We start from the raw sequence: 109,071 nt of genomic DNA, 5'->3' as shown, positions 1-109,071 counted from the left end.
TCAAGCCGGGCCTTCTGGGGGCTACGCTGACTGGGGTTTACGGGTCCAAGGGGGCTAACAATGGGGACTTCACGTACTTCCGCGGCGCCCGCTTGGCCTTGAGCCCCGCTGAAGGTTTCACCTTGGGTGGCTCCTTTGTCCAGGAGGGCCTGGACGCCAACCAGGGGACCATTACCCCCACCTTCCCCACCCCCACCACCGTGTACGGGGTGGATGCCAGCGTGAAGCTTGGTCCTGTGGGCCTCGCTGGGGAGTACTTCAATTCCGATGCCGCTCCCAACGCGAACGGGTACTACGTGAAGGCCGACGTGGCCTTGGGGTCTATCTCCGTGGCGGGGAACTACCGGAACATCGGCGCCGGGGTTACCGGGGCGAACATGCTCTCCGGGGACGCCACCAGCACCCTGGACCAGGGCGGCTGGGGCGGCGTTGATTCCAGCGGTAACGTCATCAACGGGGCGCCCTTCCGCTCTAACCGCCAGGGCTTTGGGGTGAGCGCTTCCGCGGGGCTTGGACCCATCACGGTCAAGGGCTACTATGACAGCTCCACGATCCTTGCCAACGAGACCATTAGCAACTCCTACGGCGCCTTCAGCTACAGCGCGAACGACCAGCTCGTGGCCTACGGCGGTCAGGCGGATCTCGCCTTCAGCGGCTTCGCGCTGAGCGGTTTCTACCGCATCGCCCAGCTCAACGGCGCCACCACCCGTTACATCCTCACCGAGAAGCCCGTGGACGCGGTGTACGCCAGCGAGTACGGGGCCAAGCTGGCCCACGATGGGGCCTCTAAGGACGCTCTGGTGCCCAAGCTCAACCTCACGGCCGCCTACACCCAGAAGTACGACAACGCCACCAGCGGCTTCACCACCCAGGACATCGCCGTCTACGGTTCCTACGAGCTGGCCCTCGGGCCTCTAACCCTCAAGCCCATGGGCCGGTACCACACCCAGGACGCCGCGGCAGCGAGCACTTCTTCCGACTACACCACGGTGAAGTACGGGGTGGCGGCTTCTATTGCCCTGGACCTTCCCTTCAAGCCCAGCCTTTCCGGGGAGTACTACGCCCGCTCCACCCAGGTAACCTCGGCCAACAGCGGTTCTTCCGCCACGGGCACCATCTCCGAAAGCAAGTACGCTGTGGGGCTGAAGCTGGGCGAGTTCCTCTTCAAGAACTCCTCGGTGGAAGCCAAGTACGCCTCCTACACGGGCAGCGGCCTCAACGCCCCCATTCTCCTGGGTGTCGCTGACGCCGCCAGCTCCACCACCTCCGACTACCTCTACAACAATGCGGTGAGCTCGGTGGGGAGCAACCAGGGCAGCGTGACCGGGTGGTACTTCACCTGGACGTACTGGGACCTCACCTTCGCCTACGTGGAAGCCGACGTGAACAACAACGGCAACCAGACCCACGGTCAGGCCTTCAAGATCAGCTACACCGTGAAGTTCTAACCCTGGCGGTCCCGCCCCCGCCCCCTTTGGGGGGGCGGGGGTTTTTGTTCTCCCCCTTCCTTTGGGGAGGAGAGGGGCCCCTATACTTGGGTAAGGATGAGCTTCCGCTACCGGGGGCCTGCGCCCAAGGGGGACCAGCCCCAGGCCATCGCCGGGCTCGTGGAGGCTCTAAGGGATGGGGAGCGCTTCGTCACCCTCCTCGGGGCCACGGGCACGGGGAAGACGGTGACCATGGCCAAGGTCATTGAGGCCCTGGGAAGGCCCGCTTTGGTCCTCGCCCCCAACAAGATCCTGGCGGCCCAGCTTGCGGCGGAGTTCCGGGAGCTTTTCCCGGAAAACGCCGTGGAGTACTTCATCAGCTACTACGACTACTACCAGCCCGAGGCCTACGTCCCGGGGAAGGACCTCTACATAGAGAAGGACGCCTCCATCAACCCCGAGATTGAGCGCTTAAGGCACTCCACCACCCGAAGCCTCCTCACGCGGCGGGACGTGATCGTGGTGGCCTCGGTCTCGGCCATCTACGGCCTCGGGGACCCGAGGGAGTATAGGGCCAGGAACCTGGTGGTGGAAAGGGGCATGGCCTACCCCCGGGAGGCCCTTCTGGAACGGCTCCTTGAGCTTGGCTACGAGCGGAACGACATTGACCTCGCCCCCGGGCGCTTCCGGGCCAAGGGGGAGGTTCTGGAGATCTTCCCCGCCTACGAGACCGAGCCCATCCGGGTGGAGCTATGGGGGGACGAGGTGGAGCGCATCCTCCAGGTCCACCCCATCACCGGGGAACGCCTGCGGGAGCTTCCCGGCTTCGTCCTCTTCCCCGCCACCCACTACCTCTCCCCGGAGGGGCTAGAGGAGATCCTGAAGGAGATTGAGAAGGAGCTCTGGGAGAGGGTCCGCCACTTTGAGGAAAGGGGAGAAGTCCTTTACGCCCAGCGCCTCAAGGAGCGCACCCTCTACGACCTGGAGATGCTTCGGGTCATGGGCACCTGCCCGGGGGTGGAGAACTACGCCCGCTACTTCACGGGGAAGGCCCCGGGAGAGCCCCCCTACACCCTCCTGGACTACTTCCCCGAGGACTTCCTCGTCTTCCTGGACGAGTCCCACGTGACCGTGCCCCAGCTCATGGGGATGTACCGGGGGGACTACGTGAGGAAGAAGACCCTGGTGGACTACGGCTTCCGCCTGCCTTCGGCCCTGGACAACCGCCCCTTGCGCTTTGAGGAGTTCTTGGAGCGGGTTTCCCAGGTGGTCTTCGTCTCCGCCACCCCGGGGCCCTTTGAGCTTGAGCATTCGGGGCGCGTGGTGGAGCAGATCATCCGGCCCACGGGGCTCCTTGACCCCCTGGTGCGGGTCAAGCCCACGGAGAACCAGATCCTGGACCTCATGGAGGGGATACGGGAGAGGGCGGCGAGGGGAGAGCGCACCCTGGTCACGGTGCTCACGGTGCGCATGGCCGAGGAGCTCACGAGCTTCCTGGTGGAGCACGGGATAAGGGCGCGCTACCTCCACCACGAGCTGGACGCCTTTGAGCGCCAGGCCCTGATCCGGGACCTCCGCCTTGGCCACTACGACTGCCTCGTGGGGATCAACCTCCTCAGGGAGGGCCTGGACCTCCCCGAGGTCTCCCTGGTGGCCATCCTGGACGCGGACAAGGAGGGCTTCCTTAGGAGCGAACGGAGCCTCATCCAGACCATCGGCCGGGCGGCGCGGAACGCCAAGGGCGAGGTCTGGCTCTACGCCGACCGGGTCTCCGAGGCCATGCGGAGGGCCATAGAGGAGACGAACCGGAGAAGGGCCCTCCAGGAGGCCTACAACCGGGAGCACGGCATCACCCCGGAGACGGTGCGGAAGGAGGTTAGGGCCGTCATCCGCCCCGAGGGCTACGAGGAGGTCTCCCTCGAGGCCGACCTCTCCGGGGAAGACCTGAAGGAGCGGATCGCCGAGCTTGAGCTTCTCATGTGGCAGGCGGCGGAGGCCTTGGACTTTGAGCGGGCGGCGAGGCTTAGGGACGAGCTAAGGGCCCTCGAGGCCCGCCTCCAGGGCGTAAGGGCCCCCGAGCCCGTCCCCGGGGGGCGGCGGAAGCGGAAGAAGCGGTGAAGCGTCCCTAGGCCAGGAGGAGGAGGGGGTTTTCCAGGTAGAGGGCCACCCGCTCCAGGAGCTTCCTCGCCAGAGGGGCTTCCAGCCCCGAGGCGGCGAGGAGGCCTTCTTGGGAGAGGAAGAGGCTTGGCCTACCGGTGTGCACCTCCTCCTCCCCGTGGAAGCAGAGGAGGCCTTCCCCTTCCTCCCCGCCCCCTTCCCGGAAGAGGGCGAGGAAGGAGGGGGAAGGCTTAAGCCCCCGCACCTCCTCGCCCTCCACCCGGCCCACGAGGGCCCGCATGGGGATTTCCAGCTCGGCAAGGGCCCGCTCCGCGGCCCGGAGGAGGAAGGGGAGAGGGGTCTTGGGCACCCCGTGGACCCGCTGGAAGAGGTCCATGGCCTCCTCCAGGGCCTTTAGGCCCACCCGCCTGCGGTGGACCCGGAGGGGCGTGAGGGGGGCGGGGGCCGGGGCGGGCACCGGGGCCACCCCTAAGGCAGAAGGCGGAGGCGCCGGGGCCGGGGGTTCGGCCTGGAGGAGGTCCTCGGAGAAGTCCTCCTCGGGAGGGGCTTCCTCCCAGGCCTCCTGGGGGGGTGGGGTGGAGGTTAGGAGGAGGTCTTCCTCCCACGCCTCCTGGGGGGGCGGAGCCTCTTCGGGCTCTTCCGCGAGGAGGAGGTCGTCCTCGAGGTCCAGGTCCACCTCGGGGAAGTCCAAGGGAAGCTCCTCCTCCGGGACCTCCTCCACCTGGAGGGTGGGGGCCTTGGGGAGGAGGTCGGCCAGGTCCACCCCTTCCTTCTCCAAGGCTTCCTGGGCCCGCTTCAGCTCCTCCTCGGGGGGGAGGGGCGGGGGCGCCTCGGGCAGGGGGGGCAGGTCCACCTCCCCGGCCATGACCTTGGCCAGGTAGGCCAGAATGTCCCGCTCCACGATGGTCCCGTCGGGGCCCGTACCCTGAAGCTTCCGCCAGTCTATGCCGTTTTCCTCCGCCAGGCGCCGGGCCAGGGGCGTGATGTTGGGTTCGGTCATCTTGCCCCTATGATAGCAGGGTGGAAGCGCGCTTCGCCGAGCTTTTGGCCGAGTACTGCCTCGAGGCGGGCCCCGGGGAGACCGTCCTGGTGGAGGCGGAAACCCCGGCCCTCCCCCTCCTTCCCCACCTGAAGCGGGCCCTCCTCCGAAGGGGCGCCTACCCCTTCTTCCGCCTGGGCTACCCCGGGGAGGCGGGGGACTTCCTGCGCCATGCCGGGCGCTGGCTGGAGGAGATCCCCGAGGTGGAAGCGGCCCTCTACCAGAAGGCGGACAAGTTCCTGCGGGTGCTCTCCGCGGAGAACCCCCTGGAGGGGGCCGCCTTGGAGCCCGCCTTGGCCCTCAGGCACCAGCGGGCCTGGCGGCCCTTGCAGGAGCTGAGGCTTAGGAAGCGCTGGGCCCTCACCCTCTACCCCACGGTGGGCTACGCCGTGGGCGCGGGGATGGGGACGGACGAGTTCCGGGCCTACCTGGAAAGGGCGCTCTTCCTGGACCGGGAAGACCCCGTGGCCGCCTGGCGGGAGCTTTCCCGCTTCCAGGAGGCGCTCATCGGGAGGCTTTCCGCCGGGCAGGAGCTCCGCATCCTGGCCCCGGGGACCGACCTCCGGCTTTCCGTGGCGGGACGCATCTGGATCAACTCCGACGGCCGGCGCAACATGCCCTCGGGAGAGGTCTTCACGGGACCGGTGGAGGACTCCGCCGAGGGGGAGGTGCGCTTCAACCTCCCCGCCTTCGTGGGGGGAAGGCGGGTGGAGGGGGTGTACCTGCGCTTTTCCCGGGGGGAGGTGGTGGAGGCCCGGGCGGAGGTGGGGGAGGCCTACCTCCAGGCGGCCCTGGCCACCGACCCCGGGGCCAGGCGGCTCGGCGAGGTGGGAATCGGCACCAACTTCGCCCTGGACCGGCCCACGGGCCTCGTCCTCCTGGACGAGAAGATGGGGGGCACGGTCCACCTGGCCCTGGGTCGAAGCTACCCCGAAACCGGGGGGAAGAACGAGAGCGCCCTGCACTGGGACCTGGTCCTTTCCCTTAAGGAGGGGGAGCTCCTTCTGGACGGGAGGCCCCTCCTGAAGGAGGGCCGCTTCCTCTAGAGGTCCTTCCGTTCAAAGACCAAAACCGCCAGGAGGGCGAAGCCCAGGGTGTAGATGAGGAGGAGGGCGAGGCCGAGCCCCGCCGCCTGGGGCCTCAGGTGGAGGTCCAGGTAGGTGGTGAGGAGGAAGGGGGTGAGGGCGGGGAAGGCCACCAGGAGGCGCATGAGGAGGAGGGTAGCCACGGCGGCCAGGGCGCTTGCCGTGGTGGAGAGGAAGACGCTTCCGTAGAGGAGGGCTAAGGAGGCGAGGGGAAGGAGCACGGCCCCGGCGAGGAGGTGGGCCTTAAGGAGCTCGGCGAGGGCCATCTCTGGGCTCAAAAGCCCGACCCCGGCGAACCCCCCTTCCCCAAGCCCCGTGCCCCCGTAGAAGGCCCCGAGGCCGTGGGGGAGGCCCGCCAAAAGCCCCCCCAGGAAGCTCACCCCCAGGAGGACGAAGGGGTAGAGGAGGACGGCGAGGAGCTTGGCGAGGAGGAGGTGGGTTCGGGAGAGGGGCCTTAGGAGGAGGCTTTTCAGCGTCCCCTGGGCCACCTCGCTCCCCAGGGACTCGCTCGCCGCCATCACCACCAGAAAGGGGAAGAGGAACTCCATCCCGGCGAGGAGGCTCAAGGACACCACCTGCCATCCCGAGGCCAGGACCAGGCCGTAGACCTCCTTAAGCCCCGGGGCCAAAGCCCAGAGGAAGGGGAGGAGGAAGGCGAAAAGGAGGCCGAGGCCCACCGAGCGGAGGCGGAAGAGCTTGTAGAGCTCAAAGACGAAGAGCCTAAGCATGCTTCACCCTCTCCTGGTAGTAGCTCAGGAGGTCAAAGCGGTGGGGCCCCAGGGCCTCCACCCGGAAGCCCTCCCGGAGGAGGGCCCTGAGGGCCGCGTCCTTATCCCCCTCAAAGACGATGGCCCCGCCCTGGAGCCTGGCCGAGGCCACCTGGGGCAGGGCCTTGAGGAGGGCCAGGGCCCCTTCCAGGGGGTGGGCCTCGAGGCGGTATGCCTCCTTTCCCGAAAGGGCCACCTCCTCCAGGAGCCTGCCCCCGCCCAGGATGCCCACCTTGTGGGCGTAGGCGCTCACCTCCTGCAGGTGGTGGGTGGAGAGGAGCACCGCCACCCCCTCCCAGGCGAGCTCCCGGAGGAGGCCGTGCACCAGCTCCACCCCCTCGGGGTCCAGGCCCGAGGTGGGCTCGTCCAGGACCAGCACCTTGGGCCGGGGGAGGATGGCCGCCGCCAGGCCCAGGCGCTGCCTCTGCCCCAGGGAGTAGCTCCCCACCTTCTGGTCGGCCACGGCCAGGAGCCTGAGCCGGGCCAGGACCTCGGGGATGCGGGCCTCCTCCTTGACCCCGGCCAGGTAGGCGTGGAGGCGGAGGTTCTCCCGCCCCGTGAGGTAGGGGTAGAAGGCGGCCGGGGCCTCCACCACCGCCCCCAGGTGGCGCCGGGCGGTGGGGCTTTTGTGCACGTCCTCCCCCAGGAGGAGGGCCCGGCCCTGGGTGGGAAAGGCCAGGCCCGTGACCAGGCGGATCAGGGTGGTCTTGCCGCTTCCGTTGGGCCCGGCCAGGGCGTACACCTCCCCGGGGCGCACCGCAAGGTTTACCCCTTCCAGGACAGGCTTCCGGCCGTAGCGCTTGCTCACGCCCTCTAGCCTCAGGGCTTCCATGGGTGCTATACTACCCAAGCCCCCGGTCCAGCGCGGCGGTCCGGGCGTGAACCGGGTCAGGTCCGGAAGGAAGCAGCCCTAAGCGCCACGGGTCGGGCGCCGCTGGGAAGCCGGGGGCCTTTTATCCACAGGGTTATCCACAAGGGCCTCCGGGCCCCCTCTGTTTGAAAAAGCCCCTTCCACACAGCGTTCACCGCTTGGCCCCTTTGGCCTCGGCCACCTGGGCCACCCCCTTTTCCACAAGGCCCCGCACCTCCTCCGGGGCGTAGCCCGCCTGCAAGAGGGCCTCCTCCGTGTGCTCGCCCAAAAGGGGTGGGGGAAGGCCTGGCTCCGCGGGGGTGCGGGAGAGGAAGCGCAAGGGGTTGGCCAGGGTGGGGAGGGCGCCCAAGAGGGGGTGGGAAAGGGTCCAGACGGCCCCTCGAGCCCTCGCCTGGGGGTCTTGGAAGGCTTCTTTTAGGTCGTTCACGGGGGCGGCGGGGACGCCCGCCTCCTTGAACCTTTCCAGCCAGTGGGCCCGCGGGCGGGTCTTGAGGACCCCGGAGAGGGCCTCCACCACCTCCTCTCGGTGCTCCACCCGGAGGGCATTGGTGGGAAAGCGCCGGGCGAGGTCGGGAAGCCCCACCACCTGGCAAAGCCTCGCGAACTGCTCGTCGTTGCCCACGGCCAGAATGAGCCAGCCGTCCTCCGCGGGGAAGGCCCCGTAGGGGACGATCTGGGCGTGGGCGTTGCCGAGCCTTTTTGGGGGATTTCCCGTGAGGAGGAAGCTTTCCCCCAGGTTCGCCAGGGCGAAAAGCCCCACGTCAAAGAGGGAGAGGTCAATGTGCTGGCCCTCCCCGCTTCGCTCCCGCTCCAGGAGGGCGGCGAGCACGGCCAAGGCCGCCATCATCCCCGTCATCACGTCAATCCAGGCCACGCCCACCTTCATGGGGGGGCCTTCGGGCTCGCCCGTGACGGACATGATCCCGGTGTAGCCCTGGAGGGCGGCGTCGTAGCCGGGCTCCTTGGCCCTGGGCCCGGTGTGGCCGAAGCCGGTGATGGAGAGGTAGACGAGACGGGGGTTCAGAGGCTTCAGGCTCTCGTAGTCTAGGCCGAAGCGCCTGAGGTCCCCCGTCTTGAAGTTCTCCACCAGGACGTCCGCCTTCTGGGCGAGGCGGCGCACCGCCTCCTGGCCCTCTGGGCGCTTGAGGTCCAAGGCCACGCTCCGCTTCCCCCGGTTCACCGCGAGGAAGTAGGCGCTCTCTCCTTCCACGAAGGGCGGGCCCCAGCCCCGGGTCTCGTCCCCCCAGGGGGGCTCCACCTTGACCACCTCCGCCCCGAGGTCCGCCAGGATCATGGTGCAAAGGGGGCCGGCGAGAACGCGGGAGAGGTCCAGAACCTTTATGCCGGAGAGGGGCTTCATGGGGGCATCTTACGCCGGTATAGTGGGGGGGTGGGCCGCTTCCTCCGGCACGCCTTCGCCCTTTCGGTGCTTCTTTTCGTCCTTCTTCCCTTCCTCTGGATGGCCTACGCCGCCTTCATGCCCAAGGAGGCGGTGTACTCGGGGGAGCTCTTCTCCCGGGTGGGCTTCAGCCTGGAGAACGTGCGGGCCCTGGCCAAGGAGGGGTTTTGGGGACGGCTTTTCTTCTCCATGGGGCTCTCCTTCGGGGTGGCCTTCCTTCAGCTCCTCACCGCCCTCCTCGCCGCCTACGCCCTCCGGGCGGGGTTTGGGCTTTTGCCCTTCTACCTGGTGCTCATGGCCGTGCCCGCGGAGCTCCTTTTGGTCCCCCTTTACGGGATTTTGAAAGGCCTCGCCCTTTTGGAGACGCCTTGGGCCCTGGTCCTGCCCTTCGCCGCAAGCCCCTTCGTGATCTACCTGGTCTACCAGGCCATGCGGGCCGTGCCTGAGGAGCTTCTGGAGGCGGCCCGGCTGGACGGGGCCGGGCACCGGGTGCTCCTCTTCCGCATCCTCTTCCCCCTGGTCCGGCCCACCCTGGTGGCGGCCGGGGTGCTGGCCTTCGCCGCCCACTGGAACCTGGTCCTCTACCCCCGGGTGGTGGTCTCCGACCCCCGCTTCTGGACGGTGCAGACCTGGCTCACGGACCTGCAGCGCAAGTACCCCACGGACTGGGGCCTCCTCTCGGCGGCGGCCCTCCTCAGCGTCCTCCCCATCGCCCTCCTCTATCTCCTCTTTGAGAGGCGGGTGGTGGCCACCTTTGAGGAGGGGCTGAAGGGGTAGCTATACTGAAGGTGTAGGAAAAGGGGGTGAAGACCGTGCGCGCCCTGGTGCTGGCGCTTGCCCTGGTCCTTTCCGGCTGCCTCCCCGTGGCCATGCTGCGCCCTCCGGAGCCCGCCCGGGGGGCGGAGTTTTCCCTGGGGGCGACCTTGATGCCGAACCCCTTTGGCGGCCAGTCGCCCGTCCTCCTCCTGCCCTACCTGGCCTACGCCGAGGGGAACGGGACCTTTGAGTACAACCTCTCCCTCCAGTGGGGCCTCCGGGGCGGGGTGAAGGTGGGCCTGGCCCCCGGGGTGGCCCTGGACGCGGGCCTCACCCTCCCGCCCGTCTCGGGCGAGGGGGCGGACTGGAGCCAGGGGGTGCCCGTGGTCCTGGACGGGGGGGTCATCCTGGGCGGGGGAGGGTACTACCTCTCGCCCAGGCTCCACCTCCTCGGGGTGCCGGGAGAGGAGTGGGGGTTGGCCTACCAGCTTTCCGCGGGGGTCTACGGCGGGGACTGGGTCGCGGAGGTGGGGGCCTTGGGCGGGCCGGGGTTGACGGGGGTCCTCTTCAGCCTCTCCGCCGCCTGGCGCTTTGGAACTTCTCCCTCAGCGCCTTAAGCCTTTCCCGCACCCGCTCCTCCCAGCCCTCCCCCAGGGCCTCAAAGAGGGTGAGGCCTTCCAGGCCCTCGGGGAGGTACGGCTGGGCGAAGCTTCCCTCCTTGTCCTCGTGGTAGTAGGCGTACCCCTCCCCGTGCCCCAGGGCGCGGGCGAGGCCGGTGGGGGCGTTTCTCAGGTTTAGGGGGACCTCGGCCTCGGGGTGGGCCTCCGCCGCCTCCTGGGCCTTTTGCCAGGCGGCGTAGAGGCTGTGGCCCTTGGGGGCCAGGGCCAGGTAGACGGCGGCCTCCACCAAGGCGAGCTCCCCTTCCGGGCTTCCCAGGGCCTCGTAGGCCTCCTTGGCGGCCACGGCGAGGCGGAGGGCCAGGGGGTCGGCGAGGCCCACGTCCTCCACCGCCACCCGGATGAGCCTGCGGGCGAGGTAGCGGGGGTCGGCCCCGCCCCGGAGGAGCCTCGCCAGGTAGTAGAGGGCGGCGTCCACGTGGCTTCCCCGCAAGGACTTGTGGAGGGCGGAGACCAGGTCGTAAAACCGGTCCCCCTCCCGGTCCATGGCGAAGCGCTCCGCCCCCAGGGCCTCCCGCACGCTTTTTAGGTCCACCCGGCCGAAGCTTGCGGCGAGCTCCAGGGTGTTCAGGGCGAAGCGGGCGTCGCCCCCGGCCGCCTGGGCGAGAACCCGTAGGGCTTCCTCCTCGTAGGGGGTGCCGGGAAGGCCCCTTGGGTCTTCCAGGGCCCGCTTGAGGAGGGCGAGGAGGTCGGCCTCCCCCAGGGGCCTTAAGGGGAAGAGGCGGAGGCGGGAGCGGAGGGCGGGGACGAGGGCGAAGGCGGGGTTTTCCGCCGTGGCCCCGATGAGGGTGAGGAGGCCCGACTCCAGGTGGGGCAGAAGGGCGTCCTGCTGGGCCTTGTTGAAGCGGTGGATCTCGTCCAGGAAGAGGACGAGCCCCCCCTTTGCCCTGGCCTCCTCCACCGCCTGGCGCACCTCCTTAAGCCCCGCCTCCACCGCGGAAAGCCTTAGGAAGGGCCTTCCCACCCCCTCGGCGAGGAGCCTCGCCAGGGTGGTCTTGCCCGTGCCCGGGGGGCCGAAGAGGACCATGGAGGAAAGCCGCCTTGCCTCCAGCATCCGCCTTAGAAGCCCCTTGGGGCCGGTGAGGTGGGGCTGGCCCAGGACCTCGTCCAGGGCTTTGGGCCTGAGGCGCTCGGCTAGGGGCTCCACCCTTCCATGCTAAGCCGGGGGTAAGGGGGCCTGTGGTAGGCTTGGGGGGAATGCGGGCCCTCTTCCTCTTGCCGTGGGGGCTCTTCCTTCTGGGGCTCCTTCCCCTCCTCCTGGCAAGCCCCGGGGAGGCGGGGGGGAGGGGCTTAGGCCTTCTCGTGGCCAGCCTGCTCCTTTCCGCCGTGGCGAGCCTTTACTCCCGCTTTCCCGTGGCCTTCCCCGTGCAGCTCGCCCTGGTGCTGGGGCTTGGCCTTCTGGCCTTTGAGCTTGCCCTAGAAAGCGCCCTGCGCCTGGTGGGGCTTGACCCTCCCGGCTACACCGCCCTTGGGGGGGTGCTCGGGGCCTTGGCCCTGGGGGTGGCCTTTTTCTTGGGCACGGGGCGGGAGGCCCCCCTCCTGCCCCCCCTGCCGGGGGTGGGGACGCGGGAGGACCTCCTGCGCCTGGCGGGGGCCTTGGAGGGCCTCGCCCTGAGGCGGCCTTTGGTCTTGGTTTACCTGGCCACGGACGCCCCGCCCGAGAGGCTAGAGGCGGAGCTTAGGCGGGGGGACCTGGCCTTTCGCCTTTCGGGGGGGTACCTCCTCGTCCTCCAAGGAGGCCGCCCCGAGGACGCCCTGGGCCTCCTTAAGCGGCTTCGGAGCCGGTTTCCCCTCTCGGCCTACGCGGTGGAGCGCTGGAAGGGGGGGAGTCTGGAGAAGGTGCTCGCCCGCCTCGAGGCCGAGGCCCTGTTGCAGTCCTGAGGAGGGGCCCCCGCTCTGGCGCAAGCCAGAGCGGGGTACTTAGGAGCGGTGTAGGCCCTCCGAGGCTACACCGCCTCCGGGTGTACGGGAAGCCGCCTTACCTTGGCCGCCTTTTCCCCTTCGGGCCCTACCCTTAGCCTTAGGAGGTCCAGCATGGAGCAGGCCAAGGAGATCAGCCAGGCGTGGCAGGAAGCCCTGGAGACCTACGGGGAGCGGGAAGAGGAGTAGCTAAAGGGGGCCCGGGGGCGGGAGGCCGCCCCCGGTTTTCCTTTACCTTCCCACCAGGCGCTTCCTCTGGGAGGGGTCCAGGACCTTCTTGCGCAGGCGCAGGCTCTTAGGGGTCACCTCCAGGAGCTCGTCCTCGGCGAGGAACTCCAGGGCCTCCTCGAGGGAGAGCCGCCTTGGGGGGATGAGGCGGATGTTCTCGTCGGAGCCCGCGGCGCGGACGTTGGTGAGCTTCTTGGCGAGGGTCACGTTCACGTCCAGGTCGTTTTCCCGCACGTGCTCCCCCACGATCATGCCCACGTAGACCTCGGTCCCCGGCTCAATGAAGAAGGCCACCCGCTCCTGCAAGCGGTTCAGGCTGTAGGCGGTGGCCACCCCGGCCTCCATGGCCACGGCGCTCCCCGTGGTGCGGGTGGGGATGGGTCCAGCCTCGGGGCCGTAGCCGTGGAAGGTGTGGCTCAGGAGGCCTTCCCCTCCGGTGAGGGAGAGGAAGAGGCTCCGGAAGCCGAAGAGGGCCCGGGCGGGGATCACGAACTCCGCCCGCACCCTTTCCCCCACCTCCATGTGGGCCATCTCCGCCCGCCGGGATCCCAGGGCCTCCATCACCGCCCCGAAGCGGTCCTGGGGCACCTCCACCGCCAAAAGCTCGTAGGGCTCGAGGCCGTCTTTGGTGAGCACCCGGGGCTGGCCCACGCTGAACTCGTACCCCTCCCGGCGCATGGTCTCCAGGAGGACGGCCAGGTGAAGCTCCCCCCGGCCCCTCAGCTCAAAGACCTCCGGCCCCACCTCCTCCACCTGCAGGGCCACGTTGGTGCGGAGTTCCTTGAGGAGCCGCTCCTTAAGCTTCTGCCCCGTGACGTACCGCCCCTCCCGGCCGGAGAAGGGGGAGGTGTTGGGGGTGAGGGTGAGGGCCACGGTGGGCTCGTCCACCCGAAGCCGGGGAAGGGCCTCCGGGGCCTCCTTCGCGGCCAGGGTGTCCCCGATCTCCGCCCCCTCCACCCCCGCCAGGGCGAGGATGTCCCCGGGTAGGCTTTCCTCCACCTCCACCCGCTCCAGGCCCTGGTGGGTGTAGACCTTGACCACCCGGGCGGTCAGGACCTCGCCCTCCTTCACAACCGCCACGGTCTCCCCGGGCCGCACCCGGCCCCGGACCGCCTTGCCGATGGCCACCCGGCCCAGGTAGGGGGAGTGGTCCAGGTTGGCCACCAGGAGCTGGAAGGGGCCTTCCGTCCACCGGGGTGGGGGGACGTGTTCCAGGATGGTTTGGAAAAGCTCCGAGAGGTCCTCCCGGGGCGCCTCCCGCCAGGCCCATCCCTCGCGCCCCACGGCGTAGAGGTAGGGAAAGTCCAGCTGCTCCTCCGTGGCCCCAAGCTCCACCATGAGGTCAAAGACCTGGTCCAGGACCGCGTCGGGACGGGCCTCCTTCTTGTCCACCTTGTTCAGGACCACGATGGGCTTGAGCCCCGCCTCCAGGGCCTTGCGCAGGACGAAGCGGGTCTGGGGCATGGGGCCCTCGGCGGCGTCCACCAGGAGGAGGACCCCGTCCACCAGGGAGAGGGCCCGCTCCACCTCGCCCCCGAAGTCCGCGTGGCCGGGGGTGTCCACGATGTTCACCTTCACCCCGCCCCAGACCACCGCGGTGTTCTTGGCCAGGATGGTGATGCCCCGCTCCTTCTCTAGGTCAAAGGAGTCCAGGATGCGCTCCCCCTCTTCCTTGGCGAGGGCCTTGGCCTGGCGGAGCATGGCGTCCACCAGGGTGGTCTTGCCGTGGTCCACGTGGGCAATGATGGCGATGTTCCGAATCTCCATGAACGCACCAATCCCCCCACTCTACCACGGGAAGGCGCGTAGGATAAGGGCATGGTGGTGGCCACCTTTTCCCTGGTGGCCCAGGACCCAAAGACCGGGGACCTGGGCGTGGCCGTGGCCAGCAAGTTCCTGGCCGTGGGGGCGGTGGTCCCCTTCGCCGAGGCGGGGGTGGGGGCCCTCGCCACCCAGTCCTACGCCAACCCCCGGTTTGGTCCCCAGGGCCTCGCCCTCCTCAGGCAAGGGGCGAGCCCGGAAGGGGTCCTCGAGGCCTTCCGCCGCACCGACCCCGACTTGGAAAAGCGCCAGTTCGGCCTGGTGGCGGCCACGGGGGAAAGCCTCACCTTCACCGGGGCCGGGTGCCACCCCTGGGCCGGGGGGGTGGCGGGAAAGGGGTACGCGGCCCAGGGGAACCTCCTTTCGGGGGGCGAGGTGGTGGAAGCCATGGTGGAGGCCTTCCTCACCGCCAAGGCCCCCTTCCCCGAGAGGCTCCTCCTCGCCCTGAAGGCGGGAGAGGAGGCCGGGGGGGATAAGCGGGGGAAGCAGTCCGCCGCCCTCCTGGTGGTGGGGGAGGGGAAGGGGTACGGGGGGCTTTGGGACCGGTACGTGGACCTCCGCGTGGACGACCACCCCGAGCCCATAGACGAGCTCTTCCGGCTCCTCTCCCTCCACCGCCTCCTCTTTGAACGGCCCAAGGAGCGCCGCCCCCTCACCGAGGAGGAGGTGCGCTGGCTCCAAGGGGTGCTCGGGCGCCTCGGGCTTTACGCCGGGGAGGCCCACGGGGCCTTTGACGAGGCCACGGAGCGCGCCTTTTTGGCCCTAATCGGCATGGAGAACCTGGAGGAGCGCTACCAGGGGGGGCCCGAGGTGGACGAGGCCACCTTGAGCTACCTCAAGGGGAGGTTTGGGTGGAGCTAGGGGCCGGGGGCGTGGTCTTCAACGCCAAACGGGAGGTCCTCCTCCTTCGCGACCGCATGGGCTTCTGGGTCTTCCCCAAGGGCCACCCGGAGGAGGGGGAGAGCCTTGCACAGGCGGCGGTGCGGGAGGTCTGGGAGGAGACGGGGGTCCGGGCCGAGGTCCTCCTTCCCCTCTACCCCACCCGCTACGTCAACCCCAAGGGGGTGGAGCGGGAGGTGCACTGGTTCCTCATGCGGGGAGAAGGGGCGCCCCGCCTGGAGCGGGGCATGACCGGGGCGGGGTGGTTCTCCCCCGAGGAGGCCCGGGCCCTCCTCGCTTTCCCCGAGGACCTGGGGCTTTTGGAGGTGGCCCTTGAGCGTCTACCGCTTTGAGGACAAGGTGCCCCAGGTGCATCCCACGGCCTTCATCGCCCCCGGGGCCTACGTGGTGGGGGCGGTGGAGGTGGGGGAGGGGGCTTCCATCTGGTTCGGGGCCGTGGTCCGGGGGGACCTGGAAAGGGTGGTGGTGGGCCCCGGGGCCAACGTCCAAGACGGGGCCGTGCTCCACGCCGACCCCGGCTTTCCCTGCCTCCTTGGGCCTGGGGTCACCGTGGGCCACCGGGCGGTGGTCCACGGGGCGGTGGTGGAAGAAGGGGCCCTGATCGGCATGGGGGCCGTGGTCTTAAACGGGGCCCGGATCGGCAAAAACGCCGTGGTGGGGGCGGGGGCGGTGGTGACGCCGGGCATGGAGGTGCCCGAGGGGAGGCTCGCCCTCGGCGTCCCCGCCCGGGTGGTCCGCCCCGTGGACCCTCCCGGGAACGCCCCCCGCTACCGGGCCCTCGCCGAGCGCTACCGGAAGGCCCTCTTCCCCGTGGAGGCCCCGCGGCGCTACCGCCTCACCCTGAGGGGCCAGGACGCCCTGAACCCCTTCAGCGAGGTGCACCTCCGGCTCAAGCGCACGAGGAAGGAGGCCCTCGAGGCCCTCAGGCGGGCGGCCCAGGGCTTCCCCCTGGACCCAGAGGAGGCCTCGCCCCTTTTGGCGGAGGGGCTCCTCGCCCCGGAGTGAGCCCGGGGCCACACAGAAAAGGGCGAGAAGGGGGCACCATGGAGCGCAAGATGGTGGAGATAGAGGAAACCGGTTTGACCTTTGCCACCGAGGTGGACCTGGACCGCCTTCAGTCCCTCGCCGCCGAGTGGCTCCAGGCCATCGGGGAGGACCCGAACCGGGAGGGGCTCCTGAAGACCCCCGAGCGGGTGGCCAAGGCCTGGGCCTTCCTCACCCGGGGCTACCGCCAGGACCTGAAGGAGCTCGTCAACGGGGCTGTGTTCCAGGCGGAGGGGAGCGAGATGGTGGTGGTGAAGGGGATTGAGTTCTACTCCATGTGCGAGCACCACATGCTCCCCTTCTTCGGCCAGGTGCACATCGGCTACATCCCCGACGGGAAGATCCTCGGCCTTTCCAAGTTCGCCCGCATCGTGGACATGTTCGCCCGCAGGCTCCAGGTGCAAGAGCGCCTGGCGGTGCAGATCGCCGAGGCCATCCAGGAGGTCCTGGAGCCCCAGGGGGTGGGGGTGGTGGTGGAGGGGGTCCACCTCTGCATGATGATGCGGGGGGTGGAGAAGCAGCACTCCCGCACCGTGACGAGCGCCATGCTCGGGGTTTTCCGGGAGAGCCAGAAGACCCGGGAGGAGTTCCTAAGCCACCTCAAGTAATCCCCCACGCTGCTTTAGGCCAGCGTGGGGTAAACCCCCATGTTTGCCGCTACCTGGGGGCTTGAGGTGGGGTGGGCGCCTCGCACCCGGGGACGGCCATCTGAGGGGCCACGGCCTGCACGTTCACGGGGATCTCCGCATCCCCCACCCCCGCCACGTGGAGGCGGAGGAGGCCGCTTTGCGCTCCTTCGGGCACGCGGAACATGAGGGTGGCGGGGTTTTCCCGTTGGGTGATCTCCGGGGACTCCGCGGGCAGGCCGGGGTCAGGGGGGAAGAGGGCGTAGTTGGTGCCGCTATCCCACTCCTCCTGGGTGCCGAAGGCGTTGCCCGTGAGGAGCATCCAGTCCCCCGCCCGCACCTGGCACCCCGCCACCACGTCCGGCTGGACCGACTGGATGCGGAGGCTCCCCGTGGTGCGGAGGCCCTGGGGAGCGGAACAGGCGGCGAGGGCCAGGAAAAGGAACCAAAGGTGTTTTTTCATGCCTTGCCTCCCAAAGCGGCTACTCGCTGCAGTGGCCAGGGCCTGTGAGGCCGTTGTTGTAGGCGTCCAGGGTGCCGGCGTAGCCCTTGGCCTGGTTGGCCACGGCCTTGCTCAAGGTGTCGCTAGGCCTGTAGGTCTGGAAGAACTGGTCCGCCCAGGCCAAGGCCGCGTCCACGGTGGGGGTGGTGGAGGCCCCGTTCAGGACGTTCAGCCTGGCGGCGATGAACTGGTGGGCCAGGATGTAGTAGGCCTTACCCCCGGAAGGGGAGGTCCAGAGGACCTGGTGGTAGCTCTGGCCGGAGAGGTAGAAGGGGGTGTCCTCGCCCACCTTGGCCCAGGTGGCGTCGTAAGGGGCGGGGCCGTAGCGGGAGTGGGTCTTCCAGTAGCCCTGCGTGAGGGTGCAGCCCCCCTGGCAGGGCACGCTTGCCTTCAACGTGGCCGAGGCGCTTCCTTGGGTCTGGGTGGTGCTCGTGGTGAAGGTGGCGGTGTTTTGCACCTCGTACTCCCCGCAGGCATCAAAGCGCACCCAGCGCTCAAAGAAGTAGGTCTGGGAGATGACGCCCTCGGGAGTGATGCCGCTGATGGCGCTCGCCAAGGTGGCCGAGGGGTCTTCCACGGTGACGCTTCCGTCCACCACCTCGGTGGGGTTGGTAAAGGCGAAGCTGGCCTGGCTCGAGGCGGTGCCGCTTTGGCTTCCGTCCGTCCAGCTCACGGAGGCGGTGTTGGTGCGGCTTCGGCCATCGGGCAGGGCCTGGCTGTAGGCGCAGACGAGGCTTTGCCCCGCGGGCAGGGTGTAGGGGAAGGTCACGCCGCAGGCCAGGGGCACGCTGGTCCCGTCCGGGGTGAGGGTGTCCGTGGGCGCTTGCAGGACCACGTCCACGCTGCCCGTGTTCTTGAGGGTCACCGTGCCCTCCACCCGGAAGTCCGAGTCCTTAGGGGTGCCCACCAGGTCCACCGCGTACTTCACCGGGTAGCTTTGCCCAGGGGCCAGGGTGAGCGTGCCGCTGGAAGGGTCCGTGACCCGCTTGGCCATGGTCCAGGTGTAGGTGCGCTTGAACTTGGGAACCGCGGTCTTGGTCACCTCCACCGAGGGACCCACCGCCACCTGAGGGGTTACCCCCCCTTGGGGGCTCTGGGAACAGGCCGCCAGGAGCCCCACCGCCAAAAGAACGCCGTACCAATGCCGCATACGAATTCCTTCCTTTCTCACTGACTCGCGCTTTCCGAGGGGATGCTGAGGCGGATTGGCCCCAGGGCTTCCCCGTCGGCCAGCACCGAAAAGAGGTGCTCGCCGGGGCCCAAGGCCACCTCCCCGGTCCAGCTGTAGCCGTCTTCGCTTTGGAGGGGGAAGGACCGACCCTCCCCTCCCAAGGCCACCTCCCTGGCCTGGAACCGCAAGGTGAGGCGGACCTTGGGGCCTTCCAGGGCCTGGGGGCTGTAAAGGGGGCCCGCCACCACCTGGAGCACGAGGGGGGTTTCCACCTCTTCCTGGCCGCTCGCCCGCACCTTGAGGGTGTGGAGGCCCGGGGGGAGGGGGAGGCGGAGGCGGGCGCTGTAGGAGTTGCCCTCCTGGGGGAGGAGGGGTACGGGCCCGGTGGGGAGCTCCACCCAGACCTTCCGGGCTTCTCCCTGGACCAGGGCCTTCACCTCCACCTCGGACCCGGCCAGGGGAACGGAGGGGTCGGCGGTGGCCACCAGGCTCAGGCGTTCAGCGGTGTAGGTCACCTCCACCTCCCGCTTGGGTGGGGCCACCCGGACCTGGACGGGGGGTGGCGGGCCCTCGCCCACCCGCACCTCCTTGGCCTCCACCTCCCGGTAGCCCTCGGGCAGGTAGCGGGCGTCGGGGTAGACCCGGTAGAGGCCAGCGAAAAGGCCGCCGAGCACCGCCTGGCCGTTCACGTCGGCCCGGGTGCACCGGGTGACGGGCCCTCTAGCGCAGACCCCCGCGTAGGCCAGCCCCGTTCCGCCTTCCTCATCCAAAACCTCCACCCGAAGCTGGGTGGCGGGGGCGAAGGGAAGAGGCTTGTCCAAACGGCTGTTCAAGCGCACCTCGAGGGCCTCCTCCCCCACCAGGGCCAGGTTGGCGGGGAGGTTGGGGAAGAGGAGGCGGCCTTGGCCTATGGGGGCCAGAAGGCGGTAGCGGCCCTCGGCGTCCGTGGTCTCGCAGGCGTTCCCCAGGCACACCTTGAGGCCTGCCAAGGGGGCTTCCCCGGGGTCCAGGCGCCCGTTGAGGTTCTCGTCGCGGAAGGCGGTGCCCGCCACCTCTCCTCCCTTGCGCCCGCCGAAGAGGTCCACCACCTCCTTGGGGGTGGCCAGGGTGAGGGCCTGGGCGTAGGCCAGGGTGGCCCCCACGCTGTGGCGGACCTCCCCGCCCTGGAGGATGAGGGTGTACGTGGCCCCTAGGGCCAGGCCCGGCTCCAAAAAGTTCCGCCCGTAAAGGGCCAGGCCAAAGCGCTGGCTGGCCTCGGCTTCCTGCCGGTACTCGTAGAAGAGGCGGCTTTGCCAGACCCCAGGCCAGAGCTGGTTCCAGGCGGCGCCGTAGAGGGTGAGGTCCTTGTCGGTGCCCCGCTTGACCAGATACTGGCCCTCCAGGCTCCCCCCCGGCAGGGCCAAGCGGAGGAGGAGGGTGCCCTCGAGGAGGGGAAGGGCCTGGTCCAGATAGCGCAAAAAGGCGGAAAGGCTCAGGTCGGGTGTGCCCAGGCTGAGGCTTCCCTGGTAGCTTTGGCCCTCCGGGGCATCCCCAGAGAGGGCCCGGTTGAGGCCATAGCCCAGGCCCAGGCTACCCGCGTACACCCCGGGCTCGCCGAAGCTCACGCTGAGGCTTGGGGCCAAGCCATAGCCGCGGCTTTCCCCTTGCTGGCGGTAGCTTCCCGTGAGGCTCAGGAAGGCCCCCGTAAGAGGCTGGTAGTAGAGGGTGAGCTGGCTTTGCCAAAGCCCCGAAGCCCCTCCCACCTGCCAGCTGGTGCTTCCCCTCAGGCCCAGGGGGTAAAGGCTTCGCGTGCCCCCGGCGAGGCCCAGGGCGTGGAGGCCGGAGAGGGGCACGCCGCTATAGCTTTGCACCAGCTCCAGGTCTTGGGTCTGCCAGGTGAGGGTCTGGCTCAGGCCGAAGCTCAGGCGGTACGCCTCCCCGGCCTGGCCAGAGAGGTCGGTGCCCAGGCCGAGGCTAAGGCCGCTTTCCAGGGGGAGGCGGTAGCGGAGGCTTAGGGCGTCCTGCCTGCCAGTGGGGGTGGTCTGGGTGCTGAGGCTCCCTTGGAGGTCCAGGGTCTTGTCCAGGCTCACCCCACTCGTGCGCAGGGCCAGGGCCTGGGGCCGGTAGTTCCCCTCCAGGCTAAGGCGCGCGCTGGGTAGCCGGAGGCTACCGGCCAGGCCGAAGCCTCCCCCGCCCGCCTGGGCCCGGGCCTCAAACCCCTCTCCCTTCAGGCTTAAGGTGAAGCTTTGGGGAAGGCGCAGGGGGTCTTGAAGGTCCCCGCTCAAGGGGCTTGGGGCGAGGCTTGCGCTCACGTAGTCGGAGAGGGCCCCCGTGAGGCTAGCGCTCACCTGGTAGCCCACCTGGCCCTGGACCTGCCCCCGCTCCCAGAGGGCCCCGAGGCTTAGGGCCAGGCCTAGGCCCAGGGTGAGCTCTGGGTCTTTGCCCTGGCCCCGCCCTCCCAGGGGGTCCTTGAAGAGGACGATCACCCCCGCCTCCCTGCGGGCCTCCGCCACCCCCTTGGGGGTGGCGCGGAGCTTCAGGTAAAAGCGGTAGCCTGCGGAGATTTGGCCTTCCGGGCTGGCCTGGACCCGGACTACCCCGGTCTCCCCGGGGGCCAGGTTGAGCCCTTTGGGGTTGAGGAAGACCTGGGCCATGGCGGCCTCCGCCTCTAGGAAGATCTCCTCCTTCCGGTTGGAGCGGTTGGTCACGTAGACGGGGAACTCAAAGGGGCCTCCCAGCTCGGCCTCGAGGGTGGCGGGGGCGGAGAGGGCGATCTCGGTGCGGGGAAGCACCAGGAGCTCCACCTCGCTATGGGCCACCTCCTTTTCCTCCTGGTAGGCCACCACCTTGGCGAGGCCCCGGGTCCCCGCGGGCAGGGGGGGCACCCGGAGGGTGAAGCTCAGGGTTTTCACCCCTCCTTCCAGGACCGCCGTCCGCTCCAGGGAGAGGGCCTGCCAGCCCTCGGGGGGCTTTAAGCGGAAGCGCGCGGTCCCCCTGCCCTCCACCTGGAGGCTTAAGGTGAGGTACTCCCCCGGGGCGCCTGTAAGCCCAGGGGAGGGCAGGAAGCGCACCTGGGCCCAGGCCGCGCCCAGGAGGAGGAGGAGGGGGAGAAGCCTTCGCATCCTAAGGCTGCCTCAGGGCCGTGACCAGGGCCTGCACCACGTAGCTTCCCGGCCGCTCCTGCCCGAGGAGCTCCAGGGCGAACTCCAGGCGGATCTCCAGCCAGCCCTCCGTGGGGCCGGTCTGGGTGTAGACGATCTGGGGGGTGCCGTCGGCCCTGAGCCAAAGCCCCCCGTTCACCCGGTAGAGCACCTGCCGCGCGGGCAGGAGGACGGCTCCCTGGGGGTCCTTGAGGTCGGGGACTTGCAGGAGGAGGCTCCACACCCCGGGGGCGTTGGAGAAGACCTGCACGGGGAGCACCCCGCCCTCGAGGTTGCTGGCGGGGTAGGTGGCGGGAAAGGTCTTGGGGGGGTAGTCCTTAAGCTCAAAGGCGATCTGGGTCGTGGGGGTACGCAGGGCCACCGTCTCCGGGATGAGGGTCTGCACGATCCAGGTGGCCTGGGCCAAAGCGGGGGCCAGCCAGAGGAGAAGGCCCAAAAGCAGGGTTCTCACGGCGAACCTCCTTTCTCCCCTTCCTGGGAAGGGGCTGGGGCCGGGGGGGCGGCCAAGGGCGTGCGCAGGGTGAAGGGCAGGTCTGCGGCCACGTCCTTGTTGGGGTCCCCGTAGTTGAGGATGGCCAAGGCGGTGTAGCTCCCCGCGGGCAAGGGGCCCACCAGGGCCACGGGGAGAACCCGGACCTGCCCCGGCAGGACCACCACCTCCTCCACCTCCACCTGGGCCACCTTGCGCCCCGAGGCGTCCCGCACCTCAAAGCGCCCGGAGAGCTTTTGGGCGGTGTTGCCCGTGTTCTGGTACTGCAGAGCGAAACGGTAGGGGTCCTTGGCCTCCTTGGGGGCGCTGGGCACGATGCCGGTGATGCGGCCCTCGGTCTTTAAGGGGGGTACGTTCACGTAGAAGACGTGGGCCATGCGCACCCGGAAGGTGGCCAGGGGCACTCCCGGGGGCGGGTTGGGGTCTTCCGACTCCAGGAAGAGCACCCCCCAGTGGGTGCCTGGGGCGGCGTTTTGGGGCACGGTGAGGGTGTAGGTGAGGGGGCGGGAGGCCTTGGCCTCCAGGAGGAACTCCGCCGGGGAAAAGGTGGCCCAGGGGCTTGCGCTTTCCTTAAGGGTTCCCACCGGCAGAAACTGGATCTTCCCCATGGGGTCGTAGGTCCAGTCCCCCAGGCTCACCCGGACCCGCACCTGCCGGGTGCCCACGTTGTAGACCATCAGGGTCTGGGTGAGGCTTTCCCCCGGCCTGGCCTCCTTGAGGAGGACCGGGGGCTCCACGCCCAGGGTGCTCTGGGCTAGGGCGCTGAGGGCCAGAAAGAGAAGGGGAAGGGCTCGCTTCATGGTTCTCCTGGAAAGAAGCCTGGCCCCTTAGGGGCCAGGCTTCTTGTCCGCTACCAGGCGGTGGTGGCGAGGGTGTAGGTCAGGTTCGCGGTGCTCTTGCCCCAGAGGTCGCTGTTGACCTTGACGGCCACCACCACAAGGTCATCCAGCCAGCTCTTGTAGCCGCACTGCTGGGGGTTGTTGCCGGAGCGGGTGCCCGTGGGCCCGGCCTGGAGGTTCCTGGGCACGAGCTCCAGGGTGGCCCCGTTGGGAAGCTCGTAGAGGCCCGTGGCCGCGCCGAAGGTGTCGCAGGGGTTGTCCTGGATGTAGAGGTGCTGGATGCCCTGGGCCCCTTCGGGGTCGTTGCGGTTCACGGTCAGGTGCCACTGCTTGCCGTTGGAGAACTTCTGCAGGATGAAGGTGCGGTAGCAGACGAAGTAGTTCTTGCTCCCCGGCACCAGTTCCCCGTTCTTGTCCAGCTTGATGGGCGGGTAGGCGGTCACCGCCCCGCCGCCGTTGATGGTGACGTTGGGCCAGGTGGCCGTGCTGTAGCTGGTGCCCAGGGGCAGGGTCTGCACCTGGTTGTAGAAGTTGTTCCCCAGCTGGGTCTTCACGTCCTGGTCCTGGAGGCCGTAAACGCACACCATCTGCCCGCCGAAGTCCGGCGTGGAGTTGGGCCAGCTGGCCCCGTCCAGCCCCGTGAGGTCAAAGGTGAGGGTGGTCACGTCCAGGTGCAGGGCCGTGGCCTTGGGGAGGATGAGCTCAATGGTCTGGTTCACCGCCGCCGAATCCTGACCCTTGGCGTAGGCGTCGGGCCCGTTCCCCCGGGTGGGGGAAACCGTGGGCGCCTGGGCCAGCGCCAGGGGGACCAAAAGAAGTGCTGCTGCCAAAATGCCTTTGCGCATAAACGCCTCCTAATCCGTCCCGGGGAAGTGGTGGCTTCCTTAGGACGTCCTCACCGTACCCTCAGGGCCGTTACGGAGGCGTTACCGCGGATCGGGCCTTGGCCCGCGGGGAAAGGCGAGGGTGTGGTACTCTGGGGGTAAGGAAGGTAACGCTTTGTCACACCCTATTCACGCTTCCCTTCACGCCTTGCCCCTTTTGGGGAGGCCCCGGTTGCTCTTTCAGGGGAAGGAGCGGCGTCTTTCCCAGAAGGGACTGGCCCTCCTCTACTTCCTGGCCCTCGAGGGGCCCACCTCCCGGGCCCGCCTGGCCGAGCTCCTCTACGGGCACGGGGCGGCCCTGCAGAACCTTCGGGTGGAGATCCACCGCCTGGCCAAGGCCTTGGGGCGGGAGGTTTTTCCCAAGGGGCAAGACCCCCTGGTCCTGCCCGATTGGATCCGGCTGGAGGTCATGGGGGAAGGGGAGGTTTTGGCGGGTCTGGAGGGGGTGGGCGGGCTTGCCGACTGGGTTTTGGGGGTGCGGGAGCGCTACCACGTCCCCCGGGAGGCCGCGGGCAGGGGGCGGCTTCTCGGGGAGCTTTCCTCCCTGCGCCCCCCCTTTCTCCTGGTGCTGAAGGGGCGGCTTGGGGCGGGCCAGAGGGCTTTCGCCCAGGCCCTGGCCGGGGTCCTGGGCCTTCCCTTCCACGAGACCTTGCGGCCCGAAGGGCTGGTCTACCTGGTTCCCCCCTACCCCGAGGTGCCCCTAAAGGACCTCTTGCGCTCCCGGGCCCTGCTGGTTTTGCGCCTGGACCCCGGGGAGGAGCCCCGGTTTTTTCTGGAGCTCCGGGCCCACTACCCGGCGGACCGCCTCCGGGTCTTGGCCCTGCCGCTCCTGGACTGGCTCGAGGCCAAGGGCGGGGTCTTGGCGGGGGTGCCCTTCCCCGAAGGGGCCCGGGCCTACTTCCACGCCGGGGGCCAGCCGGAGTGGATCCCCGACTGGCTGGCCTGCCCCCAAGGGCCTAAGCGCCCCCTGGCCCAGCTTCGCCTCCAGACCCGCCTTTTAAGCGAGCCCGCCCGGCTCGCCTTGGAAAGGCTTTCCGTGGCCCCGGGGAGGATCCCCGAGGAGGTCTTGGACGCCCTGGAGGCTCTCCCCTACCTGGAGGAGCTTGAGCGCAAGGGTTTTCTCGTCTACCAGGAGGGGTACCGCTTCGCCGCCGAGGCGGAGCGAAGGCTGCTTTACGCCTCCTTGGACCAGGGGCGGCGGCACGAGCTCCACGAGCGGGCGGCCACCGCCCTCGCCTTTTCGGGCCGCCTGAAGGAGGAAGCCCTTCACCGCCTGGCCCTGGGGGAGCGGGTGGGGGAGGGGTTTTTCTTCCGGACCACGGGCTGGAAGGGGCGGCCCCTGGGCCGGGGCCGGGAGCGGGTGCTCCTTCCTCGAGGCCATGGGGGGCTTTCCCTGGGGGAGGAGGGCTTCGCTCTAGGCCTTTTGGAGTGGGACCAGGAGGCCTGGCTGGACCTGGAACCCCTGGAGGAGGCCCTGGTCCTGGAGGTGGCGGGGGAAGCCTACAGCCCCGAAGGCCCCCCGGGGCTTTTCCTGGAGGTGCGCGGCCCCAAGGCGAAGGGGTTCGTGCGCCTAGAGGGAGTCTTTCGCCGCCGCTTCCTCCTGGCTCCGGGTCCTTGGGGCCTCCGCTTCCTGGGCCTCGGGGTGGCGGAGTTCGCCTTGAGGGCCTTCCTCCCCCGGCCCGGGGAAGCGGAGGTTTGGGAGCTAACGCCGGAGGAGGTAAAGAAGGAGGGAGAGGATGAGGGAAAGGAGGAGGGAGGAGGCCAGGGGAATGTACACCTTTAGGCCCTCCCGCTCTATGCGGATGTCCCCCGGCAGGTGGCCGAACCAGGAGAAGGCCTTGGGGAAGTAGAGGAGAAGGGCCCCCAGGACCACCAGGAAAAGCCCCAGGTAAAGGAGAACCCTACCCGCTTCCATCCCGCACCTCCAAGAAGGCGGTGAGGGCCGCCCCCAGAAGCCCGGCCTTAGACCCCAGGAGGGCCTTCCGCAGGGGCGGGGCCTCCCAGCCCTGGAGGTAGCGGCGGTAGGCCTCCTCCAGGGCCTCCCAGTAGGCCTGGGGAGCGTTCAGGGCGAGCCCCCCGCCCACCACCACCACCCCGGGGTCAAAGGCCTTGACCAGGCTGGCGAGGCCGATCCCCACGTAGCGGGCCGCCTGGAGGAGGAGACGCCTGGCCTTGGGCTCCCCCGCCTGGAAGAGGCGGAAGAGCTCCCGGGTGTCCACGGGGCGCTGGAAGGCGTAGGCGGCGTCCCGCTCCAGGGCGCGGCCCGCCGCCAAGGCCTCGAGGCACCCCTCCAGCCCGCAGCCGCACACCGGCCCCCCGGGGAGGAGGGTGGTGTGGCCGAGCTCCCCCCCTTGCCCCCGCTTCCCCCGGAGGGCCCGCCCCCCCAGGACCACGCCCCCGCCGATCCCCGTGGACACCGTGAGGAAGAGGGAGCTTTCCTCCCCCCGGGCCGCCCCCAGGTGGTGCTCGGCCAAGGCGGCGGCGTTGGCGTCGTTTTCCAGGTGGACGGGCCTCCCCGTGGCCTCCTCCAGGAGCCGGCGGATGGGGAAGTCCTCGAGGCCTGGGATGTTGGGGGTGAAGCGGATGACCCCTTCCTTGAAGTCTAAAGGCCCCGGGGTGCCGAGGCCGATGGCCTCCGCCCTCACCCCCGCCTTCGCCTCCGCCTGGGCCGCGGCCTCCGCCAGGGCCCGCACCACCGCCTCCCCCCCCTCCTTGGGGGTGGGGAGGACCACCTCCGAAAGGAGCCTTTCCCCGTCAAAGGCCCCGGCGGCGATCTTGGTGCCGCCCAGGTCCAGGCCCACCACGATCACGGCGCTTCCTCCTCCAAAAGGGCCTCCGCCTCGCCCAAGAGGGCCTCCGGCACCCAAAGGTTCACGTCCCCCATGTAGGTGCCCAAGGCGGCCTCGGGAAGGTCCTGGAAGGGGGTTTCCAGGAACACGGGGATGCCCTTCGCCTCCAGGCGGGCCTTCATCCCTTCGGCCACGGGCCTCGGGGCGGTGAGAAGCTTGGCGTAGGGGGTTCCGGCTAGGACGCGGCGCTCCATAGGGCCTCCACCAGGCGGACGTAGTCCTGGGCTGCGGCCTCCACCTCGGCCAGGGGGATGTGCTCCTTGGGGGTGTGGGCCAGGGCGGGGTCCCCGGGGCCGAAGCCCAGCACCGGGGCCTTGGCCCCCAGGTAGGGGGCGTCGGTGGTGAAGGGCCAAAGGCCCGCCTCCTCCTGCCCCAAGGCCCGGAGGGCGGCCCGGAGGAGGGGATGGTCCTCCGGGAGGCGGTAGGGGGGCCAGAGGGCGGGAACCACCAGGCGCACCTCCCCGGAGACCCTTTCCTCCTCGGGGACGTAGACCGAGGCGGGGCCCAGGGTCCTGAGCCTGTCCAGGAGGGCGTCCAGGTCCGCCTCGGGCTCGTAGCGGGCGTCCAGGTAAAGCCGCACCACCCCCGGGGTCTGGTTCCTGGCCCCGGGGTAGGTGTCCACCCGGGTGGGGGTGAGCTTGACCCCCGGGAAGGGGGGAAGCTCCTTTAGGGCCAGGAGGTACTCCGCCAGGTCAAAGAGGGGGTTTTCCGGCCCCGAGAGGGCGGCGTGGGCTTCTTCCCCCTCAAAGTCCGCCCACACCTCCCCCCGGCCCCGGTGCCCCCGCATGAGCCGCCTCCCCGAGGGCTCCCCAAGGACGAAGGCCAAAGGGGAAAGCCGCCCTGCGGCGTAGCGGCTTCCCAGGCCCCCCACCTCCTCCTGCACCACGGCCAAGAAGCGGACCCGCCCCTTCAAGGGCCCTTGGGAAAGGGCTTCCAGGGCGAGGAGCATGGCCACCAGGGGGCCTTTCATGTCCACCGCCCCCCGGCCCCAGACCGCCCCCTCGGCCACGGCCCCCTGGGGGTGGGGCCAGCGGGTCGGGTCCCCCACGGGCACCACGTCCAGGTGCCCGGTGAGGACCACCTCGGGCTCCTCCTCCCCCAAAAGGGCCTCCACGTTTCCCGCCTCGTCCAGGGTGGCCTCGAGGCCCAGCCCCTTTAGGGCCTCCAGGAGGAGGGCCGCCGCCTCCCCCTCCTGCCCGGGGAGGCTTTCCGCCTGGAGGAGGCGGGAGAGGAGCCTGACCCAGTCCACGCCCCTATCCTACACCCCGGGAAAGCCCCGCCTGGTAGAGGGCGATGCCCAGGGCCACGGAGGCGTTCAGGGACTCCGCCTCCTCCCGGATGGGGATGCGGAAGAGCTCGTCGCAGGCCTCCCGCACGAGCCGCCGCATCCCCTCCCCCTCCGAGCCCACCACCAGGACGAGGGGCCTCCGGAAGTCCAGGGTCCAAGGGGGCTTCTCCCCCCGCACGTCCAGGCCATAGACCCAAAGCCCCCCCTCCTTGAGGTCCTTTAGGGCCCGGGGCAGGTTCTTCACCTTCACCACCGGGATCTTCAGGGCGGCCCCCGCGCTTGCCTTCAGGGCCAGGGGGGAGAGGGGGGCGGCCCGGCGCTCCTCCGAGACCACCCCGTGGGCCCCGAGGGCGAGGGCGCTTCGGATCATGGCCCCGTAGTTCCGGGGGTCGGTGATCCCGTCCAGGGCCACGAGGAGGGGCATCTCCTTGCGGGCTTCCGCCAGGCGGAGGGCGTCTTCCAAGGTGGCGTAGGCGGGCTCCTCCACCTCCGCCGCCAGGCCCTGGTGGCGGGTGGTGCGAAGCAGGGTGTCCAGCTCAATGCGGGGCACCAGGGTGTAGTCCGCCCCCAGCCGCTCAAGCTCGCGAAGGAGCCAGCCCTCCACCCCCTTCGCCACCAGAACCCGCCGCGCCCGGCCCGCCTTCAGGGCCTCGAGGACCGGGTTCCTGCCGTAGACCCACATGGCCCGAGTCTAAACCCGCTTGCCGTATGATGGGAGCCAAGGAGGTGCCCATGTACAAGACCATCCTCATGCCCACGGACGGAAGCCCCTGCAGCTTCCAGGCCCTGGAGCACGGCCTCGGCCTCGCCAAGGCCCTAGGGGCCAAGGTCCACTTCCTCTACGTCCTGGAAAACCCCGCCCAGGCCATCTGGATCGCCCCGGAGAGCGTGCCCTACGGCCTGGAGCTCCTGGAGGACCTGAAGAAGGCCGGGGAAGAGGCCATCCGGAAGGCCTTGGACCTGGCCCGGGAGAAGGGGGTGGAGGCCACGGGGGAGGTGAAGGAGGGAACCCCCATCCCCACCATCGTGGAGGCGGCCAAGGGGTTTGACCTCCTGGTGATGGGCACCCACGGGCGCACGGGCCTGGACAAGCTCCTTTTGGGCTCGGTGACGGAGGGGGTGCTCCACCGGGTCTCCGTTCCCGTCCTCGTGGTGCGCTGCCGCTAGATGCGCCTCCTTTCCGTCTTCGTCTCCTCCCGCCTCTCCCGGGAAGACCCCCTTTACGCCAAGCTCCTGCGCTACGGGGAGGTCCTGGCCGAGGAGGGCTTCGGCCTCGCCTGCGGCGGCTACCAGGGGGGGATGGAGGCCCTGGCCCGGGGGGTGAAGGCCAGGGGGGGCTTCGTGGTGGGGGTCACGGCCCCCGCCCTCTTCCCCGAGCGGAAGGGGCCAAGCCCCTTCGTGGACCTGGAGCTTCCCGCCGCCACGCTCCCTGAGCGCATCGGCCGCCTTCTGGACCTGGGGGCGGGGTACCTGGCCCTGCCCGGGGGGGTGGGAACCCTGGCGGAGCTCGTCCTCGCCTGGAACCTCCTCTACCTGAGGCGGGGCCTGGGGCGGCCTTTGGCCGTGGACCCCCACTGGCTTGCCTTTCTTAAGGCCCACGGGGAGATCGCCCCCGAGGACCTCGCCCTCCTCCAGGCGGTGGGGGACGAGGAGGACCTCCGGAGCTTCCTGCGGAGCCTATGAGCGAGAGCGTGGTGGTCTACGTCCCCGACCTGGGCCAGGGGGTGAGCTTCTACCAGGCCCTGGGCCTGGCCCTGGAGGAGCTCCTTCCCGAGCGGGAGGCCCTTTTGGCCCCCGGGGAAGGCCCCCTCCTCCTCCTGCGCCCGGGGGCGGGCGGGCTGGAGCGGGGGCCCCAGCGGCCGAGGCCGGAGGGGAAGGGCTTCGCCCGGCTCCGCCTGGAGGAGGGGAGGCTCGTCTTCTTGGTGGAGGACCTGGCCCACGAGCGCCTCCGCCTCGCCAAGTACGGCCTGGCGTTCCTGGAGGCGGGGGACCACCTCCTCCTCTTTGACCCCGGGGAGAACCCCCTTTTGGTGAGGGAGGGCTAGGGTGGGCCCAAGGCTTTGGCTTTTGGACCTGGACGACACCCTCCTCCAGGACCACGCCGTGACCCGGGAGGTCCTGGAGGCTCTGGGGCGGGAGGTGGGGGTGGAGGGGCTTTACCCCGCGGTGCGGGAGCGGGCCGAGGCCCTCTTCCGGGAGGCCCCCTTCTACCCCTGGGCGGAGAGGATCGGCCACTCGGCCCTGGAGGCCCTCTGGGCCCGGTACGCCACCCCGGGCCTCGAGGCCCTGGCGGCGTGGGCCTGGCCCTTCCGGGAGCGGGTCTTCCGGGAGGCCCTGGCCCGCCTCGGGGGGCCGGAAGGGAGGGCCCGGGAGCTGGCCGAGGCCTTCTTCCAAGGGAGGCGGCGCTACCCCCTCTTCCCCGAGGTGCCGGACTTCCTGGGGGCGCTTCGGGAAAGGGGGGCAGCCCTCGTCCTCCTCACCAACGGGGTTCCCGACCTCCAGAGGGAGAAGCTCGCGGGGGCCGGGCTTCTTGGGGCCTTTGACCTCACTTTGGTCTCCGGGGAGGTGGGCCTGGGCAAGCCCGACCCGAGGCCCTTCCGCATGGCCCTCTGCGCCTTCGGGGTGGGGCCGGAGGAGGCGGTGATGGTGGGGGACAACCCCGAGCGGGACGTCCAAGGGGCCCTGGCGGCGGGGCTTAGGGCGGTCTTCGTGGACCGGGGCTTCCGCAGGCCCGACCCCCGCTACCCCGCCCACCTGGAGGTGAGGGACCTGCGGGAGGCCTTGGCCCTCCTTTCGTGACTTGGTCAGGGACGGGGCCGGGCTTTGCCGGTAGACTCTTCCCCATGCACGAGGCGCTCCTTTTCCTCCACAACTGGGTTCGCTGGGCGGTCTTGCTCTTTGGCCTCTGGGCCCTCCTCCGGCCCGAGACCCGCCCGGGGGCCTTCTTCGCCCACGGCCTCACCCTCCAGGTGGTCCTGGGGGTGGTCCTGGCCTTTGTGAGCCCCTATTTTCAGGGGCTCCTCGCCGCCTTCGGGGAGGCCATGCGGGCCGGGGGGGAGGCCCGCTTCTTCGCGGCGGAGCACTGGGTGGGGGGGCTCGTGGCCCTGGGCCTGGCCCACGCGGGGCTTGCCCGGGCGCGGAAGGGGAGGCCCGGGGCCAGGCTCCTCTTCGCCCTAGCCCTAGGGGTGCTTCTCCTTTCCGTCCCCTGGTTCCGGCCCCTGGTGCGGCTTTAGAGGAGGGAGGCCACCGGCACGGGGAGCCCGGGAAAGGCCCTGGGGGAGAGGGCGTCCCCGGGGCCCAGGACGTGGTGTTCCCGGTAACCCTCGGGGGAAGGGTCCAGGAAGCGGTGGACCCTCCCCTCGGCGAGGTCCACCACCCAGACCTCCTGGACCCCGTGCCGGGCGTAGAGGGGGGCCTTCACCTCCCGGTCGTAGGCCCCCGAGGCGTCGGCCACCTCCACCAAGAGGAGGACGTCCTCGGGGCCCGGGTGGGCCTCGGCGTAGAGGTCCTCCCGGGGCTTGAGGAGGAGGAGGTCGGGCTGGGGTTCGCTGTGGGGGCTTAGGCGCAGGGGGTCCTGCACGGCGAGGAGGCATAGGCCTTGGGTTTCCAAAGGGGTGAAGAGGCGGCGGAGGCGGCGGAGGCAGGCGGCGTGGCGGCTACCGATGGGGCTCATCTGCCAGATCTCCCCTTCCAGGAGCTCCACCCGGTCGTCTTCCCCGAGGAGGCCCGCCTGGGCCATGCGGTGGAACTCTTCCACGCTGAAGCGCCGACGCACCGGGGTCATCCCCTTCATCCTACATAGGCCAAGGCCCCATACCCCACCACCCGCTCCTCGCCTCCCCCGGCCTCGGCGCTGGTGGCGTAGGCGAGGAGCCGGGGTTCCCACCCAAGGGCCCGGGCCAAGGCGGTGAGGGTGGCCCAGGGGAGCCGGCCGCAGGCCTCCGCCTCCGCCACCCCCCGGACATCCAAGGCCAGGGCACGCTTTAGGGTCTTGGCGTCCAGCTTCCGGGCCACGGGGTCGGGGTGGTAGTGGGAGAGGTCGCTGGAGGCCACCACCAGGTCCTTTTGGCCCAGTTCCCCTAGGAGGGCTTCCGCCACCTCCCCGGGGTCCACCTCCCCGAAGAGGAGGGGGAGGATGGGGGTCTGGGGAAGGGCCACCTGGAGGAAGGGGAGGAGGACCTCGAGGCTATGCTCCTCCAGGAAGGGCTCCCGGTAGGCGCGAAAGGGCGCTCCCCGGCCGAGAAGCCTCCTTCCCCCCTCCAGGTCCACCGCCACCTCCCCCAAGGGGGTGCGCCAGGCCCGGTAGGGGAAGAAGGCCACCCCGGAGAAGGGCACGAAGTGGCTCGGCCCCAGGAGGAAAACCCGCCTTGCCCTTCCCCGCCAGGCGGAGAGGGCCCGGAAGGCCTCGGCCATCACCTTGCCCGCGTAGCGGTAGCCCGCGTGAGGGGAGAGAACCCCTCGGGCCTGGGGCTTGGGGGGCGTCTGGGCCCCCCGTAGGAGGCCTTCCACCAAGCTGAGGAGGGCTTCCCCCCTTTCCGGGTAAAAGAGCCCGGCCACGGCGGGGGGTCTCACCAGGTCCATACCCCAGGAACCCTCCTCCCGCACCCGGGGCAGACCCCGGGGGTCTTCCACAGGGCCTCCACCCGAAAGCCCCGCCGGCGCAAGAGGAGCCTGCCGCAGTCCGGGCAGTAGGTGGAGCTCCTTTCCTCGTCCAGGACGTTGCCCACGTACACGAACCTCAGGCCCTCCTCCTTGGCGATGGCGTGGGCCCGGACCAGGGTGGCGTGCCGGGTGGGCCTCAGGTGGAGCATCCGGTAGTCGGGGTGGGCGGCGGTGAGGTGCCAGGGGATGTCCGGGGAGAGGCCCTTGAGGAAGCGGGCCATGGCCCGGACCTCCTCGTCCGAGTCGTTGTAGCCCTCCAGGAGAAGCGTGGTGACCTCCACCCAGACCCCGCTCGCCAAGAGGTGCTCCAGGCTCTCCAGCACGGGCTTGAGCCGGGCCCCGCAGACCTCCCGGTAGAACTTCTCGGTGAAGCCCTTCAGGTCCACGTTGGCCGCGTCCAGGTGGGGCCTTATGTAGTCCCAGGCCTCTTTGGTTTCAAAGCCGCTCGTCACGAAGACGTTCTTCATCCCCCGCGCCTTGGCCAGGCGGGCGGTGTCGTGGGCGTACTCTATCCAGACGGCGGGCTCGTTGTAGGTGTAGGCGAGAAGCCTCACGCCCAAGGCCTCGGCCTCCGCCACGAGGCGCTTTGGGGGCCAGTCCTCGCCGATGGGGCGGTCCAGGTGCCCTTCCGGAGAGACCCGGAACTCCCGGAACTGGGAGATCGGCCAGTTCTGGCAGAAGGCGCAGAAGAGGTTGCACCCCACGGTCCCCACGGAGAGGATGCCCTCCCCGGGGTGGAAGTGGTAGAGGGGCTTCTTCTCCACCGGGTCCAGGTGGAGGGCGGCCGCCTTGCCGTAGGTGACCAGGTAGAGCCTCCCCCCCAGGTTCCGGCGCACCCCGCACTTGCCCGAGCCCCCTTCGGGGATGGCGCAGTAGTGGGCGCAGGCCCGGCACTGCACATACCCTTTGGGCAGGGGCCGGACCAGGTCGGCCTCCCTTAGGGTAACGGTAAGCGTCATTTCATAGGGCCCGTTTTCATCTTAAGTGGCTGCACGTTGATTTCGCAATACGGGTTGCCCGAAATAAGTCTTGGAAAGGTCCTTTTGGGGCCCCCACCGCGGCTTTCGCCGCGGTGGGGTACTTAAGTACCCCGCTCTGGCTTGCGCCAGAGCGGGGGCCCCAAAAGAGCCTTCGCAAAGCCCTACCCCCGGCGTCCCATGTGGCGAAATCAAGGTGCGGGCACTTAGACGGGGCCCTCGTGGGGGGTGGCCGGAGGGGCGCGTAGACTGGAAGCGTGGCCCCTTTTCCCCCCGAACGCGAGGAGGACTTCGCCCCCCTTTTGCCCGAGGAGGTGGCGCGCCGCGGCCTGGCCTACGCCAGGGAGGGCCGGGTGAGGCGGGTCTTCCGGGTGGGGGAGAGGCTTTTGGGGGAGGTCCAGGGCTCGGAGCCCACGCCCTACCGGGTGGAGGTGGGGCCAGGGCTTGTGGGGCGTTGCACCTGCCCCTACCCCTTCTTTCCCTGCAAGCACGCGGCCGCCCTCCTCTACGCCTACCTGGAGAGGCGGCCCGAGGACCTTTGGCCCCGCCTGAAGGCCCTCCCCCCCGAGGAGGCCAAGGGGCTTCTCCTGCGGCTTTCTGCCCTCCCCGAGGTGGCCTTTCTCCTTAAAGAGCTCCTTTTCCCCGAGGAGGCCTTTGCCGAGGGGGTGCGGCGCCTCAGGCAGGCCTTCCGCCTGGGCGGGGGAGAGGAGGAGGCCAAGGCGCTTCTCCTTAGGCTCCCCCAGGCGGGAAAGGAGGAGGTGGCGGCCCTTTTGCGGGCCCTCCTCGAGGCCCCCTTTGACCCCGGGCCTTACCTCGGGCCCGTCCTCCGCCGCCACCTGGAGCTTGGGGGGGACCTTCCCTTCCTCCTCGGGCTTTACCTCCGCCACCCCTTTGAGGCCCTGGGGGAGGCCTTCTTGGAGCTCGCCCTGAAGGCGCCGGAAAAGGCCCTGGCCCTCCTTGCGGGGAGGGAGCCTCTAAAGCGCGCCCTTAAGGCGGAGCTCCTCTTCCGCCTCGGGCGGGAGGAGGAGGCTTTGGGGGTCTTGCGGGAGGGGCTTGAGGGGGTGGAGGACTACCTGGCCTTTGTGGAGCGCCTTTTGCGCCTGGGCAGGCGGGAGGAGGCCCTGCGGTACGCCGAGGAGGCCGTGGCCTGGTTCGGCAAGGACCCAAGGCTCCTTCCCCTCCTGGACCTCCTCGCGGCCCACCGGGGGCTTCCCGAGGACCACCTGGCCCGCTTCCGCTTGAGGCCTAGCCTCGAGGACTACCTGGCCCTCAAGGCCAAGCTGGGCCGGGCCTTCGCCGAGGAGAGGCCCCGCCTCCTCCGGCAGGTGCAAGACCCCGCCCTCCTCGCCAAAATCCACCTCCTGGAGGAGGACTGGAAGGCCTTGGACCGCCTCCTCAAGCGGGCTTCCCCGGAGGCCTACCCCGCCCTCGCCGCGGTCCTGGAGGAAAGGCTTCCCGAGGAGGCGGCCCGGCTTTACCTGGAGGCGGCCAGGGCCCGGGTGGAGTCGGGGGGGCGGGCGGCCTACCGGGAGGCGGCGGGGCTTCTTGGGCGGCTTGCCCGCCTGGACCCCAGGAGGGCAGAGGAGGTGGCCCGGGCCCTGGCGCGGGCCTACCCCAGGCGGAAGGCTCTTCTGGAGGAGCTTTCCCCCTTCTTGGAAGGTCCTCGCCAACCCCATCCCTGAAAACCCGCTTCGGGACCAGGGGCCATGGTCTAAAGGCCCTTTGAGAACGCGTTCTTTTCCGCTGGCTAGGCCCTTGACAGGGAGGAGACCTTGCCCCATAGTAAGGTTCGCGGCCATACCTTGGAGGGTTGGCCGAGCGGTTGAAGGCGGCGGTCTTGAAAACCGCTGTGGGCCTTGGGCCCACCGGGGGTTCGAATCCCTCACCCTCCGCCAAAGGCTTGGAGAGGTGGCCGAGTGGTCTAAGGCGGCACCCTGCTAAGGTGTTGCACCGGGATAACCGGTGCCGCGGGTTCGAATCCCGCCCTCTCCGCCAAAGGGCCCGGGGAACGCCCCGGGCCTTTCCTTTTGTACCCTTGGGGGGATGGAGCTTCCCCTTCCTCCCCTCCTTCCCTGCCGGGTGCTCCGGCGGGTGAACCGCTTCCTGGTGGAGGCGGACGTGGGGCCCCTTCACCTCGCCAACACGGGCCGCCTCACGGAGCTTCTCCTTCCCGGGACCCGGGGCCACTACCACCCGAGGCCCACGGCCAAGACCCGGGGGCGGCTTTACCTGGTGGAGCGGGAAGGCGTCCTCGTGGGGGTGGACGCCACCCTGGCGGGGCCCCTTCTGGAAAGGCTCCTTCGCGCCGGGCGCTACGGACCCCTGGAGGCCTTGCGGCGGGAGGTGGGGCTACGGGGGGAAAGGCTGGACTTCTGGGCCCGGGTGGGGGGGAGGGAGGCCTTCTTTGAGGCCAAGAACGCGAACCGCCTGGAGGGGGCCCTCGCCCTCTTCCCCGATGCCCCCACCTCGAGGGGGGCCCGCCACCTCCGCCTCCTCGCCGCCTTGGCCCGGGAGGGGTACGGGGCCTTCGCCGTCTGGCTCGTCCAGCACCCCCTGGCCGAGGCCTTCGCCCTGGACCCCGCGGACCGGGCCCTCCTCGAGGCCGCCCAGGAGGCCCGGGAGGCCGGGGTGGTCCTGGAGGCCTATAGGGTCCGGCCGAGCCTGAAGGCCCTCCGCCTCGAGGCCCCCCTCCCCTGGGTCTGGCGCTAAGGACCCCACCGCGGCTTTCGCCGCGGTGGGGGCCCCAAAAGGAGCTTCCCAGCGCGGGCGCTTAGCCCCCGATCAGGATCTGGAAGGCCACCATGAGGGCCACGGAGAGGGTGAGGACCGTGGCTACCCCTTCGGCCTCGGCCTCCTTCAGGGCGTCGGGGAGGAGCTCGGCCACGGCCATCCAGATCATGGCCCCGGCGGCGAGGCCAAGCCCCACCGGCAGGAAGGGTTGGAAGGCCTCCACGAAGAGGTAGGCGGGCACGGCCATGAGGGGCTGGGGGAGGCTGGAGAAGACGCTCCACAAGGCGGCCCCGAGCACGCTCACCCCCCGGGGGACGAGGACGAGGCTGATGGCGAGTCCCTCGGGGATGTTGTGCACGGCGATGGCCAGGGTGATGAAGACCCCCAGGGCCTCTCCCCCCCCGAAGGCCACCCCCACCCCTACCCCTTCGGCGAAGGAGTGGAGGGTCATGATGCCCACGATCATCAGGGCCTTGCGGGCATCCAGGCCTTTGAGGTCGCCGAGGTTCACCTCCCGGCCCTCGAGGTAGCGGTGGGCGAGGAGGATGAAGAGGAGGCCGAGGCCCACGCCCACCAGGGTCCGCCCCAGGCTGTAGTTCACCCCCTCGTAGATGAGGCCGAAACTCGCCGCCACCATGAGTCCGGCGGCGGCGGCGTTGGCCAGGCCGAGGTGCCGCCGCGTGATCCCGCGGGTGAAGAGGAAGGGGAGGGCGCCGAGGCCTGTGGCGACGGCGGTGAGGAGGGCGTAGAGGAACACCGTCCAAGGAGAGATGGGCAAGCCTTCCATACCGGGCCTATTTTATTGCAAGTAGTTATCACTTGCAATAAGCCAGTCGCGCACCGCCCGGGCCACCGCCTCCCGGTCCCGGTCCAAGAGGAGGTCGTGGCCGCTTTCCGGGAAGACCAGGTAGTCCTTCTTGGGGCTTCCCAGGAGGGCGAAGTACCGGTCCACCCCCTTCACCACCCGCTCCTTCCCCGCCGCCACCACCAGGGCCGGGGCCTTCACCTGGGGAAGGACTTCCGGGGTCATGCGCATGAGGGCGAGGAGCTCCAGGACGGCCCGGGTGGGGAAGTAGGGGTAGTTGGGGTTTTGCCTCCTTAGCTCGGGGTCTTCTATGGAGGGCGGGCCGGGGAAGCGGGGGATGAGCCGGTGGAGGTAGGGGGCCAAGGGGGCGAGGGGGTTTTTCAGGGCGAAGGCGGGGGCCAGGGCCACGAGGGCCTTTGTGGGGTGGCGGGCCGCCAGGTGGGCGGCGAGAAGCCCCCCCATGGAAAGCCCCACCACCCCCCGGGGCTCGGGAAGCTCCAGGTAGGCCCTCTCGGCCGCCAGGAGCCAGTCCTGAAAGCGCACCTTTAGGAGGTCCTCGGGCCTGGTGCCGTGGCCGGGGAGGGCGGGCTGGCTCACGGCGAAGCCCGCCTCCTTGAGCCTCTCCGGCAGAGGCCCCAAGGTGAGGACGGGGTGGGAGGTGAACCCGTGGAGCAGAAGAAGGTGCATGCTCCAGCATACCCCGCCTGGACGTGGGCCGAGGGGCGTGGTAAAACGGGGGGGAATGCTTACGGGCAACCTCGCCGAGTTTCCCTTTCCCGCCTTGGTGGGCGCCCTCATGAGCGCCGGACGCACCGGGCGCCTCCTCCTTAAGCCTCCTTTTCTGGAAGGGGAGATCTATTTCCGAGGGGGCCAGGTGGTGCACGCCAGGGTCCAGGCGGGGGAGCGCTCCTTGGAAGGAGAAGAGGCCCTGGACCTCCTGGTGGGCCTCAAGCGGGCCCCCTTCACCTTTGAGCCCGAGGCCCTCCCGCCCCACACCACCCTCCTAGGAGGGCTCGCCGTGCCCGCCCGCCTGGCCGAGGCCCAGGAGGTGTGGCGGGGGCTTAGCCTCCCCAGCGACTGGGGGTACGTGCTCCGCCTGAACCCCAAGGGCGGGGAGGTGGAGCTTCCTCCCGAGGCCCTGCGGGTGTTGGCCCAGGTGGAGGGAAAGCCCATCGCCCAGGTGCTCACGGCCCCGGGGGTTTTGCGCCTGGCCCGGGTGTTGCACACCCTTTTGGGGGTGAAGGCCCTGGAGGCCGTCCCCCGGGTGGAGGTGCCCCCGGTGGCCCTCCTGGTGCTGCCCATCTACGGTTCGGGCTCCGGGGTGGCCTACGTGGACGAGGCCCTCTACGCCGGGTGGGCCCGGGCCATCCGCCACGGGTTCCGCCTGCGCCTTCTGGGGCGGGAAGCGGTGATGGAGGTCCGCCCCAGGCCCAACATCCCCGAGCGGCTTGGGCTTCTGGAAGAGGACCTGAAGCGTCTCCGCCTCCGCCGGGGGGATAAGGTGGAGGTGGTGCCGGAGGTGTAGGTATGGATATCCTGGCCCTGAACGAGTATCTAAACCGGATCGTGTACGGCTTCCCCATGAAGCTGGTCTTCCTCCTGGTGGGAGTCTACCTGGTGATCTTCCAGATCCGCTGGTTCAGCGCCCCCTTCCGGATGCTCCGGGTCTCCTTCGCGGAGACCTTCGGGGCCATCCGCGAGCGGACCTACGGCTTCGGCGGCCAGATCACCCCCTTCCAGGCCACCATGGTGGCCCTCTCCGCCACGGTGGGGACCGGGCACCTTCTCGGGATGCTGGCGGCGGTTTTGCTGGGGGGGCCGGGGGCGGTCTTCTGGATGTGGGTGGGCTACTTCTTCGGCACAGGAAGCAAGTTCGCCGAGGCCACCCTGGCGGTGCACTACCGCCGCCGCTACGCCGATGGCTCCGTGTCCGGAGGCCCCATGTACTACCTTTCCCGGGGGCTACCCCGCCTTCGCTTCTTGGGCTACCTTTTCGCCTTTTTCGCCGCCGTGGCCGCTTTTGGCATCGGCAACCTTTCCCAAGCGGGGGCGGTGGGGGGAGCCTTGGCGCCCCTAGGGGCGCCCCCAGCCCTGGTGGGGCTTGGCCTCGCCCTTTTGGTGGGGGTGGTGCTGGGTGGGGGGATCGTTCGGGTGGCCCGTTTCGCCCAGGTGGTGGTGCCCCTCAAGCTTCTCCTCTTTTTGGTGGCGGTGCTGCCCCTCCTAGTCCTTTACGGGGGTAACCTCCCCGAGGCCTTGGCCCTGGTCTTCCGGGCTGCCTTCACCCCGGAGGCCGCCTTGGGCGGGGCGGCGGGGTACAGCCTCTTTGCCGCCCTCAACGCCGGGCTTGGCCGGGGCATCTTCGCCAACGAGGCCGGGCTGGGTTCAGCGGCCATCGCCCACGCCCAGGCCCAGGTGGACCACCCCGTGCGCCAGGGTTTCTGGGGGGTCACGGAGATGTTCGTGAGCTTCCTGGTGACCTCCCTCACCGCCCTCACCTTCATCGCCTCCGGCCTTTGGCGCCAGGGGGGAAGCGCGGCGGAGGCGGCCCAGGCCCTCTTCCAGGCCCACCCCTTGGGGGGGGTGATCCTGGCCCTCACCGTGGCCGTCTTCGCCCTGGGAACCATGGTGTCCTGGGGGTTTTACGGGGAGGAGGCGGCGGCCTTCCTCTTCGGGGAGGGGGTGCGCTGGCCCTACCGCCTCACCTTCGCCGTTTTGGCCTTCGTGGGGCCTTTGGGGGGCCTCGAGGCCTTTTTGGCCATCTCCGACACCCTAAACGGCCTTATGGCCCTTCCCAACCTCCTGGGCTTGGTGCTTCTGGGGGGCGTGGTGGGGCGGCTGGTGTACGGCTTCTTCCGCGGGGAGCCCTGGGTGCCCCCCCGCTAGAACGGGGAGCATCCGAACCAAGGCTGGAGGAAGCCCTTTTGGGGTACTTAAGTACCCCGCTCTGGCGCAAGCCAGAGCGGGGGCCCCAAAAGAGCCTTCGCAGAGCCCTACCTCCGGCGTCCCATGTGGCGAAATCAAGGTGCGGGCACTTAGCCCCCGCCCCGGCTTGCGGCGAAGGCGATGCGCTCAAACCACCGCTCGGCCTCTTCCCCTTCCACCTCCACCCGAAGCTGGGGGATGGAGAGGCTTCCCACCTTCAGGGGTTCCACCTCGCGAAAGCGCACCCAGGCCCCGGGAAGGCGGTAAACCCCTTCCCCCTCCTTGACCCCGCCCCACGCCTCCAGGTAGCGCTCAAGGAGCCAAGGGGGAAAGGCTCCGAAGGTCCGTTCAAGCCCGCCCCCCGCCACCGGGGGGAAGAGGTCCAGGGTGGCCCCGGGGGAAAGGGGGGTGGAGAGGCCCTGGAGGTAGCGCACGTCCCGGCCCTCGAGGAAGACGGAGACCCGCTCGGCAAGCCCTTCCCCTTCAAAGAGCTCCTCCTTCAGGGCGGGGTAGGCCCGGACCAGGTTTTCCAAAACCTCCCCCACGGTGGCCCCGGGCACCTCCAGCTGGCTTTTCCCCGCAAGGTCCCGGAAGGTGGCGTAGAGGTTCACCTTGGGCATACCCAAGAGTTTAAAGGAAGGCCCTGGCCCAGGGGCCAGGGCCCCTTGGGGAGGGAGGTTAGTCCGCGGCCTGGGAGAGGATGCCGAGCTCCTGGAGCTTGGCCGGGGGCACCACGCCCCGCTCCCAGCCCCGCTCCCGGTAGTACTCCTCCAGCATCCGGTCCAGCTCGGTGAGCTGGCCCTTGGAGCCCGCGCAGTCCGAGGGCTCCTTGAGGAAGCGCTCGGGCAGGTAGTCCGAGCCCTCGCCCCAGCCCGCCAGGTTGTTGTAGTAGCGCTCCAGGTTGTAGATGCGCTCCCCGATCCTCAGGATCTCCTCCGGGGTCACGGGGCGGCCCCAGTAGGCGGCAAGCTGCTTGGCGTACTCCTCGGGGCCCTCGGCGAACTGGCTGAACTTGCAGAGGTCCAGGGAGTCGGTGAAGGCGGAGAGGTCCTGGAAGAGCTTGGTGAGCTTGCCCTTCCCCTCCCAGGCCAGGGGGTCGGTCTTGTAGGGCACGCCCAGGACCTCCGAGGCCGGGGTGTAGGCCCTAAGGTGGCAGGCCCCCCGGTTGGAGGTGGCGTAGGCGATGCCCATGCCCTTGAGGCCCCGGGGGTCGTAGGCGGGGATGGACTGGCCCTTCACCTCCAAGGAGATCTCGGGGTGGCCGATGGCCTTGGCGAAGCGGGCGGGGCCCTCCGCCAGCATGTCCCCCACGCCCTTGCGGTGGGCGATGGCCTCGAGGACCCGCACCTCCCCCTCCTTGTCCCCGAAGCGGATCCCGTCCTCGCCCCGGTAGTAGCCCTTCTCCGTGGCCTCCATGAGGACGGCGATGGCGTTGCCCGCCTCAATGGTGTCCATGCCGTAGGCGTTGCAGAGGTAGATGGCGTAGCCCGTCCAGTCGGTGTCGGTGTGGCCCGCATGGGCCCCCAGGGCCCAGGCGGACTCGTACTCGTAGGACTCAAAGCGGATGGCCTTGCCGTTGATGTGGACCTCCACCATCTTCTTGCAGGCCACGGGGCAGGCGTGGCAGGTGTTGTCCTTGATGAGGCGGTGCTCGCGGATGTACTCCCCGGAGATCTTCTCCACCCCCTCAATGCAGGTGTGCTGGGCGTTAAAGGTGGGCAGGGCCCCCATGACGTTGGTGATGTTCATGAGGACGTTGGTGCCGTAGAGGGAAAGCCCGCCCTTCTTGGGGGCGGTGACGTTCTTGGGGTCGTTGATGGTGGCCGAGGCCAGGCGGTCCGCCTCCTTCCAGAGCTCGGGGTCCTTGGGCTGGGGCGTCTTGTCGTGGGTGCCCACCACCACGATGGCCTTGAGCTTCTTGCTCCCCGCCACCGCCCCGGTGCCGCCCCGGCCTGCGGCCCGCTCGTCGTTGTTGATCCAGTTGGCGAAGCGCACCAGGTTCTCCCCCGCGGGGCCGATGGCCATCACGTCGGCGTCCTCCCCGTGGCGCTCGCGGAGGATGCGGTGGGTCTCGTGGGTGGTCTTGCCCCAGAGGTCGGAGGCGTCGTGGACCGTCACCTCCCCGTCCTTCACCAGGAGGTAGACGGGCCTCTCCGAGGCCCCCTTGATGAGGAGGCCGTCAAACCCCGCCCACTTGAGCTTGGCCGCGGTCCAGCCCCCCATGTGGCTGTCCGTCACCGTGCCCGTGAGGGGGCTTTTGGTGACCACGGCGAGCCTTCCCGACATCTTGGCCCGGGTGCCGGAGAGGGGGCCGTTCATGATGCAGAGGAGGTTTTCGGGGCCCAAGGGGTCCACCTGGGGGCCGTTCTCAAAGACGTACTTCACCCCGAGGCCCCGCCCCCCCACGTACATCTCCAGGTCCTTGGGGTCGGGAGCGAAGTACTCCACCTGGCCGGTGCTGAGGTCAATCCGGGCGATCCTGTGAGCGTATCCGCCGAGCATCCGCCACCTCCTTGGGATGGACCGCTTCGCGCGACGAAGGGAAGGCTTCGCTTGGGTTTGGTGGGATTATACCACCAGGCCCCGGGGAGAATGTAAAGTGGGGTATCATGCTGGCCCTGGCCGGGGAGGCCCTGGTGGACCTGGTCTTGGAGGGGGAAGGCCCCTTGCGCTTCACGGGGGTCCTGGGGGGTTCGGTCCTGAACACCGCGAGCGTCCTGGCGCGGCTCGGCTTTCCCGTGCGCTTCTTTTCCGAGGTGGGGGAGGACTGGCTCTCCCTCTGGGCGGAAGGGGAGATGGCGAGGAGGGGCCTGGAGGCCTGGCTAGCGCGCCACCCCGCGCCCATGCCCCTGGCCCTGGTGCGCCTGGACCCGGAGGGAAACGCCCGCTACAGCTTCCACCGCCCCTTCCAGGCTCCCTACGTCCCGGAGGAGGGGGGGCTTAAGGGGGCCTTGGGCTTCCACTTCGGCTCCCTCTTCGCCCTCGAGGCCCGCACCGCAGGCGGGGTGGGGGCCCTCCTGGAGGAGGCCCTTCGGGAGGGCGCCCTCGTCTCCTTTGACCCCAACCTGCGCCACCCTCCCGGGGAGGAGGAAAGGCGCCTCATCGCGGGCTACCTCGCCCGCGCCGACCTCCTGAAGCTTTCCCTGGAGGACGCCCGCCTCCTCTTTCCCGAAGGCCCGGTGGAGGGGGTGAGGCGCCTGGCCGTTCCCCTCAAGGTCCTCACCCTGGGCCCCGAGGGGGCGGTGGCCTTCTTCGGGGAGGAGGAGGTGCGCCTTCCCGGGGAGAGGGTCCTTGTGGTGGACACCGTGGGGGCGGGGGACACCTTCACCGCCGCCCTCCTCGCCCTCCTCTTCCGCAAGGGCTACACCAAGGCGAACCTAAAGGCCCTCGCCCCCTTGGACCTCCGGGAGGCCCTGAGGGGGGCCATCGCCCTTTCCGCCCTGGCCTGCACCGTGCGGGGGGCCGACCTCCCCGAGGAGGGGCTTAGGGCCTGGAAGGGGCGCTTCCTAGGGGATTAGGAGGACCTTGCCCGTGGTCCTCCGGCCCTCCAAGGCCTCGTGGGCCTCCCGGGCCTTTTCCAGGGGGAACTCGGCCCCGATGCGCACCCTAAGCCAGCCCTCCAGCACCCCCCGGAAGACCTCCCCCGCCCGAAAGAGGAGTTCCTTGCGGCTCGCCGTGTAGTGGTGGAGGGTGGGGCGGGTGAGGAAGAGGCTTCCCATGCGGTTGAGGATCTGGGGGTCCTGGGGCGGCACCGGCCCCGAGGACTGGCCGAAGAGGACGAGCATCCCCCGGGGCCTTAGGGCCGCAAGGCTTCCCAGGAAGGTGTCCTTCCCCACCCCGTCGTAGACCACGTCCACCCCGCCCCCCGAAAGGGCCTTCACCGCCTCGGCGAAGCCCTCGTAAGGCAGGGCGTAGTCCGCCCCCGCCTCCCGGGCCAGGGCCCGCTTCTCCTCGGTGCTGGCGGTGGCGTAGACCGTGGCCCCCAGGCGCTTGGCCCACTGGATGAGGAGCTGCCCCACCCCCCCGGCCCCGGCGTGCACCAGGACCTGGTCCCCGGGGGCCACGGGGTAAGTGCTCTTGAGGAGGTAGTGGACCGTCATCCCCTGGAGGAGGGCCGCGGCGGCGAGCCTCGGGTCCAGCCCCTCGGGGAGGGGGACGAGCCTCTCCGCCGGGACCACCTGGTACTCGGCGTAGGCGCCCTGCACGTTGGCGAAGGCCACCCGGTCCCCGGGCCTCACCCCCACCACGCCTTCCCCCACCTTCTCCACCACCCCGGCCCCCTCCTCCCCCAGGGTGAAGGGGGTGGGCACGGGGTAGAGGCCCTTCCGCTTGTAGGTGTCAATGAAGTTCACCCCGATGGCCTGGAGCCGCACCAGGACCTCCCCGGGCCCAGGCTCCGGGAGGGGAAGCTCCTCAAGCCTCAAGACCTCCGGTCCGCCCACCTCGTGCACCCGTATGGCCCGCATGGGGAGAGTCTACACCCAGACGGGCGGCCTCGAGGCCACCTCTTGACATACCAATAAGTTTGTACTACAAAGTTATTGGCGGAGGTGAGCATGAACGCCAAGCGGGCGCTGGTCTGGGCCTGGCTCCTCCTCGCCCCGGCCCTGGGGGGCTCCCTGGGGTACGGCTTCCTGGGCTTCCAGGGGGCCTGGCAGGTGGGCGGGGGCGGCTTCGGGACCTTCCAAGGGCTGGCCCTGGGCGGGGAGTCCTGGGGCGGGCCGAGGGGGTACGGGGGGGTCTTCCTCGCGGGGGCCTGGCTTCCCGTGGGCCCCGGGGTCTTCCTCCTCCCCGCCCTGGGCCTGGGGGGCGAAAGCGGAGGCTTCCTCCTGGACCTTGGGGTGCGGGGCTTCTGGTTCTTCCGGGAGGAAGGGGGCTGGCTTTTGGGGGTGGGCGCCGGGTACGCCCTGCCCCTGGGGGCTTCCGGGGGCGGGTGGTACGTGCGCCTGGCCTTTGGGGGAGGTAGACCGTGAAGCCGGAGGAGGCCAAGGCCCTGCTGGAGGCGGCCGAGCGGGCGGAAGGGGAAGCCCGGCTAAGGCTCGCCCTCCTGGGGGGATGGACCCTTGTACTTTGGGGCGCCCTCTGGGCCTTGGGAAGCTTTCTCCTGGCCTGGAATCCGGAGGTGGGAGGGCGGTTCTGGACGGTGGCGGGCCCCCTGGGTGGGCTCCTCTCCTTCTACCTAGGGGCCCGGCAGGGGGTGAGCGTGAGGAGCTTCCTGGGGCTCCAGACCTTCTACTTCTGGGCCCTGCTCACCCTCTTTGCCCTCCTCCACTGGCTCCTCCTCCTCCCGCCCACGGACTTGAGGGGGGAAAGCTTCCTGGTCAGCCTGGTGGCCTTCGCCTACGCCTACCTGGGCACCCTGTGGCGGATCCCGGGAATGGCCTGGGCGGGGCTAGGGCTCTTCGCCGCAGACCTCCTTCTCTATCGGGCCTTCCCCGGCCTCTTCCACCTGGGGATGGGCGCGGTGGGGCTTTGTGCCCTGGTCTACGGGGGGGTGCTCCTTTGGCGCTGGACCCGGTGATCCACCAGGAGACCCGCCTGCGCATCGTGGCCCTCCTTGCGGGCCTGGGGGAGGGGGCGAAGGCGGAGTTCACCTGGCTCAAGGAGGCCCTGGGGCTCACCGAGGGCAACCTCTCAAGCCACCTGCAGAGGCTGGAAGAGGCGGGGTACGTGCGGGTGGAGAAGGGCTTCCGGGGCAAAAGGCCCAAGACCTGGGTGGCCCTCACCCCGGAGGGCCGGGCGGCCTACGAGGCCTACCGGAAGACCCTTCTGGACCTCCTCCAAGGGCGGTAGCGGGCCGGGCTAAGTGCCCGCACCTTGATTTCGCCACATGGGACGCCGGGGGTAGGGCTTTGCGAAGGCTCTTTTGGGGCCCCCGCTCTGGCGCAAGCCAGAGCGGGGTACTTAGGCATCCGCCCCTCGGCGGCGCAACGTGGGAGGCCCGGTGGGGTCCTTAAAAGGCCCTCTGGTACTGCGGGGGCACGGGGGCCTCGGCCCCCAGGGCCTTGGCCGCCTTCAGGGGGAAGTAGGGGTCCCGGAGGAGGACCCGGCCCAGAAGCACCAGGTCGGCGCTTCCCGCCTGGAGAATGGTCTCCGCCTGCTCGGGGGTGGTGAGGAGGCCCACCGCCCCCGTCGGCATCCCCACCCGCTTGCGCACCGCGTCGGCGAAGGGAACCTGGAAGCCCGGGGCCGCGGGGACCTTGACCCCGGGCACCACCCCGCCCGAGGAGAGGTCCAAAAGGTCCACCCCCAGGGCCTTGAGCCGTTCGGCGAAGGCCAGGGTGTCCTCGAGGCCCCACCCCCCTTCCGCCCAGTCCGTGGCCGAGACCCGAACGAAGAGGGGAAGCCCGGGGGGCAGGGCTTCCCGCACCGCTCGGGCCACCTCCAGGGGAAAGCGCATGCGGTTCTCCCGGCTTCCCCCGTAGGCGTCCTCCCGCCGGTTGGAAAGGGGCGAGAGGAAGGAGGAGAGGAGGTAGCCGTGGGCCATGTGGAGCTCCACCACCAAAAACCCCGCCCGGAGGGCCCTTTTGGCCCCTTCCACGAAGGCCTCGAGGACCCGCGCCATCCCCGCCTCGTCCAAAGGCTCGGGGACGGGGTAGCCCTCGGCGAAGGGGATGGGGCTTGGCCCCACCCCCTTCCAGCCCAAAGGCTTCCCCCCTTCCCAGGGCCTCGCCGTCCCCGCCTTGCGCCCGGCGTGGGCGAGCTGGATCCCCGGCACCGCCCCCGCCTCCCAGATGCGCCGGGCGAGTTCCTTGAGGCCCGGGAGGTGGTCCTCGGACCAGATCCCGAGGTCAAAGGGGCTGATCCGGCCTTCGGGGAGGACCGCCGTGGCCTCCACGAGGACGAGCCCCACCCCGCCCAGGGCCCGGGTGGGGTAGTGGAGGAGGTGCCAGTCCGTGACCTCTCCCCCTTCCGTGGCCGAGTACTGGCACATGGGGGACATGGCCAGGCGGTTTTTGAGCCTGAGGTCCCGAAGGACAAGAGGGGTGAAGAGGAGGGCCATGGGACCATTATCCCCGCCTCCCCGCCGTAGAATGGGCGCATGGCGCCAAAGGGCGGTTCCATGAACGGGCGGGGGGTGAGGCCGTGAAGGGAAGGCTCCTCGCGGCGGCCCTCTTCCTGACGGCAGGCCTGGCCCAGCCCCTCAAGGTGGCCATCCTCTGGCACCAGCACCAGCCCCCTTACGAGAACCCCCTCACGGGGCAGTACGGGGAGCCCTGGGTGCGCATGCACGGGGTGAACGACTACCCCTGGATGGCCGAGGTCCTCCTGGAGTTTCCCGAGGTCAAGGTGAGCTTTGACTACACCTCCACCCTCCTCAAGCAGATCGGCGACTACCTCTCCGGCAAGGCCAAGGACGCCTACTGGCGGGTCTCGGAAAAGCCCGCGGGCGCCCTCACCCCGGAGGAGCGGGCTTTCGTGGTGGAGCGCTTCTTTGACCTCAACCCCCGCTTCGTGGCGGAAAGCCCCCGCTACCAGGAGCTCCAGGCCAAAAGGAGCCGCGGGGAGGCCTTCACCGACCAGGACCTCACCGACCTCCGGGTCCTCTGGAACCTCCTCTGGATCAACCGGGACTACATCGCCAAGGACCCCCGCCTCGAGGCCCTCCGCAAGAAAGACCGGGGGTTTTCCCAGGAGGACCTGGACTACGTCCTGAAGAAGCACCTGGAGCTCATGGCCACCATCCTGCCCCTCCACCAAAGGCTTTGGGAGCGGGGCCAGATTGACCTCCTCACCACCCCCTACTACCACCCCATCCTCCCCATCCTCCTGGACAAGGAGGCCATCCGCGAGTCCAACCCCACCCTCGCCCTCCCCAAGGAGCCCATCGCCTGGCCGGAGGACGCCCGCTGGCAGGTGCGCTCCGGGAAGGCCTACTTCCGGGAGCTCTTCGGGAGGGAACCCTTAGGCATGTGGCCCCCCGAAGGGGCCGTGAGCCAGAAGGCGGCCGAGCTCTACGCCGAGGAGGGCGTGCGCTTCCTGGTGACGGACGAGGCCGTCCTCGGCAAGAGCGGCTTCCCCGTGAACCCCCTCACCCTGACCCGGCCCTACCACGTGGAGAAGGACGGCAGGCGCCTGGTCCTCTTCTTCCGGCACCGGGACCTCTCGGACCGGATCGGCTTCCGCTATAGCGGGATGCCCCCCGAGGAGGCGGTGGAGGACTTCATCGCAAGCCTCCTGGAGATCCGCCGCCAGGTGATCCGGGAAAACCCCGAGGCCGTCCTTACCATCGCCTTGGACGGGGAGAACGCCTGGGAGAACTACCCCCAAAACGGCAACGCCTTCCGCCGCCTGCTTTACAAGCGCCTTTCCGAGGAGCAGGCCAAGGGCACCCTGAAGACGGTGCGCTTCTCCGAGGTGCTGGACCTCCCCTCGGTGGCCCTTCCGCGCCTCGGCACGGGGGGGTGGGCCGGGGACTTCGCCATGTGGGCCGGGGAGCCGGAGGAGAACGAGGCCTGGGACCGTCTAAGCCGGGCCCGGCAGGCGGTGGTGGCCTACCGGGAAGCGGGCGGGGACCCCCAGGTGGCGGAGCGGGCCATGGGCCTCGTCTACGCCGCCCAGGCCTCGGACTGGTTCTGGTGGTACGGCCAGGACACGGGCTTCCCCAACAACCCGCCCTTTGACGAGGGCTTCCGCGCCCTCCTCCGGGCGGTCTACGAGGCCCTGGGGAAGAAGCCCCCCGAGGAGCTCTTCATCGCCGTGCGGCCCCCCGTGGCCCCCCAGGGCACCCCGGGCCGGATAAGGCCCCAGCTGGACGGCCGGGTGGACCCTCCCGAGGAGTGGAAGGGCGCCGCCTACCTGCCCGACCTCGAGGGCACCACCATGCAGACCCAGGACGACCTCCTCAAAGGGGTGTACCTGGGCTTTGACGAGCAGAACGTCTACCTGAGGGTGGACCTAAGGGAGGGGATGAGGGCGGCGGACCTCCTGGGCCAGGGCTTCCGCCTCCACGTCTACGCCACCACGCCGGGGGAGGAGGGCGGGGCGGCCTTTCCCGAAGGGAGCGAGGTTTCCCTAGGCTTCCCCCTGCAGCAGCGGCTCACCTTGGACCTGGACCAGGTGCGGGATGGGGAGGCGGTGTTGGTGCGCTACGCCTACCGGGACGGGGCCTGGGTCCTGGCGAGCTCCCCCGCCGACCTCCAGGGGCGGCGGGCCTACGTGGGCGAGGTGGTGGAGATGCGCCTTCCCTACACCACCCTGAAGGCGGGGCCAGGGGACACCCTGCGCCTCGCCGTGGTCCTGGAGCGGCAAGGCCGGGTGGTGGACGCGGCCCCCAACGCGAGCCCCCTGGCCCTCTCCCTGCCCCAGCGCCTGGCCGGGAAGGAGGTCCTGGCCATCCCCGACCCCGAGGGGGACGAGCACGGCCCCGGCACCTACACTTACCCCAAGGAAGCCGCCTTCGCCCCCTTCCAGGGCCTCTTTGACCTCTTGGAGATGCGGGTTCTGGACAGCGGGGCCACCTGGACCTTCGTCTTCGTCTTCAAGGAGATGACCAACCCCTGGGGGGCCCCGGCGGGCTTCAGCCACCAGCTCCTCAACGTCTACCTGGACTTCAAGGAGGGGGGGCGCACCGACCCCTTCGCCAAGGGGGCCAAGGTGGCCTTTGACCCCGAGCACCCCTGGGACCTCTTCCTCAAGGTGGCGGGCTGGCCCCAGTACGGGCAACGGGTGGGCTTCCCCGACGGCACGGACACCGCCGACGGGATCACGGTGGGGAGCAACCCCGCGGACAAGCAGGTGATCGTCCAGCTGGACAAGAAGCACTTCAACCCCGTCCCGGGGCAGCGGGTCTGCTTCTACGTGCTCGTGGGCAGCCAGGACGGCTACGGCCCCGACCACTTCCGGCCCGTGGCCAAGGAGGCGGGGCCCTGGAACCTGGGCGGGGCGGAGAACGAGGACGCCCCCCTCGTGGTGGACTACCTCTGGCCGGAGAGGGGGGTCCAGGAGGCCATGCTCTCCCGCTACGGGGGTGGGAAGCACGCGGTACTTCGGCCCTACTGCGCCTTTTGGCCTTAGGGGTTTTAGTAGACTTTGGCCATGGACCCGGGCCTCGAGGCCGCCTTCCGGTACGTGGAGCGCTTCCTCTTCGGGGACGCCAACCGGCCGGGCCTCACCGTCTACGACGTGGAGCGCCTGGTGGGCTACCCCGCCAAGGGGGAGGGCCCCTTGAGCTACACCCTCCCCCGCGCCCAGGCCCTCTCTGGGGTCCAGGCGGTGCGCCTCCACTACTACCCCAAGGACCCCCACCTGCAGCTCATCGTGGAGATAGAGGACCGGGAGGGGCGCAAGCACCTCCGCCACTTCCGCTGGAACGGCTTCACCTGGGAGGTTCCCGAGGGGAAGCGGGGGGACCTGAGGAGCACGGAAGAGTCCCTGGGCTTCCTCAAGGTGGGGGAGGACTACTTCCTGGGCTTTCCCCAGGAGGAGGCCAAAGCCCTGGAGGAGGCGGTGCGCAAGGGGGAGGCCTTGGGGGCCAAGTACCTCCTCTGCCCCCGCTGCGGGGCCCGCGTCTTCTACGCCCCCTCGGTGCGGCCCGCGGAGGTGGTCTGCCCCCGGTGCGGCAACCCCACCCTGCTTTTCAAGACCTTCTCCGGCCTGGAGCCCGTCAAGGACCCCCTCGAGGCCCTAGCCGAGGAGCAAAGGGCCCTTCGCAGGGCCATTGAGGAGCTTCTCGCCTACCTCAAGCGCAAGCTCGGCCCCTAAGGGGTTGCACTTTCGCAACACGGGTTGCCCGAAATTGGGAAAGTTCTTTTGGGGCCCCCATGCTGGCGCAAGCCAGCATGGGGCGGTATTAAGTGCCCACACCTTGATTTTGCCACATAGGACGCTGGAAATAGGGCTTTGCGAAGGCTCTTTTGGGGCCCCCGCTCTGGCGCAAGCCAGAGCGGGGTACTTAGACCCGCACCCCCGGGAGGCCCCATCCCGGGTAGGCGTAGAACCGCCCCCGCTCCCCCGCCAGGTAGTCCAGAAGGGGCTCCTGGAGGGGGCGGTGGCCGGAGAGCCTCGCCGCCACCTCCTCCGGGGTGAAGAAGCGGGCCTCCACGATGTGCCCATCGGGGTCCCGGGGGTTCAGAAGCCCCTCGTAGCTGGCCCGGAAGGCCATGGCCAGGGTGCGCTCGTTCTTGCGGCGGTCCTCCACCTGGATCACGTAGGCCAGGTGCTCCACGGCCTTCACCCTAAGCCCCGTCTCCTCCCGCACCTCCCGCACCAGGGCCTCCAGCACCGTTTCCCCCGGCTCCACGGTGCCCCCGGGGAGGGTGTAGCGCACCTGGCCCCGGCGCCCCCAGTCGTTTCCCACCAGGAGCACCCGCCCCTGGCGGTCCAGGAGGATGGCCGCCACCACCAGGATCTCCCGGCGCATCACGCTTCCGTCATGGCCTCCAGCTGGCGCTCCTGGTCGGCCCGCTTCAGGGCCTCAAGAAGGGGCTGGAGGCGCCCCGAGAGGACGCCCTCGAGGTCGTGGGTGGTGAAGCCGATGCGGTGGTCCGTGACCCGGGACTGGGGGAAGTTGTAGGTGCGGATCTTTTCCGAGCGCTCCCCGGTGCCGATCTGGGCGAGGCGGGTCTTCCGGAGCCTTTCCGCCTCCTCCGCCCGCTTCATCTCCAGGAGGCGGCTCCTTAGGATCATGAGGGCCTTCTCCCGGTTCTTGATCTGGCTGCGGGAGTCCTGGCAGGTGACCATGATCCCCGTGGGCAGGTGGACCACCCGCACCGCCGAGTCCGTGGTGTTCACCCCCTGCCCCCCGGGCCCCGAGGCCCGCATCACGTCAATGCGGATCTCGTCCATGTTCAGCTGGAAGTCGGACTCCTCCGCCTTGGGCAAGACGGCCACCGTGGCCGTGGAGGTGTGGATCCGCCCCTGGGTCTCGGTGGCGGGGACCCGCTGCACCCGGTGGACCCCGCTTTCGTACTTGAAGGTGCCGTAGGCGCCGGGCCCCCGCACCTCAAAGACCACCTTGGAGAAGCCCCCCAGGTCCGTGGGGTTGGAGTCCAGGACCTCGGTTTCCAAGCCCATCTCCTCGGCGAAGCGCAGGTACATCTCCAGGAGGTCGCGGGCGAAGAGGGCGGCCTCCTCCCCCCCGGTGCCCGCGCGGATCTCCACGATGGCGTCCCTTTCGTCCATGGGGTCCTTGGGGAGGAGGTGGCGCTCCAGCTCCTTTTCCAGGGCCTTTTTTCGCTCCTCCAGCTCCGCCTTCTCCGCCTTGGCCACCTCGCGAAGTTCGGGGTCTTCCAGGAGGCTTTCCGCCTGCTCCAGGTCCTCCAGCACCTTGCGGTACTCCCGGATGAGGGCGAGGATCTCCCCCATCTCGGCGTAACGCCGGGAGAGGGCCTGGTAGCGCTTCTGGTCCTTCAGGACCTCCGGGTCGGCGAGGAGCCCTTCCAGCTCCCGGTACTCTTCCTCGAGGCGCGCGAGCTTATCCAGCATACCTTACCTCAGGATACCCCAAAGGGGGCTTGTCCCCAGGTTTAGGCTCCCCTAAAATGGGGGCCATGGAGGCGCCCCTGCTCTACGCTCTCCTGGGCGGGCTTTTCACCTGGGGGCTCACCGCAGTAGGGGCGGCGAGCGTCTTCTTCGCCCGGGAGCCGAGCCGCAAGCTCCTGGACACCCTGCTGGGCTTCGCCGCCGGGGTGATGCTCGCGGCGAGCGTCTTCTCCCTCCTCCTCCCGGGCATGGAGATGGCCAAGGCCCAGGGCATGGTCCCTTGGGTGCCCGCCGTGGTGGGGTTTCTCTTGGGCGGGGGCCTCTTGCGCCTGATAGACCGCCTCCTGCCCCACGTCCACCTGGACCCCGGGGCCAGGGAAGAGGGCCTCCACACCTCCTGGCGGCGCACCACGCTCCTCATCCTGGCCATCACCCTGCACAACTTTCCGGAAGGGCTGGCGGTGGGGGTGGCCTTCGGGGCCGCGGGGCTAGACCCCACGGGGGCGGCCACCTTGGGCGGGGCCATCGCCCTCGCCGTGGGCATCGGGCTCCAGAACCTGCCCGAGGGCCTGGCCGTGGCCTGGCCCTTGCGCCGGGCGGGGATCGGGGCGGGCCTCGCCTGGTTTTACGGCCAGCTTTCCGCCATCGTGGAGCCCGTGGGCGCGGTGCTCGGGGCCCTTCTGGTGGGGGAGATGCTCGTCCTCCTGCCCTACCTCATGGCCTTGGCCGCGGGGGCCATGGTCTTCGTCATCGTGGAGGAGGTGATCCCCGAAAGCCAGGCGGAGGGGAACGGGGACCTCTCCACCTTCGGCGTCATGGTGGGTTTCGCCCTGATGATGGCCCTGGACGTGGCCTTGGGCTAGGGGTCTACGGGGGAGGGCCCTAACCCTCCTTCTTCCCTAGGCGCTCCTGCAGGAGGCGGGCGGCCTCCTCGGCCTTGGCCTTGGCGGTTTCCGCCGCCTTCTTGGCCGCCTCGGAGAGCCCTTTTAGCGTGTCGGGGAGGCCGTCTTTGTCCTGGTCCAGCTGGGCCAGCTTGGCCTTGGCCTCCTCCAGGGCCTTTTCCGCTTCTTTCAGGGCCTTTTCCAGGACGTCGGGCCGGCCGTCCTTGTCCTGGTCCAGTTTTTCCTTGAGCTCCCGGAGCTTGCCTTCCACCTCTTTCGCCGCGGAGCGGGCGAGTTCCTTGGTCCTTTCCAGAAGGTCTTTGAAGTCCATGCCCCAGGTTACAACAAGGCCAAAAGGTCCGCCACCACCTTTTCCGTGGCCTCCACCTTGTCTGGGCTAAAGAGGAGCACGAGCTTCCCCTCGCGCACCACGAAGGTGGTGGCGGTGTGGTCCACCAGGTACTCCCCTGGGCCCCGGTACTGGCTCTTCTGGTAAAAGACCCCGAAGGTCTGGGCCGCCTCCCGCACCGCCTCCGGGCTTCCCGAAAGCCCGAGGAAGCTTGGGTGGAAGCCCTTGGCGTAGCGGTCGGCGACCTCCGGGGGGTCCCGCTCGGGGTCCACGCTCACGAAGATCACCTGGACCCCTTCCTGGGCCTTCGGGGGAAGCTTTTCGTAAGCCCGCTTGAGGGCGATGAGGGTGGTGGGGCAGACGTCGGGGCAGTGGGTGTAGCCGAAGAAGAGGAGGACCAGCTTGTCCTGGAACCGGGAGAGGCGCACGGGGCCTTGGGGGCCTTCCAGGGCGAAGTCCACGGGCTTGGGGTTAAGAAGCCTCGTGCCGTAGAAGGTGTGCCCCCGGGGAAGGAGGAGGTAGGCCAGGGCCAAGAGGGCGAGGACCGAAAGGAAGGCGGGCAGGAACCTCTTCATCGCGCCTCCACGGGAAGGACCACCTTAAGGACCTTCCCGTCGGCGAAGAGGAGGTCAAGCTCCACCTTCTCCCCTGCCTTTAGGGGCCGCTTCAGGCCGAGGAGCATGAAGTGGTACCCCCCGGGTTTGAGCTCCACCCGGCCCTTGGGCGGGACCTCGAGGAAGGCCACGGGGCGCATCCCCATCACCTTCTTCCCCTCCACCTCTCGGACATAGGTCTCGTGGAGCTCCACCCGCTCGGCCACGGGCGTCCTCGCCCCCACGAGGCGGAGGGGGAGGTCCCCGGGGTTCTCCAGGGTGAGGTACGCCGCGGCGTTGGGGCCAGGGGAGAAGCGGACCCAGCCCTCCCGGACCACCTGGGCCGAGGCCAAGGCCAGCAGGAAGAGGAGTCCAATCCAGCGCCTCATGCCCCCACTATAGGGAAGGCCCCCGGGACAAACGTACTTCCCGGGGAGTGCAAGTAGGATGGGGGTTATGGAGATCCTGGTGTCCACCCTCGAGGCCGTCCCCGGGTACCGGATCGCCCAGGTCCTGGGCGGGGTGAAGGGGAGCACGGTGCGCTCCAAGCACCTGGGCAAGGACCTCCTGGCGGGCCTCCGCACCCTGGTGGGCGGGGAGCTCCCCGAGTACACGGAGATGCTCCAGGAGGCCCGGGAGGTGGCCGAGGCCCGGATGCCGGAGGAGGCGAGGAGGCTTGGGGCCCACGCCGTCCTCGGCGTGCGCTACGCCGCCGCGAGCGTCATGCAAGGGGCGGCGGAGGTCCCGGACTACGGGACGGCGGTCCGGCTGGAGCCCGCCCGGGAGCGGTGATGCGCCGCGCCGCCCCCTTCTTCATCCTCCCCTTCTTCCTCCAGCTTTTGGGCCTGGGGGACACCCCCTTGGGCGGGGGGCTTTGCGGGGAGGTCTTCCGGGCGCAAGACCCCGCCCTCGCCCTGAAGACCCCGGGCTTCTGGTACGGCCTCCTCTTCATGGTCCTCCTGGCCTTGGAGCTGGGCTACGGCCTCTCCCTCCTCCTCCTTCCCCTTTTGGAGGTGCGCCCGGGAAAAGGGTGGGTGAGGGCGGGGCGCTACCTGGTGGGAACGCTCCTTCTCCTCTTCCTCCTCACCCGCACCACGGGCCTCCCCACGCCGGGCCCCGGGGGCTGGACCCTGGAGCCCGCCCCCCTGGACCCCCTCTCCCTCCTCCTCGTGGGCCTCTCCCTGGCGGGGGGGCTTCTTCTAAGGGAGAATGGAGGGCATGGAGCGGCTTCTTGAGGTGATGCGCCGCCTGCGGGGGCCCGGGGGGTGCCCCTGGGACCGGGCCCAGACCCACGAAAGCCTCGTCCCCTACCTCCTGGAGGAGGCGAGCGAGGCGGCGGACGCCCTCCTTAAGGGCGACCCCCAGGAGATGGCCGAGGAGCTCGGGGACGTCCTCCTGCAGGTGGCCTTCCACAGCGTCATCGCCGAGGAGGAGGGGCGCTTCACCTACGGGGACGTGGAGCGGGCCATCGTGGAGAAGCTCATCCGCCGCCACCCCCACGTCTTCAACGTACGCTCGGGCGTGACTGGGGAGGCCACCGCCAAGACCCCGGAGGAGGTGAAGGCCCGCTGGGAGGACCTGAAGGCCCAAGAGGGCAAGAAGGAGGACCCCTGCGGCCTGCCCAAGGGACTTCCCACCCTGCTCCGGGCCTACGAGCTCCAGCGGAAGGGGATGGACCCGGGGAGCGAAGAAGGCCTGAGGAAGGCCCTGGAAGAGGGCGACCTGGAGGAAGCGCTTTGGCACCTGGTGGGGCTTTTCGCCAAGAAGGGGATGGACCCCGAGAGCGCCTTAAGGCGGCGCTCCCTCAGGGCCTGCCGGGAGGGCTAGAGCCCCCGCCCGGCTTCCGCCTGGCGGCGGTGGCCGTGCCCCTTCTGGGGGAGCACCTCCTCTTCACCCTAAGAAGCCCCCACCTCCCCACCCACGCCGGCCAGGTGAGCTTCCCCGGGGGGGTGGTGGAGCCGGGGGAGGGCGTGGTGGAGGCCGCCCTGAGGGAGGCCGAGGAGGAGGTGGGGCTAAGGGGGGTGGAGCCTTTGGGCTTCCTCCCCCCCACCCTTTCTCCCCAGGGCTTTCTGGTCCAGCCCGTGGTGGTCTTCCGGGAGGACCTGCCCCTCCTTAGGCCCAACCCCGAGGAGGTGGCGGAGGTCCTCCTCGCTCCCCTGGGGGAGCTATTGGCGGTGGAGCCCTGGAGCGAGGTGCGCCTAAACCGCACCGTCTGGCACTTTCCCTGGCGGGGGGTGGACATCTGGGGGGTGACGGGGAACATCCTCAAGGAGTTCCTGGAGGTGTGGCGTGAAGCGCACCGGGGTCCTCCTCGCGGACCTCTTTGACGAGCGGGGGTTCCTCTACCCCTATTACCGGGTGCGGGAAGCGGGGTACGCCCCCACGGTCCTCGGCCTCGAGGCCCGGGAGTACCGGGCCAAGTCGGGCTTCGCTTCCTGGGGCCTTGCGGCGAAGCCTCGAGGTCCTCGCCCTGGCGCGGGAGGGGAAGCCCGTGGGGGCCATGGGCTTTACCGGGAAAGGGGGTGGACGGCAACCTGGTCACCGCCCAAGGACCTCCCGGCCTTCATGCGGGCCTTTTTTGGGCCTCTTCAGAGGGTGAAGCGGGTCCCCGCCTCCCCGGCGAGCACCCGGGCCAAAACCCCCCTCTCCCCCTTGGCGATGGCCGCCCAGGGGGCCCCGGCCCGGAGGGCGGAGAGGGCCGCCTCCACCTTGGGGATCATCCCCCCCTGGATCACGCCCGCCTCCTTCAGGGCCTCCACCTCCTCCGGGGTGAGGTGGAGGAGGCGGCTTTGGGGGTCCTTGGGGTCCCGGTAGACCCCCTCCACGTCGGTGAGGAAGACCGCGGGCCACCCCAAGGCCCCGGCCACGGCCCCCGCGGCGGTGTCGGCGTTGACGTTGAGGGGACCTTCCCCGTCCAGGGCGATGGGGGCGAGGAGGGGGGTGTAGCCCTTCGCCAAAAGGTCCTCAAGGAGCCCCACCTCCACCCCCACCACCTCCCCCACCCGGCCGAGGCCGGGAAGGGCCCTCCCCTTCAGGCAGAGGGCGTCCCGCCCCGAGAGGGCCAAAGCCTTCCGCCCCCTTCGGGAAAGCCCCTCGGCCAGGCGCTTTCCCGTGAGGTAAAGGGCCATCTCCACCACCTCGAGCTGCTCCGGGGGCGTCACCCGAAGCCCCCCCACGAAGCGGCTTTTGTACCCCAGGCGCTCTAGCCAGGCCCCGATCTCGGGCCCGCCCCCGTGGACGAGGACCAGGGGGCCGGGGTAGGCGGCAAGCTCGGAAAGTAGGGCTTCCGCCCCCTTAAGGCTTCCCCCCACCTTCACCAAAAGGGGCTCACTCAAGGTAGACCACCTCCTCGGGGAGGCCCTCCTCCTCTTCCGCCTCCAAGAGGTCCAGAAAGCCGAGGAGGGCGTGGTCGGGGTGGAGGCCGAAGTGGGCCGCCAGGGCCTGGGCCGCGCTTAGGGGGGGCATGGCGGAGGCCCTTTTGAGAAGGGGAAGGAGATCCGGGGGGGCCTGGAGGGCTTCCCCGAGCTCCGGGCCCTTCTGGAGCACCGCCTTTTCCCCGCCCCCTTCCGCCAGGAGGAAGAGGAGGTCCTCCTCGTTCAGGACCATGAAGGTCAGGGCCCGGCCCAGGTGGGAAAGCTCCCCTAGGAAGGCCCGGATGGCCGCGGGGTCTTCCCCGGCCTCGAGGGCCTCGTGGTAGAGGCTCGTCCAGGGAGGGTCGGGCACCAGGTAGACCCCGGCCCCTCCCGTGCGCCCCTTCGCCCAGGCCGCCACCGCTTCCAGGGGGGCCTCCACGTGGAAGGAGAGAAGGCTCCGCACCACCCCCTATACTAGCCTTTGTGGGCGCCCTCTACCGCCGCTTCCGCCCCCTCACCTTCCAGGAGGTGGTGGGGCAGGAGCACGTGAAGGAACCCCTGCAAAGGGCCATCCGGGAGGGGAGGCTCGCCCAGGCCTACCTCTTCTCCGGGCCCAGGGGGGTGGGCAAGACCACCACGGCGAGGCTCCTCGCCATGGCCGTGGGGTGCGAGGCCGAGGAGCGCCCCTGCGGGGTCTGCGCCCACTGCCAGGCGGTGCAGAAGGGGGCCCACCCCGACGTGGTGGAGATTGACGCCGCCAGCAACAACTCCGTGGAGGACGTGCGGGAGCTAAAGGAGAGGATCCTCCTCGCCCCCCTTTCCGCCCCCAGGAAGGTCTTCATCCTGGACGAGGCCCACATGCTCTCCAAAAGCGCCTTCAACGCCCTCCTCAAGACCCTGGAGGAGCCCCCGCCCCACGTCCTCTTCGTCTTCGCCACCACCGAGCCCGAGAGGATGCCCCCCACCATCCTCTCCCGCACCCAGCACTTCCGCTTCCGCCGCCTCCGGGAGGAGGAGATCGCCGCCAAGCTCAGGCGCATCCTGGAGGAGGTAGAAGGGGAGGGCCGGGAGGCCGAGGAGGAGGCCCTTCTCCTCGTGGCCCGCCTGGCGGACGGGGCCATGCGGGACGCGGAAAGCCTCCTGGACCGCCTCCTCCTCCTGGAGGGCCCCCTCACCCGGGCCAAGGTAGAGGAGGCCTTAGGCCTTCCCCCCAAGGAGGCCCTTTCCCGCCTGGCCCGGGCCCTGGCCGAGGGCCGGGTGGGGGAGGCGCTTGGGGAGGCCAGGCGCCTCTACGGCCAGGGCTTCGCCCCGAGGAGCCTGGTCCTGGGGCTCATGGAGGTCTTGCGGGAGGGGCTTTACGCCGCCTACGGCCTCGGGGGGGCGTCCTTGCCCGCTTCCCCTCTGGCCCTCCTCCAGGCCCTCACCGCCTTGGACGAGGCCTCCGAGCGCCTCGCCAAGCGCTCCGATCTCCTTGGCCTCGAGGCCGCCCTCCTCCAGGCCTTTCCCCCTTCCTCCCCGCCCCGGCCCCAGGAGGCCCCGCCCGACCCCCTGGTCCCCGCCCCGCCTCCTGAGCCCAAAGAGGAGGCCCCGGCGGACCCTGCCGGGCGGTGGCGGGCCTTCCTGGAGGCTTTGAAGCCCACCCTCAGGGCCTTCGTGCGGGAGGCGAGGCCGGAGCTTCAGGGCAAGACCCTCCTCCTCCGCTTCCCCGAGAACAAGGCCTTCCACCACAAAAAGGCCGAGGAGCAAAAAGGGGTCCTCCTGCCCCTGGCGAAGGCCCACTTCGGGGTGGAGGACCTGGCCTTCCTCCTGGAAAAAAAAACCCTAGAGGTTAGTGCGGGAAAACCCCCCGAAGCCCCTCGCGCCCGCGAGGGCCAGGGCGGGGCGCCTAACCCCCCGCCCTCCTCCCCCGACGGGATACCCCCGGACCCCTCGGAGGCCCCCCCTCCCCCCACCGAGGACCCCAAGGCGGCCCTCGCCCGCCTCTCCCGCCTCCTAGGAGGCAGGCTCCTTTGGGTGCGCGGGCCTAAGGAGGCCTCCGAGCCCGGGGAACCGCTGAGTGAAGAGAACATAGGGGGTACTGGTATATAATGCTCCTATGACCCGGACCACCGAGCTGGGAAGCGAGACCGTGGAGAACATCCTCAAGCGGCTTCGGCGCATAGAGGGCCAGGTGCGGGGCCTGCAGAAGATGGTGGCGGAGGGCCGCCCCTGCGACGAGGTCCTCACCCAGATGACCGCCACCAAAAAGGCCATGGAGGCGGCGGCCACCCTGATCCTGCACGAGTTCTTAAACGTATGCGCTGCCGAGGTCTCCGAGGGCAAGGTGGACCCCAAGAAGCCCGAGGAGATCGCCACCATGCTGAAGAAGTTCATCTAGCCCATGCCTCGCCTCCTCCGGCGGCTTGGGCGGCTTCTTAGGGCCCTCTTCGCCCGCGAGGCTCCCGACGACGCCTTCGCCCTCGGGGTTCTGGCCGAGGAGGAACGGGCCCTTTACCTGGCCATGGACCCCCGGGACCGGGCCCACGCGGTGCGGGTGGCGAAGAGGCTCCTTAAGGCCCACCCCGAGGCCCCCGCCTTCGCCGTGCGGGCTGCCTTGCTTCACGACGCGGGAAAGGCCCTAAGGCCCTACCGCCCCCTGGAAAGGGTCCTCACGGGGCTTTTCGCCCCGCCCGTGCCCCCTTACCCCTTGCGCCGGGGGCTTTTCGGGGCCTTTCAGGTGCGCCGCCACCATCCCCTCTATGGGGCGGAGCGGATCCAAGACCCAAAGGTGCGGGCCCTGGTTCTGGAGCACCACGCTCCCCGAAGCCCCTGGGGGAGGCGGCTCCACCAAGCCGACCGGGAGGAGTGAACCACCCCATGCTGGCTTGCGCAGCATGGGGGCCCCGGCAAAAGGTTCTCAAGGGGCTTCCTCGGGCACTTAAGTGCCCGCGCCTTGATTTCGCCACATGGGACGCCGGAAGTGGGGCTTTGCGAAGGCTCTTTTGGGGCCCCCGCTCTGGCGCAAGCCAGAGCGGGGTACTTAGCCGGGCGAAGGAAACAGGGAGAAAGGGTGTGAGCCCGGACGGGGTTCCGGGCCGTATCCCCAAGGAGAGGGGGTAAATGCCCCTAGTCAACCCCGCCCCATAAGGAGTAGGGTATTCGGAGAACAAGGAGGGCTTATGGACGACTTCACCTGGCGCGTGGGCGGCCCTCAAGGGGGCGGGATAGAGACCGCGGCCACCCTCTTCGCCCGGGCCGTGGGCAAGGGGGGGTGGTGGGTGGCCACCAAGCGGGAGTACCACTCCAACATCATGGGGCGGCACTCCTACCTGGACGTGCGCCTCGGGCGAAAACCGGTGCAGGCCTTCCGGGAGAAGGTGGACTTCCTGGTGGCCCTGGACGGGGAGACCCTGGCCCGCCACCTGGGGGAGGTGCGGGAAGGGGGGGTGCTCCTCTACGACCCCAAGGTCTTGGACCTCACGGTCCACAAGCTCCCCATGCTGGACCATCGGGTGGCGGAGGACCTCTCCCGGCGCTTCGGCAAGGCGGACCCCGGGCTTAAGGACCTCCTCCAAGCCTACGTGGAGGCGGGGGTCCAGCCCCTCCCATACCCCTTTGAGGAGGTGGCGGACCGCATCGGGGCCGAGCTCGGCGTGCCCTCCCTTCAGGCCCGGCGCACCCTGAACACCATCGCCGTGGCCGCAAGCCTTCACCTCCTGGGCTACCCCCTGGAGCCCCTTCTGGAGGCCTTGGCCCTGCAGTTTAAGGGGAAGGTCTTGGAGCTGAACCGGGAGGTGGCCGAGGCCGTCTACAAGGAGGAGGTGCCCCGCCTTTCCTTCCAGCTCAGGCTGAACGGGTACGAGCCCGGCCGGGTCTACCTCACCGGGGCCCAGGCCGCCGCCTTGGGGAAGCTTGCCGGGGGCCTCCGCTTCCAGACCTACTACCCCATCAGCCCGGCCACGGACGAAAGCGTCTACCTCGAGGCCCACACCGCCTTCCAGGGGGCGGACGTGGCCGTGGTCCAGACGGAGGACGAGATCGCCGCGGTGACCATGGCCATAGGGGCCGCCCTCACGGGGGCCAGGGCCGCCACCGCCACCAGCGGCCCCGGCTTCAGCCTCATGACCGAGGGCCTGGGCTTCGCCGGGATGATTGAGGCGCCCCTGGTGGTGACCCTCTACCAGCGGGGCGGGCCCAGCACCGGGCTTCCCACCCGCACGGAGCAGGGGGACCTGATGTTCGCCATCCGGGGCGGGCACGGGGAGTACCCGAGGCTCGTCCTGGCCTCGGGGGACATCCAGGACGCCTTTTTGGATGCCCAGAAGGCCTTGGCCTGGGCCTGGCGCTACCAGACGGTGGTGGTCCACCTCCTGGACAAGTTCCTGGCCTCCATGGCCCAAAGCCTCCCCAAGGAGGCCCTGGAGGTGCTCCGGCTGGACGGGGAGAAGCGGGCCCTGCCCCGGGGCGAGGGCTTTGCACCCTACGAGCGCTACGCCCCTTCCGAGGACGGCCTCTCCCCCTTCGTCCCCCTCGGCACCCCCGGGGGCGTTTATTGGATGACCTCGGACGAGCACGACCCCGTGGGCCACATCACCGAGGACCCCGTCCTCCGGGAGGTGGAGATGGAAAAGCGCATGCGAAAGCTCCAGACCGCCCGGGAGGAGATCCCCCTTGCCGACCAGTACACCCTCTATCGGGACGGGGAGGTCCTGGTTCTGGGCTTTGGGACGGTGAAGGGCACCCTCCTCGAGGCCCTGGACCACCTGGAAGGGGTGGGCTACCTCCACCTCCGCCTCCTCTGGCCCTTCCCCGAGATCGCCCCCCTCCTGGAGGGGAAGACCCTGGTGACCGTGGAGCACAACTACTCGGGGCAGCTCGCCGACCTCGTCCAGCAGGAGACCCTGAAGCGGGTCCACCACCGGGTGGTGAAGTACAACGGCCGCCCCATCACCCTGGACGAGGCCGTGGAGGCCCTGAAGGCGGTGAAGGCGGGCCGGGCGCCGGAGAGGCTCGTCCTCAGGAAAGGGGTCTAGGATGGTGGAGCTCAAGCTTGCGGACTACAAGGCGGAAAAGCAGCCCGACTGGTGCCCGGGGTGCGGGGACTACGGCATCCTCTCCGCGCTCCAGATGGCCCTCTTTGAGCTGAAGCGGGACCCCAGCCAGACCGTGGTCTTCTCGGGCATCGGCTGCTCGGCCAAGACCCCCCACTACCTGAACGTCTACGGGGTCCACACCCTCCACGGCCGGGTGCTCCCCACCGCCCAAGGGGCCAAGCTCGCCAACCCCCACCTCACGGTGGTGGCGGTGGGCGGGGACGGGGACGGCCTGGGCATCGGGGCCGGCCACTTCGTGGCCGCGGGGCGGAGGAACGTGGACCTCCTCTACATCCTCTACGACAACGAGGTCTACGGCCTCACCAAGGGCCAGGCCGGGCCCACCCTGGGCCTGGGGGAGAAGACCAAAAGCCTCCCCAAGCCCAACCCCCAGGGCCGCCTCAACCCCCTCCTCCTGGCCTTCTCCGCGGGCTACACCTGGATCGCCCGGGGCTACGCCTACGATGTGAAGGGTCTGAAGGAGCTCATCAAGGAGGGGATCGGGCACCGGGGCCTCGCCTTCCTCCACGTCCTCCAGCCCTGCCCCACTTACAACGACCTGCACACCAAGGAGTGGTTCGCCCCCCGCCTCTACAAGCTCCAGGACGAGGGCTACGACCCCCACGTTCCCCCCGGGCTTACCCCGGAGGAGCTGGACAAGAAAATGGCGCATTTCCAGGAAAAAGCCCTGGAGTGGGGGGAGCGGATCCCCGTGGGGGTGTTCTGGAAGGCGGAGGTGCCCACCTTTGAGGAGCGGCTTAAGGCCTACCTCCCCCGCTACCCCGAGGTCTACCCCGCCTTGGGGCAACGGGAGGCCTTGGACCTCGAGGGCCTCCTCCAGGAGTTCGCCCTCTAGGAGAACCGAAGGAGCCTCTGGGGGGTGGCGAGGAGGTCCACCCGGCGCTCGGGGGGCACGGGGAGGCGGGGGTAGACCATCACCGGGTGGGCCAGGGTGGCGAAGGGGGCCTCCACCTTGAGCCAGCTTTGGGGAAAGCCGTACCCCTTCCCCACCCACCCCCCCTCCTCGTCCACGGCCACCGCCCCGATGAGGACCAGGTCCACGGGAAGGCCCGCCAGGTCCACCCGCGTCCCCAGGCGGTAGGCCTCCCGCACCCGCTTGAGCCTCCTCGGGTCCAGGTCCTTCAGGAGGAGGAACTCCCCCGGGCGGTCGGGGTGGGGGAGGACGAGCTCCTTCCCCTGGCGCAAGGCCTCCTCCCTGAGGGGCTTTAAGACGGCGTCCATCCCCGCGAGGATGCGCCTTGCCCCCTGGAACTCGGGGGTATGGATGAGCCTCTCCGCCGCCCTTTTGGCCCCCAGGAAGTTGGGGTGGTGGCCGTGGGGGGGCGTGGGGTGGAGGGCGAGGCCAAAGCGGGCCAGGGCGTTCCAGACCTCTTCCCGGAGCTCACCCAGGGTCATGTTTCCCGGATGACCGCCTGCGGCCTGCCCCGCCCCTCCACCACGATCACCTCCCCTTCCTCCACCCGCCTCAGCACCTCGCCGAAGTGGACCCGGGCCTTGGTGGCGCTGAAGACGCGCTTGCGATGCCTCATTCCCCGTTTCAGCCTACCCGCCCCGGCCCCCTCCCGCAATAAACTTAAGGGCATGGGCCGCAAACTCCGCTTCGCCCACCTCCACCAGCACACCCAGTTCTCCCTCCTGGACGGGGCGGCGAAGCTTTCCGACCTCCTCAAGTGGGTCAAGGAGACCACCCCCGAGGACCCCGCCTTGGCCATCACCGACCACGGCAACCTCTTCGGGGCGGTGGAGTTCTACAAGAAGGCCACGGCCATGGGCATCAAGCCCATCCTGGGCTACGAGGCCTACGTGGCGGCGGAAAGCCGCTTTGACCGCAAGCGGGGCAAGGGCTTGGACGGGGGCTACTTCCACCTCACCCTCCTCGCCAAGGACTTCCGGGGCTACCAGAACCTGGTGCGCCTGGCGAGCCGGGCTTACCTGGAGGGATTTTACGAAAAGCCCCGGATTGACCGGGAGATCCTGCGGGAGCACGCCGAGGGCCTCATCGCCCTCTCGGGGTGCCTGGGGGCGGAGATCCCCCAGTTCATCCTCCAGGACCGCCTGGACCTGGCCGAGGCCCGCCTCAACGAGTACCTCTCCATCTTCGGCGACCGCTTCTTCATTGAGATCCAGAACCACGGCCTCCCCGAGCAGAGGAAGGTGAACGAGGTCCTGAAGGAGTTCGCCCGCAAGTACGGCCTGGGGATGGTGGCCACCAACGACGGCCACTACGTGCGCAAGGAGGACGCCCGGGCCCACGAGGTTCTCCTCGCCATCCAGTCCAAGAGCACCCTGGACGACCCCGAGCGCTGGCGCTTCCCCTGCGACGAGTTCTACGTGAAGACCCCCGAGGAGATGCGGGCCATGCTCCCCGAGGAGGAGTGGGGGGACGAGCCCTTTGACAACACGGTGGAGATCGCCCGCATGTGCGACGTGGACCTCCCCATCGGGGACAAGATGGTCTACCGCATTCCCCGCTTCCCCCTCCCCGAGGGGCGCACGGAGGCCCAGTACCTCCGGGAGCTCACCTTTAAAGGGCTTCTCCGCCGCTATCCGGACCGCATCACCGAGGGCTTTTACCGGGAGGTCTTCCGCCTTCTGGGCAAGCTTCCCCCCCACGGGGACGGGGAGGCCTTGGCCGAGGCCCTGGCCGGGGTGGAGGAGGAGGCCTGGGAGAGGCTCATGAAGGCCCTTCCCCCCTTGGAGGGGGTGCGGGAGTGGACGGCGGAGGCCATCCTCCACCGGGCCCTCTACGAGCTTTCCGTGATGGAGCGCATGGGGTTTCCCGGCTACTTCCTCATCGTGCAGGACTACATCAACTGGGCCAGGAGCCACGGCATCTCCGTGGGGCCCGGCCGGGGAAGCGCCGCTGGGAGCCTGGTGGCCTACGCCGTGGGGATCACCAACATTGACCCCTTACGCTTCGGCCTCCTCTTTGAGCGCTTCCTGAACCCCGAGAGGGTCTCCATGCCGGACATTGACACCGACTTCTCCGACCGGGAGCGGGACCGGGTGATCCAGTACGTGCGGGAGCGCTACGGGGAGGACAAGGTGGCCCAGATCGGCACCCTGGGAAGCCTCGCCTCCAAGGCCGCCCTCAAGGACGTGGCCCGGGTCTACGGCATCCCCCACAAGCGGGCGGAGGAGCTCGCCAAGCTCATCCCGGTGCAGTTCGGCAAGCCGAAGCCCCTCGCTGAGGCCATCCAGGTGGTGCCGGAGCTCAAGGCGGAGATGGAGAAGGACCCCAAGGTGCGGGAGGTCCTCGAGGTGGCCATGCGCCTGGAGGGCCTGAACCGCCACGCCTCCGTCCACGCCGCCGGGGTGGTGATCGCCGCCGAGCCCCTCACGGACCTCGTCCCCCTCATGCGCGACCAGGAGGGGCGGCCCGTGACCCAGTACGACATGGGGGCGGTGGAGGCCTTGGGCCTTTTGAAGATGGACTTTTTGGGCCTGCGCACCCTCACCTTCCTGGACGAGGCCAGGCGCATCGTCAGGGAGTCCCGGGGGGTGGAGCTGGACTACGACCGCCTCCCCCTGGACGACGCCAAGACCTTTGAGCTCCTCTCCCGGGGGGAGACCAAGGGGGTCTTCCAGCTGGAGTCCGGGGGGATGACGGCCACGGTGCGGGGGCTTAAGCCGCGGCGCATTGAGGACATCATCGCCCTGGTCTCCCTCTACCGCCCCGGGCCCATGGAGCACATCCCCACCTACATCCGCCGCCACCACGGGCAGGAGCCCGTGAGCTACAGCGAGTTTCCCCACGCCGAGAAGTACCTAAAGCCCATCCTGGACGAGACCTACGGCATCCCCGTCTACCAGGAGCAGATCATGCAGATTGCCTCCCAGGTGGCGGGGTACTCCCTGGGCGAGGCGGACCTGCTCAGGCGGGCCATGGGGAAGAAGCGGGTGGAAGAAATGCAGAAACACCGGGAGCGCTTCGTCCGGGGGGCCAAGGAAAGGGGCGTGCCCGAGGAGGAGGCGAACCGCCTCTTTGACATGCTGGAGGCCTTCGCCAACTATGGCTTCAACAAGTGCCTCCCCGCCCGGGCCCGGGTGGTGGACTGGCGCACCGGGAGGGTGGTGCGCGTGGGGGAGATCGTCCGGGGCGAGGTGGAGGAGGTCTGGGTGGTTTCCCTGGACGAGGCCCGCCTCCGCCTGGTGCCGCGGCCCGTGGTGGCGGCCTTTCCAAGCGGAAAGGCCCAGGTCTACGCCCTCCGCACCGCCACGGGTAGGGTCTTGGAGGCCACGGCCAACCACCCGGTCTACACCCCTCGAGGGTGGCGGCCCCTGGGGGCCTTGGCCCCGGGGGACTACGTGGCCCTGCCCCGCCACCTGCCCTACCGGCCTTCGGCCCACCTCGAGGCCCACGAGCTGGACCTTTTGGGCTTCGCCCTGGCCGAGGGGAACCTCCGCCACCCCTCCGGCTTCTACCTCTACACCTCCTCGGAGGAGGAGCTCGCCGCCATGGAGGAGGCTTTGCGGGCCTTCCCCAACACCCGCACCCGGGTGGTCTGGCGCCGGGGGGTGGCCCACGTTTACGTGGGCCGCATGGACCGGAGGCAAGAGGCGGGCGCGGTGGCCTTCCTGAGGCGGATGGGGCTTCTCGGGCTTGACGCGAAGACGAAGCGCCTTCCCGAGGCGGTCTTCGGCCTACCTCCCGAGGAGGTGGCCCGCTTTTTGGGGCGGCTTTGGACCGGGGATGGCGGGGTGGACCCGAAGGGGAGGCTCATCCACTACGCCACCGCCTCCAAGGAGCTCGCCTCAGGGGTGCAGCACCTCCTCCTGCGCCTGGGGCTCCAGTCCCGCCTGGTGGAAAAGCGCTTTTCCGGTGGGTACAAGGGGTATGCGGTGTACCTCCTGGGGGGGCTGGAGGCGGCCCGCCGCTTCGCCGAAACCGTGGGCCCCTACCTTGTGGGCAAGCGGCGGCAAGACCTCGAGGCCCTCCTCGCCTCCTGGGGAGAGGCGGGCCAGAGTACCAAAGATGTCCTCCCCCTCGCCTTCCTGGAGGAGGTGAGGGAGGCGGTGGCCCAAGGGCAGGCGGCGGCCCTTCTCCGGGAAGCGGGCTTGCGCCCCGGCAGGGGGCGGCGGGGGCTTTCCCGGGCCACGGTGGGGCGGCTTGCCGCCCTCACGGGGAGCCTAAGTGCCCGCACCTTGATTTCGCCACATGGGACGCCCGGGGTAGGGCTTTGCGAAGGCTCTTTTGGGGCCCCCGCTCTGGCGCAAGCCAGAGCGGGGTACTTAGCCCTTCTCCGCCTGGCCGAGGCCGAGGTGTATTGGGACCGGGTGGAGGCGGTGGAGCCCTTGGGGGAGGAGGAGGTCTTTGACCTCACGGTGGAGGGCACCCACACCTTCGTGGCCGAGGACGTCATCGTCCACAACTCCCACGCCGCCGCCTACAGCCTCCTCTCCTACCAGACCGCCTACGTGAAGGCCCACTACCCCGTGGAGTTCATGGCCGCCCTCCTCTCCGTGGAGCGGCACGACTCCGACAAGGTGGCCGAGTACATCCGCGACGCCCGGGCCATGGGCATAGAGGTCCTTCCCCCGGACATCAACCGCTCGGGCTTTGACTTCAAGGTGGTGGGGGAGGAGATCCTCTTTGGGCTCTCGGCGGTGAAAAACGTGGGGGAGGCCGCGGCGGAGGCCATCCTGAAGGAAAGGGAGCGGGGCGGGCCCTTCAAGAGCCTGGGGGACTTCCTCAAGCGCCTGGACGAGAAGGTGGTGAACAAGCGCACCCTGGAGTCCCTCATCAAGGCGGGGGCCATGGACGCCTTCGGGGACCGGGCCCGCCTCCTCGCCTCCTTAGACCCCCTCCTCCGCTGGGCCGCGGGGGTTAGGGAGCGGGAGCGCTCGGGGATGTGGGGGCTTTTCGCCGAGGTGGAGGAGCCGCCCCTCCAGGAGGCGCCTCCCCTGGACGAGATCACCCGGCTCCGCTACGAGAAGGAGGCCCTGGGGATCTACGTCTCCGGCCACCCCGTGCTCCGCTACCCGGGCCTCAGGGAGGCGGCGAGCTGCACCCTGGAGGAGCTTCCCGAGTTCGTCCGGGGCCTTCCTCCGAGGTCCAGGGTGCTCCTCGCGGGCATGGTGGAGGACGTGGTGCGCAAGCCCACCCGCTCCGGGGGCATGATGGCCCGCTTCACCCTCTCCGACGAGACCGGGGCTTTGGAGGTGGTGGTCTTCGGCCGGGCCTACGAGGGGGTTTCCCCCAAGCTCAAGGAGGACACCCCCCTTCTGGTCCTGGCGGAGGTGGAGCGGGAGGAGGGGGGGCTTAGGGTCATCGCCCAGGCGGCCTGGACCCACGAGGAGGTGGCGGAGGCCGCCAAGGCCCTGGAGGTGGAGGTGGACCACGCCCTTTTGGACGAGAAGGGGGTGGCCCTCCTCAAGAGCCTCCTGGACGAGCACCCTGGGCCCCTTCCCCTCTACGTCCGGGTCCAGGGGCCCTTTGGGGAGGCCCTCTTCTCCCTGCGGGAGGCCCGGGTGGGGGAGGAGGCCTTGGGGGCCCTCGAGGCCGAGGGCTTCCGGGCCTACTTGGTGCCCGACCGGGAGGTCTTCCTGCAGGCGAACGGGGGGAACGGGAGCAAGGAGGAGGCGGTGCCCTTTTAACGCCACCCCAGGCTGGGGGCTAAGGAAAGGGGGCAGGGCTAAAGGCCCTGCCCCCAAGGCCACCTTAGGCTAGAAGTCCATGTCCCCGGCGCCAGCGGGCGCGGGCGTGGACTCCTTCTTCTCGGGCTTCTCCGCCACCACGGCCTCGGTGGTGAGGATGAGGGCGCCGATGGAGGCGGCGTTCTGGAGGGCGGAGCGGGTCACCTTGGCGGGGTCCACGATGCCCGCCTCCACCATGTCCACGTACTCCCCGGTGGCGGCGTTGAAGCCCAGGCGGGGGTTCTTGGTCTCGGAGAGGATGCGCTGCACCACCACGGAGCCCTCGTAGCCCGCGTTCTCGGCGATCTGGCGGGCGGGCTCCTCCAGGGCCCGGCGCACGATCTTGGCCCCCGTGGCCTCGTCCCCCTCCAGCTTGGCGATGAGCTCCTCCACGGCGCCGATGGCCCGGAGGAGGGTCACGCCGCCGCCGGGGACGATGCCCTCCTCCACGGCGGCCCGGGTGGCGGAAAGGGCGTCCTCAAAGCGGTGCTTCTTCTCCTTGAGCTCGGTCTCGGTGGCGGCGCCCACCCGGATCACGGCCACGCCGCCCGCGAGCTTGGCCAGGCGCTCCTGGAGCTTCTCCTTGGCGTACTCGCTGTCGGTGGTCTCCAGCTCCTTCTTGATGCCGTTGATCCGGGCCTCAATGTCCTCCTTCTTGCCCTTGCCGCCCACGATGGTGGTCTCGTCCTTGGTGATGCGCACCCGCTCGGCCCGGCCCAGCATGGAGAGGGTGGCGTTCTCCAGCTTGAAGCCGAGCTCCTCGGAGATCACCGTGCCGCCGGTGACCGCGGCGATGTCCTTGAGCATCTCCTTGCGGCGGTCGCCGAAGCCGGGGGCCTTCACCGCGGCCACGTTCAGGGTGCCCCGGAGCTTGTTCACCACCAGGGTGGCGAGGGCCTCGCCCTCCACGTCCTCGGCGATGAGGAGGAGGGGCTTGCCGGTCTGGGCCACCTGCTCCAGGATGGGGAGGAGCTCACGGACGTTGGAGACCTTCTTCTCCACGATGAGGATGAAGGCGTCCTCGAGGACCGCCTCCATGGCCTCGGGGTTGGTGACGAAGTAGGGGGAGATGTACCCCTTGTCAAACTGGTACCCCTCCACGAACTTCAGCTCGGTCTCCAGGCTCTTGGACTCCTCAACGGTGATGATGCCCTCCTTCCCCACCTTCTCCATGGCGTCGGCGATGAGCTTGCCGACGTCAGGGTCGTTGGCGGAGATGGTGGCCACCTCCTCAATGGCCTTCCGGTCCTCCACGGGGATGGCCAGGGCCTTGATCTTCTCCACCGCGGCCTCCACCGCCTTCTCAATGCCCCGCTTGAGGGCGAGGGGGTTGGCCCCGGCGGCCACGTTCTTCAGGCCCTCCCGCACGATGGCCTGGGCGAGGACGGTGGCGGTGGTGGTGCCGTCCCCGGCCACGTCGTTGGTCTTGGAGGCCACCTCCTTGAGGAGCTGGGCCCCGATGTTCTCCAGGTGGTTCTCCAGCTCAATCTCCTTGGCCACCGTCACCCCGTCTTTGGTGATGGTGGGGGAGCCGAACTTCTTCTCCAGGACCACGTTCCGGCCCCGGGGGCCAAGGGTCACCTTCACCGCGTCGGCCACGGCGTTCACGCCGCGCTCCAGCGCCCGGCGGGCCGCCTCGTCAAACACCAGGATCTTCGCCATAGTCCACCTCCTTTACTGCAGGACTGCGAGCAGGTCGCGCTCGGAGAGGATCACGTACTCCTCGCCGTCAATCTCAATCTCGGTGCCGCCGTACTTGGCGAAGACCACGATGTCCCCCTCCTTGACCTCGAGGGGCACCTTCTGGCCGTTCTCCAAGACGCGGCCCGTGCCCACCGCGATCACCTTGCCCTTCTGGGGCTTCTCCTTGGCGGTGTCGGGGAGCACGATGCCGCCTTTGGTCTTGGGCTCCTCCTCAATCCGCTTCACCACGACCCGGTCGCCTAGGGGCTTGATCACCGTCTTCACCTCCGCAGCCATAGCCACTCCCTCCTTTGACGCTCAAAGGGCGAGAGTGTCAAACCGAGGCTTATTATCTGGCCCCGCCGGGCTTCTGTCAAGGGGGTTGAGGGGACCCTTATAAGGACCGCTGGCGCAGGGCCTCGTAGAGGAGGAGGGCGGCGCTCACCGCCACGTTGAGGCTGTCCGCCACTCCCCGCATGGGGATCCGCACCCGCGCCTGGGCCCGGCGCTTCCAGGCCTCGGGAAGCCCCTCGTCCTCCGTCCCCAGGAGGAAGGCCACCCCCTTCCGGTAGTCCTCTTCCCAGTAGACCCGTTCCCCTTCCGGGGTGGCGGCCACCAGGAAAAGGCCCCTTTCCTCCAGGAAGCGGGCCGCCTCCTCCTGGGAGACGGGGTAGACGGGAAGGGAGAAGAGGGCCCCCGTGGAGTTGCGGATGACCTGGGGGCTATAGAGGTCCACCCCCTCGGCCACCAGGACGAGGTCCGCCCCGGCCCCGTCCGCCGCCCGCAGGACGGCCCCCAGGTTCCCGGGCTTTTCCACCCCCAGGAGGACGAGGACCAGGGGATGGGGGGGAAGCCTCACCTGGGAGAGGTCCCTTTTGGGGATGCGGAAGACCCCCAGGACCTGGGCCGGGTGCTCCCGGGAGGAGACCCGCGCCAAGGCCGCCTCCCCCAGGCGCACCACCTCGGCCTTCGCCGGGGGCACCTCTGGGCCCGCCTTGGGCCCGAGGAGGAGGGCCACGGGCTCAAGCCCGGCCCCTAGGGCCCTTTCCACCTCCCGCCTTCCCTCCACCAGGAAAAGGCCCGTCCGTTCCCGCTCCTTGCGCTCCTTCAGGGCCGCCCAGGCCTTCACCCGGGGGTTCTTGGGGCTCAGGATCTCCATGCCCCCTCCGCCAGGACCACCCGGTGGCGGGCGATCCTCGGACCCATGAGCTCAAGCTCCAGGGCTTCCACCTGGGGGAACTCCTCCAAAAGCCGGGAGACCCGGAGGACGAGCTCCTTGTAGGCCTCGAGGTCCCCGTGCCCCTCCAAAGGCTTAAGGAGCTCCCGGGCGTCCCCCTCGGTCAAGGGGGTGAGGCGGAGGCCCAGGGGCTGGTCCCCCAAAGGGGTGGGGAGGAGGAGGGAGAGGACGGGGCCGAAGAGGGGGTGGGGGGCGGCGTGGAGCTTGAGGTGGAGGCCCCCTTCCCCTCCCAAGGAGAGGCCGAAGGCCCGGAGGAGGGCCTCGGCCTCTTCGGGCTCCAGGGCCTTTTTCCCCTCCAAAAGCCTCCTCGCCTCCTCCAGCCTGAGGTCGGGGAAGTCGGGGAAGAAGAGGGGCTCTTCCCGCCACCTCTTGTAGCCCCAGGCCCGGCCCAAGGCGATGGCCGCCGACTCGGGGAAGCGGTAGAGGACCGCCTGGCCGAGGACCCTGGCCCTGGGGCCTTCTTGGCCCATGAAGCAGGCCAGGAGGAGCTTTTCCGTCCTGGCCTCTTCCACAAGGCGCCTAAGCGCCTCCTCCCGGGCGAAGCCCATGGGCACGAAGAGGAGGAAGACGCTTCCCGCTTCCGAGTGAAGGGCCTCCTCCAGGGCCTTCTGGAAGTCCTCTTCCCGGGCCTCCGAGCCCAGGTCCACGTGCTCCACCTCCAGCCCCCCTTCCCTCAGGGCCTCCAGGGCCAGGTTGGAGGGGCCCGAGGCGTTGGAGACGAGGCGCACCCGCCCGTTTTCGGGAAGGCGGCCCAGGGCGAGGAGGGCCGCCACGTCAAAGGCCTCCTCGAGGCTGTTGGCCCGCACCACCCCCGCCTGGGCGAAGAGGGCCCGCACCAGGGGGTCGCGGGAGGGGTGGACGGCCAGGATGGGCTTCCGCTTGCCCACCCTCCGGGCCAGGCGGGAGAAGCGCCTTGGGTTGCCGAAGCTTTCCAGGTAGAGGAGGATGACCCCCGTGCGCTCGTCCTCCTCCCAGAACTGCAGGAGGTCGTTGGAGGAGAGGTCGGCCTTGGCCCCCAAGGAGGCGAAGGCGGAGACCCCAAGCCCCATGCTCTCCGCGTAGGCCATCACCGCCCGGCCCAGGGTGCCCGACTGGCTGGAGATGGCGAGAGGGCCCCCCTTGGGCAGGGGGGCGAGGCCCGCCGCCAGGCGCACCTCCGGGTGGGTGTGGACGAGGCCCAAGGAGCCCGGGCCCAGAAGGCGCATCCCCAGGCGCCTGGCCTTGTCCGCCAGGGCCTGGGCCTCCTCCGGGGAGAAGCCCGTGGTGAGGACGATGGCCCCCCGCACCCCCCGGCGCCCCGCGGCCTCCAGGGCCTCCGGGACCCGCCCCTTGGGCACGGCGATCACCGCCAGGTCCACCGGCCCCGGGATGCTCTCCAGGCTGGGGTAGGCGAGGAGGGGCCCCACGGTCTTCCCCTCCTTCCCGATGGCCTCGTTCACCGGGTACACGGGCCCCTGGAAGCGGCCGAAGATGAGGTTTTCCAGGACGCGGTAGCCGATGCTCTCCGGGTCGCGGCTCGCCCCCACCACCGCCACCCCCCGGGGGAAGAAGAAGGGGTGGAGGCTTGCCAGGGTGGAGACCTTCTCCCGCCACTCAAACCGCCGAGCGGCCTCCTCCTCCATGAGGATCTCAAACTCCACCTCCACCTCCCCGCCCTCCCGGTGGGCCCGCACCCGGAAGCCGCTTTCCTGGAAGACGCTGAGCATCTGCTTATTCTCCGCCAGGACGAAGGCCTGGAAGCGGCGCACCCCGCGCTTGGCGGCGATGAGGGCGAGCCTTTCCAGAAGGAGGGTGCCGAGCCCCTTCCCCTGGAAGGCGTCGTCCACCAGGAAGGCCACCTCCGCGGTGTCCTCCCCCTTGACCCGGACGTACTCCCCCGTGGCCACGATCCTGGGGGGCTCCCCCAGGAGGACCACCAGGGTCACCTTCTCCTCCTCGGGCTTGGCCGAGAGGAGGAGCTCGGCGGCCTTCTCCGGGGAGATGGGGGAGAAGAAGCGCAGGCGCAAGGAGGTGGGGGAAAGGCGCCTCAGGAACTCTACGAAAAGGGGAAGGTCCTTTTTGGAGGCCCTGCGGAGGAGGGCGGTGCGCCCGTCCTTGAGGAGGACGGGGCCCTCCTCGAGGCCGTGCTGGGGGGTGGGGGGCGGGACGTAGCCCATGCCCCTATTTTCCCCTAAAGGGCTCGTGCCCCCGTACCACCAGGAGCCGGACCCCGTGGGCCAAAAGGAGGGCCCGGTAGCGGAGGGCCCTTTCCAGGCCGGGGGGCTTGCCGTGGACGGGCCTACCCTTCTCCCCGGGGAAGAGGAAGTAGCCCTCGGGGAGGAGGACCAAAAGCCCCTCCCGGGCGCGGCGCGCTCCCCTAAGCGCCGCCTCTAGGAAGGCCTCCTCCGCCGCCTGGGTCAGGAGCACGTAGGTGCTCCCCCAGGGGGCCGGGGGCGGGAGGAGGGGCGCAGGGTTTGGAGCGAGGCGGGCGAGAAGCTCTAAGGCCCGCCTCAGGTGGGCCTTCCCCCGGCCCAGGGGCAGGACCGCCCCGGCGGAAAGCCCGTACCGCTCCCCCCGCCTTTCCGCCTCGAGGAGGAGCCCTAGGGCGAGGCTTGCCGCGTGGTCCAGGTAGCTCGGGTGGAGGCTTTGCGCGTCCACGTGGAGGAAGAGGCCGCCTTCCAGCCTCCTTTCCACCTCCCGCACCACGGGGCGCCCCAGGCGGAGGCTCGCCTTGCGGGCGAGGCGCCTCAAGGGGTCCCCGGGGCGGTAGGGACGGAGGCCCACCGCCTCCAGGGGGTCTTGGAGCCCCCAGGGGGCCCGCCTCCCCTCCAGGAAGAAGGCGGGGGCGGGGAGGAGGGGGAGAAGGGGCCTTAGGGCGGGGTAGACCAGGGCCTCCCCCAAAGGAAGGGCGAGCCGCCTCTCCCCGAGGCCGAGGACCCCCCGCGCCCGGAGCTGGAGGGCGGGCAGGGCGTGCGCCCCCCGGCGGCGGTAGCGGTAGGGGAGGGGAAGGCGAAGCCTCGCCCTCCCCCAGGCGAGGGCCAGGGCCTTCCTGGGGGCGAGGCCCAGGGCCGCCGAACCCCCCACCTCCACCTGGAGGAGGACGGGGAGGGGGGCCTGGACCTCCACCTCCACCCGGCCCTCCCCCACGCTCCCGGGAAAGCCCGGGGGGAACCCGTGGGCCTTGGCCTTCGCCCGAAGCCAGCGGGGGGCCAAGACCAGGGCGAGGAGAAGGAGGAGGGCGAGGGCGCCCATCTACCCCGCCTCCACCGGGGCCGGCACCGCCTCCAGGGCCTCCTCCACCAGGCCCTCGGGGGTGAGGCCGGAAAGCTCGGCCTCGAGGGCGAGCAAAAGCCGGTGGGGGATGGCGGCCCGGAAGGCGGCCTTCAGGTCCTCAGGTAAGGCGAAGCCCCGTCCCTCCAGGAGGGCCAGGGCCTGGGCCAGGCGCTCCACCTGGAGGAGCGCCCGGGGCGAGGGGCCAAGCCGCACCCCCTCCCGCCCTCGGAGGAAGCGGGCCAGGGCGAGGAGGTAGTCCGTGAGCTCCTCCTCCACCCGGACCCGCCGCACCTCCCGCCTCAGGGCCAGGACCTCCTCGGCGTCCGTGACCGGGGCCAGGCCCTCCAGGGGGTCTTGGCCCCTCAGGGCCTTTAGGAGGGCCTTCTCGTCGGGGTAGCCCAGGGCGAGCCGCGCGGCGAAGCGGTCCCGCTGGGCCACGGGGAGGGGAAAGGTGCCCTCCTCCTCCACGGGGTTTTGCGTGGCCAGGACGAAGAAGGGCTCGGGGAGGGGGTGGGTCTTCCCCTCCAGGGTCACCTGGCCCTCCCCCATGGCCTCCAGGAGGGCCGACTGGGTGCGGGGGGTGGCCCGGTTCAGCTCGTCCACCAGGAGGACCTGGGCGAAAATGGGGCCACGCTCCCAGACCAGGCTCCCCTCCCGGTAGAGGTAGACCCCGGTGAGGTCCTGGGGGAGGAGGTCCGGGGTCATCTGGATCCGGCCGAAGGAGAGGCCCAGGACCCGGGCCAGGGCCTTGGCGAAGGTGGTCTTCCCTGTGCCCGGCACGTCCTCCAGGAGGAGGTGCCCCCCGGAGAGGAGGGCGGCGAGGGCGAGCCTTAAGGTCTCCTCCCGGAGGAGGACCCGGCCCCTTAGGGCGCTTTGGACCCTTTCGTAGAGCATAGCTCCAGGATACGCAGGGCGAGGGCCTCCGCCTCCTCCGCTTCCTCCCCCTCGGCCCTCCCCCCGTAGCGCACGGGGAGGTAGAGGGCGGTGAGGCGGGCGAGGAGGGGATGGGCCTCGGGGAAGGCCGCCCCCACCCGCTTCCCGTACTCCACGGGGCCTTCGGCAAGGCGCCTAGGGAGCCCGGCCCCCTTGAGGGCCTCGAGGGCCTTCAGGTAGGCCCGGCGCACCCGGCTTGCGGGGAGGGACCTCTGGAAAGCCCTGGGGAAGGGGAAGGCCGCCCCCTCGCCCTCCCCGCCCTCGCCTCCCCGCCCCCGCCAGGCCCAGGCCAAGAGGGCGAGGAGGAGGGCCAGGGTAAAGAGGGCGGAAAGCCCGGCCAGGGCGATCCCCACCTCCCCCAGGGCCCTGGGTCCGGGTACCCACTCCACGGGGCCCTGGGAAGGGGGCGAAGAGGGCGGAGGGCCCACCCCCTGGCCTCCGGCCCCCTCCCCGCCCCCCAGGCTTCCCAGCAGGAAGAAGAGGCCGAGGAGAAGGGGTAGGGCGAGGAGGAGGGGGAGGAGGTGGAGGCCGCGGAAGAGGGGGAGGCCCCTTCTCCTACCCAAAAGGAGAAGGCCCAGGGCCAGGAGGAGGGCCAGGGCGAGGGGGAGGGCGTGGGCCAGGAGGCGGTCCACCACCCCTACCCAGAGGGGAAAGCCCCCCTCCGGGGGCAGGTAGGCCACACCCCCCCCGGGCCCCCCGGCCTCCCCGGGGCTTGCCCGGAAGGTGGGGGCGGGGGCGGAAAGGGAAAGCGCCGGAAGGCCCGGCAGGGAAAGGTGGCCGAGCCCAAACCCCAAGGCGGCGAGGAGAAGGGGAAGGAGGGGCCCCAAGGAGCCCACCCCCTCCACCCGGGCGAGGAGGTGGAACCCGTGGAGGAGGCCTAAGAGGCCCAAGCCCCAAGGCTCCAGGTAAAGGGCCAGGGGGAGGAGCCAAAGGGCCGCCCAGAGGCCCTTCTCCCGGCTTAGGTAGAGGCCGAAGAGGAAGAGGGCCAAGGAGGTCTTGGCCCAAAGAAGGGGCCAGCCCGCCTGGGGGGCGTGGAGGAAGCCCGGGAGGAAGGCGAGCCAAAGGAAGCCCTCCGGGTAAAACCTCCGCCCGAGGAGGAGGAGGGGAGGGCCGAGAAGGCTGGGAGGCCCGGCGCCCAGGGCCAGGAGGAAAAGGGCCCAGGCCAAGAGAAAGCCGACCAGAGGGTGCCTCATACCCCTTTCGGCCCACCAACCCCTTGCCGGGGCCCCCATCGCAGGCCAGGAAGAGGGTGCCCTCCCTTCCCTCTGAGCGCCCGGGGGGGCGTGGGCTAGGGCCCAGTTTCCTCCGGTAGAGGAAGCGCCGCAAGGGTGTAAACTGCACTCCATGCTCCGGCTGGACACCCGCTTCCTCCCGGGCTTCCCCGAGGCCCTAAGCCGGCACGCCCCCCTTCTGGAAGAGGCCCGCAGGCGTCTCCTCGCCAAGCGGGGGGAACCGGGGAGCATGCTCGGCTGGATGGACCTTCCCGAGGACACGGAGACCCTGAGGGAGGTCCGCCGCTACCGGGAGGCGAACCCCTGGGTGGAGGACTTCGTCCTCATCGGCATCGGGGGAAGCGCCCTGGGGCCTAAGGCCCTCGAGGCCGCCTTCAACGAGAGCGGGGTGCGCTTCCACTACCTGGACCACGTGGAGCCCGAGCCCACCCTCAGGCTCCTCCAGACCCTGGACCCCAGGAGGACCCTGGTGAACGCCGTCTCCAAGTCGGGGTCCACGGCGGAGACCCTGGCGGGCCTCGCCGTCTTCCTGAAGTGGCTTAAGGCGCACCTGGGGGAGGCCTGGCGGCGGCACCTCGTGGTGACCACCGATCCCAAGGAGGGCCCTTTGCGCGCCTTCGCCGAGCGGGAAGGCCTCAAGGCCTTCGCCATTCCCAAGGAGGTTGGGGGGCGCTTTTCCGTCCTCTCCCCCGTGGGGCTTCTCCCCCTGGCCTTCGCCGGCACCGACCTGGACGGCCTCCTCATGGGGGCCCGCAAGGCCAACGAGACCGCCTTGGCCCCCCTGGAAGCAAGCCTCCCCCTGAAGACCGCCCTCCTCCTCCACCTCCACCGCCACCTCCCGGTCCACGTCTTCATGGTCTACTCGGAGAGGCTACGCCACCTCCCCAGCTGGTTCGTTCAGCTCCACGACGAGTCCTTGGGGAAGGCGGACCGCCAAGGCCAAAGGGTGGGCACCACCGCGGTCCCCGCCCTTGGGCCCCAGGACCAGCACGCCCAGGTCCAGCTCTTCCGGGAAGGCCCTCTGGACAAGCTCCTCGCCCTGGTCATCCCCGAGACCCCCCTGGAGGACCTGGAGATCCCAGAGGTGGAGGGCCTCGAGGCCGCCTCCTTCCTCTTCGGCAAGAGCTTCTTCCAGCTCCTGAAGGCCGAGGCCGAGGCCACCTACCAGGCCCTGGCCGAGGGGGGGCAGAGGGTCTACGCCCTTTACCTCTCCCAGGTTTCCCCCTACGCCGTGGGCTGGCTCATGCAGCACCTCATGTGGCAGACCGCCTTCCTGGGGGAGCTTTGGGGGGTGAACGCCTTTGACCAGCCCGGGGTGGAGCTTGGCAAACGGCTCACCCTCGCCCTTCTCCGGCAGGAGGGGTAGGGGAAGGCGCGGTGGAAGCGTGGAAATAAGTTTGTGATATCCTTTACTTTAGGAGGCCCGTATGGACCGCCTGAGCTATATTGGCATCCAACCCAAGAAACAGGTTTTTTGGAACACGGTTTCCCCCGTTCTGGTGGAGCACACCCTGGCCCGGGGGGAAGGCCTTTTGGCCCACAAGGGGCCCTTGGTGGTGGACACCACCCCCTACACCGGGAGAAGCCCCAAGGACAAGTTCGTGGTGCGGGAGCCCGAGGTGGAAGGGGAGATCTGGTGGGGCGAGGTGAACCAGCCCTTCTCCCCTGAGGCCTTCCAGGCCCTCTACGAAAGGGTGGCCGCCTACCTCTCCGAGCGGGACCTCTACGTCCAGGACCTCTACGCCGGGGCCGATCGGCGCCACCGCCTGGGGGTGCGGGTGGTGACGGAAAGCCCCTGGCACGCCCTCTTCGCCCGCAACATGTTCCTCCTGCCCCGTCACTTCCCCGAGGACGACGAGGTGGAGGCCTTCCGCCCGGGCTTCACCGTGGTCCACGCCCCCTACTTCCAGGCGGACCCCGAGCGGGACGGCACCCGGAGCGAGGTCTTCGTGGGGATCAGCTTTCAGAGGAGGCTCATTCTCATCGTGGGCACCAAATACGCCGGGGAGATCAAGAAAAGCGTCTTCACCGTGATGAACTACCTCATGCCCAAGCGGGGGGTCTTCCCCATGCACGCCTCGGCCAACGTGGGGAAGGAGGGGGACGTGGCGGTCTTCTTCGGGCTCTCCGGCACGGGCAAGACCACCCTCTCCACCGATCCGGAGCGCCCCTTGATCGGCGACGACGAGCACGGCTGGAGCGAAGAGGGGGTTTTCAACTTTGAGGGCGGATGCTACGCCAAGGTGATCCGCCTCTCCCCGGAGCACGAACCCCTGATCTACAAGGCCTCCAACCAGTTTGAGGCCATCCTGGAGAACGTGGTGGTGAACCCGGAAACCCGCCGGGTGGAGTGGGACGACGACTCCAAGACGGAAAACACCCGCTCCTCCTACCCCATCGCCCACCTGGAGAACGTGGTGGAGTCGGGGAGGGCGGGGCATCCTAAAGCCATCTTCTTCCTCTCCGCCGACGCCTACGGGGTGCTTCCCCCCATCGCCCGGCTTTCCCCGGAAGAGGCCATGTACTACTTCCTCTCGGGCTACACCGCCCGGGTGGCGGGGACGGAGCGGGGAGTCACGGAGCCCAAGGCCACATTCTCCGCCTGCTTCGGGGCGCCCTTCCTCCCCATGCACCCCGGGGTCTACGCCAGGATGCTGGGGGAGAAGATCAAGGAGCACGCCCCCCGGGTCTACCTGGTGAACACCGGCTGGACCGGGGGGCCTTACGGGGTGGGGCGGCGCTTCCCCTTGCCCGTGACCCGGGCCCTCCTGAAGGCGGCCCTCAGCGGGGCGCTGGAGGGGGTGGCCTACCGGAAAGACCCCGTCTTCGGCTTTGAGGTGCCCCTCGAGGCCCCTGGGGTTCCCCGGGAGCTTCTGGACCCCCGGGAGACCTGGGCGGACAAGGAGGCCTACGACCGGCAGGCCCGGAAGCTCGCCCAACTTTTCCAGGAAAATTTCCAGAAATACGCCGACGGGGTGCCGGAGGCCGTGCGCCGGGCGGGGCCCAGGGTAGGGTAGCGGGCGTCGCTGGCCGGGCGGGGTTTTGCCGGCCGGGCCCTTGTCAATAGGGGCCAGGGGTATTAGGCTCCTAGCTGATGGAGTGGGAAGGGACAAATGTACTTGGCCTTCCTTCGGGCCCCTCTGGCAGAATGGTAGGCGTTACCGTATGGGGGACGGGTTTCCTATGAGCCAGACCTCGCTTCGCCGCTACGCCTGGGGGGTGCTTCTCTGGAACGTCCTGGTGGCCCTGTGGGGCGCCTACGTGCGGGCCACGGGCTCGGGGGCCGGGTGCGGCTCCCACTGGCCCACCTGCAACGGGGAGATCCTCCCGAGGAGCCCGCAGGTGGAGACCCTCATAGAGTTCACCCACCGGGCCACCTCGGGGCTGGCCTTCCTCTCCGTCCTGGCCCTTTTCCTCCTGGCCCTTCGCGCCTTCCCCAAGGGGCACCCCGCCCGCTTCGGCGCCGGGCTCGCCCTCCTCTTCATGCTCACCGAGAGCCTGGTGGGGGCTTCGTTGGTCCTCTTCGGCTGGACAGCGGACAACGTAAGCCCTGAGAGGGCCGTGGTCCAGATGGTCCACCTGGCCAACACCTACTTCCTCCTCGCCGCCTTGGCCCTCACCGCCTGGTGGGCCTCCGGGGGAGGCCCCTTGCGCCTTCGGGGGCAGGGGGCCGTGGGGCTTGCCCTCCTCCTCGGGCTTCTCGCCCTCCTCTTCCTGGGGATGAGCGGGGCGGTCACCGCCTTGGGGGACCTCCTTTTCCCGGTGCGGAACACCCTCGAGGCCCTGGAGCGCTCCTTGACCCCGGGGGAGCACTTCCTGGTGCGCCTCCGCGTCCTCCACCCCCTGATCGCCGTGAGCGTGGGGCTTTACGTGGTCTTCGCCGCCTTCTTGGTGGCCCACCTGCGCCCCTCTCCCCTTAGCCGGCGGCTGGCCCAGGGCTTGGCCTACCTCTACGGGGCTCAGCTTCTGGCGGGGCTTTGGAACGTGGCCCTGAAGGCCCCGGTCTGGATGCAAATCCTCCACCTCTTCCTGGCCTACGCCGTCTGGCTCCTCTTCGTCCTCCTCGCCGCCTCCGCCTTGGAGCGAGGGGCCAGGCGGGTGGAGCTTGGGGAGGGCGGGGCGGAGGTCCACCGGGGCACGGGCGGGGCCACCTGGCGGGACTACCTGGCCCTCACCAAGCCCCGGGTCATCAGCCTCCTCCTCTTCACCTCGCTTTTCGCCATGTTCATCGCCGCCCGGGGCTGGCCGGGCCTGAAGCTTTTCCTGGTGGTGGCCCTGGGAGGGTACATGATGGCCGGGGCGGCCAACGCCATCAACATGGTGGTGGACCGGGACATAGACGCCCGCATGAAGCGCACCGCCAAGCGCCCCACCGTGACCCAGCGGGTCTCCAGCCGGGACGCCCTCCTCTTCGCCTTTACCCTTGCCGTCTTGGCCTTCCTCCTCCTCTGGTGGGGGGCGAACCTCCTCGCCGCCACCCTGGCCCTCATGGGCCTCATCTGGTACGTGCTGGTCTACACCCTTTACCTCAAGCGGCGCACTTGGCAGAACATCGTCATCGGCGGGGCCGCGGGGGCCTTCCCGCCCCTCGTGGGCTGGGCCGCCGTGACCGGGGACCTCCACCTCTTCGCCTGGTACCTCTTCGCCCTCATCTTCTTCTGGACCCCGGTGCACTTCTGGGCCTTGGCCCTCATGATCCAGGAGGACTACCGGGCCGTGGGGGTGCCCATGCTCCCCGTGGTCCTGGGGGAGCGGGTCACGGTGGTGCAGATCGCCCTCTACGCCCTCCTCACGGCCCTCATCTCCCTCATGCCCTTCGCCATGGGGGAGCTTGGCCTTTTGTACCTGGTGGCGAGCCTCTTCCTTAACGGCTTGCTTATCCTTAAGAGCCTTGCCCTCTACCGCCAGCCCGAGCGGAGGACGGCGGTTTCGCTGTATAAATACTCCATGCTCTACCTGGCCCTCCTCTTCGTGGCCATGGCGGTGGATCGGGTGGTGTAGGGAGGGAGTGGATGAAAAGAGTTCTTATGGCGCTCAGTCTTTGGGGTCTGGCCCTGGCCCAGGAGGTCCACCGGGTGGCCATCACCCACCCCGGGGGCTCCTACAACCAGGAGGTGGCCTTCCTCTTTCCGTGGGTGTACTTCTTCTCCTTCCTGGTCTTCCTGGTGGTGGCCGGGGCCCTAGCCTACGTGGTCCTGAAGTTTCGGGCGAAGCCGGGCCAGGAGGGGGAACCCCCCCAGATCCACGGGAACGACCGCCTGGAGGTCATCTGGACCCTCATCCCCTTGGCCATCGTCTTTATCCTCTTCGGGCTCACGGCCAAGGCCCTCATCCAGGTGAACCGGCCCATCCCTGGGGCCATGAAGGTGGAGGTCACCGGCTACCAGTTCTGGTGGGACTTCCACTACCCCGAGCTCGGCCTGCGCAACTCCAACGAGCTCATCCTCCCCGCTGGGGTGCCCGTGGAGCTGGAGATCACCTCCAAGGACGTGATCCACTCCTTCTGGGTGCCGGGGCTTTCCGGGAAGCGGGACGCCATTCCAGGACAAAAGACCCTTCTGCGCTTTACCCCGAAGGAGCCTGGCAACTACTACGGCTTCTGCGCCGAGCTCTGCGGGGCGAGCCACTCCCGCATGCTCTTCCGGGTCCTGGTGGTGCCCAAGGAGGAGTTTGACCGCTTCGTGGAGGCGGCCAAGGCCTACACCCCTCCGGTGGCCGACGCCCAGGGGCAGCAGGTCTTCCAGCAAAACTGCGCGGCCTGCCACGCCGTGCAGGGCAAGATGCCCCCGGCGGTGATCGGACCGGAGCTGGGCTTTGCCGGAAACCGCACGAGCTTGGCCGCAGGGATTGTGGAGAACACCCCGGAAAACCTCAAGGCTTGGATCAAGGACCCCACCGCCTTGAAGCCGGGGGCGAAGATGCCGGGCTTTCCGCAGCTTTCCGAGGGCGATCTGGACGCCCTGGTGCGCTACCTCGAGGGCCTGAAGGTGGAGGGCGTGGACTTCAAGGCCCTCCCCAAGTTCTAGGAGGTTAGGAGATGGCCATCGCCACCAAGCCCAAGACGGGATTCTGGGCGGTCCTTTGGGACCTCCTCACCACGGTAGACCACAAGAAGATCGGCCTCTTGTACACGGCCACCGCCTTCTTCGCCTTCGCCTTGGCGGGGGTCTTCTCCCTCCTCATCCGCACCCAGCTGGCCGTGCCCAACAACCAGTTCCTCACCGGGGAGCAGTACAACCAGATCCTCACCCTGCACGGGGCCACCATGCTCTTCTTCTTCATCATCCAGGCCGGGCTCACCGGCTTCGGCAACTTCGTGGTGCCCCTGATGCTGGGGGCGCGGGACGTGGCCCTTCCCCGGGTGAACGCCTTCAGCTACTGGGCCTTCCTGGGGGCCATCGTCCTCGCCCTCATGAGCTACTTCTTCCCCGGTGGGGCCCCGTCGGTGGGCTGGACCTTCTACTACCCCTTCTCCGCCCAGTCGGGGAGCGGGGTGAACTTCTACATGGCGGCCATCCTCCTTCTGGGCTTTTCCAGCCTCCTCGGCAACGCCAACTTCATCGCCACCATCTATAACCTAAGGGCCCAGGGGATGAGCCTCTGGAAGATGCCCATCTACGTCTGGAGCGTCTTCGCCGCCAGCGTCCTCAACCTCTTCTCCCTGGCGGGGCTCACCGCGGCCACCCTCCTCATCCTCCTGGACCGGAAGATTGGCCTCACCTGGTTCAACCCGGACATCGGCGGGGACCCGGTCCTCTTCCAGCAGTTCTTCTGGTTCTACTCCCACCCCACGGTCTACGTGATGCTCCTCCCTTACCTCGGCATCCTCGCCGAGGTGGCCTCCACCTTCGCCCGGAAGCCCCTCTTCGGGTACAAGCAGATGGTCTGGGCCCAGATGGGCATCGTGGTCCTGGGGACCATGGTCTGGGCCCACCACATGTTCACCGTGGGCGAGTCCACCATCTTCCAGATCGCCTTCGCCTTCTTCACCGCCCTCATCGCCGTGCCCACGGGGGTGAAGCTCTTTAACATCATCGGCACCCTCTGGGGCGGGCACCTGCAGATGAAGACCCCCCTCTACTGGGTGCTGGGCTTCATCTTCAACTTCCTCCTCGGGGGGATCACCGGGGTCATGCTCTCCATGACCCCCCTGGACTACCAGTTCCACGACTCCTACTTCGTGGTGGCCCACTTCCACAACGTCCTCATGGCGGGCTCCGGCTTCGGGGCCTTCGCCGGGCTTTACTACTGGTGGCCCAAGATGACGGGCCGGATGTACGACGAGAGGCTGGGCCGCCTCCACTTCTGGCTCTTCCTGGTGGGCTACCTCCTCACCTTCCTGCCCCAGTACGTCCTGGGCTACCTGGGGATGCCCCGGCGCTACTACACCTACAACGCCGACATCGCCGGCTGGCCCGAGCTCAACCTCCTCTCCACCATCGGGGCCTTCATCCTGGGCCTGGGCGGGCTGGTCTGGATCTACGCCATGTGGAAGAGCCTCCGCTCCGGCCCCAAGGCCCCCGATAACCCCTGGGGCGGCTACACCCTGGAGTGGCTCACTGCCTCGCCCCCCAAGGCCCACAACTTTGACGTGAAGCTTCCCGCCGAGTTCCCCTCCGAAAGGCCCCTCTACGACTGGGCGAAGAAGGGGGTGGAGCTCAAGCCCGAGGACCCGAGCCACATCCACCTGCCCAACAGCTCCTTCTGGCCCTTCTACTCCGCGGCCACCCTCTTCGCCTTCTTCGTGAGCGTGGCTGCCTTGCCCGTGCCCAACCTCTGGATGTGGGTCTTCCTCGCCCTCTTCGCCTACGGCCTGGTGCGCTGGGCCCTGGAGGACGAGTACAGCCACCCGGTGGAGCACCACACGGTCTCGGGCAAGTCCAACGCCTGGATGGGGATGGCCTGGTTCATCGTCTCCGAGGTGGGCCTCTTCGCCATCCTCATCGCGGGCTACCTCTACCTGCGCCTCTCCGGGGCGGCCACGCCCCCTGAGGAAAGGCCCGCCCTGTGGCTGGCCCTCCTCAACACCTTCTTCCTGGTGAGTTCCTCCTTCACCGTGCACTTCGCCCACCACGACCTCAGGCGGGGCCGGTTCAACCCCTTCCGCTTCGGGCTTCTCGTCACCATCCTCCTCGGGGTCCTCTTCTTCCTCTTCCAGGCCTGGGAGTTCTACCAGTTCCACCACCACTCCAGCTGGCAGGAGAACCTCTGGACGGCGGCCTTCTTCACCATCGTGGGCCTCCACGGCCTGCACGTGGTGATCGGGGGCTTCGGCCTCGTCCTGGCCTACCTCCAGGCTCTCCGGGGCAAGATCACCTTGCACAACCACGGCACCCTCGAGGCCGCCAGCATGTACTGGCACCTGGTGGACGCCGTCTGGCTCTTCATCGTCACCATCTTCTACATCTGGTAGCCCCTCTGGCCTAAGGCCCCCGCCCGAAGGCGGGGGCTTTGCTATGAAAGAGGAGATGCGGCTTTTGGTGGTGGACTTTGACTACTTCTTCCCCGTGCCCCAGGGCCCCAAGGACCCCTTGGCCCCCCTCTTCGCCTGGGCCCACTTTGAGACCCCCTACTACCTCCTCGAGGCCTGGGAGGAGCGGGCCCTGGCCTTCCTCCTCCGGGGGCTCCCCCTGCCCGAGGCCCGGGGGTGGGAGGGGTTTTGGGGGCGCTTCGCCTTCGCGGAGGAAGCGGTGCTCTACTACGCCGAAAGCAACGCCCTCGCCTTCCACCCCGAGGTGCGCCGGGGCGTGGAGGAGGTGGTCCTCTTTGACGCCCACCACGACGCGGGCTACCGCCCCTTGGGGGGGGAGCCCGCCTGCGACGACTGGATGGTCTTCTACCACCGCCTGGGGGCGAGGCTTCGGGTCTACTACCCCCCCTGGCGGGACCCTTCCTTGGAGCCCGAGCCAAGGGTGCCCGTGGCCCGGGAGGTGGACCCCGGGGGGAGGGTGGAAGGGGTGTTCCACCGCGTCTTCCTCTGCCGGAGCGGGGCCTGGGTCCCTCCCTGGGCCGACCCCGGCTTCTTCGCCTTTTTGCAGGGGGCGCCCCTGCCCAAGGTGGCCCTCGAGGCCCTCGCCCCTCGGGCCTTTGACCTGGAGGCCTTAAGGGGGCGGGCCAGGGAGGAGGCCTTGGGGCTTTCCATCATGGAGCGCTTGCGCAGGCCCTCTTAGCCCCCTATAATCGGGAAGGCTTTGGGCCGTTAGCTCAGCTGGCAGAGCAACCGACTTTTAATCGGTAGGTCGCAGGTTCGAATCCTGCACGGCCCACCAAGGCTGCCCCCTCCCGTCGGGAGGGGGCGGGCGCTTAAGTGCCCCGCTCCGGCTTGGGTCCCAAAAGGGCCCGCCCATGGGCCAAAACCAGGGGTCGCTTATGGCAAGATCCATGCGCGGGCGCTTAGGATGGGGGCGTGGCGGAGCTTGCGCGGGTGGTGGTGGGGCTTTCCGGGGCGAGCGGCATGCCCTACGCCCTGGACCTCCTGGAGGCCCTTAAGGAGGTGGCGGAGGTGCACCTCGTCCTCTCCCAGGGGGCCAAGCGGGTGCTCTGGGAGGAGATGGGCCTAAGCCCCAAGGACCTCCACGCCCTGGCCCACCGGGTCTACAAGGACCAGGACCTGGGCGCCCCCATCGCCTCGGGCTCCTTCCCCACCCGGGGGATGGTGGTGGTGCCCTGTTCGGCCACCACCTTGGCCAAGGTGGCCACGGGCCTCGCGGACACCCTCCTCACCCGGGCGGCCTACGTGCACCTCAAGGAGAGGCGTCCCCTCATCCTGGTGCCGCGGGAGACCCCTTTGCCCCTCCCCACCCTAAGGGCCATGGTCCAGGCGGCGGAGGCCGGGGCCACCATCCTCCCGGCGAGCCCCGGCTTCTACCACCGCCCCAAGGAGATCAGGGACCTCCTCGGCTTCGTCACCCAGCGCATCCTGGACCACCTGGGGCTTCCCGGGAAGCGCGCCCCCCGGTGGGGGGAAACGTGACGCTTTTTCGCCGACCTGCGGTGTTACGATGGGGAGGATGACCCTCACCCAGGAGCAGAAGCTGGTTCTGGACGCGGTGCGCCGGGTGGCCCGGGAGGTCCTCTACCCCCTCGCCCCCGAGTACGACCGGAAGGCCGAGTACCCCTGGCCCCAGCTCAAGGCCCTGGCCGAGCTCGGCCTCCTCGGCATGACCACCCCGGAGGCGTGGGGCGGGGTGGGCCTGGACTCCGTGACCTGGGCCTTGGTCCTGGAGGAGCTCGCCGCCGCCGACCCCAGCGTGGCCGTCATCGTCTCCGTGACGGGTGGCCTTCCCCAGTACATGCTCCTCCGCTTCGGGAGCGAGGCGCAGAAGCGGCGCTACCTCGTGCCCCTGGCCCGGGGGGAGTGGATCGGGGCCTTCTGCCTCACCGAGCCCCATGCGGGCTCCGACGCCAAGAGCCTCCGCGCCGAGGCGCGGCGGGTCAAGGGCGGGTTCGTGCTGAACGGGGTCAAGAGCTGGATCACCTCCGCGGGGCAGGCCCAGCTCTACGTGGTCATGGCCCGCACGGAGAAGGGGATCAGCGCCTTTTTGGTGGAGAAGGACACCCCGGGGCTTTCCTTCGGCCGCCCCGAGGAGAAGATGGGCCTCCACGCGGCCCACACCGCCGAGGTGCGCCTCGAGGAGGTCTTCGTCCCCGAGGAGAACCTCCTGGGAGAAGAGGGGCGGGGTCTGGCCTACGCCCTCGCGGGCCTGGACTCGGGGCGCGTGGGGGTGGCGGCCCAGGCGGTGGGCATCGCCCGGGGGGCCTTTGAGATCGCCAAGGCCTACGCCGAGGAGAGGGAGCAGTTTGGGAAGAAGCTAAAGGAGCACCAGGCCATCGCCTTCAAGATCGCCGACATGCACGTGAAGATCGCCGCCGCAAGGGCCCTCGTCCTCGAGGCGGCGAGGAAGAAGGACCTGGGGGAAAGGTTCACCCTCGAGGCCAGCGCCGCCAAGCTCTTCGCCAGCCAAGTGGCGGTGGAGGTGACCCGGGAGGCGGTCCAGGTCCTGGGGGGGTACGGCTACCACCGGGACTACCGGGTGGAGCGGTACTACCGGGACGCCAAGGTGACGGAGATCTACGAGGGCACCTCGGAGATCCAGCGCCTCGTCATCGCCCGGGAGCTCTACCGCTAGGAAGACCCCTTCCCTTTCTCATCCCCCCGGCTTAGGGTGGGTAGGGTATGCTCCGCCGCCTCCTCGCCCTCTCCCGTCCCCTCTACTGGCTCTACGAAAGGCGCCTCCTGAGGGAGGTCAAGGGGGGCCCCATGCCCAAGCACCTGGGCCTCATCCTGGACGGGAACCGCCGCTACGCCCGCGCTTTGGGCCTTTCCCCCACCAAGGGGCACGAGTTCGGGGTGCAGAAGGCCTACGAGGTGCTGGAGTGGTGCCTGGAGATGGGCATCAAGACCGTCACCGTCTGGGTCTTCTCCACCGACAACTTCAAGCGCTCCCCCGAGGAGGTGGAGACCCTCATGCGCCTCTTCGTCCAGGAGGCCGAGCGCATGGCCGAGGACCACCGGATTCTGGAAAACCAGGTGCAGGTGCGGGTCATCGGGCGGCGGGAAGGGTTTTCCGAGGAGGTGCTGAGGGCCTTGGAGCGCCTGGAGGAAAGCACCCGGCACCACCGGGGCATGGTCCTCAACATCGCCATGGGCTACGGGGGGCGGGAGGAGATCGTGGACGCGGTGAGGCGGCTCCTTCTGGAGGCCGAGGCCAAGGGGCTTTCCCCCAAGGAGGTGGCCGAGGCCCTCGCCCCCGAGGACATCGCCCGCCACCTCTACACCGCCGGGCTTCCCGACCCCGACTTCATCGTCCGCACCTCGGGGGAGGTTCGGCTTTCCGGCTTTTTGCTCTGGCAGTCCGCCTACTCCGAGTTTTACTTCGCCGATGTCCTTTGGCCCGAGTTCAGGAAGATTGACTTCCTCAGGGCCTTAAGGAGCTACCAGGCGAGGGAGCGCCGCTTTGGGCGTTGACAAGATGCGCCCTTTCGTATACCCTTACGGACAAGATGCTGGCCCGTGCCAAAAAACTCGGCCGCCGGGGGGTAGGATAGCCCTCTAAGGGTTCCTTATCCCCCGGCCCGAGTTCGGGCCGGTTTTCTTTTGGGGAGGGGCGTATGCGGGAATGGAAGATCATAGACTCCACGCTTCGCGAGGGCGAGCAGTTTGAGCGGGCCAACTTCTCCACCCAGGACAAGATAGAGATCGCCAAGGCCCTGGACGCGTTCGGCATTGAGTACATTGAGGTCACCACCCCCATGGCCTCCCCCCAGTCCCGCAAGGACGCCGAGGTCCTGGCCTCCTTGGGCCTTAGGGCCAAGGTGGTGACCCACATCCAGACCCGCCTGGACGCGGCCAAGGTGGCGGTGGAGACGGGGGTGCAGGGGATTGACCTCCTCTTCGGCACCAGCAAGTACCTCCGGGCCGCCCACGGGCGGGACATCCCCAGGATCATTGAGGAGGCCAAGGAGGTGATCCAGTACATCCGGGAAACCGCCCCCCACGTGGAGGTGCGCTTCTCCGCGGAGGACACCTTCCGCTCGGAGGAGCACGACCTCTTGGAGATCTACGGGGCCATCGCCCCCTACGTGGACCGGGTGGGTCTGGCGGACACCGTGGGCATCGCCACGCCCCGGCAGGTCTACGCCCTGGTGCGGGAGGTGCGGCGGGTGGTGGGGCCCAGGGTGGACATTGAGTTCCACGGCCACAACGACACCGGGTGCGCCATCGCCAACGCCTATGAAGCCATTGAGGCCGGGGCCACCCACGTGGACACCACCGTCTTGGGGATCGGGGAGCGGAACGGGATCACGCCTTTGGGGGGGTTCCTCGCCCGCATGTATACCCTCCAGCCCGAGTACGTGCGCAGGAAGTACAAGCTGGAGATGCTCCCCGAGCTGGACCGGATGGTGGCGAGGATGGTGGGGGTGGAGATCCCCTTCAACAACTACATCACCGGGGAGACGGCCTTCAGCCACAAGGCGGGGATGCACCTCAAGGCCATCTACATCAACCCCGAGGCCTACGAGCCCTACCCGCCCGAGGTCTTCGGGGTGAAGCGGAAGCTCATCATCGCCTCGAGGCTCACCGGGCGGCACGCCATCAAGGCGCGGGCGGAGGAACTTGGCCTCCACTACGGGGAGGAGGAGCTCCACCGGGTCACCCAGCACATCAAGGCCCTGGCCGACCGGGGCCAGCTCACCCTGGAGGAGCTGGACCGGATCCTCCGGGAGTGGATCACGGCGTGAGGCTAGAGGTTATGGAACTCCTCCTCGGTGAGGCCGGCATCGCGCAGGATGCGCTTGAAGGTGCCCTTGGGAAGCTCCCCGCTGTGGAAGGGCACCACCACGATGCGGCCGTCGGGGTGCGCGTAAAGCCTATGCCCACCCTTGGCCATGCGCTCCACGAACCCGAGGCGGCGGAGCTTCCTGGCCACCTCTTCCGGCCTAGGCGGCATCCACGCCCACCTCTACCGCTTGCACGTCCTGGGGAAGGGGGCACCCTTCGGTTTTCAAGTAGGCCAGGACGAGTTCCAAGGCTTCTTTGGCCCGCGCCAAGGCTTCCTCGGGGCTTTGGCCGAAGGAGTGGGCTTGGGGCACCGCGGGAAACTCGGCGATCCAGACCCCTGGGGTCTCCGGGTCCGGGTAGAGGAGGGCGGTGTACTTGGGCATACCCTCAGTATAGGAGGTGCGTGTGGGACAGACGCTAGCGGAAAAGATCCTCTCCCACAAGGCGGGAAGGCCCGTGGGGGCGGGGGAGCTCGTGGTGGTGGAGGTGGACCAGGTGATGGTGGTGGACTCCATCGCCGGGAGCTTCTTCAAGCGCCTGGAGTACCTGGAGGCCACCCCCCGCTACCCGGAAAGGGTCTCCATCGTGATAGACCACGTGGCCCCGGCGGCGAACCTGGAGGTGGCCAAGGCCCAGAAGGAGATAAGGGAGTGGGGCAAGCGGCACGGCATCCGGGTCTTTGACGTGGGGAGGGGGGTGTGCCACCAGGTCCTCATAGAGGAGGGCCTGGCCCAGCCGGGCTGGGTGGTGGTGGGCTCGGACAGCCACTCCACCACCTACGGGGCGGTGGGGGCCTTCGGCACGGGGATGGGGGCCACGGACATCGCCTTGGCGGCGGCGAGCGGGCGCACCTGGCTTCGGGTGCCCGAGAGCGTCAAGGTGGTCTTCCGGGGGAGGCTTCCCAAGGGGGTCACGGCCAAGGACGCCGCCCTGGAGATGGTCCGCCTCCTCACCGCCGAAGGGGCCACCTACATGGCGGTGGAGATCCACCTCCTGGACGGGGCGGAGGCCCTCACGCGGGGCGAGCGCATGACCCTCGCCAACCTCACCGTGGAGGCGGGGGCCAAGGCGGGGCTCGTGGTGCCGAGTGGGGAGATCCTGGAGATGTACCGGGTGCCCGACTGGCTCTACCCCGACCCCGAGGCCCGGTACGCCAAGGAGGTGGAGATAGACCTTTCCGCCCTCACCCCCAGGGTCTCCGTGCCCTTCTACGTGGACAACGTCCACGAGGTGGCCGAGGTCAAGGGCAAGCGGGTGGACCAGGTCTTCATCGGCACCTGCACCAACGGGCGCATTGAGGACCTCAGGGCGGCGGCGGAGGTGCTAAGGGGGAGGAAGGTGGCCCCTTGGGTGCGGCTTTTGGTGGTCCCGGCGAGCTCCCAGGTCCTGGAGGAGGCGGCCAGGGACGGCACCCTCCTCACCCTCCTCGAGGCCGGGGCCACCATCGGCACCCCGGGGTGCGGCCCCTGCATGGGGCGGCACATGGGGGTTTTGGCCCCGGGGGAGGTGTGCGTCTCCACCTCCAACCGCAACTTCCGGGGACGCATGGGAGCCCCGGACGCCGAGATCTACCTGGCAAGCCCCCGCGTGGCGGCGGCGAGCGCCGTGGCGGGCTACCTCACCACCCCGGAGGAACTGGAGGAGGTCCATGCCTAGGGTCTGGAAGTTCGGCGACCAGGTGAACACGGACGACATCCTTCCCGGAAAGTACGCCCCCTTCATGGTGGGGGAGGACCGGTTTCACCTCTACGCCTTCGCCCACCTTCGGCCCGAGTTCGCCAAGGAGGTGCGCCCCGGGGACATCCTCGTCTTCGGGCGGAACGCGGGGCTCGGCTCTAGCCGCGAGTACGCCCCCGAGGCCCTAAAGCGCCTCGGCGTCCGGGCCGTCATCGCCAAAAGCTACGCCCGCATCTTCTTCCGCAACCTGGTGAACCTGGGGATCGTCCCCTTTGAGTCGGAGGAGGTGGTGGATGCGCTAAAAGACGGCGACGAGGTGGAGCTGGACCTGGAAAGCGGGGTGCTTGTCCGAGGGGAGGAGCGCTTTGCCCTCCGCCCCCCGCCCCCCTTCCTCCTGGAGGCGCTCAAGGAGGGGTCCCTCCTGGACTACTACAAGAAGCACGGGCGCTTCCCGGGGGAGTAGACTCTAGTCATGGAGGACCTAGAGATCGTCTGTCCGGTGTGCGGCGAGGCCAGCCTGGTGCTGGCGGAGGACCTTGAGGACCTCGAGGTCGGGGACGTGCTGGAGTGCGAGGCCTGCGGGGCCTTCCTGGAGGTGGTCTCCCTGGACCCCCTGGAGGTGGAGGTGACGGAGGAGGGCCTGGAAGGTTTCTTCGTGGACTGCCCCCGTTGCGGCTACACCTTTGAGGTTTCCGAGGAGGACCAGGGCCAGGAGGCGGAGTGCCCCGAGTGCGGCTTCCGCTTCCTCCCCGACTGGAGCGAGGTAGAGGAGGACGAGGAATGGTAGCGACCTGCCCTGAGTGCGGTGCGGAACTGCGGCTGGAGAACCCGGAGCTTGGCGAGCTCGTGGTCTGCGAGGACTGCGGCGCGGAGCTTGAGGTGGTGGGGCTTGACCCCTTGAGGCTCGAGCCCGCCCCCGAGGAGGCGGAGGACTGGGGCGAGTGATCCCGCGCCCACGCCGGCCTAAGTACCCCACCGCGGCTCTCGCCGCGGTGGGGGCCCCAAAAGGACCTTCCCAAGCCTTATTTCGGGCGACCCGTGTTGCGAAATCAACGTGCAGCCACTTAGGCCGGCGTGGGGCCTCTTCGGGAGGCGAGATGCTGGCCATCCTCTACGACCGCATCCGCCCCGACGAGCGGATGCTCTTTGAGCGGGCGGAGGCCCTGGGCCTCCCCTACAAGAAGGTCTACGTCCCCGCCCTGCCCATGGTCCTGGGCGAGAGGCCCGAGGAGCTTGAGGGGGTCACGGTGGCCCTGGAGCGGTGCGTGAGCCAAAGCCGGGGCCTCGCCGCCGCCCGCTACCTCACCGCCCTCGGCATCCCCGTGGTGAACCGCCCCGAGGTCATGGAGGCCTGCGGGGACAAGTGGGCCACGAGCGTGGCCTTGGCCAAGGCGGGCCTTCCCCAGCCCAGGACCGCCTTGGCCACGGACCGGGAGGAGGCCTTGAGGCTCATGGAGGCCTTCGGCTACCCCGTGGTGCTGAAGCCCGTGATCGGAAGCTGGGGGCGCCTTTTGGCCAAGGTCACGGACCGGGCCGCGGCGGAGGCCCTTCTTGAGCACAAGGAGGTCTTAGGGGGGTTTCAGCACCAGCTTTTTTACATCCAGGAGTACGTGGAGAAGCCCGGGCGGGACATCCGGGTCTTCGTGGTGGGGGAGAGGGCCATCGCCGCCATCTACCGCAGAAGCGCCCACTGGATCACCAACACCGCCCGGGGCGGGCAGGCGGAGAACTGCCCCCTCACGGAGGAGATCGCCCGGCTGGCCGTGGGGGCGGCGGAGGCCGTGGGGGGCGGGGTGGTGGCCGTGGACCTCCTGGAATCGCCGCGGGGGCTTCTCGTAAACGAGGTGAACCACACCATGGAGTTCAAGAACTCCGTGCACACCACCGGGGTGGACATCCCGGGGGAGATCCTGCGGTACGCCTGGGAGGTGGCCCGTGGATAAGAAAACCCTTTCCATCGTGGGGGCCTCGGGGTACGCCGGGGGAGAGTTCCTCAGGCTCGCCCTTTCCCACCCCTATCTGGAGGTGAAGCAGGTGACCTCGAGGCGCTTCGCGGGCGAGCCCGTCCACTTCGTCCACCCCAACCTCCGAGGACGCACGAACCTCAAGTTCGTCCCCCCGGAAGGGCTGGAGCCCGCGGACATCCTCGTCCTGGCCCTGCCCCACGGGGTCTTCGCCCGGGAGTTTGACCGCTACAGTGCCCTCGCTCCCATCCTCATAGACCTCTCCGCGGACTTCCGCCTGAAGGACCCCGGGCTCTACCGCAGGTACTACGGGGAGCACCCGAGGCCGGACCTCCTTGGCCGCTTCGTCTACGCCGTGCCCGAGCTCTACCGGGAGGCGCTGAAGGGGGCGGACTGGATCGCCGGGGCCGGGTGCAACGCCACGGCCACCCTCCTCGGCCTCTACCCCCTCCTCAAGGCCGGGGTCCTGAAGCCCACCCCCATCTTCGTCACCCTCCTCATCTCCACCTCGGCCGCCGGGGCCGAGGCGAGCCCGGCGAGCCACCACCCCGAAAGGGCCGGGTCCATCCGGGTCTACAAGCCCACGGGCCACCGCCACACCGCGGAAGTGGTGGAAAATCTCCCGGGCCGCCCCGAGGTCCACCTCACCGCCATCGCCACCGACCGGGTGCGGGGGATCCTCATGACCGCCCAGGCCTTCCTCCAGGACGGCTGGAGCGAACGGGACGTCTGGCAGGCCTACCGGGAGGCCTACGCCGGGGAGCCCTTCATCCGCATCGTCAAGCAGAAGAAGGGGGTCCACCGCTACCCCGACCCCCGGTTCGTCCAGGGCACCAACTACGCCGACATCGGCTTTGAGCTGGAGGAGGACACGGGGAGGCTCGTGGTCATGACGGCCATTGACAACCTGGTGAAGGGCACCGCGGGCCACGCCCTCCAGGCCTTAAACGTCCGCATGGGCTGGCCCGAGACCCTGGGCCTGGACTTCCCGGGGCTTCACCCTTAGGGCAGGGAGGTGGGCTTGTGATCGTGGTCAAGGTGGGAGGCGCCGAGGGGATCAACTACGAGGCCGTGGCCAAGGATGCGGCCTCCTTGTGGAAGGAGGGAGTAAAGCTCCTTCTCGTCCACGGGGGGAGCAGCGAGACCAACAAGGTGGCGGAGGCCTTGGGCCACCCGCCCCGCTTCCTCACCCACCCCGGGGGGCAGGTGAGCCGCCTCACCGACCGGAGGACCCTGGAGATCTTTGAGATGGTTTACTGCGGCCTGGTGAACAAGCGCCTGGTGGAGCTTTTGCAGAAGGAGGGAGCGAACGCCATCGGCCTTTCCGGCCTGGACGGGAGGCTTTTCGTGGGCCGCAGGAAGACCGCGGTCAAGTACGTGGAGGACGGAAAGGTCAAGATCCACCGCGGGGACTACACGGGCACGGTGGAGGAGGTGAACAAGGCCCTTTTGGACCTCCTCCTTGGGGCGGGCTACCTCCCCGTCCTCACCCCGCCCGCCCTAAGCTATGAGAACGAGGCCATCAACACCGACGGGGATAGCATCGCCGCCCTCCTCGCCACCCTCTACGGGGCCGAGGCCCTGGTCTACCTCTCCAACGTCCCGGGCCTCCTCGCCCGCTACCCCGACGAGGCCTCCTTGGTGCGGGAGATCCCCGTGGACCGGGTGGAGGACCCGGAGTACCTGGCCCTCGCCCAAGGCAGGATGAAGCGGAAGGTCATGGGGGCGGTGGAGGCGGTGAAGGGCGGGGTCAAGCGGGTGGTCTTCGCCGACGCCCGGGTGGAAAACCCCATAAGGCGGGCCCTTTCCGGGGAAGGCACCGTGGTACGCTAGGGCCATGGCGCGCTTCGCCCTGGTCCTCCACGCCCACCTCCCCTACGTGCGGGCCCACGGGATGTGGCCCTTCGGGGAGGAGACCCTCTACGAGGCTGTGGCCGAGACCTACCTCCCCCTCATCCGGGTCCTGGAGCGGCTTCGCGCCGAGGGGGTGGAGGCCCCCTTCACCCTGGGGATCACCCCGATCCTGGCGGAGCAGCTCGCCGACTCCCGGATCAAGGAGGGGTTCTGGGCCTACGCTAAGGACCGCCTGGAGAGGGCCCAGGGGGACTACCTGCGCTATAGGGGCACGGAGCTCGCGGGGAGCGCCCGCCACCAGGTGGCCTTCTGGGAGCTCACCCTGGACCACTTCCACCAGCTTGGGGGCGACCTTCTGGCGGCCTTCCGCCGGGCCCAGGACCGGGGCCAGGTGGAGCTCGTCACCTCCAATGCCACCCACGGCTACTCCCCCCTTCTGGGCTACGACGAGGCCCTCTGGGCCCAGATCAAGACCGGGGTCAACACCTACCGCCGCCACTTCGCCAAGGACCCCACGGGCTTCTGGCTCCCGGAGATGGCCTACCGGCCCAAAGGGCCCTGGAAGCCCCCCGTGGAAGGCCCCCCGGAAGGGGTGAGGCCCGGGGTGGACGAGCTTTTGATGCGCGCCGGGATCCGCTACACCTTCGTGGACGCCCACCTGGTCCAGGGGGGTGAGCCCCTCTCCCCTTACGGGGAGGCCGCCTTGGGCCCCGTGGAGAGCAGGGAGGCCACCTACCACGTCCACGAGCTGGAGTCGGGCCTTAGGGTCCTCGCCCGCAACCCGGAGACCGCCCTCCAGGTCTGGAGCGCGGATTACGGCTACCCGGGGGAGGGGCTTTACCGGGAGTTCCACCGCAAGGACCCCATTTCCGGCCTCCACCACTGGCGGGTGACCCACCGCAAGGCCGACCTCGCGGAGAAGGCCCCCTACGACCCGGAGGCGGCCTTCGCCAAGGCGGAAGAGCACGCCCGCCACTTCGTGGCCCTCCTGGAGCGCCTCGCCGAGGGGCGCCCCGAGGGGGTCATCCTCTCCCCTTACGACGCCGAGCTCTTCGGCCACTGGTGGTACGAGGGGGTGGCCTGGCTCGAGGCCGTCCTGAGGCTTCTCGCCCAAAGCCCCAAGGTCCGGCCCGTGACCGCGCGGGAGGCGGTGCAGGGGCCCGCGGTGCGGACCGCCCTCCCCGAGGGCTCCTGGGGCCGGGGTGGGGACCACCGGGTCTGGCTCAACGAGAAGACCCTGGACTACTGGGAAAAGGTTTACCGGGCGGAGGGGGCCATGCGGGAGGCGGTGCGCCGGGGGGTCCTCCCCGAGGGGGCGTTGCGCCAGGCCATGCGCGAGCTCCTGCTCCTCGAGGCCTCCGACTGGCCCTTCCTCATAGACACGGGGCAGGCGGAGGCCTACGCGCGGGAGCGGTACGAGGAGCACGCCCGGGCCTTCTTCCACCTCCTTAAGGGGGTCTCCCCCGAGGAGCTTAGGGCCTTGGAGGAGCGGGACAACCCCTTCCCCGAGGCCAATCCCCGCCTCTACCTTCAAGAGGGGGCTTGATGGAAGAGGTGCGCCACGCCGTCCTCCAGTTCCGCCCCGAGAAGAGCCGGATTGGGGAGAGCCTGGCCCGGCTTAGGGCCCACCTCGAGGCCCTCCGCCCCCACGCCCCCCAGGTGGTGGTCCTGCCCGAGGCCGCCCTCACCGGCTACTTCCTCCAGGGAGGGGTAAGGGAGCTCGCCCTCACCCGCCACGAGCTTTTGGAGCTCCTGGTGGGCGTTTACGAGGAGGTGGGGTGGGAAGGGGTTTTGGACGTGGTGGTGGGCTTCTACGAGCGGGACGAAGGGGCCTACTACAACAGCGCCGCCTACCTGGAGCTTCCCCACCGCGTGGTCCACGTCCACCGCAAGGTCTTCCTCCCCACCTACGGGGTCTTTGACGAGGAGCGCTACCTGGCCCGGGGAAGGCGGGTGGAGGCCTTTAGGACCCGGTTCGGGAAGGCGGCCCTCCTCATCTGCGAGGACTTCTGGCACTCCATCACCGCCACCCTCGCCGCCCTGGACGGGGCCGAGGTGATCTACGTGCCCGCGGCGAGCCCGGCCCGGGGCTTCCAGGGGGGGTATCCCGAGAACGTGGCCCGCTGGCGCACCCTCGCCCAGGCGGTGGCGGCGGAGCACGGGCTATATGTGGTGGTGGCGAGCCTGGTGGGGTTTGAGGGGGGGAAGGGGATGAGCGGGGGAAGCCTGGCGGTGGGGCCGGACGGGAGGGTCCTGGCCGAGGCCCCCCTTTTTGAGGAGGCGGCCCTCCTCTTCGCCCTGGACCGGGGGCGCATCGCCCCGGTGCGCTACGAGAGCCCTCTTCTCTCCGACCTCGAGGCGGGCCTGCCCCTGCTTCTGCCCGACCTGCAAAGGGTCTTAGGGAGGCGGGATGCGGATACTTGAGGCGCCCAAAGCCCAGGAGGTCCTGGAGCTCAACTGGCTTCTGGTGGCGGACTTCCTCACCCGTTTTATCCGGGAGGAGCTCGCCTGGCGGGGGTACGAGAAGGCCATCGTGGCCGTCTCCGGCGGGGTGGACTCGGCCACCACCCTGGCCCTGGCGGTGCGGGCCCTGGGGGCGGAAAGGGTCCACGCCCTCTTCCTGCCCTACCGGGAGAGTAGCCCCACCTCCCGGGAGCACGCCCAGCTGGTGGCCAAAACCTTCGGCGTGGCCCTGGAGGAGGTGGACATCACCCCCATGGTGGAGGGCTACGCCGCCCTCACCCCGGACCTCACCCCCCACCGCAAGGGAAACGTCATGGCCCGGGCGCGGATGATCGTCCTCTTTGACAAGTCCGAGGCCTACAAGGCCCTCCCCCTGGGCACGGGGAACAAGACGGAAAGGCTTTTCGGCTACTACACCTGGCACGGGGACGACACGCCCCCCGTGAACCCCCTGGGGGACCTCTACAAGACCCAGGTCTGGCGGCTCGCCGAGTACCTCGGGGTGCCGGAGGCGGTGGTGAGGAAGCCTCCCACCGCCGACCTCATCCCCGGCCAGACGGACGAGGCCGATTTGGGGGTGCGCTACCTCCGGGCCGACGTGATCCTGGAGCACTACCTGAAGGGCTACCCCGACCAATACATCCTGGGCCTGGGCTTCACCGAGGAGGAGCTTAGGCGGGTGAAGGAACGGGTGAACCGCACCCACTGGAAAAGGGCCTTGCCCACGGTGGCCCTCCTTTCCTCCACTGGCATAGGGGAGTTCTACCTGAGGCCCTTGGACTACCGCCCTTAGGAGGCCCTTATGGCGCGCAAGGTGGGAAGCGCGGGGAAGACCCTCGCCCGAAGGCTGGGACGGATCGCCCTGGTGCTCTTGGGTTTCGGCTTCGCCATCTGGCTCCTCGTCAAGCTCCTCGCCCCCTGGATGGGGGCCCTGGCCCTTCCCCTGGCCTTCTTGGCCGTGGTGCGCCTGCTTCAGGACAAGGAGGTGGAGCGCGAGGTGGTGGCGAAGGCGCGGGGCTACTTGGGGGAGGCCCGGGTGGGCCGGGTCCTCGAGGCGCTCCCCTCCCCTTGGCGGGTCTTCCACGACGTGGACTTGGGCGGGGAGAACGCCGACCACGTGGTGGTGGGTCCCGCCGGCGTCTTCAACGTGGAGGTGAAAAACTACACGGGCCCCATCCGGGCCACGCCCCAGGGGCTTTGGGTCCGGGGGGAGCGCCGGGACGACCTGGTGCGCCAGGCCTGGCGCCAGGCCCACAAGCTTCGGGAGCTTTTGGGAGTGGAGGTGGAGCCCCTTTTGGTCTTCGTGGGCGGGCGCCTGGAGGGGCGCCGGGTGGGGCGGCTTCCCGTCCTGCCACCGGAGGAGGTGGGGCCCTACCTCAGGGGCCTCCCCCTGCGCCTGAGCTTTACCGAGGCCCAGCGGGTGTCCAAGCTCTTGGAAGGGAGGGTGCGCTGATGGAGGACCTGGAGCTCAAGCGCCTCTTGCAGCAGGCCAAGACCATCGCCGTCCTCGGGGCCCACAGGGACCCTTCCCGCCCCGCCCACTACGTGTCCAGATACCTTTGGGAGCAGGGCTACCGCGTCCTCCCCGTGAACCCCCGCTTCGCGGGAGAGGAGCTTTTCGGGGAAAGGGTGGTGGGAAGCCTCCGAGAGCTTCAGAGCCCCGTGGACATCCTGGACGTCTTCCGCCCCTCTTCCGCCCTCATGGACCACCTTCCGGAGGTCCTCGCCCTCGGGCCCGGCCTGGTCTGGCTCCAGCTCGGGATCCGCCACCCGGGGTTTGAAAAGGCCCTGGAGGAGGCGGGCATCCCCGTGGTGGCCGACCGCTGCCTCATGGTGGAGCACAAGCGCCTCTTCCGGGGGCCCCTTCCCCTCTAGCCGTGGAGGCCTGGCAGAAAGCCCTCCTCGCCTGGTACCGGGAGAACGCCCGCCCCCTCCCCTGGCGGGGGGAGAAGGACCCTTACCGCGTCCTGGTCTCCGAGGTCCTCCTGCAGCAGACCCGGGTGGAGCAGGCCATTCCCTACTACCGCCGCTTTCTGGAGCGCTTTCCCACCCTGAAGGCCCTGGGGGAAGCCCCCCTGGAAGAGGTCCTTAGGGTCTGGCAGGGGGCAGGCTACTACCGGCGGGCGGAACACCTCCACCGCCTGGCCCGAAGCGTGGAGGCGCTTCCCCCGAGCTTCGCCGAGCTTCGGAAGCTCCCCGGCCTCGGGTCCTACACCGCAGGGGCGGTGGCCTCCATCGCCTTCGGGGAACGGGTAGCGGCGGTGGACGGGAACGTCCGGAGGGTCCTCTCCCGCCTCTTCGCCTGGGAAAGCCCCAAGGAGAAGGAGCTTTTCGCCCTCGCCCAGGGCCTCCTCCCCGAGGGCGTGGACCCGGGGGCGTGGAACCAGGCCCTCATGGAGCTCGGGGCCACGGTCTGCCTGCCGAAAAGGCCCCGCTGCGAGGCCTGCCCCTTGGGGGCCTTCTGCCGGGGGAAGGAGGCCCCCGGGCGCTACCCCGCGCCCAGAAAGCGCCGGGCGAAGGAGGAGCGCCTTACCGCCCTCGTCCTCCTCGGGCGGAGGGGGGTGCACCTGGAGAGGCTTGAGGGGCGCTTCCGAGGCCTCTACGGCGTCCCCCTCTTCCCCCCTGAGGAGCTTTCCCGGCGGGAGGCGGCCTTCGGGGTGCGCTCCTTTCCCCTGGGCGAGGTGCGCCACGCCCTCACCCACCGGAGGCTTCTCGTGGAGGTGCGGGGGGCCCTTTGGGAGGGAGAGGGGGAGGACCCCTGGAAAAGGCCCCTACCCAAGCTCATGGAGAAGGTGCTCCGCCAGGCGCTTCCCCTCCTCGCTCATGTGGGCGTAGTCCCCCTCCCGGACGCATAGGCCCACGGCGTAAAGCCCCTCCAGGCGCTTGAGGCGGAAGGTCTTTTCCTCCCACTCCTCGGGGTGGAAGGCCAGGTAGCGCACCCGGTAGCCGGGGGTGGAGGGGGTTTCCGGCACCTCCCCCTCCCGCTCCACGAAGCGGAAGCCCAGGGCCTCGAGGTCCTCGTGGAGGTCGGGGTAGCTCGCCTCGGAAAGCCGGCCCGCCTCCTCCACCACCCCGCCCAGGAAAAGCCTCGCCCCGAGGAAGCTCCCCACCGCGAGCACCACCCTTTCCGCCCGGGCCGGGGGGCCCTCCCAGGTCCTGACCCCCACCACCCGGTTGCCCTCCAGGAGAAGCCCCGTGGCCGTGGCCTGGAAGAGGTGGAGGGGTTTGAGGCCTTCCAGGAGGTACTTGGCCCGGGCGTGGAAGGCCCAGACCCTTGGGTCCTCGGGGTCGTAGGCCCGTTCCAGGAGGCTTCCCGGGGGAAAGGGGGGTTTGGGGGGCAGGAAGGGCATCATCACCGCGTCCAGGCTCTGGGTGAGGAGGCCCACCCGCACCCCCCTTTGCGCGAGCCAAAAGGCGGCCTCGGCCCCGGAAAACCCCGCGCCCACGATGAGGACTGGGTACGCCGTCATACGCTAAAAGCCTAACCCCCTGGGTCCCAAGGGCCCAGGGGGAAAGCCTGGCGGGCCGTGAAGGACTCGAACCTCCAACCCCCGGTTTTGGAGACCGGTGCTCTGCCAGTTGAGCTAACGGCCCCCGCCATGAGGGATTGTAGCACACCTGGGCCCGGGGGCCAAGGGTCCTGGGCGCGAGCTTCCTGATGGCGCCGGTGAGCGCCTGGAGGAGTTCTGGGCGGACTTGAGGGGCCCAGGCCCTCTACCAGGAAAGGGCCGTCCTGGGAGCGGGGGCGGAGGGAGACCGTCCGCTTCCTTCCCCACCTGCGGGAGGACCCGAGCTCCGCCGCCCCCGGGCGGGCACGGAGAGGCCGCCCCCTACGCCGGTCAGCCAGCCCAAGGGGTGGCTTGACGGGCAAGACAGTATCAATCCCCTTACGGGGCTCAAGCTCTTGCAACTCTACCCCCCTCAGAACCCCGTCCTGGACGGCACCGCTAGAGGGGGGGGTTTGTGAGAAAGATGAAGCTTGGAATATGCACACGGCGAATAACGGGGTTTTTCGGGGGTTTGGGCCGATGGCAAGCCACAGGAGGAAGGGGCGATGAGAAGGGGAAAGCGCATATTCGCCTTCGGCAAGAGGAAAACTGGCTTTCAAGGTCCCCACCCGGAGGTCCGGGTTAGGGGGAGTATAGCACACACCGCAACGTTGGGCCAGGTCAAAATTTCGGTGAAGAAAGGGCTCCTACACTGAGCTTTGTTTTTCAAAGTTCAAAGAAAGCCAGTTGCATCGTAATTTTGCTGACAAGTATAGCCAAGGCCCGCTCTATCGCCAGAGGTAAAAGGGGGTGTAGCGCCCCCGCCCCAAAAGGGCCGCCTTCAGCCGCTGGGCCTGCACTCCTAGGGGGTGGCTCACCCCCTCCAGGAGGAGCCTTCCCCGGCGCAGGCGCAGGGTGGAGGGTCATGAGAAGAGGGGCCAGGGGGGGAAGGGGTTTCAGGCGCTCGTCCAGGACCTTCATGCCCCCGTTATGGACCCCTTAGAATGGACCCATGCGAAGGGCGGCCTTTGCCCTGGCCCTGGGCCTCGCCCTGGCCCAGCCCACCCACACCGTGGCCCCCGGGGAGACCCTTTATTCCATCGCCCGGCGCCACGGCACCACGGTGGAGGAGCTCATGCGCTTAAACGGCCTGGAGAGCTTTCTCCTCCAGCCCGGCCAGGTGCTCAGGCTCCCTGAGAAAGCCCCCGCTTCCCGGGTGCACGTGGTGGCCCCGGGGGATACCCTCTTTTCCTTGGCCCAGCGCTACGGCACCACGGTGGAGGAGCTCATGCGCCTAAACGGCCTCGCCTCGGCGGACCTCAAGGTGGGCCAGAGGCTCCTCCTCCCCGGGGCTCAGGCCGAGGGTGGGAGCACCCCCCCAGGCCCTACCCCCGAAGCCCCCTCGCCTTCCCCTCCTCCCGAGGACTACGACCCGGAAAGCCCCCTCCTCCGGGCCGTCCTCCGCTACCTGGGGGTGCCCTACAAGTACGGGGCGAACTCCCCGCTTTCCCTGGACTGCTCGGCCTTCGTGGCCCAGGTCTACGCCGAGCTGGGGGTGGCCCTCCCCCGGACCAGCAAGGAGCAGTACCAGGCCTTCCCCCCTGCGGAGGCCCTGCGCCCGGGGGACCTGGTCTTCTTCAGCTTCGGGGGTAAGGAGGTGGACCACGTGGGGATCTACCTGGGCCGGGGGGTCTTCGCCCACGCCTCTAGCTACGGGAGCCGGGTGGTCATAGAGAGCCTCGAGGCCCCCTTCTACCGGAAGGCCTACCGGGGGGCGAGGCGGGTCATGGCCAGTCCGGCACCTCTCCCCGGGCCTTCCGCAGGGCGGTGAGGAGGGCTTCCCCCGGCCTCCCCTCCCCCCGGAAGGCCCGGGCCTCCTCCTCCAGCCAGGCCTCCCCCTTGCGGAAGAGCACCCCCCGGGCCTCGGCCAAGGCCTCCTCCAGGAGGGCCCCCAGGGAGTAGAAGGGGGTCCCTTGGGGCAGGTCCGGGTCAAACCCCTGCCGGGAAAGGACCTTCCCGTAAGGCTTCTCCCGGGCCTCCATGGTGCCCCCCTCGGCGAAGTAGCGCCTCAGGACCCGGTTCCAGTCCCCCACCCGGCTGTAGGGGGCCATGGCCCGGTAGGCCTCCTCGAGGTCCTCCTCCGTGTAGGGGCGGTAGCGGTCCTCGTGGACCACGAGCCTTCGGGGAAGCCTGGGCCTTGGGGGGCCCTCCTCGTCCGGCACCCCCACGGCAAGCCCCACCACCGGGAGGACCCCAGGGGGAAGCCCGAGGAGGTCCACCAGGGCCTCCACCCCGTTCAGCACCCCGCCGACGAAGCAGACCCCATACCCCAGGGCCTCGGCGGTGAGGGCGAGGTACGAGGCGGCGATCCCCGCGTCCAGGATGGCGAAGTGGAGGGCGGTCCTGGGCCAGAAGGCCATCCTCTGCCCCCGGTGGGCGAGGAGGCGCTCCAGGCGGTGGACGTCCGCCAGGAAGACGAAGAACTCCGCGGCCTGCCTGATGTGCTCCTGGTCCCCGGAGAGCCGGGCCACCTCGTCCCGAAGCCTTGGGTCCCGTATGCGGACCGCCGAGTAGAGCTGGGCGCTCGCGTCCGTGGGGGCCCGTTGCAGGGCGAAGAGGAGCTTCTCCAGGTCCTCCTCCGGGATGGGCGAGGGCTTGAAGCGCCGCACGCTTCGCCTTTTGGCGAGGATGGGTGAAAGGTCCATGGGGGCAGGATAAAGCCTCGGATCGGTCCCCGGTCAACCTGCGGGCATCCCCTTGTCTAGGAGGACAAGGCCTTCACGGGCGGCCTCCCCCACGAGGCCGATTTCTCCCTTGCGGACCTCCCATTCCTCGGGGGTGAGGGCCACGTAGTCCACGTTTCTCAAAGGCAAGCACCCCTGTAAGAGTTGGACTCGACTCAGGTAGTCCATGCCCCGGAAGGCGGGGGAAACCACGAGGAGGTCCCAGTCGCTTTCTTCCAAGGCCTCCCCCCTCGCCCGGGACCCGAAGAGGAGGACGCGGGTGAGGGGAAGGGGAGCCTCCGCCAGGAGCGCTCTCAGCTCTTGGAGATCGCCTCTTCCACCCATGCCAGGATGGCCTTTGCCGCCTCCACGCGTGCGGTCCCCTGAGGCTTCGCGTAGAGCTTTGCGGGCACCGTTCCGGCCACATCGGGATACCGGCTCAAGGTGTAGTCAGGGGTAAGGAGCCTGGCCCCTTCCTGCACATGCTCGGGAGCCTGAAGGTGTTCGGCTAAGGAAAGGAGGTCGTGGGAGCGGGGAAGGATACGGAGCTGCTGGATATGGAGAGCCTTTAACGCCTTTTCGGCAACCGGATGCGCGAAAAAGGCCGCCGCATAGTACCGATCCCGCTCCAGGAGGACGGTGGCCGTGATCAGGTCTTCCCTGGCCTGGAGCAGGAGGCGCTCGGCCTCGAGGCGCATCCCCTTTATCCTAGCAGGTCCCCTCTAGAGACCGAGGAGGCGCAGGTACGCCCCCCAAATGGCCTCCCCGAAGAAGAAGGCCACCACCCCCCCAAGGGCCAGGTAAGGCCCAAAGGGAAGCTTTCTTTGGCGGAGGAGAAGGCCGAGGAGGGCCCCGGCGAAGACCCCCAGGAAGAGGGCGAGGAAGGCGTAAGGGCCAAGCCAGGCGCCAAGGGCCCCTAAAAGCTTCACGTCCCCGTAGCCCATGGCCACGGGCTCCTCGTCTTCCTCGGGAAGGGGCCGGAAGGCCCAGTAAAGCCCCCCGGCGAGGGCGAGCCCCCCGGCGGCGAGGAGGCTTCCCTTTAGGCTTTCCAGGAGGTCCAGGCCCAGGGCGGGGGCGAGGAGGAGGGCGAGGGGCAAAAGGGGCAGGGTGAGCCGGTCGGGGAGGACCACGGGGCGGCCCGTGCGGGCGGAGAGGGCCCAGGCGAGGAAGGCGAGGGCCATGCCCACCCCTGGCCCCAAAAGCGCCCCGAAGAGGGCCGCCATGTGCACCTGGTGGGGGCCCACGGGGACCTCGGGCCTGCCCTCCCTAAAGCGCCTCAGGAAAAAGTTCCCGTACCCCGCCACCAGGCCAAGCCCCCCGGCGGCGAGGAGGGCCCCGTCCAGGCTCTCCCTAAAGGGGAGGGGAAAGGCCAGCGCCCAGGAGGCCAAAAGCCCCAGGAAGAGGAGGCCATAGGTGAGGGGGTCGGGAAGCTCAAAGGTGTCCAGGTCAATGAAGGCGAGGGCCACGAGGAAGGCGAGGAAGAGGAAGACCAAGAGGGCCTCCACCCCAGGGGGGTAGAAGAGGCCCGCCAGAAGGAAGAGCCCCCCCGTGAGGGCCTCCACCAGGGGGTAGCGGGGGGAGATGGGACGGGCGCAGTAGCGGCACCGCCCCTTTAGGGCGAGGTAGGAGAGGACGGGCACCAGGTCGGAAGGCCCCAGGCGGTGGCCGCAGTGGGGGCAGCGGGAAGGGGGGTAGACGATGGACTCCCCCCGGGGCAGGCGGTGGAGGACCACGTTCAGAAAGGAGCCCACCACAAGGCCGAGGACCAGGGCGAGAAGGGGCCACATGAGGGCATTTTACGGGGTGGCCCGGCTTTCACGGCGCTTTTAAGGGTTTGGGTGTAGGATGGCCCCGTGACGCCGGAAACCGCTTACCAGAACCTTTTGGAGTTCCAGAGGGAAACCGCCTACCTGGCCTCCTTGGGCGCCCTCGCCGCCTGGGACCAGCGCACCATGATCCCCAAGAAGGGGCACGAGCACCGCGCCCGGCAGATGGCCGCCCTGGCCCGCCTCCTCCACGCCCGGGCCACCGACCCCCGCCTCGAGGCGTGGCTTGAGCGGGTGGAGGGGAGCCCCCTGGTGGCCGACCCCCTCTCGGACCCGGCGGTCAACGTCCGGGCCTGGAGGCTCGCCTACCAGCGGGCCCGGGCCATCCCCGAAAGGCTCGCCGTGGAGCTGGCCCAGGCCAGAAGCGAGGGGGAGACCGCCTGGGAGGCCCTCCGCCCCCAGGACGACTGGAAGGGCTTCCTGCCCTACCTCAAGCGCCTCTTCGCCTTGGTCAAGGAGGAGGCGGAGATCCTCAAGGAGGTGGGCCCAGACCCCCTGGACCCCCCCTTCGGGGAGCTTTACGATGCCCTCCTGGACGGGTATGAGCCGGGGGCGAGGGCCAAGGACCTCGAGCTCCTCTTCGCCCAGCTGCGCCAGGGGCTTCAGGGGCTTCTGGACCGCATCCTGGGGAGCGGGAAGCGGCCTGACACCTCCATCCTCCACCGCCCCTTCCCCGTGGAGGCCCAACGGACCTTCGCCCTGGAGCTCCTTTTGGCCTGCGGGTATGACCTCGAGGCGGGCCGCCTGGACCCCACCGCCCACCCCTTTGAGATCTCCATCGGCCCCGGGGACGTGCGCATCACCACCCGCTACTACGAGGACTTCTTCAACGCCGGCATCTTCGGCACCCTCCACGAGATGGGCCACGCCCTCTACGAGCAGGGCCTGCCCAGAGAGCACTGGGGCACCCCGAGGGGGGAGGCCGTCTCCCTCGGCGTCCACGAGTCGCAAAGCCGCACCTGGGAGAACCTGGTGGGCCGCTCCTTGGGCTTCTGGGAGCGCTTCTTCCCCCGGGCCCAGGAGGTCTTCGCGAGCCTAGGGGACGTGAAGCTCCAGGACTTCCACTTCGCCATCAACGCCGTGGAGCCCTCCCTCATCCGGGTGGAGGCGGACGAGGTCACCTACAACCTCCACATCCTGGTGCGCCTGGAGCTGGAGCTCGCCCTCTTCCGCGGGGAGCTTCCCCTGGAGGACCTCCCCGGGGCCTGGGAGGAGAAGTACCGGGCCTACCTTGGGGTGGCCCCCAAGGACTACAAAGATGGGGTCATGCAGGACGTGCACTGGTCCGGGGGCATGTTCGGCTACTTCCCCACCTACACCCTGGGCAACCTCTACGCCGCCCAGTTCTTCCAGAAGGCGGAGGCCGAGCTCGGCCCCCTGGAGCCCAGGTTCGCCCGGGGGGACTTCCGGACCTTCCTGGACTGGTCCCGGGCGAGGATCCACGCCGAGGGAAGCCGCTTCCGCCCCCGGGCCCTGGTGGAGCGGGTCACGGGCGCGCCCCCGAGCGCCCTGCCCTTCTTGGGCTACCTGGAGCGGAAGTACGGGAGCCTTTACGGCTTCTGAGGGTCCAAGGCCGAGGGGCACTTGCGCTAAAGCCAACGCCCGGGCGCTTAGGCCCCCTGGGGCTTGCCCCTCGGCCAGGCGGAAAGCAGGGCGAGGAGGAGAAGGAGGTGCAAACAGTTGAAAAATAACGCACCCTACTTCACCCTAACGCTCAAACGCTCCCGCTTTGCGGCACCTCACCCTAGCGAACTCCCCCAATGTAAAGCCCACAGACGGGTATACTCCCTTACAGGAGGCCCCAGGTGAAGGCCAAGCCTAAAGCCACGCGGGAGCGCACCTCAAAGGAGAGGGCGAAGGCCTTCACCGGAGTCCAAGCGCTTCTCGTCTTCCCTTCCGAAGAAGACCGCAAGGCCACCCTGGACCTCATGCGCCGCTTCTCCGCCGCCGTGCGCTACGCCTACAACCGCCTCCTGGAAGGTCAAACCAGGGAGGAGCTCAAACGGGCAGACGGTTTCCTCTGCACCTCCTTCCGCCTCAACACCCGCTACGCCGACGACGCGATCCTGAAGGCCCAGGCTGTCCTGGACTCCGCCAGGGAGAGAGGAGAGAACCCCCGGAAGGTGGTCTTCGGGGGGAGAAAGCTCTTCCAACAGCTCAAGCGCAGACACCTCTCGGGTAAGCCTCTGAAG

At 69.3% G+C, this 109,071-nt stretch carries 112 protein-coding genes, 4 tRNA genes, 1 other RNA gene and 1 pseudogene (1 of these 118 only partly in view); 68 read left to right on the top strand and 50 right to left on the bottom strand.

Annotated elements, in window-relative coordinates; all coding sequences use genetic code 11:
- Positions 1–1,448, top strand: the 3' portion of a protein-coding gene (locus BLP62_RS01585; RefSeq protein ID WP_093005195.1) for an S-layer homology domain-containing protein. The gene continues 1,393 nt to the left of window position 1, outside the view; 1,448 of the gene's 2,841 nt are visible here — the last part of the coding sequence; its start codon lies off the left edge, out of view; its stop codon occupies positions 1,446–1,448.
- 96 nt (positions 1,449–1,544) lie between these two features.
- On the top strand, positions 1,545–3,545 hold the full coding sequence (uvrB, locus tag BLP62_RS01580; RefSeq protein WP_093005193.1) for an excinuclease ABC subunit UvrB: 2,001 nt from the start codon (positions 1,545–1,547) through the stop codon (positions 3,543–3,545).
- A 7-nt stretch (positions 3,546–3,552) separates the two neighbouring features.
- Here the strand turns inward: uvrB and BLP62_RS01575 are convergent, their stop codons facing one another.
- Positions 3,553–4,545 (bottom strand): E3 binding domain-containing protein, encoded by a 993-nt coding sequence (locus BLP62_RS01575; protein ID WP_093005192.1) that lies wholly within the window; start codon positions 4,543–4,545, stop codon positions 3,553–3,555.
- A 20-nt stretch (positions 4,546–4,565) separates the two neighbouring features.
- Between BLP62_RS01575 and BLP62_RS01570 the strand changes: the two genes are divergently transcribed.
- Positions 4,566–5,630 carry an aminopeptidase gene (locus tag BLP62_RS01570; RefSeq protein ID WP_093005191.1) on the top strand — a complete coding sequence of 355 codons (1,065 nt, stop codon included), beginning with the start codon at positions 4,566–4,568 and terminating at the stop codon, positions 5,628–5,630.
- Here the strand turns inward: BLP62_RS01570 and BLP62_RS01565 are convergent.
- Both BLP62_RS01565 and BLP62_RS01560 read right to left on the bottom strand, forming a co-directional pair.
- Positions 5,627–6,397 (bottom strand): ABC transporter permease, encoded by a 771-nt coding sequence (locus tag BLP62_RS01565; protein WP_093005190.1) that lies wholly within the window; start codon positions 6,395–6,397, stop codon positions 5,627–5,629. The genes BLP62_RS01570 and BLP62_RS01565 overlap by 4 nt on opposite strands.
- Positions 6,390–7,268, bottom strand: coding sequence for an ABC transporter ATP-binding protein (locus BLP62_RS01560; RefSeq protein WP_093005188.1), 879 nt, complete (start codon positions 7,266–7,268; stop codon positions 6,390–6,392). The genes BLP62_RS01565 and BLP62_RS01560 overlap by 8 nt, the downstream gene beginning before the upstream one ends.
- Positions 7,269–7,287: 19 nt before the next feature.
- Between BLP62_RS01560 and ffs the strand changes: the two genes are divergently transcribed.
- An RNA gene (ffs, locus tag BLP62_RS01555) (signal recognition particle sRNA small type) lies at positions 7,288–7,388 on the top strand.
- 70 nt (positions 7,389–7,458) lie between these two features.
- Here the strand turns inward: ffs and BLP62_RS01550 are convergent.
- A complete protein-coding gene (locus tag BLP62_RS01550) occupies positions 7,459–8,667 on the bottom strand; it encodes a CaiB/BaiF CoA transferase family protein (protein WP_093005186.1) in 1,209 nt (402 codons plus the stop codon).
- A 30-nt stretch (positions 8,668–8,697) separates the two neighbouring features.
- Here BLP62_RS01550 and BLP62_RS01545 point away from each other — a divergent pair, with 30 nt between their 5' ends.
- The gene (locus BLP62_RS01545) at positions 8,698–9,483 is read left to right on the top strand and encodes a carbohydrate ABC transporter permease (RefSeq protein ID WP_093005184.1); all 786 of its coding nucleotides are present in this window, start codon (positions 8,698–8,700) and stop codon (positions 9,481–9,483) included.
- Positions 9,484–9,509: 26 nt separating this feature from the next.
- The gene (locus BLP62_RS01540; RefSeq protein ID WP_093005182.1) at positions 9,510–10,079 is read left to right on the top strand and encodes a hypothetical protein; all 570 of its coding nucleotides are present in this window, start codon (positions 9,510–9,512) and stop codon (positions 10,077–10,079) included.
- Here BLP62_RS01540 and BLP62_RS01535 read toward each other — a convergent pair.
- Positions 10,030–11,286, bottom strand: a complete 1,257-nt coding sequence (locus tag BLP62_RS01535; RefSeq protein WP_093005180.1) for a replication-associated recombination protein A — start codon at positions 11,284–11,286, stop codon at positions 10,030–10,032. The two genes, BLP62_RS01540 and BLP62_RS01535, sit on opposite strands and share 50 nt — an antisense overlap.
- A gap of 50 nt (positions 11,287–11,336) precedes the next feature.
- Between BLP62_RS01535 and BLP62_RS01530 the strand changes: the two genes are divergently transcribed.
- Both BLP62_RS01530 and BLP62_RS14295 read left to right on the top strand, forming a co-directional pair.
- Positions 11,337–12,020 (top strand): nucleotidyl cyclase domain-containing protein, encoded by a 684-nt coding sequence (locus BLP62_RS01530; RefSeq protein ID WP_176758114.1) that lies wholly within the window; start codon positions 11,337–11,339, stop codon positions 12,018–12,020.
- Between the two features lie 102 nt (positions 12,021–12,122).
- A complete protein-coding gene (locus BLP62_RS14295; RefSeq protein WP_277621078.1) occupies positions 12,123–12,248 on the top strand; it encodes a hypothetical protein in 126 nt (41 codons plus the stop codon).
- 42 nt (positions 12,249–12,290) lie between these two features.
- On the opposite strand, the gene typA is transcribed toward BLP62_RS14295, so the two are convergent.
- Positions 12,291–14,054: a translational GTPase TypA gene (gene typA, locus BLP62_RS01525; RefSeq protein WP_093005176.1), complete on the bottom strand. Its 1,764-nt coding sequence runs from the start codon at positions 14,052–14,054 to the stop codon at positions 12,291–12,293.
- 51 nt (positions 14,055–14,105) lie between these two features.
- Between typA and BLP62_RS01520 the strand changes: the two genes are divergently transcribed.
- From BLP62_RS01520 to folE, 4 genes are read left to right on the top strand one after another with little or no spacing between them, the layout of a single operon-like run.
- Positions 14,106–14,969 (top strand): DUF1028 domain-containing protein, encoded by an 864-nt coding sequence (locus tag BLP62_RS01520; protein ID WP_093005174.1) that lies wholly within the window; start codon positions 14,106–14,108, stop codon positions 14,967–14,969.
- A complete protein-coding gene (locus tag BLP62_RS01515; RefSeq protein WP_093005172.1) occupies positions 14,960–15,340 on the top strand; it encodes an NUDIX hydrolase in 381 nt (126 codons plus the stop codon). Before BLP62_RS01520 ends, BLP62_RS01515 begins: the two co-directional genes overlap by 10 nt.
- On the top strand, positions 15,321–16,013 hold the full coding sequence (locus BLP62_RS01510; RefSeq protein WP_093005170.1) for a gamma carbonic anhydrase family protein: 693 nt from the start codon (positions 15,321–15,323) through the stop codon (positions 16,011–16,013). The genes BLP62_RS01515 and BLP62_RS01510 overlap by 20 nt, the downstream gene beginning before the upstream one ends.
- A gap of 38 nt (positions 16,014–16,051) precedes the next feature.
- Entirely contained in the window at positions 16,052–16,660 is a 609-nt protein-coding gene (gene folE, locus BLP62_RS01505) for a GTP cyclohydrolase I FolE (RefSeq protein ID WP_176758113.1), read from the top strand.
- A gap of 49 nt (positions 16,661–16,709) precedes the next feature.
- On the opposite strand, the gene BLP62_RS01500 is transcribed toward folE, so the two are convergent.
- Genes BLP62_RS01500 through BLP62_RS01475 form a run of 6 tightly spaced genes read right to left on the bottom strand, consistent with a single transcriptional unit; the run spans position 16,710 to position 23,665 of the window.
- Complete coding sequence (locus BLP62_RS01500) at positions 16,710–17,141, bottom strand: hypothetical protein (protein WP_093005166.1); 432 nt, start codon at positions 17,139–17,141, stop codon at positions 16,710–16,712.
- A gap of 19 nt (positions 17,142–17,160) precedes the next feature.
- Positions 17,161–18,330, bottom strand: a complete 1,170-nt coding sequence (locus tag BLP62_RS01495; protein ID WP_093005164.1) for a putative periplasmic lipoprotein — start codon at positions 18,328–18,330, stop codon at positions 17,161–17,163.
- Between the two features lie 17 nt (positions 18,331–18,347).
- Positions 18,348–21,452 carry a COG1470 family protein gene (locus tag BLP62_RS01490; RefSeq protein ID WP_093005162.1) on the bottom strand — a complete coding sequence of 1,035 codons (3,105 nt, stop codon included), beginning with the start codon at positions 21,450–21,452 and terminating at the stop codon, positions 18,348–18,350.
- 1 nt (position 21,453) lies between these two features.
- The gene (locus BLP62_RS01485; protein WP_093005160.1) at positions 21,454–21,942 is read right to left on the bottom strand and encodes a hypothetical protein; all 489 of its coding nucleotides are present in this window, start codon (positions 21,940–21,942) and stop codon (positions 21,454–21,456) included.
- Entirely contained in the window at positions 21,939–22,781 is an 843-nt protein-coding gene (locus tag BLP62_RS01480; RefSeq protein WP_093005158.1) for a hypothetical protein, read from the bottom strand. The genes BLP62_RS01485 and BLP62_RS01480 overlap by 4 nt, the downstream gene beginning before the upstream one ends.
- 50 nt (positions 22,782–22,831) lie before the next feature.
- The gene (locus BLP62_RS01475; RefSeq protein WP_093005156.1) at positions 22,832–23,665 is read right to left on the bottom strand and encodes a hypothetical protein; all 834 of its coding nucleotides are present in this window, start codon (positions 23,663–23,665) and stop codon (positions 22,832–22,834) included.
- Positions 23,666–23,876: 211 nt separating this feature from the next.
- Between BLP62_RS01475 and BLP62_RS01470 the strand changes: the two genes are divergently transcribed.
- Positions 23,877–25,487 carry a hypothetical protein gene (locus tag BLP62_RS01470; RefSeq protein WP_241374110.1) on the top strand — a complete coding sequence of 537 codons (1,611 nt, stop codon included), beginning with the start codon at positions 23,877–23,879 and terminating at the stop codon, positions 25,485–25,487.
- Here BLP62_RS01470 and BLP62_RS01465 read toward each other — a convergent pair.
- The 5 genes from BLP62_RS01465 to rlmB are packed head-to-tail and all read right to left on the bottom strand — an operon-like array spanning position 25,407 to position 28,523.
- Entirely contained in the window at positions 25,407–25,619 is a 213-nt protein-coding gene (locus BLP62_RS01465) for a DUF2905 domain-containing protein (RefSeq protein WP_093005152.1), read from the bottom strand. The genes BLP62_RS01470 and BLP62_RS01465 overlap by 81 nt on opposite strands.
- Positions 25,606–26,514 carry a glucokinase gene (locus tag BLP62_RS01460; protein ID WP_093005150.1) on the bottom strand — a complete coding sequence of 303 codons (909 nt, stop codon included), beginning with the start codon at positions 26,512–26,514 and terminating at the stop codon, positions 25,606–25,608. Before BLP62_RS01460 ends, BLP62_RS01465 begins: the two co-directional genes overlap by 14 nt.
- Positions 26,511–26,747 carry a DUF2007 domain-containing protein gene (locus tag BLP62_RS01455; protein WP_093005148.1) on the bottom strand — a complete coding sequence of 79 codons (237 nt, stop codon included), beginning with the start codon at positions 26,745–26,747 and terminating at the stop codon, positions 26,511–26,513. Before BLP62_RS01455 ends, BLP62_RS01460 begins: the two co-directional genes overlap by 4 nt.
- Entirely contained in the window at positions 26,729–27,802 is a 1,074-nt protein-coding gene (locus BLP62_RS01450) for a M20 family metallopeptidase (RefSeq protein ID WP_093005146.1), read from the bottom strand. Before BLP62_RS01450 ends, BLP62_RS01455 begins: the two co-directional genes overlap by 19 nt.
- Positions 27,803–27,806: 4 nt before the next feature.
- Positions 27,807–28,523, bottom strand: a complete 717-nt coding sequence (gene rlmB, locus BLP62_RS01445) for a 23S rRNA (guanosine(2251)-2'-O)-methyltransferase RlmB (RefSeq protein WP_093005144.1) — start codon at positions 28,521–28,523, stop codon at positions 27,807–27,809.
- Positions 28,524–28,573: 50 nt separating this feature from the next.
- Between rlmB and BLP62_RS01440 the strand changes: the two genes are divergently transcribed.
- The 5 genes from BLP62_RS01440 to BLP62_RS01420 are packed head-to-tail and all read left to right on the top strand — an operon-like array spanning position 28,574 to position 31,074.
- Complete coding sequence (locus tag BLP62_RS01440) at positions 28,574–29,008, top strand: universal stress protein (protein WP_093005142.1); 435 nt, start codon at positions 28,574–28,576, stop codon at positions 29,006–29,008.
- Positions 29,009–29,524, top strand: coding sequence for an LOG family protein (locus tag BLP62_RS01435; protein ID WP_093005140.1), 516 nt, complete (start codon positions 29,009–29,011; stop codon positions 29,522–29,524).
- Complete coding sequence (locus BLP62_RS01430; RefSeq protein WP_093005138.1) at positions 29,521–29,886, top strand: hypothetical protein; 366 nt, start codon at positions 29,521–29,523, stop codon at positions 29,884–29,886. Before BLP62_RS01435 ends, BLP62_RS01430 begins: the two co-directional genes overlap by 4 nt.
- A 1-nt stretch (position 29,887) precedes the next feature.
- A complete protein-coding gene (locus tag BLP62_RS01425) occupies positions 29,888–30,640 on the top strand; it encodes an HAD family hydrolase (RefSeq protein WP_093005136.1) in 753 nt (250 codons plus the stop codon).
- Positions 30,641–30,684: 44 nt separating this feature from the next.
- On the top strand, positions 30,685–31,074 hold the full coding sequence (locus tag BLP62_RS01420; RefSeq protein ID WP_093005134.1) for a hypothetical protein: 390 nt from the start codon (positions 30,685–30,687) through the stop codon (positions 31,072–31,074).
- On the opposite strand, the gene BLP62_RS01415 is transcribed toward BLP62_RS01420, so the two are convergent.
- The 3 genes from BLP62_RS01415 to amrS are packed head-to-tail and all read right to left on the bottom strand — an operon-like array spanning position 31,071 to position 33,462.
- Positions 31,071–31,625, bottom strand: coding sequence for a Uma2 family endonuclease (locus tag BLP62_RS01415; RefSeq protein ID WP_093005132.1), 555 nt, complete (start codon positions 31,623–31,625; stop codon positions 31,071–31,073). The genes BLP62_RS01420 and BLP62_RS01415 overlap by 4 nt on opposite strands.
- A 5-nt stretch (positions 31,626–31,630) precedes the next feature.
- Positions 31,631–32,422: an AmmeMemoRadiSam system protein B gene (amrB, locus tag BLP62_RS01410; protein ID WP_093005130.1), complete on the bottom strand. Its 792-nt coding sequence runs from the start codon at positions 32,420–32,422 to the stop codon at positions 31,631–31,633.
- Positions 32,410–33,462, bottom strand: coding sequence for an AmmeMemoRadiSam system radical SAM enzyme (amrS, locus tag BLP62_RS01405; RefSeq protein WP_093005128.1), 1,053 nt, complete (start codon positions 33,460–33,462; stop codon positions 32,410–32,412). Before amrS ends, amrB begins: the two co-directional genes overlap by 13 nt.
- A 275-nt stretch (positions 33,463–33,737) precedes the next feature.
- Here amrS and BLP62_RS01400 point away from each other — a divergent pair, with 275 nt between their 5' ends.
- The 4 genes from BLP62_RS01400 to BLP62_RS01385 all read left to right on the top strand — a co-directional run bounded on the left by BLP62_RS01400 (position 33,738) and on the right by BLP62_RS01385 (position 36,189).
- A complete protein-coding gene (locus BLP62_RS01400) occupies positions 33,738–35,162 on the top strand; it encodes an SWIM zinc finger family protein (RefSeq protein WP_093005126.1) in 1,425 nt (474 codons plus the stop codon).
- Between the two features lie 122 nt (positions 35,163–35,284).
- Positions 35,285–35,375, top strand: a tRNA-Ser gene (locus tag BLP62_RS01395).
- A 7-nt stretch (positions 35,376–35,382) separates the two neighbouring features.
- Positions 35,383–35,475, top strand: a tRNA-Ser gene (locus tag BLP62_RS01390).
- A gap of 48 nt (positions 35,476–35,523) precedes the next feature.
- Entirely contained in the window at positions 35,524–36,189 is a 666-nt protein-coding gene (locus tag BLP62_RS01385; protein WP_093005124.1) for a DNA/RNA nuclease SfsA, read from the top strand.
- A gap of 61 nt (positions 36,190–36,250) precedes the next feature.
- On the opposite strand, the gene BLP62_RS01380 is transcribed toward BLP62_RS01385, so the two are convergent.
- Positions 36,251–36,997 carry a ZIP family metal transporter gene (locus BLP62_RS01380; RefSeq protein WP_093005122.1) on the bottom strand — a complete coding sequence of 249 codons (747 nt, stop codon included), beginning with the start codon at positions 36,995–36,997 and terminating at the stop codon, positions 36,251–36,253.
- Between the two features lie 12 nt (positions 36,998–37,009).
- Entirely contained in the window at positions 37,010–37,702 is a 693-nt protein-coding gene (locus BLP62_RS01375) for an alpha/beta hydrolase (protein WP_093005120.1), read from the bottom strand.
- A gap of 55 nt (positions 37,703–37,757) precedes the next feature.
- Between BLP62_RS01375 and BLP62_RS14290 the strand changes: the two genes are divergently transcribed.
- Positions 37,758–38,540, top strand: a complete 783-nt coding sequence (locus BLP62_RS14290; protein WP_093005118.1) for a DUF4388 domain-containing protein — start codon at positions 37,758–37,760, stop codon at positions 38,538–38,540.
- Between the two features lie 2 nt (positions 38,541–38,542).
- Entirely contained in the window at positions 38,543–39,898 is a 1,356-nt protein-coding gene (locus BLP62_RS01365) for an alanine/glycine:cation symporter family protein (RefSeq protein WP_093005116.1), read from the top strand.
- A gap of 149 nt (positions 39,899–40,047) precedes the next feature.
- Here the strand turns inward: BLP62_RS01365 and BLP62_RS01360 are convergent, their stop codons facing one another.
- Positions 40,048–40,557 (bottom strand): ubiquitin-like small modifier protein 1, encoded by a 510-nt coding sequence (locus tag BLP62_RS01360; RefSeq protein WP_093005114.1) that lies wholly within the window; start codon positions 40,555–40,557, stop codon positions 40,048–40,050.
- A gap of 58 nt (positions 40,558–40,615) precedes the next feature.
- Positions 40,616–42,439, bottom strand: a complete 1,824-nt coding sequence (locus tag BLP62_RS01355; RefSeq protein ID WP_093005112.1) for an aldehyde ferredoxin oxidoreductase family protein — start codon at positions 42,437–42,439, stop codon at positions 40,616–40,618.
- Between the two features lie 107 nt (positions 42,440–42,546).
- Between BLP62_RS01355 and BLP62_RS01350 the strand changes: the two genes are divergently transcribed.
- Positions 42,547–43,455, top strand: a complete 909-nt coding sequence (locus BLP62_RS01350; protein WP_093005110.1) for a carbohydrate kinase family protein — start codon at positions 42,547–42,549, stop codon at positions 43,453–43,455.
- Here BLP62_RS01350 and BLP62_RS01345 read toward each other — a convergent pair.
- Complete coding sequence (locus tag BLP62_RS01345) at positions 43,444–44,403, bottom strand: quinone oxidoreductase family protein (protein WP_093005108.1); 960 nt, start codon at positions 44,401–44,403, stop codon at positions 43,444–43,446. The genes BLP62_RS01350 and BLP62_RS01345 overlap by 12 nt on opposite strands.
- Before the next feature lie 90 nt (positions 44,404–44,493).
- On the opposite strand from BLP62_RS01345, the gene BLP62_RS01340 reads away from it, so the two are divergent.
- The 3 genes from BLP62_RS01340 to BLP62_RS01330 are packed head-to-tail and all read left to right on the top strand — an operon-like array spanning position 44,494 to position 45,730.
- Positions 44,494–44,910, top strand: coding sequence for a hypothetical protein (locus BLP62_RS01340; RefSeq protein WP_241374111.1), 417 nt, complete (start codon positions 44,494–44,496; stop codon positions 44,908–44,910).
- Entirely contained in the window at positions 44,907–45,458 is a 552-nt protein-coding gene (locus BLP62_RS01335) for a hypothetical protein (RefSeq protein WP_093005104.1), read from the top strand. Before BLP62_RS01340 ends, BLP62_RS01335 begins: the two co-directional genes overlap by 4 nt.
- Entirely contained in the window at positions 45,440–45,730 is a 291-nt protein-coding gene (locus BLP62_RS01330; RefSeq protein WP_241374112.1) for a winged helix-turn-helix domain-containing protein, read from the top strand. The genes BLP62_RS01335 and BLP62_RS01330 overlap by 19 nt, the downstream gene beginning before the upstream one ends.
- Before the next feature lie 160 nt (positions 45,731–45,890).
- On the opposite strand, the gene BLP62_RS01325 is transcribed toward BLP62_RS01330, so the two are convergent.
- Positions 45,891–46,940 (bottom strand): NADH:flavin oxidoreductase/NADH oxidase, encoded by a 1,050-nt coding sequence (locus tag BLP62_RS01325; RefSeq protein WP_093005100.1) that lies wholly within the window; start codon positions 46,938–46,940, stop codon positions 45,891–45,893.
- Positions 46,941–47,023: 83 nt separating this feature from the next.
- Here BLP62_RS01325 and BLP62_RS01320 point away from each other — a divergent pair, with 83 nt between their 5' ends.
- Both BLP62_RS01320 and BLP62_RS01315 read left to right on the top strand, forming a co-directional pair.
- On the top strand, positions 47,024–49,954 hold the full coding sequence (locus BLP62_RS01320) for a glucodextranase DOMON-like domain-containing protein (RefSeq protein WP_093005098.1): 2,931 nt from the start codon (positions 47,024–47,026) through the stop codon (positions 49,952–49,954).
- A gap of 21 nt (positions 49,955–49,975) precedes the next feature.
- The gene (locus BLP62_RS01315; RefSeq protein WP_093005096.1) at positions 49,976–50,641 is read left to right on the top strand and encodes a hypothetical protein; all 666 of its coding nucleotides are present in this window, start codon (positions 49,976–49,978) and stop codon (positions 50,639–50,641) included.
- 190 nt (positions 50,642–50,831) lie between these two features.
- On the opposite strand, the gene BLP62_RS01310 is transcribed toward BLP62_RS01315, so the two are convergent.
- Both BLP62_RS01310 and prfA read right to left on the bottom strand, forming a co-directional pair.
- Positions 50,832–51,299 (bottom strand): NUDIX hydrolase, encoded by a 468-nt coding sequence (locus BLP62_RS01310; RefSeq protein ID WP_093005094.1) that lies wholly within the window; start codon positions 51,297–51,299, stop codon positions 50,832–50,834.
- The gene (gene prfA, locus BLP62_RS01305) at positions 51,299–52,363 is read right to left on the bottom strand and encodes a peptide chain release factor 1 (RefSeq protein WP_093005092.1); all 1,065 of its coding nucleotides are present in this window, start codon (positions 52,361–52,363) and stop codon (positions 51,299–51,301) included. The genes BLP62_RS01310 and prfA overlap by 1 nt, the downstream gene beginning before the upstream one ends.
- Positions 52,364–52,428: 65 nt before the next feature.
- On the opposite strand from prfA, the gene BLP62_RS01300 reads away from it, so the two are divergent.
- Entirely contained in the window at positions 52,429–53,223 is a 795-nt protein-coding gene (locus tag BLP62_RS01300) for a ZIP family metal transporter (RefSeq protein WP_093005241.1), read from the top strand.
- A 19-nt stretch (positions 53,224–53,242) separates the two neighbouring features.
- Here the strand turns inward: BLP62_RS01300 and BLP62_RS01295 are convergent, their stop codons facing one another.
- Genes BLP62_RS01295 through BLP62_RS01285 form a run of 3 tightly spaced genes read right to left on the bottom strand, consistent with a single transcriptional unit; the run spans position 53,243 to position 54,572 of the window.
- Positions 53,243–53,572 (bottom strand): dolichyl-phosphate-mannose-protein mannosyltransferase, encoded by a 330-nt coding sequence (locus tag BLP62_RS01295; RefSeq protein ID WP_093005090.1) that lies wholly within the window; start codon positions 53,570–53,572, stop codon positions 53,243–53,245.
- Between the two features lie 8 nt (positions 53,573–53,580).
- Complete coding sequence (locus tag BLP62_RS01290) at positions 53,581–54,165, bottom strand: SCO family protein (protein ID WP_093005087.1); 585 nt, start codon at positions 54,163–54,165, stop codon at positions 53,581–53,583.
- Positions 54,162–54,572 (bottom strand): copper chaperone PCu(A)C, encoded by a 411-nt coding sequence (locus tag BLP62_RS01285; protein ID WP_093005085.1) that lies wholly within the window; start codon positions 54,570–54,572, stop codon positions 54,162–54,164. The genes BLP62_RS01290 and BLP62_RS01285 overlap by 4 nt, the downstream gene beginning before the upstream one ends.
- Positions 54,573–54,639: 67 nt before the next feature.
- On the opposite strand from BLP62_RS01285, the gene BLP62_RS01280 reads away from it, so the two are divergent.
- The 4 genes from BLP62_RS01280 to BLP62_RS01265 are packed head-to-tail and all read left to right on the top strand — an operon-like array spanning position 54,640 to position 56,510.
- Positions 54,640–54,975, top strand: a complete 336-nt coding sequence (locus tag BLP62_RS01280; protein ID WP_223965802.1) for a YbjQ family protein — start codon at positions 54,640–54,642, stop codon at positions 54,973–54,975.
- Complete coding sequence (locus BLP62_RS01275; RefSeq protein WP_093005081.1) at positions 54,975–55,418, top strand: hypothetical protein; 444 nt, start codon at positions 54,975–54,977, stop codon at positions 55,416–55,418. Before BLP62_RS01280 ends, BLP62_RS01275 begins: the two co-directional genes overlap by 1 nt.
- Complete coding sequence (locus BLP62_RS01270; protein ID WP_093005079.1) at positions 55,393–56,010, top strand: MazG family protein; 618 nt, start codon at positions 55,393–55,395, stop codon at positions 56,008–56,010. Before BLP62_RS01275 ends, BLP62_RS01270 begins: the two co-directional genes overlap by 26 nt.
- Positions 56,011–56,039: 29 nt before the next feature.
- Entirely contained in the window at positions 56,040–56,510 is a 471-nt protein-coding gene (locus tag BLP62_RS01265) for an NUDIX hydrolase (RefSeq protein WP_093005077.1), read from the top strand.
- Between the two features lie 261 nt (positions 56,511–56,771).
- Here BLP62_RS01265 and argB read toward each other — a convergent pair whose 3' ends face one another.
- Complete coding sequence (argB, locus tag BLP62_RS01255) at positions 56,772–57,518, bottom strand: acetylglutamate kinase (protein ID WP_093005075.1); 747 nt, start codon at positions 57,516–57,518, stop codon at positions 56,772–56,774.
- Positions 57,511–58,002 carry a hypothetical protein gene (locus BLP62_RS01250; RefSeq protein WP_093005073.1) on the bottom strand — a complete coding sequence of 164 codons (492 nt, stop codon included), beginning with the start codon at positions 58,000–58,002 and terminating at the stop codon, positions 57,511–57,513. The genes argB and BLP62_RS01250 overlap by 8 nt, the downstream gene beginning before the upstream one ends.
- A gap of 17 nt (positions 58,003–58,019) precedes the next feature.
- Here BLP62_RS01250 and dnaX point away from each other — a divergent pair, with 17 nt between their 5' ends.
- The 5 genes from dnaX to BLP62_RS01225 all read left to right on the top strand — a co-directional run bounded on the left by dnaX (position 58,020) and on the right by BLP62_RS01225 (position 63,464).
- Positions 58,020–59,624: a DNA polymerase III subunit gamma/tau gene (dnaX, locus tag BLP62_RS01245; protein WP_093005071.1), complete on the top strand. Its 1,605-nt coding sequence runs from the start codon at positions 58,020–58,022 to the stop codon at positions 59,622–59,624.
- A gap of 7 nt (positions 59,625–59,631) precedes the next feature.
- Positions 59,632–59,913, top strand: coding sequence for a metal-sensitive transcriptional regulator (locus BLP62_RS01240; protein ID WP_054638838.1), 282 nt, complete (start codon positions 59,632–59,634; stop codon positions 59,911–59,913).
- A gap of 3 nt (positions 59,914–59,916) precedes the next feature.
- Entirely contained in the window at positions 59,917–60,384 is a 468-nt protein-coding gene (locus BLP62_RS01235; protein ID WP_093005069.1) for an HD domain-containing protein, read from the top strand.
- 310 nt (positions 60,385–60,694) lie between these two features.
- Entirely contained in the window at positions 60,695–62,548 is a 1,854-nt protein-coding gene (locus BLP62_RS01230; RefSeq protein WP_093005067.1) for a 2-oxoacid:acceptor oxidoreductase subunit alpha, read from the top strand.
- A gap of 1 nt (position 62,549) precedes the next feature.
- Positions 62,550–63,464: a 2-oxoacid:ferredoxin oxidoreductase subunit beta gene (locus BLP62_RS01225; RefSeq protein ID WP_093005065.1), complete on the top strand. Its 915-nt coding sequence runs from the start codon at positions 62,550–62,552 to the stop codon at positions 63,462–63,464.
- Here the strand turns inward: BLP62_RS01225 and BLP62_RS01220 are convergent.
- Entirely contained in the window at positions 63,461–64,024 is a 564-nt protein-coding gene (locus BLP62_RS01220; protein ID WP_093005063.1) for a 5-formyltetrahydrofolate cyclo-ligase, read from the bottom strand. The genes BLP62_RS01225 and BLP62_RS01220 overlap by 4 nt on opposite strands.
- A complete protein-coding gene (locus tag BLP62_RS01215; RefSeq protein WP_241374113.1) occupies positions 64,021–64,158 on the bottom strand; it encodes a type II toxin-antitoxin system prevent-host-death family antitoxin in 138 nt (45 codons plus the stop codon). The genes BLP62_RS01220 and BLP62_RS01215 overlap by 4 nt, the downstream gene beginning before the upstream one ends.
- A gap of 52 nt (positions 64,159–64,210) precedes the next feature.
- Here BLP62_RS01215 and dnaE point away from each other — a divergent pair, with 52 nt between their 5' ends.
- A complete protein-coding gene (dnaE, locus tag BLP62_RS01210; RefSeq protein WP_093005061.1) occupies positions 64,211–69,226 on the top strand; it encodes a DNA polymerase III subunit alpha in 5,016 nt (1,671 codons plus the stop codon).
- A 69-nt stretch (positions 69,227–69,295) separates the two neighbouring features.
- Here dnaE and groL read toward each other — a convergent pair whose 3' ends face one another.
- From groL to BLP62_RS14285, 7 genes are all read right to left on the bottom strand, one after another.
- Positions 69,296–70,927, bottom strand: coding sequence for a chaperonin GroEL (gene groL, locus BLP62_RS01205; protein WP_093005059.1), 1,632 nt, complete (start codon positions 70,925–70,927; stop codon positions 69,296–69,298).
- Between the two features lie 12 nt (positions 70,928–70,939).
- Positions 70,940–71,245: a co-chaperone GroES gene (gene groES, locus BLP62_RS01200; protein WP_054638118.1), complete on the bottom strand. Its 306-nt coding sequence runs from the start codon at positions 71,243–71,245 to the stop codon at positions 70,940–70,942.
- Between the two features lie 97 nt (positions 71,246–71,342).
- Positions 71,343–72,107, bottom strand: coding sequence for a TrmH family RNA methyltransferase (locus BLP62_RS01195; protein WP_093005057.1), 765 nt, complete (start codon positions 72,105–72,107; stop codon positions 71,343–71,345).
- Positions 72,095–74,341, bottom strand: coding sequence for a GNAT family N-acetyltransferase (locus BLP62_RS01190; RefSeq protein ID WP_093005055.1), 2,247 nt, complete (start codon positions 74,339–74,341; stop codon positions 72,095–72,097). The genes BLP62_RS01195 and BLP62_RS01190 overlap by 13 nt, the downstream gene beginning before the upstream one ends.
- A 4-nt stretch (positions 74,342–74,345) precedes the next feature.
- Entirely contained in the window at positions 74,346–75,416 is a 1,071-nt protein-coding gene (locus BLP62_RS01185) for a DUF58 domain-containing protein (RefSeq protein ID WP_093005053.1), read from the bottom strand.
- Positions 75,417–76,331 carry an AAA family ATPase gene (locus BLP62_RS01180; protein ID WP_093005051.1) on the bottom strand — a complete coding sequence of 305 codons (915 nt, stop codon included), beginning with the start codon at positions 76,329–76,331 and terminating at the stop codon, positions 75,417–75,419.
- Positions 76,301–77,563 carry a DUF4129 domain-containing protein gene (locus BLP62_RS14285; RefSeq protein WP_093005049.1) on the bottom strand — a complete coding sequence of 421 codons (1,263 nt, stop codon included), beginning with the start codon at positions 77,561–77,563 and terminating at the stop codon, positions 76,301–76,303. The genes BLP62_RS01180 and BLP62_RS14285 overlap by 31 nt, the downstream gene beginning before the upstream one ends.
- Before the next feature lie 151 nt (positions 77,564–77,714).
- On the opposite strand from BLP62_RS14285, the gene pgi reads away from it, so the two are divergent.
- The 11 genes from pgi (at position 77,715) to lysS (ending at position 90,844) form a co-directional block, all read left to right on the top strand.
- On the top strand, positions 77,715–78,968 hold the full coding sequence (gene pgi, locus BLP62_RS01170) for a glucose-6-phosphate isomerase (RefSeq protein WP_093005047.1): 1,254 nt from the start codon (positions 77,715–77,717) through the stop codon (positions 78,966–78,968).
- 61 nt (positions 78,969–79,029) lie between these two features.
- Entirely contained in the window at positions 79,030–80,619 is a 1,590-nt protein-coding gene (gene pckA / locus BLP62_RS01165) for a phosphoenolpyruvate carboxykinase (ATP) (RefSeq protein ID WP_093005045.1), read from the top strand.
- A gap of 166 nt (positions 80,620–80,785) precedes the next feature.
- The gene (locus BLP62_RS01160) at positions 80,786–82,603 is read left to right on the top strand and encodes a heme o synthase (RefSeq protein ID WP_093005043.1); all 1,818 of its coding nucleotides are present in this window, start codon (positions 80,786–80,788) and stop codon (positions 82,601–82,603) included.
- 11 nt (positions 82,604–82,614) lie between these two features.
- Positions 82,615–83,628 (top strand): cytochrome c oxidase subunit II, encoded by a 1,014-nt coding sequence (gene coxB / locus BLP62_RS01155; RefSeq protein ID WP_093005041.1) that lies wholly within the window; start codon positions 82,615–82,617, stop codon positions 83,626–83,628.
- Between the two features lie 11 nt (positions 83,629–83,639).
- The gene (ctaD, locus tag BLP62_RS01150) at positions 83,640–86,015 is read left to right on the top strand and encodes a cytochrome c oxidase subunit I (RefSeq protein WP_093005039.1); all 2,376 of its coding nucleotides are present in this window, start codon (positions 83,640–83,642) and stop codon (positions 86,013–86,015) included.
- Between the two features lie 55 nt (positions 86,016–86,070).
- The gene (locus BLP62_RS01145) at positions 86,071–86,772 is read left to right on the top strand and encodes a hypothetical protein (protein ID WP_420918345.1); all 702 of its coding nucleotides are present in this window, start codon (positions 86,071–86,073) and stop codon (positions 86,770–86,772) included.
- 23 nt (positions 86,773–86,795) lie between these two features.
- Positions 86,796–86,871 (top strand) — tRNA-Lys (locus BLP62_RS01140).
- A 137-nt stretch (positions 86,872–87,008) separates the two neighbouring features.
- On the top strand, positions 87,009–87,575 hold the full coding sequence (locus tag BLP62_RS01135; protein WP_176758112.1) for a UbiX family flavin prenyltransferase: 567 nt from the start codon (positions 87,009–87,011) through the stop codon (positions 87,573–87,575).
- Positions 87,576–87,612: 37 nt separating this feature from the next.
- Positions 87,613–88,731: an acyl-CoA dehydrogenase family protein gene (locus tag BLP62_RS01130; protein ID WP_093005035.1), complete on the top strand. Its 1,119-nt coding sequence runs from the start codon at positions 87,613–87,615 to the stop codon at positions 88,729–88,731.
- Positions 88,732–88,778: 47 nt separating this feature from the next.
- Positions 88,779–89,570, top strand: a complete 792-nt coding sequence (locus BLP62_RS01125; protein WP_093005033.1) for an isoprenyl transferase — start codon at positions 88,779–88,781, stop codon at positions 89,568–89,570.
- 143 nt (positions 89,571–89,713) lie between these two features.
- Positions 89,714–90,844, top strand: a complete 1,131-nt coding sequence (lysS, locus tag BLP62_RS01120; protein WP_093005031.1) for a homocitrate synthase — start codon at positions 89,714–89,716, stop codon at positions 90,842–90,844.
- Between the two features lie 2 nt (positions 90,845–90,846).
- On the opposite strand, the gene BLP62_RS01115 is transcribed toward lysS, so the two are convergent.
- Positions 90,847–91,053, bottom strand: a complete 207-nt coding sequence (locus tag BLP62_RS01115) for a type II toxin-antitoxin system HicA family toxin (protein ID WP_008633873.1) — start codon at positions 91,051–91,053, stop codon at positions 90,847–90,849.
- A complete protein-coding gene (locus BLP62_RS01110; protein WP_093005029.1) occupies positions 91,043–91,267 on the bottom strand; it encodes a type II toxin-antitoxin system HicB family antitoxin in 225 nt (74 codons plus the stop codon). The genes BLP62_RS01115 and BLP62_RS01110 overlap by 11 nt, the downstream gene beginning before the upstream one ends.
- Positions 91,268–91,289: 22 nt before the next feature.
- Here BLP62_RS01110 and BLP62_RS01105 point away from each other — a divergent pair, with 22 nt between their 5' ends.
- From BLP62_RS01105 to mutY, 13 genes are all read left to right on the top strand, one after another.
- A complete protein-coding gene (locus BLP62_RS01105) occupies positions 91,290–92,540 on the top strand; it encodes a 3-isopropylmalate dehydratase large subunit (RefSeq protein ID WP_176758111.1) in 1,251 nt (416 codons plus the stop codon).
- Complete coding sequence (locus BLP62_RS01100) at positions 92,533–93,024, top strand: LeuD/DmdB family oxidoreductase small subunit (RefSeq protein WP_093005025.1); 492 nt, start codon at positions 92,533–92,535, stop codon at positions 93,022–93,024. The genes BLP62_RS01105 and BLP62_RS01100 overlap by 8 nt, the downstream gene beginning before the upstream one ends.
- A gap of 9 nt (positions 93,025–93,033) precedes the next feature.
- Positions 93,034–93,348 (top strand): paraquat-inducible protein A, encoded by a 315-nt coding sequence (locus BLP62_RS01095; protein ID WP_093005023.1) that lies wholly within the window; start codon positions 93,034–93,036, stop codon positions 93,346–93,348.
- A complete protein-coding gene (gene lysW / locus BLP62_RS01090; protein ID WP_014510935.1) occupies positions 93,342–93,506 on the top strand; it encodes a lysine biosynthesis protein LysW in 165 nt (54 codons plus the stop codon). Before BLP62_RS01095 ends, lysW begins: the two co-directional genes overlap by 7 nt.
- Positions 93,507–93,658: 152 nt before the next feature.
- On the top strand, positions 93,659–94,504 hold the full coding sequence (lysX, locus tag BLP62_RS01085; protein ID WP_093005022.1) for a lysine biosynthesis protein LysX: 846 nt from the start codon (positions 93,659–93,661) through the stop codon (positions 94,502–94,504).
- On the top strand, positions 94,497–95,531 hold the full coding sequence (gene argC, locus BLP62_RS01080; RefSeq protein ID WP_093005020.1) for an N-acetyl-gamma-glutamyl-phosphate reductase: 1,035 nt from the start codon (positions 94,497–94,499) through the stop codon (positions 95,529–95,531). The genes lysX and argC overlap by 8 nt, the downstream gene beginning before the upstream one ends.
- Before the next feature lie 17 nt (positions 95,532–95,548).
- Complete coding sequence (locus tag BLP62_RS01075; RefSeq protein WP_093005018.1) at positions 95,549–96,358, top strand: [LysW]-aminoadipate kinase; 810 nt, start codon at positions 95,549–95,551, stop codon at positions 96,356–96,358.
- 4 nt (positions 96,359–96,362) lie between these two features.
- Positions 96,363–97,925 carry a 1,4-alpha-glucan branching protein gene (locus BLP62_RS01070; RefSeq protein WP_093005016.1) on the top strand — a complete coding sequence of 521 codons (1,563 nt, stop codon included), beginning with the start codon at positions 96,363–96,365 and terminating at the stop codon, positions 97,923–97,925.
- Positions 97,925–98,803: a nitrilase-related carbon-nitrogen hydrolase gene (locus tag BLP62_RS01065; RefSeq protein WP_093005014.1), complete on the top strand. Its 879-nt coding sequence runs from the start codon at positions 97,925–97,927 to the stop codon at positions 98,801–98,803. Before BLP62_RS01070 ends, BLP62_RS01065 begins: the two co-directional genes overlap by 1 nt.
- Positions 98,790–99,635, top strand: coding sequence for an NAD+ synthase (locus BLP62_RS01060; protein ID WP_093005012.1), 846 nt, complete (start codon positions 98,790–98,792; stop codon positions 99,633–99,635). Before BLP62_RS01065 ends, BLP62_RS01060 begins: the two co-directional genes overlap by 14 nt.
- 9 nt (positions 99,636–99,644) lie before the next feature.
- Positions 99,645–100,295, top strand: a complete 651-nt coding sequence (locus BLP62_RS01055; RefSeq protein ID WP_093005010.1) for a nuclease-related domain-containing protein — start codon at positions 99,645–99,647, stop codon at positions 100,293–100,295.
- Positions 100,295–100,717 carry a CoA-binding protein gene (locus tag BLP62_RS01050; RefSeq protein ID WP_093005008.1) on the top strand — a complete coding sequence of 141 codons (423 nt, stop codon included), beginning with the start codon at positions 100,295–100,297 and terminating at the stop codon, positions 100,715–100,717. Before BLP62_RS01055 ends, BLP62_RS01050 begins: the two co-directional genes overlap by 1 nt.
- 2 nt (positions 100,718–100,719) lie before the next feature.
- Complete coding sequence (gene mutY, locus BLP62_RS01045; protein ID WP_093005006.1) at positions 100,720–101,697, top strand: A/G-specific adenine glycosylase MutY; 978 nt, start codon at positions 100,720–100,722, stop codon at positions 101,695–101,697.
- Here mutY and BLP62_RS01040 read toward each other — a convergent pair.
- Positions 101,614–102,312 (bottom strand): FAD-dependent oxidoreductase, encoded by a 699-nt coding sequence (locus BLP62_RS01040; protein WP_093005004.1) that lies wholly within the window; start codon positions 102,310–102,312, stop codon positions 101,614–101,616. The two genes, mutY and BLP62_RS01040, sit on opposite strands and share 84 nt — an antisense overlap.
- A gap of 48 nt (positions 102,313–102,360) precedes the next feature.
- A tRNA-Trp gene (locus BLP62_RS01035) sits at positions 102,361–102,436 on the bottom strand.
- 906 nt (positions 102,437–103,342) lie between these two features.
- Between BLP62_RS01035 and BLP62_RS01025 the strand changes: the two genes are divergently transcribed.
- On the top strand, positions 103,343–104,161 hold the full coding sequence (locus BLP62_RS01025; protein ID WP_093005003.1) for a C40 family peptidase: 819 nt from the start codon (positions 103,343–103,345) through the stop codon (positions 104,159–104,161).
- Here BLP62_RS01025 and BLP62_RS01020 read toward each other — a convergent pair.
- From BLP62_RS01020 to BLP62_RS01005, 4 genes are all read right to left on the bottom strand, one after another.
- A complete protein-coding gene (locus tag BLP62_RS01020; RefSeq protein ID WP_093005001.1) occupies positions 104,115–105,035 on the bottom strand; it encodes a nitroreductase family protein in 921 nt (306 codons plus the stop codon). The two genes, BLP62_RS01025 and BLP62_RS01020, sit on opposite strands and share 47 nt — an antisense overlap.
- A 33-nt stretch (positions 105,036–105,068) precedes the next feature.
- The gene (locus BLP62_RS01015) at positions 105,069–105,293 is read right to left on the bottom strand and encodes a hypothetical protein (protein WP_241374114.1); all 225 of its coding nucleotides are present in this window, start codon (positions 105,291–105,293) and stop codon (positions 105,069–105,071) included.
- A 74-nt stretch (positions 105,294–105,367) separates the two neighbouring features.
- Positions 105,368–105,751, bottom strand: coding sequence for a HEPN domain-containing protein (locus BLP62_RS01010; protein WP_093004998.1), 384 nt, complete (start codon positions 105,749–105,751; stop codon positions 105,368–105,370).
- Positions 105,752–105,775: 24 nt separating this feature from the next.
- A complete protein-coding gene (locus tag BLP62_RS01005) occupies positions 105,776–106,840 on the bottom strand; it encodes a prepilin peptidase (protein ID WP_093004996.1) in 1,065 nt (354 codons plus the stop codon).
- A 66-nt stretch (positions 106,841–106,906) separates the two neighbouring features.
- Between BLP62_RS01005 and BLP62_RS01000 the strand changes: the two genes are divergently transcribed.
- Positions 106,907–108,442, top strand: coding sequence for a carboxypeptidase M32 (locus BLP62_RS01000; protein ID WP_093004994.1), 1,536 nt, complete (start codon positions 106,907–106,909; stop codon positions 108,440–108,442).
- A gap of 242 nt (positions 108,443–108,684) precedes the next feature.
- Positions 108,685–109,071 (top strand): annotated as a pseudogene (locus BLP62_RS00995) (IS200/IS605 family accessory protein TnpB-related protein); the annotation flags it as partial.

It is taken from the genome of Thermus arciformis, assembly GCF_900102145.1.
GTDB lineage: Bacteria > Deinococcota > Deinococci > Deinococcales > Thermaceae > Thermus > Thermus arciformis.
This window is presented reverse-complemented; position numbering and strand designations above follow the sequence as displayed.

Coding starts and splice junctions, on each gene's coding strand:
- BLP62_RS01385 (WP_093005124.1), top strand. CDS start 35,524: ATGGAGCTTCCCCTTCCTCCCCTCCTTCCCTGCCGGGTGCTCCGGCGG.
- BLP62_RS01230 (WP_093005067.1), top strand. CDS start 60,695: ATGGACGACTTCACCTGGCGCGTGGGCGGCCCTCAAGGGGGCGGGATA.
- BLP62_RS01010 (WP_093004998.1), bottom strand. CDS start 105,751: ATGCGCCTCGAGGCCGAGCGCCTCCTGCTCCAGGCCAGGGAAGACCTG.
- BLP62_RS01560 (WP_093005188.1), bottom strand. CDS start 7,268: ATGGAAGCCCTGAGGCTAGAGGGCGTGAGCAAGCGCTACGGCCGGAAG.
- BLP62_RS01055 (WP_093005010.1), top strand. CDS start 99,645: ATGGCGCGCAAGGTGGGAAGCGCGGGGAAGACCCTCGCCCGAAGGCTG.
- BLP62_RS01565 (WP_093005190.1), bottom strand. CDS start 6,397: ATGCTTAGGCTCTTCGTCTTTGAGCTCTACAAGCTCTTCCGCCTCCGC.
- groES (WP_054638118.1), bottom strand. CDS start 71,245: ATGGCTGCGGAGGTGAAGACGGTGATCAAGCCCCTAGGCGACCGGGTC.
- folE (WP_176758113.1), top strand. CDS start 16,052: ATGGAGCGCAAGATGGTGGAGATAGAGGAAACCGGTTTGACCTTTGCC.
- BLP62_RS01280 (WP_223965802.1), top strand. CDS start 54,640: ATGGAGATCCTGGTGTCCACCCTCGAGGCCGTCCCCGGGTACCGGATC.
- BLP62_RS01300 (WP_093005241.1), top strand. CDS start 52,429: ATGGAGGCGCCCCTGCTCTACGCTCTCCTGGGCGGGCTTTTCACCTGG.
- typA (WP_093005176.1), bottom strand. CDS start 14,054: ATGGAGATTCGGAACATCGCCATCATTGCCCACGTGGACCACGGCAAG.
- BLP62_RS14290 (WP_093005118.1), top strand. CDS start 37,758: ATGCTTACGGGCAACCTCGCCGAGTTTCCCTTTCCCGCCTTGGTGGGC.
- BLP62_RS01285 (WP_093005085.1), bottom strand. CDS start 54,572: ATGAGGCGCTGGATTGGACTCCTCTTCCTGCTGGCCTTGGCCTCGGCC.
- BLP62_RS01550 (WP_093005186.1), bottom strand. CDS start 8,667: ATGAAGCCCCTCTCCGGCATAAAGGTTCTGGACCTCTCCCGCGTTCTC.
- BLP62_RS01495 (WP_093005164.1), bottom strand. CDS start 18,330: ATGCGGCATTGGTACGGCGTTCTTTTGGCGGTGGGGCTCCTGGCGGCC.
- BLP62_RS01050 (WP_093005008.1), top strand. CDS start 100,295: ATGGAGGACCTGGAGCTCAAGCGCCTCTTGCAGCAGGCCAAGACCATC.
- pckA (WP_093005045.1), top strand. CDS start 79,030: ATGGACCGCCTGAGCTATATTGGCATCCAACCCAAGAAACAGGTTTTT.
- BLP62_RS01420 (WP_093005134.1), top strand. CDS start 30,685: ATGCACGAGGCGCTCCTTTTCCTCCACAACTGGGTTCGCTGGGCGGTC.
- BLP62_RS01340 (WP_241374111.1), top strand. CDS start 44,494: ATGAACGCCAAGCGGGCGCTGGTCTGGGCCTGGCTCCTCCTCGCCCCG.
- dnaE (WP_093005061.1), top strand. CDS start 64,211: ATGGGCCGCAAACTCCGCTTCGCCCACCTCCACCAGCACACCCAGTTC.
- BLP62_RS01190 (WP_093005055.1), bottom strand. CDS start 74,341: ATGGGCTACGTCCCGCCCCCCACCCCCCAGCACGGCCTCGAGGAGGGC.
- BLP62_RS01530 (WP_176758114.1), top strand. CDS start 11,337: ATGCGGGCCCTCTTCCTCTTGCCGTGGGGGCTCTTCCTTCTGGGGCTC.
- BLP62_RS01195 (WP_093005057.1), bottom strand. CDS start 72,107: ATGGAGATCCTGAGCCCCAAGAACCCCCGGGTGAAGGCCTGGGCGGCC.
- lysX (WP_093005022.1), top strand. CDS start 93,659: ATGCTGGCCATCCTCTACGACCGCATCCGCCCCGACGAGCGGATGCTC.
- BLP62_RS01240 (WP_054638838.1), top strand. CDS start 59,632: ATGACCCGGACCACCGAGCTGGGAAGCGAGACCGTGGAGAACATCCTC.
- BLP62_RS01455 (WP_093005148.1), bottom strand. CDS start 26,747: ATGGAGCGCCGCGTCCTAGCCGGAACCCCCTACGCCAAGCTTCTCACC.
- BLP62_RS01440 (WP_093005142.1), top strand. CDS start 28,574: ATGTACAAGACCATCCTCATGCCCACGGACGGAAGCCCCTGCAGCTTC.
- BLP62_RS01020 (WP_093005001.1), bottom strand. CDS start 105,035: ATGGACCTTTCACCCATCCTCGCCAAAAGGCGAAGCGTGCGGCGCTTC.
- BLP62_RS01095 (WP_093005023.1), top strand. CDS start 93,034: ATGGAGGACCTAGAGATCGTCTGTCCGGTGTGCGGCGAGGCCAGCCTG.
- BLP62_RS01480 (WP_093005158.1), bottom strand. CDS start 22,781: ATGAAGCGAGCCCTTCCCCTTCTCTTTCTGGCCCTCAGCGCCCTAGCC.
- BLP62_RS01290 (WP_093005087.1), bottom strand. CDS start 54,165: ATGAAGAGGTTCCTGCCCGCCTTCCTTTCGGTCCTCGCCCTCTTGGCC.
- BLP62_RS01275 (WP_093005081.1), top strand. CDS start 54,975: ATGCGCCGCGCCGCCCCCTTCTTCATCCTCCCCTTCTTCCTCCAGCTT.
- BLP62_RS01380 (WP_093005122.1), bottom strand. CDS start 36,997: ATGGAAGGCTTGCCCATCTCTCCTTGGACGGTGTTCCTCTACGCCCTC.
- BLP62_RS01575 (WP_093005192.1), bottom strand. CDS start 4,545: ATGACCGAACCCAACATCACGCCCCTGGCCCGGCGCCTGGCGGAGGAA.
- BLP62_RS01415 (WP_093005132.1), bottom strand. CDS start 31,625: ATGACCCCGGTGCGTCGGCGCTTCAGCGTGGAAGAGTTCCACCGCATG.
- BLP62_RS01315 (WP_093005096.1), top strand. CDS start 49,976: ATGGACCCGGGCCTCGAGGCCGCCTTCCGGTACGTGGAGCGCTTCCTC.
- BLP62_RS01115 (WP_008633873.1), bottom strand. CDS start 91,053: ATGCCGCCTAGGCCGGAAGAGGTGGCCAGGAAGCTCCGCCGCCTCGGG.
- BLP62_RS01465 (WP_093005152.1), bottom strand. CDS start 25,619: ATGGAAGCGGGTAGGGTTCTCCTTTACCTGGGGCTTTTCCTGGTGGTC.
- BLP62_RS01365 (WP_093005116.1), top strand. CDS start 38,543: ATGGATATCCTGGCCCTGAACGAGTATCTAAACCGGATCGTGTACGGC.
- BLP62_RS01220 (WP_093005063.1), bottom strand. CDS start 64,024: ATGACCCTGGGTGAGCTCCGGGAAGAGGTCTGGAACGCCCTGGCCCGC.
- BLP62_RS01325 (WP_093005100.1), bottom strand. CDS start 46,940: ATGGCCCTCCTCTTCACCCCTCTTGTCCTTCGGGACCTCAGGCTCAAA.
- BLP62_RS01270 (WP_093005079.1), top strand. CDS start 55,393: ATGGAGGGCATGGAGCGGCTTCTTGAGGTGATGCGCCGCCTGCGGGGG.
- BLP62_RS01060 (WP_093005012.1), top strand. CDS start 98,790: ATGCGGATACTTGAGGCGCCCAAAGCCCAGGAGGTCCTGGAGCTCAAC.
- BLP62_RS01475 (WP_093005156.1), bottom strand. CDS start 23,665: ATGCGCAAAGGCATTTTGGCAGCAGCACTTCTTTTGGTCCCCCTGGCG.
- BLP62_RS01070 (WP_093005016.1), top strand. CDS start 96,363: ATGGCGCGCTTCGCCCTGGTCCTCCACGCCCACCTCCCCTACGTGCGG.
- prfA (WP_093005092.1), bottom strand. CDS start 52,363: ATGCTGGATAAGCTCGCGCGCCTCGAGGAAGAGTACCGGGAGCTGGAA.
- BLP62_RS01490 (WP_093005162.1), bottom strand. CDS start 21,452: ATGCGAAGGCTTCTCCCCCTCCTCCTCCTCCTGGGCGCGGCCTGGGCC.
- pgi (WP_093005047.1), top strand. CDS start 77,715: ATGCTCCGGCTGGACACCCGCTTCCTCCCGGGCTTCCCCGAGGCCCTA.
- BLP62_RS01430 (WP_093005138.1), top strand. CDS start 29,521: ATGAGCGAGAGCGTGGTGGTCTACGTCCCCGACCTGGGCCAGGGGGTG.
- BLP62_RS01435 (WP_093005140.1), top strand. CDS start 29,009: ATGCGCCTCCTTTCCGTCTTCGTCTCCTCCCGCCTCTCCCGGGAAGAC.
- BLP62_RS01350 (WP_093005110.1), top strand. CDS start 42,547: ATGCTGGCCCTGGCCGGGGAGGCCCTGGTGGACCTGGTCTTGGAGGGG.
- groL (WP_093005059.1), bottom strand. CDS start 70,927: ATGGCGAAGATCCTGGTGTTTGACGAGGCGGCCCGCCGGGCGCTGGAG.
- coxB (WP_093005041.1), top strand. CDS start 82,615: ATGAAAAGAGTTCTTATGGCGCTCAGTCTTTGGGGTCTGGCCCTGGCC.
- uvrB (WP_093005193.1), top strand. CDS start 1,545: ATGAGCTTCCGCTACCGGGGGCCTGCGCCCAAGGGGGACCAGCCCCAG.
- BLP62_RS01345 (WP_093005108.1), bottom strand. CDS start 44,403: ATGCGGGCCATACGGGTGCACGAGGTGGGCGGACCGGAGGTCTTGAGG.
- BLP62_RS01375 (WP_093005120.1), bottom strand. CDS start 37,702: ATGCACCTTCTTCTGCTCCACGGGTTCACCTCCCACCCCGTCCTCACC.
- BLP62_RS14285 (WP_093005049.1), bottom strand. CDS start 77,563: ATGAGGCACCCTCTGGTCGGCTTTCTCTTGGCCTGGGCCCTTTTCCTC.
- BLP62_RS01180 (WP_093005051.1), bottom strand. CDS start 76,331: ATGCTCTACGAAAGGGTCCAAAGCGCCCTAAGGGGCCGGGTCCTCCTC.
- BLP62_RS01100 (WP_093005025.1), top strand. CDS start 92,533: ATGCCTAGGGTCTGGAAGTTCGGCGACCAGGTGAACACGGACGACATC.
- BLP62_RS01355 (WP_093005112.1), bottom strand. CDS start 42,439: ATGCTCGGCGGATACGCTCACAGGATCGCCCGGATTGACCTCAGCACC.
- ctaD (WP_093005039.1), top strand. CDS start 83,640: ATGGCCATCGCCACCAAGCCCAAGACGGGATTCTGGGCGGTCCTTTGG.
- amrS (WP_093005128.1), bottom strand. CDS start 33,462: ATGACGCTTACCGTTACCCTAAGGGAGGCCGACCTGGTCCGGCCCCTG.
- BLP62_RS01110 (WP_093005029.1), bottom strand. CDS start 91,267: ATGCCCAAGTACACCGCCCTCCTCTACCCGGACCCGGAGACCCCAGGG.
- BLP62_RS01145 (WP_420918345.1), top strand. CDS start 86,071: ATGCGGCTTTTGGTGGTGGACTTTGACTACTTCTTCCCCGTGCCCCAG.
- BLP62_RS01025 (WP_093005003.1), top strand. CDS start 103,343: ATGCGAAGGGCGGCCTTTGCCCTGGCCCTGGGCCTCGCCCTGGCCCAG.
- lysW (WP_014510935.1), top strand. CDS start 93,342: ATGGTAGCGACCTGCCCTGAGTGCGGTGCGGAACTGCGGCTGGAGAAC.
- BLP62_RS01235 (WP_093005069.1), top strand. CDS start 59,917: ATGCCTCGCCTCCTCCGGCGGCTTGGGCGGCTTCTTAGGGCCCTCTTC.
- BLP62_RS01520 (WP_093005174.1), top strand. CDS start 14,106: ATGGTGGTGGCCACCTTTTCCCTGGTGGCCCAGGACCCAAAGACCGGG.
- BLP62_RS01160 (WP_093005043.1), top strand. CDS start 80,786: ATGAGCCAGACCTCGCTTCGCCGCTACGCCTGGGGGGTGCTTCTCTGG.
- lysS (WP_093005031.1), top strand. CDS start 89,714: ATGCGGGAATGGAAGATCATAGACTCCACGCTTCGCGAGGGCGAGCAG.
- rlmB (WP_093005144.1), bottom strand. CDS start 28,523: ATGTGGGTCTACGGCAGGAACCCGGTCCTCGAGGCCCTGAAGGCGGGC.
- BLP62_RS01065 (WP_093005014.1), top strand. CDS start 97,925: ATGGAAGAGGTGCGCCACGCCGTCCTCCAGTTCCGCCCCGAGAAGAGC.
- BLP62_RS01040 (WP_093005004.1), bottom strand. CDS start 102,312: ATGACGGCGTACCCAGTCCTCATCGTGGGCGCGGGGTTTTCCGGGGCC.
- BLP62_RS01005 (WP_093004996.1), bottom strand. CDS start 106,840: ATGTGGCCCCTTCTCGCCCTGGTCCTCGGCCTTGTGGTGGGCTCCTTT.
- BLP62_RS01295 (WP_093005090.1), bottom strand. CDS start 53,572: ATGGACTTCAAAGACCTTCTGGAAAGGACCAAGGAACTCGCCCGCTCC.
- BLP62_RS01360 (WP_093005114.1), bottom strand. CDS start 40,557: ATGCCCAAGGTGAACCTCTACGCCACCTTCCGGGACCTTGCGGGGAAA.
- BLP62_RS01500 (WP_093005166.1), bottom strand. CDS start 17,141: ATGAAAAAACACCTTTGGTTCCTTTTCCTGGCCCTCGCCGCCTGTTCC.
- BLP62_RS01225 (WP_093005065.1), top strand. CDS start 62,550: ATGGTGGAGCTCAAGCTTGCGGACTACAAGGCGGAAAAGCAGCCCGAC.
- BLP62_RS01185 (WP_093005053.1), bottom strand. CDS start 75,416: ATGGGCGCCCTCGCCCTCCTCCTTCTCCTCGCCCTGGTCTTGGCCCCC.
- BLP62_RS01310 (WP_093005094.1), bottom strand. CDS start 51,299: ATGCGCCGGGAGATCCTGGTGGTGGCGGCCATCCTCCTGGACCGCCAG.
- BLP62_RS01130 (WP_093005035.1), top strand. CDS start 87,613: ATGACCCTCACCCAGGAGCAGAAGCTGGTTCTGGACGCGGTGCGCCGG.
- amrB (WP_093005130.1), bottom strand. CDS start 32,422: ATGGACCTGGTGAGACCCCCCGCCGTGGCCGGGCTCTTTTACCCGGAA.
- BLP62_RS01125 (WP_093005033.1), top strand. CDS start 88,779: ATGCTCCGCCGCCTCCTCGCCCTCTCCCGTCCCCTCTACTGGCTCTAC.
- BLP62_RS01215 (WP_241374113.1), bottom strand. CDS start 64,158: ATGAGGCATCGCAAGCGCGTCTTCAGCGCCACCAAGGCCCGGGTCCAC.